General features: G+C 74.5%; 71 protein-coding genes (1 of these 71 running past the window's edge). 24 read left to right on the top strand and 47 right to left on the bottom strand.

From position 1 onward, the window contains the following. The 7 genes from ABD332_RS02195 to ABD332_RS02165 all read right to left on the bottom strand — a co-directional run. Positions 1 to 1,141, bottom strand: partial view of a pyridoxal-dependent decarboxylase gene (locus ABD332_RS02195; protein ID WP_344498916.1) — the 5' portion only. It extends 41 nt beyond the left edge of the window; only the first 1,141 of its 1,182 coding nucleotides appear in the window; its start codon is at positions 1,139 to 1,141; the stop codon falls past the left edge of the window. Then, positions 1,138 to 2,172: a hypothetical protein gene (locus ABD332_RS02190; protein ID WP_344498914.1), complete on the bottom strand. Its 1,035-nt coding sequence runs from the start codon at positions 2,170 to 2,172 to the stop codon at positions 1,138 to 1,140. The genes ABD332_RS02195 and ABD332_RS02190 overlap by 4 nt, the downstream gene beginning before the upstream one ends. Further along, complete coding sequence (locus ABD332_RS02185; protein ID WP_344498912.1) at positions 2,165 to 3,625, bottom strand: APC family permease; 1,461 nt, start codon at positions 3,623 to 3,625, stop codon at positions 2,165 to 2,167. Before ABD332_RS02185 ends, ABD332_RS02190 begins: the two co-directional genes overlap by 8 nt. Before the next feature lie 345 nt (positions 3,626 to 3,970). After that, positions 3,971 to 6,169: a carbohydrate-binding protein gene (locus ABD332_RS02180; protein WP_344498910.1), complete on the bottom strand. Its 2,199-nt coding sequence runs from the start codon at positions 6,167 to 6,169 to the stop codon at positions 3,971 to 3,973. Between the two features lie 129 nt (positions 6,170 to 6,298). Continuing rightward, on the bottom strand, positions 6,299 to 7,342 hold the full coding sequence (locus tag ABD332_RS02175) for a LacI family DNA-binding transcriptional regulator (protein WP_344498908.1): 1,044 nt from the start codon (positions 7,340 to 7,342) through the stop codon (positions 6,299 to 6,301). 117 nt (positions 7,343 to 7,459) lie between these two features. After that, entirely contained in the window at positions 7,460 to 9,934 is a 2,475-nt protein-coding gene (locus ABD332_RS02170) for an ABC transporter permease (protein WP_344498906.1), read from the bottom strand. Continuing rightward, positions 9,931 to 10,635: an ABC transporter ATP-binding protein gene (locus ABD332_RS02165; protein WP_344498904.1), complete on the bottom strand. Its 705-nt coding sequence runs from the start codon at positions 10,633 to 10,635 to the stop codon at positions 9,931 to 9,933. The genes ABD332_RS02170 and ABD332_RS02165 overlap by 4 nt, the downstream gene beginning before the upstream one ends. 179 nt (positions 10,636 to 10,814) lie before the next feature. Between ABD332_RS02165 and ABD332_RS02160 the strand changes: the two genes are divergently transcribed. Both ABD332_RS02160 and ABD332_RS02155 read left to right on the top strand, forming a co-directional pair. After that, on the top strand, positions 10,815 to 12,119 hold the full coding sequence (locus ABD332_RS02160) for a sensor histidine kinase (protein ID WP_344498902.1): 1,305 nt from the start codon (positions 10,815 to 10,817) through the stop codon (positions 12,117 to 12,119). Positions 12,120 to 13,307: 1,188 nt separating this feature from the next. Then, on the top strand, positions 13,308 to 13,988 hold the full coding sequence (locus ABD332_RS02155; protein WP_344498900.1) for a response regulator: 681 nt from the start codon (positions 13,308 to 13,310) through the stop codon (positions 13,986 to 13,988). Between the two features lie 19 nt (positions 13,989 to 14,007). On the opposite strand, the gene ABD332_RS02150 is transcribed toward ABD332_RS02155, so the two are convergent. Together ABD332_RS02150 and ABD332_RS02145 are read right to left on the bottom strand one after the other, a co-directional pair. Continuing rightward, positions 14,008 to 15,648 (bottom strand): hypothetical protein, encoded by a 1,641-nt coding sequence (locus ABD332_RS02150; RefSeq protein ID WP_344498898.1) that lies wholly within the window; start codon positions 15,646 to 15,648, stop codon positions 14,008 to 14,010. A gap of 697 nt (positions 15,649 to 16,345) precedes the next feature. Continuing rightward, entirely contained in the window at positions 16,346 to 16,783 is a 438-nt protein-coding gene (locus ABD332_RS02145; RefSeq protein WP_344498896.1) for a hypothetical protein, read from the bottom strand. A gap of 124 nt (positions 16,784 to 16,907) precedes the next feature. Here ABD332_RS02145 and ABD332_RS02140 point away from each other — a divergent pair, with 124 nt between their 5' ends. Beyond that, the gene (locus tag ABD332_RS02140) at positions 16,908 to 17,636 is read left to right on the top strand and encodes a GntR family transcriptional regulator (RefSeq protein ID WP_344498894.1); all 729 of its coding nucleotides are present in this window, start codon (positions 16,908 to 16,910) and stop codon (positions 17,634 to 17,636) included. After that, on the top strand, positions 17,633 to 18,334 hold the full coding sequence (gene deoC, locus ABD332_RS02135; RefSeq protein WP_344498892.1) for a deoxyribose-phosphate aldolase: 702 nt from the start codon (positions 17,633 to 17,635) through the stop codon (positions 18,332 to 18,334). Before ABD332_RS02140 ends, deoC begins: the two co-directional genes overlap by 4 nt. Before the next feature lie 68 nt (positions 18,335 to 18,402). Here the strand turns inward: deoC and ABD332_RS02130 are convergent, their stop codons facing one another. From ABD332_RS02130 to panD, 4 genes are read right to left on the bottom strand one after another with little or no spacing between them, the layout of a single operon-like run. Continuing rightward, entirely contained in the window at positions 18,403 to 22,971 is a 4,569-nt protein-coding gene (locus ABD332_RS02130) for a HEAT repeat domain-containing protein (protein WP_344498890.1), read from the bottom strand. A 32-nt stretch (positions 22,972 to 23,003) separates the two neighbouring features. Continuing rightward, complete coding sequence (locus tag ABD332_RS02125) at positions 23,004 to 23,873, bottom strand: alpha/beta fold hydrolase (protein ID WP_344498888.1); 870 nt, start codon at positions 23,871 to 23,873, stop codon at positions 23,004 to 23,006. 57 nt (positions 23,874 to 23,930) lie between these two features. Then, on the bottom strand, positions 23,931 to 24,269 hold the full coding sequence (locus tag ABD332_RS02120) for a hypothetical protein (RefSeq protein WP_344500676.1): 339 nt from the start codon (positions 24,267 to 24,269) through the stop codon (positions 23,931 to 23,933). A 37-nt stretch (positions 24,270 to 24,306) separates the two neighbouring features. After that, on the bottom strand, positions 24,307 to 24,759 hold the full coding sequence (panD, locus tag ABD332_RS02115; RefSeq protein WP_344498886.1) for an aspartate 1-decarboxylase: 453 nt from the start codon (positions 24,757 to 24,759) through the stop codon (positions 24,307 to 24,309). 152 nt (positions 24,760 to 24,911) lie between these two features. Here panD and ABD332_RS02110 point away from each other — a divergent pair, with 152 nt between their 5' ends. Beyond that, positions 24,912 to 25,934: an ABC transporter substrate-binding protein gene (locus ABD332_RS02110; RefSeq protein WP_344498885.1), complete on the top strand. Its 1,023-nt coding sequence runs from the start codon at positions 24,912 to 24,914 to the stop codon at positions 25,932 to 25,934. A gap of 57 nt (positions 25,935 to 25,991) precedes the next feature. Here the strand turns inward: ABD332_RS02110 and ABD332_RS02105 are convergent, their stop codons facing one another. The 8 genes from ABD332_RS02105 to ABD332_RS02070 all read right to left on the bottom strand — a co-directional run bounded on the left by ABD332_RS02105 (position 25,992) and on the right by ABD332_RS02070 (position 57,187). After that, the gene (locus tag ABD332_RS02105) at positions 25,992 to 48,947 is read right to left on the bottom strand and encodes a non-ribosomal peptide synthase/polyketide synthase (protein WP_344498883.1); all 22,956 of its coding nucleotides are present in this window, start codon (positions 48,945 to 48,947) and stop codon (positions 25,992 to 25,994) included. A gap of 32 nt (positions 48,948 to 48,979) precedes the next feature. Continuing rightward, positions 48,980 to 50,737: an ABC transporter ATP-binding protein gene (locus ABD332_RS02100; RefSeq protein WP_344498881.1), complete on the bottom strand. Its 1,758-nt coding sequence runs from the start codon at positions 50,735 to 50,737 to the stop codon at positions 48,980 to 48,982. Next, positions 50,734 to 52,437: an ABC transporter transmembrane domain-containing protein gene (locus ABD332_RS02095; RefSeq protein WP_344498879.1), complete on the bottom strand. Its 1,704-nt coding sequence runs from the start codon at positions 52,435 to 52,437 to the stop codon at positions 50,734 to 50,736. The genes ABD332_RS02100 and ABD332_RS02095 overlap by 4 nt, the downstream gene beginning before the upstream one ends. Positions 52,438 to 52,448: 11 nt before the next feature. Beyond that, positions 52,449 to 52,688 carry an MbtH family protein gene (locus tag ABD332_RS02090; RefSeq protein WP_344498877.1) on the bottom strand — a complete coding sequence of 80 codons (240 nt, stop codon included), beginning with the start codon at positions 52,686 to 52,688 and terminating at the stop codon, positions 52,449 to 52,451. A 30-nt stretch (positions 52,689 to 52,718) separates the two neighbouring features. Then, positions 52,719 to 53,525, bottom strand: a complete 807-nt coding sequence (locus ABD332_RS02085) for an ABC transporter ATP-binding protein (RefSeq protein ID WP_344498875.1) — start codon at positions 53,523 to 53,525, stop codon at positions 52,719 to 52,721. A 73-nt stretch (positions 53,526 to 53,598) separates the two neighbouring features. Continuing rightward, positions 53,599 to 54,702, bottom strand: a complete 1,104-nt coding sequence (locus tag ABD332_RS02080; protein ID WP_344498873.1) for a FecCD family ABC transporter permease — start codon at positions 54,700 to 54,702, stop codon at positions 53,599 to 53,601. Continuing rightward, on the bottom strand, positions 54,699 to 55,751 hold the full coding sequence (locus ABD332_RS02075; RefSeq protein ID WP_344498871.1) for a FecCD family ABC transporter permease: 1,053 nt from the start codon (positions 55,749 to 55,751) through the stop codon (positions 54,699 to 54,701). The genes ABD332_RS02080 and ABD332_RS02075 overlap by 4 nt, the downstream gene beginning before the upstream one ends. Positions 55,752 to 55,855: 104 nt before the next feature. After that, a complete protein-coding gene (locus tag ABD332_RS02070; protein ID WP_344498869.1) occupies positions 55,856 to 57,187 on the bottom strand; it encodes a lysine N(6)-hydroxylase/L-ornithine N(5)-oxygenase family protein in 1,332 nt (443 codons plus the stop codon). A 199-nt stretch (positions 57,188 to 57,386) separates the two neighbouring features. Between ABD332_RS02070 and ABD332_RS02065 the strand changes: the two genes are divergently transcribed. Continuing rightward, positions 57,387 to 58,334 carry a methionyl-tRNA formyltransferase gene (locus tag ABD332_RS02065; protein ID WP_344498867.1) on the top strand — a complete coding sequence of 316 codons (948 nt, stop codon included), beginning with the start codon at positions 57,387 to 57,389 and terminating at the stop codon, positions 58,332 to 58,334. 4 nt (positions 58,335 to 58,338) lie between these two features. On the opposite strand, the gene ABD332_RS02060 is transcribed toward ABD332_RS02065, so the two are convergent. Continuing rightward, positions 58,339 to 59,229: an expansin EXLX1 family cellulose-binding protein gene (locus tag ABD332_RS02060; protein ID WP_344498866.1), complete on the bottom strand. Its 891-nt coding sequence runs from the start codon at positions 59,227 to 59,229 to the stop codon at positions 58,339 to 58,341. 166 nt (positions 59,230 to 59,395) lie between these two features. Here ABD332_RS02060 and ABD332_RS02055 point away from each other — a divergent pair, with 166 nt between their 5' ends. Continuing rightward, positions 59,396 to 60,250, top strand: a complete 855-nt coding sequence (locus tag ABD332_RS02055; protein WP_344498865.1) for an IS5 family transposase — start codon at positions 59,396 to 59,398, stop codon at positions 60,248 to 60,250. 35 nt (positions 60,251 to 60,285) lie between these two features. Here ABD332_RS02055 and ABD332_RS02050 read toward each other — a convergent pair whose 3' ends face one another. Continuing rightward, positions 60,286 to 61,137, bottom strand: a complete 852-nt coding sequence (locus ABD332_RS02050) for a PIG-L family deacetylase (protein ID WP_344498864.1) — start codon at positions 61,135 to 61,137, stop codon at positions 60,286 to 60,288. A 64-nt stretch (positions 61,138 to 61,201) separates the two neighbouring features. On the opposite strand from ABD332_RS02050, the gene ABD332_RS02045 reads away from it, so the two are divergent. Both ABD332_RS02045 and ABD332_RS02040 read left to right on the top strand, forming a co-directional pair. Next, the gene (locus ABD332_RS02045; RefSeq protein WP_344498862.1) at positions 61,202 to 64,102 is read left to right on the top strand and encodes an ATP-binding protein; all 2,901 of its coding nucleotides are present in this window, start codon (positions 61,202 to 61,204) and stop codon (positions 64,100 to 64,102) included. Positions 64,103 to 64,360: 258 nt separating this feature from the next. Continuing rightward, positions 64,361 to 64,573 carry a hypothetical protein gene (locus tag ABD332_RS02040; RefSeq protein ID WP_344498860.1) on the top strand — a complete coding sequence of 71 codons (213 nt, stop codon included), beginning with the start codon at positions 64,361 to 64,363 and terminating at the stop codon, positions 64,571 to 64,573. Here ABD332_RS02040 and ABD332_RS02035 read toward each other — a convergent pair. After that, positions 64,563 to 65,540, bottom strand: a complete 978-nt coding sequence (locus tag ABD332_RS02035; protein ID WP_344498858.1) for an NAD(P)-dependent alcohol dehydrogenase — start codon at positions 65,538 to 65,540, stop codon at positions 64,563 to 64,565. The two genes, ABD332_RS02040 and ABD332_RS02035, sit on opposite strands and share 11 nt — an antisense overlap. A 128-nt stretch (positions 65,541 to 65,668) precedes the next feature. Between ABD332_RS02035 and ABD332_RS02030 the strand changes: the two genes are divergently transcribed. Next, positions 65,669 to 66,361, top strand: a complete 693-nt coding sequence (locus ABD332_RS02030) for a TetR/AcrR family transcriptional regulator (protein ID WP_344498856.1) — start codon at positions 65,669 to 65,671, stop codon at positions 66,359 to 66,361. Between the two features lie 23 nt (positions 66,362 to 66,384). Further along, positions 66,385 to 67,518, top strand: coding sequence for a Clp protease N-terminal domain-containing protein (locus ABD332_RS02025; protein ID WP_344498854.1), 1,134 nt, complete (start codon positions 66,385 to 66,387; stop codon positions 67,516 to 67,518). Positions 67,519 to 67,587: 69 nt separating this feature from the next. Here the strand turns inward: ABD332_RS02025 and ABD332_RS02020 are convergent, their stop codons facing one another. The 3 genes from ABD332_RS02020 to ABD332_RS02010 are packed head-to-tail and all read right to left on the bottom strand — an operon-like array spanning position 67,588 to position 70,552. Beyond that, on the bottom strand, positions 67,588 to 68,415 hold the full coding sequence (locus tag ABD332_RS02020) for a carbohydrate ABC transporter permease (RefSeq protein WP_344498852.1): 828 nt from the start codon (positions 68,413 to 68,415) through the stop codon (positions 67,588 to 67,590). After that, positions 68,415 to 69,380, bottom strand: coding sequence for a carbohydrate ABC transporter permease (locus ABD332_RS02015; protein ID WP_344498850.1), 966 nt, complete (start codon positions 69,378 to 69,380; stop codon positions 68,415 to 68,417). The genes ABD332_RS02020 and ABD332_RS02015 overlap by 1 nt, the downstream gene beginning before the upstream one ends. Then, a complete protein-coding gene (locus tag ABD332_RS02010; RefSeq protein ID WP_344498848.1) occupies positions 69,377 to 70,552 on the bottom strand; it encodes an extracellular solute-binding protein in 1,176 nt (391 codons plus the stop codon). The genes ABD332_RS02015 and ABD332_RS02010 overlap by 4 nt, the downstream gene beginning before the upstream one ends. Before the next feature lie 260 nt (positions 70,553 to 70,812). Here ABD332_RS02010 and ABD332_RS02005 point away from each other — a divergent pair, with 260 nt between their 5' ends. Both ABD332_RS02005 and ABD332_RS02000 read left to right on the top strand, forming a co-directional pair. Next, positions 70,813 to 71,817 carry a LacI family DNA-binding transcriptional regulator gene (locus ABD332_RS02005; RefSeq protein WP_344498846.1) on the top strand — a complete coding sequence of 335 codons (1,005 nt, stop codon included), beginning with the start codon at positions 70,813 to 70,815 and terminating at the stop codon, positions 71,815 to 71,817. Between the two features lie 63 nt (positions 71,818 to 71,880). Further along, positions 71,881 to 74,211 (top strand): beta-xylosidase/alpha-l-arabinosidase, encoded by a 2,331-nt coding sequence (locus ABD332_RS02000; RefSeq protein ID WP_344498844.1) that lies wholly within the window; start codon positions 71,881 to 71,883, stop codon positions 74,209 to 74,211. A 56-nt stretch (positions 74,212 to 74,267) separates the two neighbouring features. Here the strand turns inward: ABD332_RS02000 and ABD332_RS01995 are convergent, their stop codons facing one another. Further along, complete coding sequence (locus tag ABD332_RS01995) at positions 74,268 to 75,587, bottom strand: extracellular catalytic domain type 1 short-chain-length polyhydroxyalkanoate depolymerase (RefSeq protein ID WP_344498842.1); 1,320 nt, start codon at positions 75,585 to 75,587, stop codon at positions 74,268 to 74,270. A 12-nt stretch (positions 75,588 to 75,599) separates the two neighbouring features. Continuing rightward, positions 75,600 to 76,949: a glycoside hydrolase family 10 protein gene (locus ABD332_RS01990; protein ID WP_344498840.1), complete on the bottom strand. Its 1,350-nt coding sequence runs from the start codon at positions 76,947 to 76,949 to the stop codon at positions 75,600 to 75,602. Between the two features lie 231 nt (positions 76,950 to 77,180). On the opposite strand from ABD332_RS01990, the gene ABD332_RS01985 reads away from it, so the two are divergent. Continuing rightward, positions 77,181 to 78,875: a condensation domain-containing protein gene (locus tag ABD332_RS01985; protein WP_344498838.1), complete on the top strand. Its 1,695-nt coding sequence runs from the start codon at positions 77,181 to 77,183 to the stop codon at positions 78,873 to 78,875. 68 nt (positions 78,876 to 78,943) lie between these two features. Here ABD332_RS01985 and ABD332_RS01980 read toward each other — a convergent pair whose 3' ends face one another. Continuing rightward, positions 78,944 to 79,369, bottom strand: coding sequence for a hypothetical protein (locus tag ABD332_RS01980; RefSeq protein ID WP_344498836.1), 426 nt, complete (start codon positions 79,367 to 79,369; stop codon positions 78,944 to 78,946). Between the two features lie 108 nt (positions 79,370 to 79,477). Between ABD332_RS01980 and ABD332_RS01975 the strand changes: the two genes are divergently transcribed. Continuing rightward, positions 79,478 to 80,476, top strand: coding sequence for an aldo/keto reductase (locus ABD332_RS01975; protein WP_344498834.1), 999 nt, complete (start codon positions 79,478 to 79,480; stop codon positions 80,474 to 80,476). On the opposite strand, the gene ABD332_RS01970 is transcribed toward ABD332_RS01975, so the two are convergent. Then, positions 80,457 to 81,017 carry a TetR/AcrR family transcriptional regulator gene (locus ABD332_RS01970; RefSeq protein ID WP_344498832.1) on the bottom strand — a complete coding sequence of 187 codons (561 nt, stop codon included), beginning with the start codon at positions 81,015 to 81,017 and terminating at the stop codon, positions 80,457 to 80,459. The two genes, ABD332_RS01975 and ABD332_RS01970, sit on opposite strands and share 20 nt — an antisense overlap. Before the next feature lie 153 nt (positions 81,018 to 81,170). Between ABD332_RS01970 and ABD332_RS01965 the strand changes: the two genes are divergently transcribed. Further along, the gene (locus tag ABD332_RS01965; RefSeq protein WP_344498830.1) at positions 81,171 to 82,781 is read left to right on the top strand and encodes a CocE/NonD family hydrolase; all 1,611 of its coding nucleotides are present in this window, start codon (positions 81,171 to 81,173) and stop codon (positions 82,779 to 82,781) included. 75 nt (positions 82,782 to 82,856) lie between these two features. On the opposite strand, the gene ABD332_RS01960 is transcribed toward ABD332_RS01965, so the two are convergent. Genes ABD332_RS01960 through ABD332_RS01945 form a run of 4 tightly spaced genes read right to left on the bottom strand, consistent with a single transcriptional unit; the run spans position 82,857 to position 90,149 of the window. Then, positions 82,857 to 86,747 carry an SAV_2336 N-terminal domain-related protein gene (locus ABD332_RS01960; RefSeq protein WP_344498828.1) on the bottom strand — a complete coding sequence of 1,297 codons (3,891 nt, stop codon included), beginning with the start codon at positions 86,745 to 86,747 and terminating at the stop codon, positions 82,857 to 82,859. Beyond that, a complete protein-coding gene (locus ABD332_RS01955) occupies positions 86,744 to 87,703 on the bottom strand; it encodes an AAA family ATPase (RefSeq protein WP_344498826.1) in 960 nt (319 codons plus the stop codon). Before ABD332_RS01955 ends, ABD332_RS01960 begins: the two co-directional genes overlap by 4 nt. After that, positions 87,700 to 89,691 carry a trypsin-like peptidase domain-containing protein gene (locus tag ABD332_RS01950; protein ID WP_344498824.1) on the bottom strand — a complete coding sequence of 664 codons (1,992 nt, stop codon included), beginning with the start codon at positions 89,689 to 89,691 and terminating at the stop codon, positions 87,700 to 87,702. Before ABD332_RS01950 ends, ABD332_RS01955 begins: the two co-directional genes overlap by 4 nt. Before the next feature lie 17 nt (positions 89,692 to 89,708). Continuing rightward, positions 89,709 to 90,149, bottom strand: a complete 441-nt coding sequence (locus ABD332_RS01945; protein WP_344498822.1) for a hypothetical protein — start codon at positions 90,147 to 90,149, stop codon at positions 89,709 to 89,711. 410 nt (positions 90,150 to 90,559) lie between these two features. Here ABD332_RS01945 and ABD332_RS01940 point away from each other — a divergent pair, with 410 nt between their 5' ends. After that, entirely contained in the window at positions 90,560 to 91,918 is a 1,359-nt protein-coding gene (locus tag ABD332_RS01940; RefSeq protein WP_344498820.1) for a glycoside hydrolase domain-containing protein, read from the top strand. Between the two features lie 73 nt (positions 91,919 to 91,991). Here ABD332_RS01940 and ABD332_RS01935 read toward each other — a convergent pair whose 3' ends face one another. Then, positions 91,992 to 94,541, bottom strand: a complete 2,550-nt coding sequence (locus ABD332_RS01935) for a glycine-rich protein (RefSeq protein WP_344498817.1) — start codon at positions 94,539 to 94,541, stop codon at positions 91,992 to 91,994. 290 nt (positions 94,542 to 94,831) lie between these two features. Between ABD332_RS01935 and ABD332_RS01930 the strand changes: the two genes are divergently transcribed. After that, on the top strand, positions 94,832 to 95,701 hold the full coding sequence (locus ABD332_RS01930; RefSeq protein WP_344498815.1) for an alpha/beta fold hydrolase: 870 nt from the start codon (positions 94,832 to 94,834) through the stop codon (positions 95,699 to 95,701). 14 nt (positions 95,702 to 95,715) lie between these two features. Here ABD332_RS01930 and ABD332_RS01925 read toward each other — a convergent pair whose 3' ends face one another. The 3 genes from ABD332_RS01925 to ABD332_RS01915 form a co-directional block, all read right to left on the bottom strand. Continuing rightward, positions 95,716 to 96,675, bottom strand: a complete 960-nt coding sequence (locus ABD332_RS01925) for a LacI family DNA-binding transcriptional regulator (protein WP_344498813.1) — start codon at positions 96,673 to 96,675, stop codon at positions 95,716 to 95,718. A 17-nt stretch (positions 96,676 to 96,692) separates the two neighbouring features. Then, on the bottom strand, positions 96,693 to 97,169 hold the full coding sequence (locus ABD332_RS01920) for a DUF6582 domain-containing protein (RefSeq protein ID WP_344498811.1): 477 nt from the start codon (positions 97,167 to 97,169) through the stop codon (positions 96,693 to 96,695). Positions 97,170 to 97,250: 81 nt separating this feature from the next. Next, positions 97,251 to 98,300, bottom strand: coding sequence for an aldo/keto reductase (locus ABD332_RS01915; RefSeq protein ID WP_344498809.1), 1,050 nt, complete (start codon positions 98,298 to 98,300; stop codon positions 97,251 to 97,253). A gap of 36 nt (positions 98,301 to 98,336) precedes the next feature. On the opposite strand from ABD332_RS01915, the gene ABD332_RS01910 reads away from it, so the two are divergent. Further along, positions 98,337 to 100,859, top strand: a complete 2,523-nt coding sequence (locus tag ABD332_RS01910) for a DUF4132 domain-containing protein (RefSeq protein ID WP_344498807.1) — start codon at positions 98,337 to 98,339, stop codon at positions 100,857 to 100,859. Here the strand turns inward: ABD332_RS01910 and ABD332_RS01905 are convergent. Beyond that, a complete protein-coding gene (locus ABD332_RS01905; protein ID WP_344498805.1) occupies positions 100,848 to 101,513 on the bottom strand; it encodes a TetR/AcrR family transcriptional regulator in 666 nt (221 codons plus the stop codon). The genes ABD332_RS01910 and ABD332_RS01905 overlap by 12 nt on opposite strands. Positions 101,514 to 101,584: 71 nt before the next feature. Between ABD332_RS01905 and ABD332_RS01900 the strand changes: the two genes are divergently transcribed. Beyond that, positions 101,585 to 102,250, top strand: a complete 666-nt coding sequence (locus ABD332_RS01900; RefSeq protein WP_344498803.1) for a DUF4386 domain-containing protein — start codon at positions 101,585 to 101,587, stop codon at positions 102,248 to 102,250. A 40-nt stretch (positions 102,251 to 102,290) separates the two neighbouring features. Here ABD332_RS01900 and ABD332_RS01895 read toward each other — a convergent pair whose 3' ends face one another. Together ABD332_RS01895 and ABD332_RS01890 are read right to left on the bottom strand one after the other, a co-directional pair. Then, complete coding sequence (locus tag ABD332_RS01895) at positions 102,291 to 103,427, bottom strand: glycoside hydrolase family 12 protein (RefSeq protein ID WP_344498801.1); 1,137 nt, start codon at positions 103,425 to 103,427, stop codon at positions 102,291 to 102,293. A gap of 95 nt (positions 103,428 to 103,522) precedes the next feature. Beyond that, positions 103,523 to 104,662 (bottom strand): alkane 1-monooxygenase, encoded by a 1,140-nt coding sequence (locus tag ABD332_RS01890; protein WP_344498799.1) that lies wholly within the window; start codon positions 104,660 to 104,662, stop codon positions 103,523 to 103,525. Positions 104,663 to 104,729: 67 nt separating this feature from the next. On the opposite strand from ABD332_RS01890, the gene ABD332_RS01885 reads away from it, so the two are divergent. Continuing rightward, positions 104,730 to 105,308, top strand: a complete 579-nt coding sequence (locus tag ABD332_RS01885; protein ID WP_344498797.1) for a TetR/AcrR family transcriptional regulator — start codon at positions 104,730 to 104,732, stop codon at positions 105,306 to 105,308. Here ABD332_RS01885 and cydD read toward each other — a convergent pair. Genes cydD through ABD332_RS01870 form a run of 3 tightly spaced genes read right to left on the bottom strand, consistent with a single transcriptional unit; the run spans position 105,223 to position 111,339 of the window. Next, the gene (gene cydD, locus ABD332_RS01880) at positions 105,223 to 108,957 is read right to left on the bottom strand and encodes a thiol reductant ABC exporter subunit CydD (protein ID WP_344498795.1); all 3,735 of its coding nucleotides are present in this window, start codon (positions 108,955 to 108,957) and stop codon (positions 105,223 to 105,225) included. The genes ABD332_RS01885 and cydD overlap by 86 nt on opposite strands. Then, positions 108,954 to 109,970, bottom strand: coding sequence for a cytochrome d ubiquinol oxidase subunit II (gene cydB, locus ABD332_RS01875; RefSeq protein ID WP_344498793.1), 1,017 nt, complete (start codon positions 109,968 to 109,970; stop codon positions 108,954 to 108,956). Before cydB ends, cydD begins: the two co-directional genes overlap by 4 nt. A gap of 10 nt (positions 109,971 to 109,980) precedes the next feature. Next, entirely contained in the window at positions 109,981 to 111,339 is a 1,359-nt protein-coding gene (locus ABD332_RS01870) for a cytochrome ubiquinol oxidase subunit I (RefSeq protein ID WP_344498791.1), read from the bottom strand. 81 nt (positions 111,340 to 111,420) lie between these two features. Between ABD332_RS01870 and ABD332_RS01865 the strand changes: the two genes are divergently transcribed. The 3 genes from ABD332_RS01865 to ABD332_RS01855 all read left to right on the top strand — a co-directional run bounded on the left by ABD332_RS01865 (position 111,421) and on the right by ABD332_RS01855 (position 114,240). Continuing rightward, entirely contained in the window at positions 111,421 to 111,780 is a 360-nt protein-coding gene (locus ABD332_RS01865; RefSeq protein ID WP_344498789.1) for a BlaI/MecI/CopY family transcriptional regulator, read from the top strand. Further along, entirely contained in the window at positions 111,777 to 112,670 is an 894-nt protein-coding gene (locus ABD332_RS01860; protein WP_344498787.1) for a M56 family metallopeptidase, read from the top strand. Before ABD332_RS01865 ends, ABD332_RS01860 begins: the two co-directional genes overlap by 4 nt. A 289-nt stretch (positions 112,671 to 112,959) precedes the next feature. After that, positions 112,960 to 114,240: a cellulase family glycosylhydrolase gene (locus ABD332_RS01855; protein WP_344498785.1), complete on the top strand. Its 1,281-nt coding sequence runs from the start codon at positions 112,960 to 112,962 to the stop codon at positions 114,238 to 114,240. Here the strand turns inward: ABD332_RS01855 and ABD332_RS01850 are convergent. Both ABD332_RS01850 and ABD332_RS01845 read right to left on the bottom strand, forming a co-directional pair. Further along, entirely contained in the window at positions 114,237 to 114,524 is a 288-nt protein-coding gene (locus tag ABD332_RS01850) for a DUF1905 domain-containing protein (RefSeq protein ID WP_344498783.1), read from the bottom strand. The genes ABD332_RS01855 and ABD332_RS01850 overlap by 4 nt on opposite strands. Positions 114,525 to 114,548: 24 nt before the next feature. Then, the gene (locus ABD332_RS01845; RefSeq protein WP_344498781.1) at positions 114,549 to 115,286 is read right to left on the bottom strand and encodes a Crp/Fnr family transcriptional regulator; all 738 of its coding nucleotides are present in this window, start codon (positions 115,284 to 115,286) and stop codon (positions 114,549 to 114,551) included. Positions 115,287 to 115,343 lie beyond the last annotated feature (57 nt).

Here is a 115,343-nt window from a genome sequence, read left to right as displayed (position 1 = left end):
GGGCGTGGGCGAGGTCCGCGACGAAGCGGTCGACCAGCTCGCGGGTCTTGCCCGGCATGCAGACCACGTGGGCGTTGCCGCCGTCGTCGGTGGCGAGCGGCCAGCGATCCAGGAGGGGCTGCGGCGGGCGGGGGAAGACGACGGTGAAGGCGTGCTCCTGGGCGCGCCACGCCGGCCAGCCGATCCCGCGCAGCTGCCGCTCGGTGTAGCCGGCGAGGTCCCGGGCGGCGGCGGCCCGCCCGCGCAGGCCCGGCAGGCCCCAGTGGCGCAGGAGGTACCAGAGCCACAACGGCGCGTGGCCGGACCTGGAGCCGGTGATGGTGCTGTCCGGGGCGGCGGTGTAGGTGATGCTGCCCCGTCCGGTGTGGCGGTCGGCGAGGGCGACCACGATCCCGCAGGGGAAGGGCGTGGCGAGGAACTTGTGGCCGCTGACGGCGAAGGAGTGCACGCCGTCGGCGAAGGTGAAACCGGGCCGGGTCAGCGGGTCGCAGAGCGCCAGGGGGATGCCGGCGAGGGCCGCGTCGGCGTGGATCCAGCGCTGCGCGGGGTCGATGCCCGCGAGGGCGAGGGTCTTGTCGATCAGGGCGGCGTCGTCGACGGCCTCGGTCATGGTGGTGCCGACGGTGGCGACGACGATGGCGCCGGCACCGGGGCGGCGGCGCCGGGCGACGGCGGCGCGCAGGTCGTCGTAGCGCATCTCGCCGCGGTCGTCGGCGGGGACGAGGTGCAGCCGCATGCCGAGCAGCTCGGCGTTCTTCGCGATGCTGTAGTGCGCGGCGGTCGAGGCGAACACGGCCGCGCCCGGGAGGTGCTGGCGGGCCTGCCACAGGGCCCAGAGGTTGCTCTCGGTGCTGCCGGTCGTCACGTACCCGTGGCGGTTGTCCAGCGGTGCGTCGACGAGGTCGGCGACGAACTGGACGACCTCGTGCTCGACGACCTTCGTGTGCAGCCGGTACGAGCCGCCGGCGGCGTACGGGTGCCCGACGTTGTTCAGCAGGACCCGCTCGAAGCGCGTCACGGCGGTCATGTCGGGCAGGTCGATGGCGCCGGGGAAGCCGAGGTCGTAGTCGGAGTGCCGGGTCAGGTCGGCGTACAGCTGGTCGAGTCGCCCGCCGATGGTCGGGTCCGGGAGGCCGCTCACCTCGGCTGCGACCCGACGTCGACGATCCGCCCGAGTTCGCTCATCCAGCGCCACACGTGGTACGTGGGATCGTGCGGATCGATCTCGGAGAGCGCCGGGTTCCAGCGCCACTGCATGCTCGGCACGCCGTAGTGCGTGTTGGTGTCGTCGACGGAGCTCTCGACGGTGAGCCCGTTGAACTGCTTGCGGCCGCCGCGGTCAAGCAGCAGCCGGGTGCCGTCGATGAGGCGGGCGAAGCACCGGCCGGGCAGGTCGAACTCGTTGGCGGCCTGCCGCTGGGCGTCGGCCCAGGTGCCGTACGGGGTGTCGAGGGTGCACACGCCGATGCCGGCGAACACCGCCGTGGCCGACATCGGGTCGCTCTTGTTGACCATCTGCGTCCGCGGGTCGAAGCCGGGGTCGGCCTGGTAGCCCTCGTGCGCGTGCCGGGCCAGGCCGTACAGCAGCATCGGCAGGTCGTTGGCCTCGTCGTCGGCGAGGAAGATGCGGGTCGCGGTCCGCAGCTGTTGCAGCACCGGCACGCCGCGCTCGAGGTAGAACAGGGCGACGCCGTGGGGGCTGAGCGGGTCGCGGCGGCGGCGTTCCCACACGTGGCGGGTGTGCAGGACGGAGAAGCGCCGCAGCCGGGAGACGACCTCGCCCCGGAACGCGGCGGTGACGTCGGCCTCGGGGTTGCCGTCGCCCCTGCCGCGCGGCCCCTCCGGCGGGACCGCGCGCAGGTGACGGCTGTCGGGGTCGGCGTCGTCGTGGGCGAACCGGCGGTGCGGCCGCGGAACCCGGTCGTACGTCGAGTCGCCGCCCGGCGTGAACGAGGAACCGTGCACGGACGAGGAGCCGTGCGCGGACGAGGAACCGTGCACGGACGAGGAGCCGTGCGCGGACGAGGAGCCGTGCGCGGACGAGGAGCCGGACGAAGGGCCGGAGGAGAACGAGGAGCCGGAGGGGCCGGACGAAGGGCCGGACGAGAACGAGGAGCCGGAGGGGCCGTATGAGGCGGCCGGCGGAGCCACCGCCGGGTCGGTCTCAAACATCGAGGTCCTTGAGCCGGCGGTCCAGGACCCGCAGCGGGTCCGGTCTGCCGCGCCCGACGTCGGCGAGCACCGGCGCCCGGCGCGACCGCAGCATGAGCGCCCAGACCGCCCCGACGAGGACGGTGATGAGCACGGCGGCGGGGATGACGGCCTGCAGGATCGAGTCGCCGGCGATCCCCAGCAGCGAGGAGAGGTTCGTGAGCGTGACGAGCAGGATGCCGGTGCCCGCGATCACGCCCAGGCTGGGCAGCACGGTGCTGACCAGGAGGCCTTCGCGGGAGCCGCCGCCGCGCCGGTAGTACCGGATGCTGCCGGCCGAGATGAGCACCAGCATCAGCATGATCCCGATGGCGCCGGCCGCGGACAGCCAGGTGAAGAGCACGGTGATCGGGTCGGCGCCGAGGACGACGAACACGCCGACGACCACGAGCGCGCTCGCGCTCTGCAGGACCGAGCCGCCGGTCGGGGCGCCCTCGGCCTGCCCGCTGGCGCCGGTGCGGGCCAGCCACGCCGGCAGGACGCCCTCGCGGGCCATCCCGAAGGCGTAGCGGGCGAGGACGTTGTGGAAGGACAGCATCGCCACGAAGACCGAGGTGATGAGCAGCATCGTGGCGAGAAGGCTGAGGCCGCTGCCGTACCACTCGTCGAGGACGTTGAAGGGCAGGCCCGCGTCGGGGTCGGCGGCGACGGCGGCGATCCGGTCGGCGCCGACGGTCGCGGCGAGCGCCCAGGCCGACAGCCCGTAGAACAGCGGCATGAAGATGAGGGCGCCGATGGTGGCGCGGGTGATGCTGCGGCTGGTGCGGACCTCCTCGCTGTAGGCGGGGGCCGTGTCGAAGCCGATGAACGCCGCGATGCCGAGCGCGAGGGCGCCACCGATGCCGGGCGCCCACAGGCCGGGGAAGCTGATCGGCTCGGTGCTGATGGACCCGCCGGCGGGGTGGGCGAACGCGGCCAGGTCGAACAGGGCGATGACGACCAGCTCGACGCAGAGCACCGACCCGACGACGAACGCGGACAGCGACACGTGCAGCAGCCCGCAGACGGCGACGGCGAGCCAGAGCACCGCGGCCCACACGACCCAGTTGCCGCCGAGCAGCTCGGCGAGGGTGGCGCCGACCAGGCCGTACAGGCTCATCTGGATGCATGAGTAGAAGACCAGCGCGAGGGCGCCGCCGATGATGCCCGCGGTCGGCCCGAAGCCGTGCGCGAGCAGGGCGTAGGCGGGGGCGGCGTGCGGCACGTTGCGGGCCATCGACACGTACCCGACGGCGAGCAGGGCGAGCGCGATGCCGAGCAGGGGGAAGGTCAGCGGGGTGGCGACCATCCCGGTCGAGGCGTAGGTGGCCACGATACCGCCGGCCAGGACCGCCATCGGGGAGCTGGCGCCGATCTGGAAGAGCCAGACGCCGCCGCCGGACATCTGCCGGCGGGTGAGCCCGTACCCGGTCATCGGCCACCGCCGAAAAGACGACGAGGTGTCGCGGACTGAGTGGAAGGACGCATCGCGGCGCGCACTCCGATTCTTCAGTTGGCTGTGCGTGATCAGGACCGCTGCGCAGTGTATAGGCGGAAGTTACTCGGTGGCGCCCTGGCGAATCTCATGCATTCCCATGGGTCGTTAGGTCCCGAACCCCCGGGAACAGGCATTGGAGCACTCTGTGACCGGTGTGAGCCGCCCCACGTGGCCGGAGAATTTACCGCCTGGTGCCGCGCCCGTAACGTTCGGCTCCGCATGACGACGCCCCGCCGGATCCTGGGGACCCAGGATCCGGCGGGGCCGGGCGCGACAGACCGGTCAGGTCAGCCGCAGGTAGTCGACGTTGAACCCGCCGGTCTCGCAGAACAGCGTCAGCTGCTGGTCGCCGGCGGTGGCGACGGTGACCGGGACGTGGACGGACTGGTAGGCGCCCCACCCGCCGGTGTCCGGCACGGACACCGTGGCCAGGACCGCGCCGGTCGCGTCGCGCAGCGAGATCGCGCCGGGCAGCGGGCCGCCGGTGCCGGTCGCGACGCGCAGCTCCACGTCGTAGGTGCCGGCGGCGACGTCGAGGCGGTAGGCGAGCCAGTTGCCGGCGGCGGTCCACCCGACGTTCTTCCCGCCGCTGGCGGCGGGGTTGGACTCGATGAAGTTCGGGCCGCCGTCGGTCCAGCCGTGCTGCGCCACGTACGCCTCGGCCTCGACCTTCTCCCCCACGGGCGCGCCGTGCGGCCGGACGGTGACGTGGACCGTGCGCGAGGCGGCGGCGCGGCCGTCGGTGGCGGTGACCGTGAGGTCGAAGGCGCCAGCGACGGTCGGGTGCAGCGAGACGGCGCCGGTGGCCGCGTCGACGGTCACGCCGTCGGGCAGGTCCGTGGCGTAGTAGGACAGGGCGTCGCGGTCGGCGTCGGTGGCCTGCAGCCGCAGCGTCGTGGTGGCGTACTGGTCGACCACGACCGGGCCCGGGTCGCGCAGGACGGGGGCGTGGTTGCGGCCGCGGGGCAGGTCCGCGTCCCAGCGGAACGTGGCGTAGGCGTGCGCCGGCACGGTGGCGACGAACGACTTCCCGGCGAGCACGACCCGCACGGTGCGGTCGGTGTCGAGCGCGTTGCCGACGACCGCGACGTAGCCGTCGTGCCGGTCACGGAAGACGACGTTGCCGATCCCGCCCGCGGTACCGCTGGAGGCGACCCGGACGTGCGAGGGCGTCAGGTACCGGCTGAACTGCCCGAGCTGGTAGAGCTCGTCGCGGACGGTGAACGTGCGGGAAGCGGTGTCCACCTTGACGAGCCGGTCCGGCCACTTGGTGGTGCGGGCGACCTCGTCCCAGTCGACGTTGTTGTCGCGGGCCGGGGTCCAGTGCAGGGTGCCGCCGTCCTGGTCGGTCGCCTGCGCCCACATGACGTAGGAGGACGCGTCGAGGCGGAAGTCGGCGAGGACCGTGGCCGGGGACAGGTCACTGGTCTCGGTGAGGTGCACGGGCTTGCCGGTCTGCTCGTAGGCGTCCCGCATGACGGTGGGGTCGCCCCAGTACGGGTGGAACGCGATCGCGTCGGCGGCCCGTGCGGCGGCCGGGTCGTCGAGCACCCGGTAGTAGTTCTTCGTGGCGGTGCTGTTCGGGTCGCGCCAGTCCCAGAAGTTGAAGTCGTGGATGTAGAGGTCGACGTCGAGGCGGGCCTTGCGCAGCTCGCGGTCGATCGCCACGGACAGCTTCTGCTGCTGCTCGACGCTGATGTCCATGGCCGGGTAGACGACGTCCATGCCGGGCTCGTTGAGCAGCGTCAGCGCGTCGACGCGGATGCCGAGCCGGGCGTACGCCTGGACGTACTTGACGTAGTAGCGGGCGAACACGTCGATGCGGTCGTCGCGGAGCTTGCCGACCTGGTAGTGCTCGCTGGTGCTGCCGGGCTTGAGGGCGACCTCGCCGAGGAACTTGTTGTTGGTCTTCATCCACGCCGGGGCGCTCCACGCGGAGGCGAGGAACGTCGCCTGCGGGTTGTACTTCTGGATCAGCTTGATCGTGTCGACGATGTGCAGGTCGATGTCGCGCTGGATGGAGAAGTACCGCAGGTCGGGGTCCTCGGTGACGCCGGCGGGCAGGTCGTCGTAGGACCAGAACGGCAGGTGCTCGATGAGGTCGGGGCTGCCGATGGTGAGCCGGAAGCGGTCCAGGCCGGCGCCGGTGCGCGGGTCGACGAGCAGCCGGACGGCGCGCTCGCGCTCGGCGGGGGTGAGCTTCCACAGGTTCGACACGGAGGTCTCGTCGATCGAGAAGCCGATGCCGGTGTACGACTGGCGCGTCCGGCTCGGGTCGACGACGACGGTCGCGTCGGCCTGGATGCCGGCCCCGGCGCCGACCCGGGCGTCCGGCAGCGGCTGCCAGTGCGCGGCGCCGGTCGAGTAGGTGCCCGTGACCAGGGCGCCGGGCCGGGCGTTCGCCGCCGCCGGGGCGGCTGCGGCGCCCAGGGCGCCGGCGGTGACCAGCGCGACGGCAGCCACGGAGATGGATCGCCTCACGGCGCCTCCTTCTGCGGATGGTGGAGGCGCGCGGAATCCATCGACGCCTGTAACACGAAGGAAACACGCTGCCGCAGCAGCGTGTCAACCTTTTTTCAGGATTCGATGGAAGTTTCTATGAAACACGCGTCAGGACGGCACCGGCCCGGTCGAGCCACGCACCACGAGGTCGGTTGCCAGCTCCACGTGCAGCGCGTCGAGCTCGTGCCCGGCGAGCATCCGGCCGAGCAGGCTGACCGCCATCCGCCCCATCTCGCCCAGCGGCTGGCGGACCGTGGTGAGCGCGGGGTGCGTGGCCCGGGCGAGCTCGATGTCGTCGAAGCCGGCCACCGACAGGTCGTGCGGCACGCGCAGGCCCCGGTCGGCGGCGGCGTGCAGCGCCCCGACGGCCATCTTGTCGTTGAACGCGACGATCGCCGTCGGCCGCTCCGGCAGGTCGAGCAGCTCACCGGCGGCGCGGTACCCCTCCTCCACCGTCGGGTCGGACACGGCGCGCACCAGGTCGGGCGAGGGCAGCACGCCGGCGCCGACGAGCGGCGCGAGCCAGCCGGCGAGCCGGTCGCTGCTGGCCATCCAGCCCGGGCGGCCGCCAAGGATGCCGACGTGGCGGTGCCCGAGCTCCGTCAGGTGCGTCACGAGCCGCCGGGCGCCGGCGAAGTTGGCCGCCGACACGGCCGCGATGTCGCGCGGCGGCGACGTGCGCGGATCCACGACCACGAACGGGAAGCCCTGGTCGCGCAGCCGCTCCAGGTCCTCCTCCGGCTCCGACGGCAGGATGAGCAGCGCGCCCGCGACCTGCGGCCAGCCGGTCAGCGTCTTGAGCACCTCGGTGCGCTTCCACGACGACTCGCCGGCGTCGACGATCGCGTGCATGCCGTGCACGTCGAGCGCCTCCGCGATGGCGGACACGATCAGCCCGAAGTAGTCCGTCAGCACGTACGGGCAGCGCACATAGACGCCGTTGTCCGCCTTCTCCGCGCCCGACCCGCGCCGCCGCGGCGCCTGCCGGCCGAGGCCGCCCATCGCCTCCAGGACCCGGTCCCGGGTGCCGGGCGCGACGTTGGCACGGCCGTTGAGCACCCGCGACACCGTCGCGATGGACAGGCCGGTCTGCTGAGCGACGTCGCGGATGGTGACGCGCTGCCGCTGCTCTGTTTCACCCGCTTGTTTCATCACCGGCCAGCATATCGGCTGGCCCGCCTGATCCGCCGGTGCGGCGACAGCCGCTCTGTGTCGTTGTGCGCACCTCTGGGGCCGGGCGGTCGCCCGCCCGGCCCCTTCGGGATCCGGCTACTCGGTGCGCAGTGCCGTGGCGGTCCGGGTCTTGGCGGCCCAGCCCGCCGGCAGGAGGGCGCCGGCGGCGGCGATGACGAGGCCGCCGAACACCAGGGGCAGGACCAGCAGCGGGGCGTACACCTCGATGTACGACGACGGGATGCCGGTGTTCGCGGCGCGGCCCATCGCCGGCAGGACCGCGTGGTGGAGCACGATGCCGAGCGGGACCCCGATCGCGCCGGCGAGCAGGCCGGTGCCGGTGACCGAGGTGAGGACCATCGTGACCGTCTGCCGCGGGGACATGCCGAGGGCCTTGAACACGCCGAGGTCGTGCACGCGTTCGCGGGTGTCGAGCACGACCGTGTTGAGTACGCCCATCCCGGCGACGACGACGAGCATCAGGGTGAGCGTCGCGGCGAGCGTGTCCATGGCGACGACGGTCTCGCTGATCTCCCCGACGTTGACGTCGGCGCCGCCGCCGAGCGGCTCCAGGACCTTGTTCAGCGCGTCCACATAGGACTTGGCGGTGGCGCCCGGGTCGAGGTCGATGTGGAACTCGACCGACTCCGGCTCGACGACGGTGCCGAGGGCGGTGAGGGTGGCCGCGTCGGTGACGACGCCCCGGCCGTCGTCGCTCAGGTCGAGCGACTCCCCCACGATCCGGACCTTGAGCGAGCGCCCGGCGTCGGTCAGCGTGGCCGTGTCGCCGACCTTGAGCCCGGTGGCGCGCAGGAACGCGGTCGGCACCACGATCTGGCCCGGCCCGTCGAACCACTTCCCGGAGATCATCTTGTACGCGCCCCAGGAGGAGTCCCCGGTGAAGGCGACGACGTCGGCGGGGGTGGTGAGGCCGGAGACCCCGATCTCGGCGTGCCCCGTGGTGAACCACCGGCGGGTGCCGGGCTGCGCGTCGATCGCGGCCCGCACCTTCCCGAGGGCCTCGGCGTCCGTCTGCGGGCCGCCCTTGCCGTTCTGCCCCTGACCGGCCGGCTGGCCCGCGCTCACCGGGGCGCTGGGGCCTCCCGAACCACCCGGCCCGCCCGGCTGGCCCGGTGCCGGCGGGCCGGCGGGGCCGCCGGGGCCGGGGCCGAACGTGAACGCGTGGGCGACGACGGCGCCGGCGGTGCGGCGGTTGAGACCCTCCTGGATGCCGGCGAGGGACGTGGCGAGGCCGACCCCGAACGTCACCCCGAGCGCGCCCAGGGCGACCGCCGCCACGATCGTCGCGGAGCGGGACGGGCTGGTGAACGGGTTCGCCAGCCCCAGGCTCACCGGCCGGGGCAGCGGCAGGCGGCCCAGCAGCCGCCGCGCCGTCCGCCCGCGCCCGCTGGCCGGGGTGCGGCCGACGGCCAGGGCGGTGACGGTGCGCAGCCGGCCGGCCCGCAGCGCCGGCACGAACGCGGTCAGCACGACCGCGGCGAGCGCGACGAGCGGCACGACCACGCTCACCCACGGCGCGACCGTCATCGAGGCGGTGCCGAACGCGTCGCTCTCGTCCGCCAGGACCGGCACCGCGGCGAGGTTGCCCAGCAGCACGCCGAGCGCGGCGCCGACGGTGGCCGGGATCAGCGCCTGGCCGATGTACGCGCGGGTGACCTGGGCGGGGGTGAAGCCGACGGCCTTCAGGATGCCGATGCGGCGGGTCGCGGCGCCGACCGAACCGCTCACGACGACGCCGATGATGAGCACCGACATGCACAGCCCGAGCACCCCGAACGCGACCACGAACGGCACGAACGTCGCCGCCCGGCGCTCCGCGTCGCGTTTCACGGTGAGGTACGACGCGGCGCCCGTCATCGCGTCGGCAGGCACCGCGCCGGCGACGGCGGCCCGGTGCGCGGTGAGCTGCGCGTCGGTGGTGGCGTCGGCGAAGCGGTACAACATCTGGAAACCGCCCTTGACGTCGCCGCTGAGCAGCGACGTCAGCTGGTCGGGGGTCGTCCACGCCTCGGCGCTGGTCCCGACCGACCTGGCGAGGCCCACGACGGTGAGCGTGGGGCTGCCGGGCGAATCGGTGAACGTGAGCCGGTCGCCGACCTCCAGCGGCGACCGGCCGGCCGCCCACACGATCTCCCCGGCGGCGGTGGCCCACCGGCCGGCGGTCAGGTCGAGCCGGTCGACGGGCCCGCCGGGGTCGGCACGGCCGGCGAGGATCGCGGGCGGCAGCTGGAGCCCCGGCGGGATGCGGCTGCCGCTGACCGTCGTCGGGCGCAGCGACACGGTCCTGAACGGGCCGGCGGACGCGGTCGCACCGGCCGCCTTCGCGGTGGCGGCGACGGTGTCCGCGGTGACGGCGCCCGCGTCGAACGTGGCCGTCAGGTGGGCGCCCTGCTGCTTGGCGAAGCCCCGGTCGAAGGGCGCGCGGGAAGCGTCGAGGAGGCCTGCTGCCAGTACCGACGCGGAAACGGCGAGCATGGTCGTCAACGCCATCACGACCGACTGGACCCTCCGCCGCCCGCCGGCACGCACCACACTGCCGACGCCGCTCACGCCGTCACCTTTGCTTGGATGCCGTGCTTGACGTCGCGGCTGAGGCGGCCGTCGACGAGCTCCACGGTTCTCGTGGCGCACTCGTGGGCGAGGGTCACGTCGTGGGTGACGAGGACGACGGTCTGCCCGTCGCGGTGCAGGGCGGTCAGCAGGTCGCGGACCTCGCGGCCGGACGCCGTGTCCAGGGCGCCGGTCGGCTCGTCGGCGAGGAGCAGCGACGGGCGGTTCATGAGGGCGCGCGCGACGGCGACGCGCTGCCGCTCACCGCCGGAGAGCCGGCCGGGGAACGCCTTCGCGTGCCGCCGCACCCCCAGCTTCTCCAGCAGCTCGCCGGCCCTGGCGGTGGCCTCGGCCCTCGGTACACCGGCCAGCTGCGCGGGCAGCAGGACGTTGTCGTGCACGGTCAGGTCGTCGACGAGGTTGAAGAACTGGAAGACCATGCCGATGCGGGCGCGGCGGTACTTCGCGGACGCGGCCTCGCCGAGCCCGTCGACCCGCACGCCGTCGACGGTGACGCTGCCCGACGTGGGCCGGTCCAGCCCGGCGATCAGGTTGAGCAGCGTGGACTTGCCGCTGCCGGACGCGCCCAGCACGGCGACGGCCTCACCGGCGTCGATCCGCAGCGTCAGCCCGGCGAGGGCGGGTGGGCCGTCGTCGTACCGTTTGCTCACGTCGCTGATCTGGATGAGTGGCGCGCTCACGGTGTACCTCCGCGGTCGTCTCGTGTGGATGCTCCGACCGTAGGAAGCGGGCGGTCTCCGGCACGTCGGCCACGGTGACGGTCTCCGGCGGGTGCGTCATCCTTTTGGACTACACAGCGCGGCGGCGTGTGGTCTTTGAAGCCGATGCCAGGCGGCGGGGCGCTTGGCAGACTTGGGCCGTGGGCATCGGGTTCGTGCGGCAGCAGTTGCGGGCGATCGGCGCCGAGCTGTGGCGCGTGAGCGGCCCGATGCCGAAGCTGAGCAGGTGGGCGTGGGCCGCCGACGCCGTCCTCGCGCTCGTGCTCACGCTGGTCACGGTCAGCAGCACGTCGCAGCCCGGCGACGCGCCCGCGCCGGACTTCGTCTTCGACGGCGACCGGCACATGCGGGTGCCCGACCTTCGCCTGCCGCCGGTCCCTGAGCCACCGGACCCCGACCCGGGCCCGCACTTCGTCCCCGACGACCCGTCCACCGGGCAGTATGTCCTGGCCGCGCTCCTGGCGCTGCCGCTGGTGACCCGCCGCAGGTTCCCGGTCGCTTCGCTGTGGGTCATCGTCGTGGCCGCGCTGCTGCTGCGCGCGGAGCCCGGGTTCGACCCGACGCCGGCGCTGGTGTGCTTCGTCATCGCCGCCTACAGTGCCGCGCTCTACAGCCGCCACCGGGCCCTCGCGATCGGCAGCGTCATCGTGGCCACCGTGGCCCTGCTCGCCAGCGGCCGGGGCGACGCGGAGACGGAGGCGGGGCCGGGGCTGGCGGTGTTCCTGCTGCTGTGCGCGGTCAGCCTCACCGCCAACGCGATCCACGTCTGGAAGCAGCGGGCCCTGGCCCTGCAGCGGGAGCAGGCGACCGCGACGAGCCTCGCCGTCCAGCATGAGCGCGCCCGGCTCGCCGGCGAGCTGCACGACGTGGTCAGCCACAGCGTCAGCATGATGGTCGTCCAGGCCGGCGCCGCCCGCACCGTCCTGGACACCGAGCCCGACCTGGCCCGCGAGGCCCTGCTGGCGGTCGAGTCGAGCGGCCGCGCCGCGATGGTCGAGCTGCGCCACGTCATGGGCCTGCTCACGATGGACGACGACGGCCCCGACCTCGCCCCGACGCCGGGCCTCGACCAGCTCGACGTCCTCGCCGACCGCGTCCGCCGCACCGGCGTCCCCGTCGAGGTCGTCCAGACCGGCACGCGGGTGCCACTGCCCGCGGGGGTGGAGCTGGCGGCATACCGGGTGGTGCAGGAGGCCTTGACCAACGCGGTCAAGCACGCCGTGGGCGCCTCGGTGACCGTCACCGTCGACCACACCACCGACACCCTGCACGTCGACGTCACCGACACCGGCGGCGCCGCCGACACCTCCGCCGACCCTGGCAGCGGCCGCGGCCTGGCCGGCCTCCGCGACCGCCTGACCGTCCACGACGGCGCCCTGTCCGCCGGCCCGACCCCCACCGGCGGCTTCCGCGTCCACGCCACCATCCCGATCCCCGCCCCATGACCCGCCCAACTCAACACCCGGCGCCCACATCCCCGGCCCCGCCACCCTTCCCCGCCGGCACGGTGCTACTGACCAGCCATGCAGTCACGGGCGACGCCTTCCTCCCCGGCCACCCACCGGGAGACCGCGATGGTGCGCTACCTGAAGCGGCTCTCCGACATGGACTGACCGCCGCCCACACGTCCCCCGCACCTGCAGACCGCCCGACGCCGCCCCATCCTCAACCGCCCGGAAACTGCGCCATCCCCTGCCGACTCGCAGTCCCCCCGACTACCCGGGCTGCACGCCATCCCCAATCACCCCGGACGCTGCGTCAACCCCTGCCAATACACCGTCCCCCAACCACCCGGGCTGCACGCCGTCTCCGACACCACACCGCCCCTGGCAGCGCGGACACCGCACCGTCCTCCACAACGCAGACAGCCGACAGTCCCCAACCCAGTCCCTGCGCCATCCCCTGCCAACGCACCGTCCCCATTTCCCGGACGCTGCGCCGCCCCTGCAAACGCGCCGTTCCCGAGCAGCGCAATCCGCGCGACGTCCCGCAACAACCCAGGCAGAGCGCCGTCTCCAGCAACACGGACATCGCACCATCCCCTGCGCCGTTCCCCGGCAACGCAGACAGTGCACCGTCCCCAACAGCACACCATCCCGCACCGGTGCGCCGTTCGTGCCGACACCGCGTCGATCCCCAGTGCAGAGAGCACCCGTCCCCTCAGCGCCGTCCTCAGCAGCGCGGCACCTGCCCCGTCTCTGCGAACGTGCCATCCCGCAACGCAACCACCGCGCCGTTGCCCAGCAGCACCGACAGGACGGCGACCAGCAACAGCATGCCGTCCGCCGCCACCACCCCAGCAGTGCGGTACAAACCCCGTTCGCCTACATGGCGGGCGCGGCGGCGGGGTCGGTGCGACCTTGTCCGTGGTGGTTGTGGTGAGTTGGCGATGTCGCAGTCCCCGAGGTGCACCGGCGACCTGCGCGGCTGCTGCCGGGCCTCGCCCATCGTTGAACGCTGCCACCCAGCATGATCGAAGGATGGATCCGGTCACGCCCGCGGCCAGGGCCGTCCTTCGATCTTGGCTGCGGCGCGAAGTGCAGTGTCCGGGCGGCGTCGCCTGGAGGAGAGGCGTCCGGGGGTGGTGGTCGGGTGCGGTGCATCCTGGTCGGAGTGTGGTGGAGGGAGGTTTCGTGAGCGAGCCGTTGCGGGTGGTCGTCGCCGACGATCAGGCGTTGGTGCGGACCGGGTTCCGGATGATTCTCACGGCGAGTGGGATCGAGGTGGTCGCGGACGCGGCCGACGGGGCCGAGGCGGTCGACGCGGTCCGGCGCACCCGGCCCGACGTGGTGCTCATGGACGTGCGGATGCCGCGCATGGACGGTCTCGAGGCGACCCGCAGGATTCTCGGCGGGCCTGTCACGGGGGCCGCGCCGCGGGTCATCATCCTGACGACGTTCGACCTCGACCAGTACGTCTACGCGGCGCTGTCGGCGGGGGCCAGCGGGTTCCTGCTCAAGGATGTCAGCCCCGAGCACCTCGTCGGCGCGGTGCGGCTGGTCCGGGCCGGTGACGCGCTGCTGGCGCCGTCGATCACGCGGCGGCTCATCGAGCGGTACGCGACCCGGGACGCCCGCACCGCCACGCTCCATCGTGACCTGTCGGGGCTGACGCCGCGCGAGGTGGAGGTGCTGCGGCTGCTCGCCAGGGGGCTCAGCAACGCGGAGCTGGCGGCGCAACTGCAGCTCAGCGACGCCACGGTCAAGACGCACATCGCGAGGATCCTGTCGAAGCTGCAGCTGCGCGACCGCGCCCAGGCGATCGTCGCCGCGTACGAGACCGGGCTGGTCACCCCCGGCTCGGGCGCCCCGTGAGCACGGCCGGCGGAGCGGCTCAGCGGGTCGTCGGGACCTCGGCGCGGAAGGAGGTGGCGTCCAGGTCGTAACGCTCCAGGAAGTCGGCCACGGCTTCGACCACGACGCGTTCGACGATCTTCACGTACTTCGTCGCCTCCAGGGCGGGCAGGGCGGCGGTGGGGTCGCCGACGAGGTCGCGGATGCCGAGGCGGGCGCTGTGGTCGTGCCAGCCGCCGGGGTCGGGCCGGCGCGCCAGGGTTCGCAGCCGGTGGGCCGCCGTGCGGGTCAGCCGCCACGGCGCGGCCGTCAGCTGTGTCAGCAGCTCCAGGTGTACGACCGGCGCCGGCACGAAGCACGCGGTGCGTACCGGTGGCAGGACGTGGGCGGAGAGCTCGACGTACACCACCGAGGCCTCGATCGACGTGTGCACGAACACGGACACGTGCCCGTCGCCGTCGTCCGGCGGCACGACCGGCCGGCCCTCGGCGGTGGTGACGGCCCTGGCGCGCGGCACGATCACGACCCGGTCGTAGTGGCGCAGGCCCTCCTGCGGGGCCCGGACGACCGCGTCGACGGCCTCCCGGGACGCGAGCGGCAGCGGGACGCCGTCTTCGAGCAGCGGGTCGCCGCCGCCGCGGACCCCGTCCGCGGCCAGGTACGACGTCACCGTCAGCCCAGGCACCCCGTGATGCCCGGTGCCGTCGCCGAGGCCCTGCAGCGCCTGACCGACGTGCCGGCGCAGCAGGACGGGGTCGAGGGTCGCGGGGCTGCGGGGGCGGTAGCCGCCGGAGTCGATCGCGCGCAGCGCCACCGCGACCGACCACGCCCGCACCGGCGGCCCGGCACCGACGAACGGGTCGCCCCGGCTGAACGCGACGTTGCCCCGCTGCGCGGCCGCGACGACCGCGACCCGGCGGGCGGTCGAGGCCCGCACCGGGGCCGGGTGGGTCCCGGCGGTGAGGGTCGTGGCGGTCCACCACAGGTGTGCGAGGTGCCCGGCGACGGCGCACCCGGCCAGGACCGCGAGCGCCGCCCACACCCGTCCCCCGGGCGCCGCGCCGACGGCGGCGACGACCCGGTCGAGCTCACCGCCCGGCGCCGCGGCGGTCGAGCCGGCCACCGTCAGCACCGCGCCGACGGCCGTGACGAGACCGAAGACCAGCGCGGCGGCCAGCAGCGCCCGCCCGGCGGGCGGCGCCCCTCGCACCGCCTTCGACCGGCACAGCCCCGCGACGGCGCCGAGGAGCAGGACCGCGGCGGTGGTGCGCGGCGCGAGGATCAGCGCGACGACCACCGCCACGGTGAGGAACGCGTCCCTGACCGTGCCCAGCAGCCTGGCCCGCAGCGCGTGGCACAGCACCGGCTCCAGGTCCAGGCCGACCGACGGCGCCACGGCCCGCCGCGGGTCGTCCGTGAGCTCGGCGACGACCCGCTCTGCGAGGCCTGAGTCGAGGTGTACCGCCGCGCACAGTCGCCGGGTCGTCGTCGACGGCGAGCGCCGCGCCGGACTCGCGTCGGGCATGGCGAACAGCGGCGGTGGCCAGGCGGCCTCGCGCTTCGCCTGCCGCGGCGGCCACGCGGTCGCGACGTCCGCGTCGGGCGGCTCCGCGGGCGATCCACCCCGTGCCGGCCACCGCGACCCCGTAGAAGCCGCGTCACCGGGCGTGACGTCCGGCACCGCCCCCTGCCCGGGCCACCGCGAGCCCGCGGACGCGACGTCCGGCGACGCACCCTGCCCCGGCCACCGCGATCCGGCCGGCGCGACGTCGGAGGACGCACCCCGGCCCCGCCGCAGCAACCGCCCACGACGCGCCGGCTCACCGCCCGGTGTGCCCGGTTGATCCGCCACCGACCCGCCGGGCAACGCGCCTCGGCCCCGCCACAGCAACCGCCCACGACGCGCCGGCTCACCATCCGGGATACCCGGCTGATCCGCCACCGACCCGTCTGTGCCCCGCCCCGCCGAGTCGCCGGGCTGACCGGGCGAGTCGGCCCGGCCACGCCACAGCGACCGCCGGCGCCGGGCCGACGCGCGGTCCGAGGCGGCTGATGCGCCCGATTCGTCTGTAGGCACGGCGGTCCGGGCCGGCCGGTCGTTGTCCGAGGAGCCCGGCTGATCTGATGGGACGACATCGGGGTGCGTCGGGTCGGCGGTCCGGGCGCGCCACAGTGGCGTGCCGCGGCGGACCGGGGCGGCGGGCTGGTCCGGTGGGGCGGTCCGATGGCGCGGCGTGGGCCATCGCCGCTGGCCGGCGGCCTGGACCGTGCCGCCGAAGGCGGGCGTGTCCCGGCTCAGCGCGGCAAGCACCAGCCCACGGGCCGGCGCCGATCGGTCGTGACGCCCCAGCGCGGTGAGCAGCCGCGCGAGGAAGGCCTCAACTCGCATGGTGGTCGTCGCCGGTCTTCTTGCGGGCCGCGGGCAGCTTGACGCGCAGGCGTGACACCCGTCCGGCGCCGTTCAGCATCGGCGTGGCGGTCTCGGGAGGGGCGGCGGCGGTCGTACCGGCGACGGCGGCGAAACTCAGGAACGGCGCGGCAACCCGGGCGATCTGTGTCAGCAGCAACGGTGCCGCGATCCCTGACGCCAGCGCCCCGGCCGGGCCGGACGCCTGTCCTGACGCCCCGAGCCACGCGGCCAGCCCCGCGCCGGCGAGGCACCGGACGGCGGCGGACACCGCGTACGCCGTCGGCCCCGGCTCGCCCGACCCGCGCCACGGCGGCCGCGCGGTCCGGCGGCGGGCCGCCAGCAGGTCGAGCGCTTCGAGCATGAGCGCGGCGAACAGACCCAACATGGCCGCTCCGGCTGCGCTCATCGGACCACCATAGGAACGGGCCGCCCCGGGCTTCCACGGTATCGACCGTCGATCACCCGGTCGGGTTGACGCTCCCCTTGCGTGTCTGGCACTGTCTAGGTTGTCTAGAGGACCTGGAGGACTGGTGAGCAAGGCGCCACTATACGTGCGGATCGAGCGGGAGCTGCGGGCGCGGCTCGCCGGCGCGCGGCCCGGCGACACGGTGCCGGCCGAGTCGGTGCTCGCCACGGAGTTCGGGGTCGCCCGGATGACGGTGCGGGCCGCGCTCAACGCCCTGGAGTCCGACGGGCTCATCGAGCGGATCCAGGGGCGGGGCACGTTCGTGCGGCAGCGGCCCGAGCCGCGGGCCGCCGGGACCCTGATGAGCTTCCATGACCAGGTGCGCGGCTGGGGGCGCACCCCGCGCTCGCGCCTGCTGGAGGGCGAGGTCCGGGCGGCCTCCGCGGCCGAGGCGGCGGCGCTCGGACTGACGGCCGCCGCACCCCGGGTGGTGTCGATCGCCCGGGTAAGGCTCGCCGACGACGTCCCGCTCGCGGTCGAGTACGCCTGCTTCCCCGCACACCTGAGCGCCCTGCTCGACCTCGATCTGGAGGCCGGTTCGCTGCACCACGCGCTGCACGGGCTGGGCCTGCGCCCGACGCTCGGCTCGTCGACGCTGACGGCGCAGCGGGCCGGCACCGACGGCGAGCGGCTGCACGTGCCTGCGGACGAGCCGCTGCTGGTCGAGACCCGGCTGATCGTCGACCAGCACTCGGCGCCGCTGGAGCACACGGTCAGCCGGTATGTCGGCGCCCGCTACGACCTGCGCGTCACGTTCGACGTGCGGCCACCCGGAACAGGAGAGTCCCGATGAACGTCGCCAAGATGATCGACCACTCGCTGCTGCGGCCCGAGCTGACCACCGCTGACGTCCGGCATGGGTGTGAGGTCGCAGCACGCCGGGCGGTCGCCTCGGTGTGCGTCCGGCCGTCCGACGTCGGCCTCGCCAGGGCGGCGCTGGACGGGACGGGCGTGCTCGTCGGGACCGTGGCGGGGTTCCCGCACGGCGACACCCTCACCACGGTCAAGGCCGCGGAGACGCGGGCGCTGGTCGAGGCGGGCGCCGACGAGATCGACATGGTGCTGCACATCGGGCGCCTGCGCAGCGGCGACGACGCGTACGTGCACGACGACATCGCGGCCGTGGTCGCCGCGGCGCAGGGGCGGGTCGTCAAGGTGATCCTGGAGAACGTGTACCTCACCGACGAGCAGAAGGTCGCCGGCTGCCGCATCGCGGAGCGGGCCGGTGCGGGGTTCGTGAAGACCAGCACCGGGTTCGCGGGCGGCGGCGCCACCCTGGCGGACATCCAGCTGATGCGCGCCACCGTCTCCCCGCACGTCGAGGTCAAGGCGGCCGGCGGGGTCCGCAGCCTCGACACCCTGCTCACCCTGCACCGCGCCGGCGCCACCCGCTTCGGCGCGACCGTCACCGAGGCGATCCTCGACGACTTCGCCGCCCGCGAGCGCGGGGAGCCGCCGGCTGACGCGCCGTCCACCGGCAGCGGCTACTGAGCCGTAGGACCGCGGCACAGAGGGCGGACGTCGGCGGCCAGCACCGTAGGGCGGGCGGCCGGCGAGCGCTATCGGGGTGTCGTGACGGCGGTCAGGATCTTCGTGTACGCGGCGCGGCGGTCGGGGCGGGCGCGGGCGGCGGCCTTGGTGAGGGCCGGCGCGGCGGCGGGGCCGAAGCGGGTCAGGCCGGCCTCGGCGGTGCGGCGGACGGTCGGGTCGGGGTGCAGCAGCAGGCCGACGACCGCGCCGATCGCCGGTGCCCAGGCGGCGCCGCTGACCGCGCGGACCGCGGCGCGCACGATGTCCGGCTGCGGGTCGGCGAGCAGGACCTCGCTGTGCCGCAGGTACGTGGGCCGGTCCAGCAGCTGGCGCGACACGCGGTGGGCGTGCAGGCGGACCTTCGCCTCGGGGTGCCGCAGCAGGTCCCCGAGCAGCTCGGCCAGGCCGGTCCCGTCGCCGGTCTCGGCCAGACCGGCCAGGGCGACGCGGATCCGCGTGGCGTCGCCGTCGCGGGCGAGGTGCAGCAGCTCGTCGCGGGTCGGTGGGCGCACCGTCGCCGACGGCCGGTCCAGCAGCCCGGCCGGCAAGCGGGGCTCGGCCGGCTCCGGCAGCAACGGCGCGGGCGGATCGCCGAGCAGGGCGGCGGCCGTGGAGCGCGGCAGCCGGTGCAGCGCGGTGCCGGCGGCGGCCACGACGGACGGGTCCGGGTGGTCGCGCAGCCGGAGCAGGGCCGGGACGAACGGCGGCAGGTCCGCAGGCACGAGCCAGTGTGTGAGCCGCATCGCCTGGTGCAGCCGCGGGACAGGGGCGTCGGCGGCCAGGTCCTCGGGGGTCAGCGCGCGGGCCAGTGCCGGGGTGGGCGGCAGGTCGGCGTCGCGATGCAGGTACACCTGCAGCAGACGACGCTGGATGGCCGGTTCGGGCCACGAGCGCAGCGCCTCGGCCGCCCGCAAGCGCTGCGTGGTGCCGGGTTGCGGGTGGTCGAGCATGGTGAGGAGGCGGTCGCGCAGGGCGGCCGAGCGGGGCTGGTCGAGGTCGCCGTCGTGCGGGGTCCGCGGCGCCGGGCCTGTGCGGCCGGCCTCCTCACCGAGAGTCCACAGTGGAGCGCCAATGGGTTGCAGGGCCACCATCCGGTCGAGCAGCGCGGGCCGTTCGCCGGCGGCGGTGCCGGGCCACGCCTCGATCAGGATCGCGAGGCGCTCCCGCGACTCCACTGTGGACGGCGGAACGCCGGACGCCATGCCCGGCGTCGGCGCCTCGCCCTGACCTGGGACCCCGGACGCCTCGCACAGCGCCTCGCCCTGCTGCGGGACGCCGAACGCCTCGCGCAGGACACGTGTCTCGGCCTGCCACGGGTCGGCGCCGAGCACGGCGTCGGCGAGGGCGTGCTCCACGTCGCGGCGGGTGAGGACGGCGCCGCAGCGGCGCAGCGTGGCGAGGGTCGAGCGGAGGCCGGCGGGCGCGGGCGGCGCGGCCCGCAACCTGGACGCCACGTCCAGCGCCGCGGCGGGGGTGAGGTGTGGGGCCAGGTCCTCGAGGACGGCGAGGAGGGCGTCGCGGGCGGCGTGCGACAGTTCGCCCACCCCGGTGACCACAGTGGACCGCGCGCGGCCGAACGCGATCCGCTCCTCGGGCGTCCACGGCGCCGGGCAGCAGCGCACGACGAGCCGCAGCACGGACGGGCGCAGGTCCGGCTCGGCGGCCGCGAGCCTGAGCCAGTCGGGCAGCAGCCGCCGCAGGCCGGGCAGCAGCGTCTCCGGCAGCTCCCCCTCGGCGGCGGCGACCCGGCGGGCGGTCCCGGCGTGCCACCCGTCGCGGGTCAGGGCGACGAGGTCCGGATGCGGCTCACGTACGGCGGCCGCGGCCGACTGGGTGATGCCGTGCGCCGCCATCCGGCCGGCGAGCGAGGCGACGGCGCCGTCCCGCAGCCGCAGCCGGCCGCCGGCGATGAGGTGCAGCAGCGCCGGGCCGGCCGGCGAGCCCTGGTCGGTGAGCGCCGCGACCGACCGCGCGGTCAGGGCGCCGTCGAGGGATTCGAGCAGCGGGAGTTCGCCGGAGCGTTCGAAGGCGGCGATGACGGTCGCGTCGGCCGCGTCGGCGAGGATCGCCCGCAGCGCGGCGGTCAGCGCGGCCCGCAGGCCGGGGTTGTCGTGCCGGCCGAGCCAGCCGAGCAGGTGCGGCACCGTGGCGGGGGTTCCGGTGGTGCGCAACGCCTCCGCCGCGGCCTTCTTGATGTTCATGTTCGGGTGTTCGAGGCAGGCGGCGACGGCGTGACCGGCCCAGCGGGCGCCGGCCCGGCCGAGCGCGATGAGGGCCTGGCGGACCGTCTGCACGTCCCCGGCGGCGGTGAGCGGCGTCAGCGTCGCGGCGAGTGCCTCGATCCCGTCGCGGGCGAGGACCGCGACGGCGTGTTTGCGCACATGCGGGTCGCGGTGGCGCAGGAACCGGTGCGTGCGGGCGCGGGTTCGCTCGCACGGTGCCCGCTCCAGCAGCTCGAGCAGCACCGCCAGCTCGGTCGGCGGCGTCCCCGGCCGGTCGAGCAGGTCCAGCGCGACGCTCGCGGCGAACGCGTCACCGGCTACCCGCTCGCCGGCGTCCAACTGAGCGGCGTCAGGCCGCCCGGCGAAGCGTCCGGCCGCATCGTGCGGGCCGGAGAGACCTCCAGCGGCGCCGTGCGGGTAGGTGGCGTGGTCGGTGGCGTGGTCGGTGGCGTGGTCGGCGGCGTCGAGGAGGCAGACGGGGCGGATGCGGCCGTCGCGGTACAGGCGGCGGCCCAGCCCCTGTAGCGCGGCGAGCGCCTCCTGCGGCACGACCGGCATCCGTTTCGTGGCCGCCGGCCGGTCCCGGTCCGCGTCGACGGCGGCGAGGTCGGCGGGGAGCCGGTGCTGCTCGTCCGGCGGGTTCCCGCGGGTGTCGTACGCGAGAGCCAGCTCGGCGACGATCCGGCCCAGCAGCTCGGTCACGTCGTCCACGGCGGCGGCGTGGCCGGCCAGCCAAATCAGCGCCTGGAACGGCCGGTCGGGGGTGGCGCGGGCGCGCAGGACGGCGAGCTCGCGCTCGTCGGGGCGGCCGAGGTCGGCGGCGATCCGGTCGGGCAGGGCCGCCGGGTCGAGCCGCAGTAGCAGCGCGGGCCGGCGGGTCGGGTCGGGCTGGAGCAGCCAGCACAGCTCGAGCGCCTGGTGCCGCCACGGCCGCAGGAACGGCAGGTCCTGGGCGAGACCGTCGGCGAGCACGGCGACGGTACGGTCACCGCCGACCGCTTCGAGAGCGTGCAGCGCCGCGGCCGGCGCGCGGGGCAGGGCGGCGAGCACGGCGTCCTCGGCGGGAGCGTGGCGCAGCGCCCGGATCGCGGCCAGGAACGGCTCCGGCTCGGCGGCACGAGGCAGCAACGCGGCGACGTCCCCGCCGATGTCGAGGTCCGGCGCCCCCTGCCGCGCGAGGGCCACCAGCAGGTCGAGCCGCCGCGCCCAGTCCGCCCCACTCCCGTCATCAGCCCCGGCAGACGAACCGGGAACGGAACAGGAAGCGGGACCGGCGAGGAGTGCGGCGCGGGTGGCGTGCCGGGCCGTGTACAGCAGCGCCGCGACGTCGCCGGCGGGAATCGCGTGGTCGGCGAGCGCGAGGCCCACGACCCCCGCGGCGTCGGGGGCGGCGACGATCAGGCCGCGGTGGTGCATGGTGGTGAGGCAGGCGACCGCAGCCGGGCCCAGCAGCAACGGATCGGTGGCACCGAGACCGACGACGGCGGGAATGCGCTCGCGGTCGAGCAGCTCGCCGAGCGCTTCGAGCGCGCGCTGCCGGACCCGGGGCGGCACCCGGACGTCGGCGGCGGCGTCGAGCAGCGGCTCCCGGAGGCCGTGCCGCGCCGCGGCCGCCACCGCCGCCGATGCGACATCCGCCGTGCCGGCGACGCCCGCCGGCGAAACGCCGGGACCGGTGGGCGCGGGGGCGAGGAGCGCGCGCAGGCGGTGCGGGGCGACAGGGTCGACGGCGGCCCAGGGCTCGGCCAGCTCGGTGAGCGCGCCTGCCACGACCGCCGGTGTGCCGCTGTCGAGCAGCCGCCCCAGGATCCGGCGGGCGGCGGCGGGGGCGAGCACCGCGGCGCGCAGCCCCTCCCGGCACAGGCGGAGCGCGGCGCCGTGCAGGACCGGGTCGTCGCGGCCGGTGAGCTCGTCGAGCAGCCGCGGCGGGTCGGACGCGTCGGCGCAGGCCAGGCCGGCCACCGCCTGGAGCAGCGGCTCGCCGGGCGGCTCGGCGGGAAGGCGGCCCGGCAGGTGCAGCAGCTCGGCCCGCAGCCACGCCACCCGCACCACCGCCACCGGACCGTGCTCACGCCAGCGGGGCCAGGCGGACGACGGCAGCCGGCCGTGCCGCTGGAAGAGCGTCGCCGTGGCGAGCGCGACCTCCGGCGTCTCGTCCGTCCCGAGCAGCCGCAGGAGGTCCTCGTCGACGTCTCCGCCGATGAGCCGCGCGCCGAGCCACTGCACGGCGAGCAGGCGCAGGGACGGGTCGCCGTGGCGGGCGAGCCGGGCCAGCAGCGCGGGCGGGCAGGCGGTGCCGTCGACGTGTGCGGCGAGCCAGTCCACGTCGCCCCGGTCCACAGCGGCCGTGACGTGCGGATCCGTCGGCTCGGTCACACGCCCGATCCTATGCGGACCCGCAACCGGAATCAGGCGGCGGTGAGGGCGCCGATCTCGTCGAGGATCGGCGTCCACAGCGGGCGCGGCAGGTCGTGGCCCATGCCGGGGTGGACGACGAGGCGGGCGCCGGGCACGGCGGCGGCGGTGGCGTGCCCGCCGGCCACGCGGATGAGCGGGTCGGCGTCGCCGTGCACGACCAGCGTCGGGACGCGGACCGTGGCCAGGCCCGGGCGGCGGTCGCCGGACGCGCGGATGGCGGCGAGCTGGCGGCGGGCGCCGGCCGGGTCGTGGCCGCGGTCGTACGCGCGGCGGCCGACGTCGCGCAGCCACGCCTCGTCGCGCGGGTAGGCGGGCGAGCCGATGGCGGTGAAGACCTGGAGCATGCGCTCGCCGGCCTCGTCGCGGGTGGTGGCCGGCGGGATGCCGAGGGCGCGCAGCGCCCCGAGCCGCGCGCGGCCGATCTGGGGCGCCGGCGTGGACATGATGGAGGTCAGCGTCCGCACGCGGTCCGGGTGCCCGATCGCGAGGGTCTGCGCGATCATGCCGCCGAGGGAGGCGCCGGCGATGTGGGCGGAGGGCCAGCCGACGGCGTCGAGGACGGCGACGGCGTCGAGCGCCATGTCGGCCAGGCGGTACGGCGCCACGGCCCGCGGGCGGGTCAGCAGGTCGAACAGGCCCGGGCTGCCGGCCTGCGACCAGTGCGTCGACTCGCCCGCGTCGCGGTTGTCGAAGCGGACGACGCTGTAGCCGCGGCCGGTGAGCTCGGCACACAGCTCGTCGGGCCACGACAGCAGCTGCATGCCGAGCCCCATGATGAGCAGCAGGGGCTCGCCGCCGGGCGGGCCGAGCCGCTCGTAGGCGATGGTGACGTCGTCGCGGCGGGCCAGGGCGATGACCATCGGCTCAGCATCGGTGATGAGACGCGATCTCGGGAAGGCCCGCCGCGACGCCGGTTTTCAGCAGCCGACGCAGGTCGCGGCGTCGAACTCGTGGTCCCGCAGCCCCGGGGGCATCTCGGCGACGCCGGGGCCGCCGGCGGTGAGCCACGCGCCCACCGCGTCGACGGTGTCGTGGCCGAGGATGTCGCCCAGGTAGACGGGTCTGGCCCCGCCGCGGCGGGCGGCCCGGGAGGGCTGGACCACCACGACGTTGGAGCGTTCGCAGACCGAGAGGCACTCACTGACGCGGACGCGGTGCCGGCCGGCGCCGGAGCGCAGCGCGGCGAGCTGCGCGTCGTGGTCGACGTCGGGGTGCTTGTCGGTGCTGCCGCAGCAGCAGTCGCGGCACACCGTCAGCGTGCAGGCGTCGTCCCCCCACGGCGGGGCCATGACGTCAGCGGCTCGCGGCGAGGGCCGGCGCGGCAGTGTTCAGACCGGCGTCCCGGCCGGAGCGCTGGTCTGGGTCGCCGGGGACGGGCGCGGCCGGGTCGGTGCCGAGCTCGACGATGCGGTTCGCCCTGTCGACGTGGACGACGCGGGACCGGTGCGAGGCGACCTCGGCGGCGTCGACCAGCTCGAACGACATGATGATCACCAGGTCGCCGGGCGAGACGAGGCGGGCGGCGGCGCCGTTGATGCCGATGACCCCGCTGTCGCGGGCGCCCTCGATCACGTACGTGGTGAGGCGGGCGCCGGTGTCGATGTCGACGACCTGCACCTGCTCCCCTTCGACCAGGCCGGCGGCCTCCAGCAACGCGCTGTCGATGGTGATCGATCCTACGTAGTGCAGGTCGGCCTGGGTCACCGTGGCGCGGTGGATCTTTCCGCCGAGCAGGGTGCGCTGCATTGAGTCGTCCTCTCCGAGGGGCAGACATGGAGGTCCCGAAAGGACGGACATGGAAGCCCATCCTAAGTTAGGCAATGCTAACCTACATTCCTGCCTCGGCGCGCCACCCTCCGGCGCGGCGGCCGCGACCCCGAACTCTCCAAGGAGCATTGATGACCCGCACCCCCCGACCCAGGACGTGGTCGCGCCGCACGGCGCTCGCCGCGGCCGCCCTGCTCGCCGTGACCGGCCTCGCCGCCTGCGGCGACGACGCGAAGGACTCCGCCGCCGCGACGCCCAGCGGCTCCGCCGCGCCGGCCGCGTTCCCCGTCACGATCGAGCACAAGTTCGGCTCCACGAAGATCGAGTCCGAGCCGAAGCGGGTCCTCACGGTCGGCTGGAACGACCAGGACTTCGTGCTCGCCCTGGGCGTCACGCCGGTCAGCACCCGCGAGTGGTTCACCGAGTACCCGAACTACCCGTGGGTCAAGTCGACACTGGGCGACAAGACGCTGCCGACGTTCTCCGCCGAGATCAACTTCGAGGCCATCCTCAAGGAGAAGCCCGACCTGATCATCGCCATCTACGAGACGGTCAACCAGGAGACGTACGACCGGCTCACGCAGATCGCGCCGACGGTCGTGCAGTCGAAGGACTACGCCGACGAGCAGACCCCGTGGGACGTACAGACGCTGACCACCGGCAAGGCGCTCGGCAAGTCGGCCGAGGCGAAGGCCCTCGTCGACAAGGTGAACGCGAAGCTCGCCGAGGTCAAGAAGGCGCACCCCGAGTTCGCCGGCAAGGTGCTCGTCGAGGACTTCGGCCCGGAGAACGGCCAGCACTGGCTCATCGCCGCCAAGGACCCGCGCCGCGCCCTGTTCGACGCGCTCGGCTTCGCCGCGCAGGCCGAGAAGGACGAGATCAGCGAGGAGCGGCTCGACCTGCTCGACAAGGACATCCTCTTCGTCAACGGCGCCACCAAGGCCACGATGACCGCCTCGCCGGTGTTCGCCAAGCTGAAGGTCGTCACCACCGACCGCGCCCTGTACACGACGTTCGAGACCCCGCTGTCCGGCGCGCTGGCCTACAGCGGCCCCAACGCGCTGCTCTTCGCCCTCGACATCCTGGTGCCGGCGCTCGCCGCCGCCGCCGACAACGACCCGGCCACGAAGGTCCCGGACCTCGCCGCCGCGTAACCCGCGACCATGCAAGAGGGGCGGCGCCGTCGTGGCGCCGCCCCTCTTTGTCTGCGGTCAGAGCGCCTCGGCCACCAGCGGCCCCAGCTGCTCCAGCACCGCCGGGTCGAGCAGCTCCGAGTGCCCGCAGGCGAGCCCGACCGCCGTCAGCCGGCCGTCCACAAGGGACCGCCACCCGTCCGACGCCGTCCCCGTGAAGCCGGGCTCCGGCACGGTCGCGTCGACGAAGAGCACGTCCGCGGCGAGGACGCCGGGACGCGCGCCGGCCATCATCCGGTCGCTGTCGAGGTAGTTCTCCACGACCCGGGCGATCTGCTCGTCGGTGAGGGCGGCCACGCCACCGCCGGCGGCCCGCACGAACCACACCGCGTCCCGCACCGTCGGCACCGAGGTGGCCGGCACGTCGTAGCCCAGCTCCTGCAGCAGCGCGGCGATCGCGGCCGGCCCGTCCCACTCCCCCTCGACGGCCGGCAGCGTGACGCGCGAGTCGAGCATGCCGACGAACGTCACCGACCGGCCGGCCGCGACGAGCAGCCGGGCGACGGCGTGCGCGACGGCGCCGCCGAACGACCAGCCGAGCAGCCGCACCGGGCCGTCCGGCGCGTGCTCGAGCACCCGGCCGGCGAGCTCCGCGGCGAGCTCGTCCAGTGTGGACGGCAGGCCGGTGGTCCGGCTCAGGCGCGGCGACTGCAGCCCGATGAGCGGCACGTCCGCCGGCAGGTGCCGCTTCAGCCCCGCGAACTGCCAGACGAGACCGCTCGCCGGAGGCAGGCAGAACAGCGGCGGCCGCCCGGCGCCGGGGTGCAGCGTGACGACCGGCGCGAGGGCGTCACCGGGTGGCAGGTCGCCGGCCAACCGGCGGGCGAGGCCCTCCACGGTCGGCGCCGTGAACAGGTCGGCGACCGGCACGTCGGCACCGAGCTCGCGGCGGACGGCCGCGGCGAGCCTGACGAGCAGCAGCGAGTGCGCGCCGAGGGCGAAGAAGTCGTCGGTGACGCCGACCCGCGCCACCCCGAGCACCTCGCCGACGAGCGCGCACAGCCGCGCCTCGGTCCTGCTGCGCGGGCGGTCCGCCGTGGTGGTGGCGGTGAAGTCGGGCGCGGGCAGCGCCACCCGGTCGACCTTGCCGTTGGGTGTCTGCGGTACCGCGTCCAGCACCACGAACGCGGCCGGCACCATGTACGCGGGCAGCCGCTCGGCCAGGTGCCGCCCCAGGTCGCCGGGGTCGGTGCCGTCGGTGGTCACGTACCCGACGAGCCGGTCGTCGCGGGCGACGACGACCGCACGGGTCACCGCCGGTTGCGCGGCGAGGGCGGCCTCGATCTCGCCGAGCTCGATGCGGTGCCCGCGGACCTTCACCTGGAAGTCGGTGCGGCCGAGGAACTCGAGGTCGCCGCCGGGCAGCCACCGGACGAGGTCGCCGGTGCGGTACAGGCGGGCCCCGCCGGCGGCGGCGACGAACCGGGAGGCGGTCAGCGCCGCGCGGCCTAGGTAGCCGCGGGTCACCTGCGCGCCGCCGAGGTACAGCTCACCGGCGACGCCCGGCGGCACCGGCCGAAGGGCGGCGTCCAGGACGTGCGCGGTCGTGCCTGGCAGCGGCCCGCCGATGGTGGGCCGGCCCTCCCCGACGGCGGACACGGTCGCCCACACGGTGACCTCGGTCGGCCCGTACAGGTTCGTGACCGAACGGGTCCGCCGGCGCAGCTGGTCCGCCAGGGACGGCGGCAGCGCCTCGCCGCCGACGAGGGCCCGCACGCCGGTGAGGTCCACATCGGACGCCTCCAGCAGCGCCGCCCACAGCGACGGCGTCGCCTGCATGACGGTCGCCGCCGCCGCGAGCGGCGCGAGCAGGGCAGGGTCGCGGACCTCCTCGCCCGACGCCAGCACGATGCAGCCGCCGGTGCGCAGCGGCTGCATCAGCTCCAGGACGGAGATGTCGAACGACAGGGTGGTGACGGCGAGCAGCCGGTCCTCGGCCGTCATCGGCACCGCCGAGTCCATCGCGGCGAGGAACGCGTCGAGGTCGCGGTGGGTGACCACGACACCCTTCGGCCGGCCGGTCGACCCCGAGGTGTAGATGACGTACGCCGCGTTCCCGGGCTCCGCGTGCGGCAGGCCCGCGGGCTCCGCCGGGGGCAGCGCGGTGTCCGGGGTCAGCACCACGACGGGTTCCGCGTCCTGCACCATGTACGCGAGGCGCTCGGCCGGGAACGCCGGGTCCAGCGGCAGGTACGCCGCGCCGGCCTTGTGCACGGCGAGCAGCGCGACGACCAGGTCCGCGGTGCGCGGCAGCGAGATCCCGACCAGCCGCTCAGGCCCGGCACCCCGCGCGGCCAGCGCCGCGGCGAGCCGGTCGGAGGCCGCGTCGAGCTCGGCGTAGCTCCACGTACGGCCGCCGCTGACGAGCGCGTCGGTGTGGGGGGCACGGGCGGCGTGGCCGCGGAACGCCGCGACCCACGAGCCCGTCGGCGGCAGCGGCCCGCCGTCCCGCCACGCGGCCAGGTCGGTCTCGTCGTCCGCCGCGAGGAGCGCCGCGTCTCGGACGGGCGCGTCGGGATGCGCGGCAAGGTCGGTGAGGAGCCCGACGAGGCGCGAGGTCAGCCGCGACGCGGTGGCTGCGGTGAAGCGGGCCGTGTCGTATTCGACGGTGACGGCGACGGTCTCCCCCGCGTCGACGAAGGTGACGTTGACGTCGACCTTCGGATCGGCGGCGAACTCCGGCTCCGGGCCGAGCGGCAGCCCGAGGACGGTGCCGCCGGCGACGGAGTCGGCGGGCCGGTGGTGGTAGCCGATCATCACCTGGAACAGCGGGTTGCGGCCGGCCGCCCGCGGCGGGTTGACGGCCTCGACGACCTGCTGGAACGGCAGCTCCGCGTGCTCGAACGCGGCGAGGTCGGCGGCGCGGACCCGCCGCAGCAGCTGCGTGAACGTCGGCGCGCCGGTCAGGTCGGTGCGCAGCACGACGGTGTTGACGAAGAACCCGACGAGGTCGGCGAGCGCCGGGTCGCCACGGCCGGACGTGGGCGTGCCGATCGGCACGTCCTCCCCGGCGCCGAGCCGGGACAGCAGGACCGCGAGGCCGGCGTGCAGGGCCATGAACAGGCTGGACTGCTGTTCCCCGGCGATGACGCGCAGCCGGGCGACGAGGGCGGCGGGCAGCGTCGCGCCGACCTGCCCGGCGGGGCCGGGTGCGGTCCGCGGTAGCGCGCCGGGCAGCGGGATCTCCTCCGGCAGGCCGCGCAGCTGCCGCAGCCAGAACCGGCGGGCGGTGGCGTGGCCGCTGGCCTGGTCCAGGGGGTCGCCGAGCAGGTCGGCCTGCCAGGCGGCGTAGTCGGCGTACTGCACCGGCAGCGGCGTCCACTGTGGAGCCCGGCCGGCCAGGCGGGCCGTGTAGGCGGTGGTCAGGTCGCGCAGCAGCGGCTGGTCGGACCACTCGTCCATCGCGATGTGGTGCAGGACCAGGGCGAGGAGCGTGTCGCCGCCGGGCTCGGCGACGACCGCGGCCCGGATCGGCGCCTCGGCCGCCAGGTCGAACGGGGCTGACAGGGCCGCGTCGAGCCGGTCGTGCACCGGGACGTCGACGGCCTCGAGCACGTGCTGCCCGTCGAGGGTCACCAGGGTCCGCAGCACCTCGTGCCGGGCGGTGACGTCCGCGAGGGCGGCCCGCAGCACCGCGACGTCGACGCCGCCCCGCAGCCGCATGACCAGGGGGTAGTTGTACGCGGTCGAGGCGGGGTCGAGGTGGTGCAGCAGGAGGAGCCGCTCCTGGGCCGGCGACAGCGGGATCCGTTCGGGGCGCGGGCGCCGGGTCAGCGCCGGACGGGCGGTGGCGCCGGCCGACGTGAGCCGCAGCGCGAGCCGTTCGGGGGTGGGCGCGTCGAAGAGCGCCCGCAGCGGCAGGTCCGCGGCGAGCTCGGCGCGCAGCCGGCCGAGGAGGCGCATCGCGATGAGCGAGTGGCCGCCGCGGTCGAAGAAGTCGTCCTCGACGCTGTAGCCGTCGATGCCGAGCACCTCGCCGAAGACGGTGCACAGCAGGCGTTCGGTGTCGGTGGCGGCGGCGCGCCCGGCGGTGGCGACGGGCCGCGGCTCGGGCAGCGCGGCCGCGTCGAGCTTGCCGTTGACGGTCAGCGGCAGCGCGGGAACGACGGCGTACGCGGCGGGGACCATGTAGGCGGGCATCGTCGCCTTCAGCGCCGCGTGCAGCGCCGCCACGTCCAGACCGTCCGGAGTGGACACGACGTACGCGACGAGGCGCTTGCCCCCCGATCCGTCGGCGACCGCGAGGACGGCGGCCTGCCGCACGCCGGGCTGCGCGGCGATCGCCGCCTGCACCTCGCCCAGCTCGATCCGGTAGCCGCGGATCTTCACCTGGTCGTCGGTGCGGCCGAGGAAGTCCAGCAGCCCGTCGGTGCGGAGCCGGACGAGGTCGCCGGTGCGGTACATGCGGCCGCCGGCCACGAACGGGTCGGCGACGAACCGGTCGGCGGTGAGCGCGGGCCGGTTGAGGTAGCCGCGGGCGAGGCCGGCGCCGGTGATGTACAGCTCGCCGGGGACGCCGGGCGGCACGGGGCGCAGCCAGCCGTCCAGCACGTAACCGCGGGTGTTCCAGATGGGGGTGCCCACGGTGGACGTCGCGCTGTCGGTGGTGCCGCCGCCGAGGGTGTTGATGGTGTACTCGGTGGGCCCGTACAGGTTGTAGCCGAGCACCCCGTCGGTGTCGCGGAGCGTCGCCCACAGCCCTTCGGGGACGTGCTCGCCGCCGAGCAGGACCAGCGCCGGCCGGTGCGGCCCGTCGAGGAGGCCCGCGTCGAGCAGGTGCTGGGCGTAGGTCGGGGTGACGTTGACGACGTCGACGCGGTGCCGGGCGCAGTACCCGGCGAGGGCGACGGCGTCGCGGCGCAGGTGCTCGTCGCACACGTGCACGTGGTGGCCCTCGACGAGCCACAGCAGCTCCTCCCACGACATGTCGAAGGAGAACGACACGGTGTGGGCGATGGTGAGGGTGCGGCCGCCGTGCGCGGCGATCGTCGGGGCGAAGATGGCCTGCCGGTGGTTCTGCTGCATGTTCGTCAGCCCCAGGTACGGGGTGACGACGCCCTTCGGCCGCCCGGTCGAGCCGGACGTGTAGATGACGTACGCGGGGTGGTGCAGGCGGCCGGGGGTGCCGGGCGCGAACGCGCCGAGCTCCGCGCCGGTGAGCGGGGCGCCGGACTCGCCGGACAGGTCCAGCTCGTCGAGGCGGACACCGTCGAGGCGGCCGGCGGTCAGGACCAGCGACGGGCGGGCGTCGTCGAGCATCACCCGCAGCCGCTCGTCGGGGTGGTCGAGCTCCAGCGGCAGGTAGGCGGAGCCGGTGCGCAGCACGGCGAACAGCGCGACGACCATGTCGATCGACCGGGGCAGCGCGAGCGCGACCACGCGTTCCGGGCCGGCGCCGAGGCGCAGCAGGTGCCGGGCGAGCCGGTTGACGCGGGCGTCGAGGTCGGCGTACGTGACGGTGGTCGCGCCGGACGTGAGCGCGGGCGCGTCCGGGGTGCGCGCCGCCTGCGCCGCCATCAGCTCGGCGATCGTCTCCGGCAGGATCTCCCCCTGGACGCCTTCCAGCACGGCCGGGTCCGCGACGGGCAGCGCGGCGACCGGCCCGGTGACGTCGCCGGCGAGCGCCAGCAGGACCCGCTGCAGCCGGTCGAGCAGCGCGTCGGCGTCCCCGGGCGGGACGACGTCGGCGCGGAACTCGAGGCGGATCCGCAGCCGCCTCCCGGGCGTGGCGACCCAGGTGAGCGGGTAGTGGGTGGCGTCGACCGCGGTGACGCCGACGATCCCGTGCTCGGTCTCCAGGTCGGTGAACGTGTCGTCGTCGAGGAAGTTCTGCAGCACGTACAGGCTGTCGAAGAGCGTCGAGCGGCCGGCGGCCCGCTGGATCTCGCCGAGGCCGAGGTACTCGTGCGGCATCAGGTCGATCCGGTCGGCCTGCACGCGGCGCAGCACGTCGCGGGCCGCCTCGCCGGGGGTCAGGGTGACCCGGGCGGGGACGGTGTTGAGGAAGACGCCGACGACCTCGTCGATGCCGTCGAGCTCGGTCGGGCGGCCGGCGACCGTGGTACCGAAGACGGCCTCGTTGCGGCCGGCGGCGTGGGCGAGGACGACGCCGAGCGCGGTGCTGAGCACGGCGTTGAGCGTGACGCCCTCCGCGCGGGCCTGCGCGGTGAGGCGGGCCGTCTGCTCCTCGGTGAGCTGCCGGGCGATGCTGGTCGCGAGGACCGGCCGGGTGCCGGCGGCGGCCGGGTAGAGCACGGTCGGCTCGTCGAGGCCCCGCAGCGCATCCGCCCACGCCTTCGCGGAGGCATCGGCGTCCTGGGCGGCGACCCAGTCGAGGTAGTCGGTGAACCGGCCGGCCGGCGGCGCCGGGGTCTGCCCGGCGTAGTGGGCGAACAGGTCCCGCAGCACGAGCTCGCGGGACCAGCCGTCCCACAGCAGCAGGTGGTAGGTGAACAGCAGCCGGTCGGTGCCGTCGGGCCGGCGCACGATCGTGAGCCTCACCAGGGGCGGCGCGGTCAGGTCGAACGGCCGGGTCCGGTCCTCGGCCATGACGGCCTCGAGGTCGCCGGTGGCCTCCACGACCCCGACCTCGCCGCGCAGGGCGGCGCCGAGGACGCCGACGGGCCGGGTGCCCGACACGGTGAAGCCGAGCCGGATCGCCGGGTGCCGCTCCAGGACGCGGGTCCAGGCGGCGGCGAGGCGGTCGCGGTCGAGGCGGCCGGTGAAGTCGAACGCGTTCTGCGCGATGTAGACGTCGGCGTCGCCGGCGAGGCCCGCCTGCACGTACAGGCCCTCCTGCAGCGGCGACAGCGGCCACACCTCCTCCGTGGGCGCGCCCAGCTCCCGCAGCACGCCGGCCCAGTGCGCGGCGAGGCCGGGGATGTCCAGGCCCTCGTCGGCGTAGGTGAGCACGGCCCGCAGCTCCGGGCCGTCCGGCGTGGTGCGGACGGCGACGTTGACCTCCAGCAGGTACGGCGTGCCGAGGTCCGGGTCGGACGCGGTCCGCAGCGCGTCCGCCTCCGGGGCGGTGTCCCAGTCCGCGTCGGACGGCGCGGCGAACCGGCCGAGGTAGTTGAACAGCACCTGCGGCGTGCCGAGCCGCGCGAGCGCCGGGGCGGTGCGGGCGTTGGCGTAGCGCAGCAGCCCGAACCCGAGCCCGTTGTCCGGCGCGGCCGTCACCAGCCGGCGCGCCTCCGCCACTGCCTGGTGCGCGTCCGGTACGGCCGGCAGGCGCACGGGTGCGATCGCCGTGAACCAGCCGACGGTCCGCGACAGGTCGGTGCCGTCGAGCTCCTCCCGGCCGTGCCGCTCCAGGTCGACGGTGAGCGGCGCGGACGGGTCGCCGCCGCGCGCGGACCGCCAGCGGGCGACCGCCGCCGCCAGCGTCGCGACCAGCGCGGTGGTGACGTCGGCGCCGGCCGCGCCGAGCAGCGGCCCGGTGACGTCCGGCGGGAGGACGAGGTCGTGGTCGCGGGTCTGGCCGGCCGTGAGCCCGATGGTGTGCTTCGCGGGGTCGAGCTCGCCGCCGGGGGCGAGGGTCGCGGCCCAGTGCTCGAACTCGCCGAGCCGCGCCGCCTGGCCGGCCTGCTCCTGCAGCAGCCGGGCGTACGCGCGCAGCGAGGTGCCCGTCACCGGGCCGGCGGCGAGGCCGTCGCGGAGGTCCTCGGTGAGGATCCGCCAGGACACGCCGTCGACGACGAGGTGGTGGGCGACGAGCAGCAGCCGGCCGCGCTCCCCCGGCCCGCGGTCGAACCAGACGGCCTGCAGGACCTCGCCGGCGTCGGGGTCGAGCCGGCCGGTGGCCGCGTCGGACTCGACCCCGACCAGCTCGCGGAGCGCGGCGTCGGCGAGCCCGGCCGCACCGACCCGCCGGACGTCCACGGTGGACACCGCGGCGGACGGGCGGGCCTCCAGGGACCACAGCATCGGCGAGGGGCGGTGCAGCTGGAGGCGCAGCGCGTCGTGCCGGCGCACCAGGCCGTCGACGAGCGCGGTGACGTCCTCGTGGGTGAGCCCGGCGGGCGTGACGAGCAGGTCGGCCTGGTTGTGCCGGTGGATGCGGCCGCCCAGCTCGGCGAGGCGCTGCACGATCGGCAGCAGCGGCACCTCGCCGACCCCGTCGCCCGCGGCGGCCGCCGTCACCGGCGCCGCCTGCTCAGTGGTGGCGGCCGGCGCCAGCTGCGCGGCGAGGGCGGCGGCGGTGCGGTGGACGAACACGTCGCGCGGGCTGATGGACAGGCCGGCGCGGCGGGCCCGGTTCGCCAGCTGGATGGCGATGATGCTGTCGCCGCCGACGGTGAAGAAGTCCTCGTCGGCGCCGACCTCGGTCAGCCCGACAACCTCCGCGACGAGCGTGCGCAGCAGCCGCTGGGTGTCGGACTCGCCGGCGGCGACCTCGACCGGTGCAGCCCGCTCGCCGGTCGGCGCGGGCAGCGCGGCCCGGTCGAGCTTGCCGTTGACGGTGAGCGGCAGTGCGGGCAGCCGCACATACGCCGCCGGCACCATGTAGGACGGCAGCCGCTGCGCCAGCGAGGCCCGCACGAGCTCGGTGTCCACGGTGGAGGAGCCGACGAGGTAGGCGACGAGCCGCCCGTCGTGCAGGTTGACGGCGGTGTTCGTGACGCCGTCGACGTCGAGGATCGCCGCCTCGATCTCGCCGAGCTCGACGCGGTGGCCGCGGACCTTCACCTGCTGGTCGGAGCGCCCGGCGTAGACCAGGTCGCCGGAGGCGGTCCGGATCGCGAGGTCGCCGCTGCGGTACAGCCGTCCGGGGCCGAACGGGTTGGCGACGAACCGGGACGCGGTCAGGCCGGGCCGGTCGAGGTAGCCGCGGGCGAGCTGGTCGCCGGCGACGTACAGCTCGCCGGTCACGCCGGGCGGGACGGGCCGCAGCCGGGCGTCCAGGACGTGGGCGCGCAGGCTCGGCAGCGGATCCCCGATGACGCTGCCGGCGGCCGCGTCGGCCCGGCTCAGCGCGCGGAACGTCACGTGCACCGTGGTCTCGGTGATGCCGTACATGTTGATCAGCCGCGGGGCGTCGTCGGCGTGCCGCTCGTACCACGGCCGCAACCGCGACGGGTCGAGCGCCTCGCCGCCGAAGACGACGTAGCGCAGCGCCAGGCCGGTCGTGTCCTCCGAGATGAGCGGGTAGAACGCCGACGGCGTCTGGTTGAGCACGGTGACGCGCTCGTCGCGCAGCAACGCGGCGAAGCGGCGCGGGTCGCGGGCGACGTCGCCGTCGACGACGACGAGCCGGCCGCCGTAGAGCAGGGCGCCCCACAGCTCCCAGACGGAGAAGTCGAACGCGTAGGAGTGGAACATCGTCCACACGTCGCCCGCGCCGAACGTGAACAGCTCCTCGGCGGCGGCGAACAGTGTGAGCACGTTGCGGTGGGTGACCGCGACGCCCTTCGGCCGCCCGGTCGAGCCGGACGTGTAGATGATGTACGCCGTGTTGTCCGGCGCGAGGCTCGTGCCGGTGACAGGGCCGGTGTCGTGGGCCGGCAGCGGCCCGTCGACGAGGACCGCCGGGACGTCGCCGCGCAGCTCGGCGGCGGTGGCCGCGTCGGTGAGCAGGCACACCGGTGCGGCGTCGGCGAGGATGTACGCGATGCGGCTCGCCGGCGCGCCCGTGTCGACGGGGACGTAGCAGCCGCCGGCGCGGACGACGGCCACCAGCGCGACGACCAGGTCGAGGCCGCGGGGCAGCGCGACCGCGACCCGCGACTCGGGCCGCACCCCGCGGGCGGTCAGCTCGCGGGCGAGGCGGTTGGCGCGGGCGTCGAGCTCGGCGTAGGTGAGGTGGTCGCCGCCGTGGCTGACCGCCACCGCCGCCGGGTCCACGGTGGAGCGCGGCTCGGCCAGCGTGCCGTCCACGCCTGCCCGCGGCCCGGCGAGCGTGCCGTCCACGGTGGAGCGCGGGACGGCCGACGTGCCGTCCACGCCTGCCCGCGCGGGTGGTGCGGCGATCGGCTGGTCGAGGCCGGTGACGAAGCCGCGCAGGATCTCCTCGACCAGGGCTAGGAGCTCCGCGGCCCGGGCGGCGCCGACGAGCGCGACGTCGTACTTGACCTCCAGGGTCAGCTCGTCGCCGGGGAACGCGACCAGGGCGAGGGGGTAGTGCGGCGAGTCGGTGCCGGTGAATCCGTCGACCCGCAGCGGCGAGTCCACGCCCGCCCGGACCGCCGGGAAGTTCTCCACGACGACCATCGAGTCGAACAGCTCCCGGACGCCGGCGAGCCGGGCCAGCTCGGCGAGGCCGACGTGCTGCGCGTCGAGCACCTCGGTCTGCAGGTCCTGCAGCCGGGTCAGGACCGCGCCCAGGGTCTCGCCGGGCCGCCACGACAGCGGCAGCGGCAGCGTGTTGATGAGCAGCCCGACGACCGTCTCCACGCCGGGCAGCTCGCCGCCGCGGCCGGAGACGGTCGAGCCGAACACGACCCGGTCCCGGCCGAGGAGCCGGCCGAGGAGCAGCCCCCACGCGGCGTGCACGGCGGTGCTGAGCGTGACGCCGTGCGCGCGGACCGCGGCGGACAGGGCCGCGGTGTCTTCGGTGGACAGTGCGCTGTGGACGCTGTCGTGCGCGGCGACGGGGCTGCCCGACGGGTACAGCAGCGACGGCGCGACCCCGTCGAGGGCGCGGGCCCAGACGGCGCGGGCCGCGTCCCGGTCCCGGGCGGCGACGGCCTCCACGTGGTCGCGGAACGTGGTCGCGGGCGCCGGGAGGTCCGCGCCGGTCTCGTAGGCGGCGACGATGTCGCTGAACACCAGCGGGTAGGACCAGCCGTCGGCGAGGACGTGGTGCATCGTCTCGACGAGCCGGTGGTCGGTGTCGCCGAGCGAGACCAGGGCGTAGCGCAGCGCGGGCGGCCGGGCCAGGTCGAACGGCCGGGCCAGCTCTTCCGCGCAGACCAACGCGAGGTCGCCGCCGGCGACGACCCGCCACGGCACCTCGACCGACGGCGCGACCGCCTGGACGATCCGGCCGTCGCGCAGCTCGCGGAAGCCCGCGCGCAGGGCGGCGTGCCGGCGGACGGTCGCCTCGACCGCGGCCCGCAGCCGCGCCGGGTCGACCGGGCCCGTCAGCCGGGCGACCTGCTGCACCACGTAGGTGTCGGCGCCGGGCTCGGCCATGGCCTGGTGCACGTACATGCCCTCCTGCAGCGGCAGCAGCGGCAGGACGTCCTCGAAGCCGGCGAGGTCGTCGACGTCCTCCTGCGTGAGCCGCACCAGGGGGAAGTCCGACGGGGTGTGGCCGAAGGCCTCGCAGCGGCCGAGGGCGGCGAGCGCGGCGAGCCAGCGGTCCGCGAGCCCGGCCACGTCGGCCTCGGTGAAGAGCCCCGACGGGTAGGACAGCGCCGCGGTGAACGTGGTGCCGCCGGGGCCGTCGGCGGCGAACGCGTTGACCTCCAGGGTCATCGCCGGGTTCGCCGGGTCGACGCCTTCGCGCAGCGGCCCGGTCGGCGCCCAGTCGCCGGCGGACCCGGCCGGGAACCGGCCGAGGTAGTTGAACAGGATCTGCGGCACGGGGCCGGTCAGCTCCTGCCGCAGGTGGCGCAGGACGCCGTGGCCGAGCCCCTTGCCGGGCACGGCCCGCAGCTGCTCCTTGACCGCGCGGGCGGCGCCGGCGAGGGCGGGCCCGGCGGCGAGGACCCCGTCCCACGTGACGGCGCCGGGGTCGAGCCGCACCGGGTGGATGGCGGTGAACCAGCCGACGGTGCGGGACAGGTCGACGTCGGCGTCGTAGACGTCGCCCTCCCGGCCGTGGCCTTCGAGGCTGACCAGGACCGCCGAGCCGGCACGCGTCGGCCGCCAGGCGCCGACGGCGAGGGCGAACGCGGTGAGCAGGGCGTCGTTGACCGTGCCGTACATGGCGGCCGGCACCCGGGACAGGAAGCTGTCGGCGGCCGGCAGGGTCACGGTGACCGTCCGCACCGTCGCGCCGGTGTCGGCGGCGGGGTCGAGCGGGCGGGAGCCCAGCAGCGGGTCGGGGGTCGCGAGGACGTCCCGCCAGTGGCCGAGCTCGGCCTGGAACCGGTCGCCGCGCGCGGCGGTGAGCCGGGACCAGCCGCGGAACGACGCCGGCACCGGGTCGAGGGCCACTGGCCGGCCGGCGGCCACGTCCTGCCAGGCGCGGGCCAGGTCGGCGCCGACGATCCGCCACGACACGCCGTCGATGACGAGGTGGTGCGCGACCAGCAGCAGCTCCCGGGCCGCCGGTGACCAGACGGCCTGCAGCATGACGCCGCGGTGCGGGTCGAGGCGTGCGGCGGCGGCCTCGGCGTCGAGGTCGGCGCTCTCGGTCACCGGCACGGGCGGGCCGGCCGGCGGGACGGTGATCGTCCAGTCGCGGTCGACCACGGCGCGCAGCAGGTGGTGGGTGTCGGCGAGCGCGCGCAGGACGGCGTCGAGCGCCGGCCGGGTCAGCGCGGCCGGGGTCCGGAACGTCATCGCCTGGTAGAACCCGGTCAGCGGGGTCGCCGCCGCGCGGGTCTCGGCGAGCATCGGCGTCAGCGCGACGACACCGACCGCGTCGTCGGCGGCGGCAGCGGCGACCTCCGTGGTGGCGGGCAGGCCGGCGACGACCGCCTGGACGGTGCGGCGGCGGAAGATGTCGCGCGGGGTGACGGGCAGGCCCTCGCGGCGGGCCCGGCCGGCGACCGCGATCGAGGAGATGCTGTCCCCGCCGGCGACGAAGAAGTCCTCGTCGACGCCGACGGCGGGCAGGCCGAGCACGTCGGCGTAGATCGCGCACAGCACGCGTTCGCGGTCGTTGCGCGGGCCCCGCACGGCACCGGCGGCGGCGCCGGGCGCGGTCGGTTCGGGCAGGGCGGCGACGTCGAGCTTGCCGTTGACGGTCAGCGGCAGGGACGGCACGACGCCGTACAGGGACGGCACCATGTAGGACGGCAGGCGCTCCGCCAGGGCCGCCCGCACGGCGCTCGCGAGGTCGGTGTCGTCGCCCGCCGGCACCAGGTAGGCGGCGAGCTTCTTGAGGCCCGGCACCGACGCGTCGGCGCGGGCCACGACGGCCGCCTGGCGGACCCGCGGCAGCGCCGCGACGGCGGCCTCGACCTCGCCGAGCTCCACCCGGTAGCCGCGGATCTTCACCTGGTCGTCGCTGCGGCCGAGGAAGTCGAGGTTCCCGTCGGGGCGCTCGCGGACGAGGTCGCCGGTGCGGTACATGCGGCCACCGGCGGCGAACGGGTCGGCGACGAACCGGGCGGCGCTCAGCCCGCCGGCGTTGAGGTAGCCGCGGGCGAGGCCGGCGCCGGCGATGTACAGCTCGCCGATGGTGCCCGGCACGACGGGCCGCAGGAACGCGTCGAGGACGTAGCCGCGGGTGTTCCAGATGGGACGGCCGACCGTCGGCGTCGCGCTGTCCTCGGTGCCCGCGCCGAGGGTGTTGATCGTGTACTCGGTGGGCCCGTACAGGTTGTAGCCGGTCGGGCCGTCCGTGGTGCGCAGCCGCGACCAGACGGCGTCGGAGACGGCCTCGCCGCCGAGCAGGACCAGGCACGGCGGGTGCCCGGCCGGGTCGAGCAGCCCCTCGTCGAAGAGGTGGTGGGCGTAGGTGGGGGTCACGTTGATGACGTCGACCCGCTGCGCCTGGCAGTAGGCGACGAGCGCGACCGCGTCGCGGCGCAGCTCCTCGTCGCAGACGTGCACCTCGTGGCCCTCGACGAGCCACAGCAGCTCCTCCCACGACATGTCGAAGGAGAACGACACGGTGTGGGCGATCCGCAGCCGGTCGCGGCCGGCGGCCCGGGCCCGGGCGACCGCCGGGGCGAAGATCTCGGCGCGGTGGTTGAGCTGCATGTTGGTGAGGCCGCGGTACGGGGTGACGACCCCCTTCGGCTTGCCCGTCGAGCCGGACGTGTAGATGACGTAGGCGGGCCGGTCGAGGCGGTGCGGGTCGCCGGTCGCCGGCGGCGGGTCCGACGGGAACGCGGCCGCGTCGGCGGGGCTGACGACGGCGCCGTCGTGCCGGGCCGCGACGGGCGTGCCGGGCAGCGCGACGAGCAGCGCCGGGCGGGCGTCGAGGAGGATCTCGGCGAGCCGGTCGACGGGGTGGTCGAGCTCCAGCGGCAGGTATGCCGCGCCCGCCCGCAGCACGGCGAACAGCGCGACGACCATGTCGATGCCGCGGGGCAGGGCGAGTGCGACGATCCGCTCCGGCCCGGCACCCCGGTCGAGCAGCAGCCGCGCGGTCTGGTTCACGCGGGCGTCGAGCTGCGCGTAGGTGAGGGTCTCGCCGGCGGCGACGAGCGCGGTGTCGGCGGGGCAGGCCGCGGCCCGCTCGGCGAGCATGTCGGCGATGGTGGCGTCGACGATCGGGTGCTCGGTGGACCGCCACGCCGCCCGCAGCCCGTCCGCCTCGCCGGGCGACATCAGGTCGAGGGCGCCGACGCGGACGTCGAGCCCGCCGGCCAGGGTCGTGAGGAGCCGGACGAGCCGGTCGGCGAGGGCGGCGGCCCGCGCCCCGGTGAACACGTCGGGGCGGTACTCGAGCTTCAGCCGCAGGGTCGCGCCCGGGGTCAGCACCCAGGTGAGCGGGTAGTGGGTGGTGTCGGTGTACCCGACGCCGGCGATGCCCTGCTCGCGTTCCAGGTCGGCGAACGTGTCGTCGGCGAGGAAGTTCTGCAGCACGTACAGGGAGTCGAAGAGCTGCTCGTGGCCGGCGGCCCGCTGGATCTCGCCGAGGCCCAGGTATTCGTGCGGCCCGAGGTCGAGCCGGTCGGCCTGGGCGCGGCGGGCGAGGTCGAGCACGGTCGCGCCGGCGGCCGCGGTGACCCGCGCCGGCACGGTGTTGAGGAACAGGCCGACGACCTGGTCGATGCCGGGCAGCTCGGTCGGGCGGCCGGCGACGGTGGTGCCGAGCACGACGTCGGCGCGGCCGGTCTCGTAGCCGATGACGAGGCCGAGCGCGGCGGTGAGCAGCGAGTTGAGGGTGACGCCGCCGCGCCGGGCCTGCTCGGTGAGGCGGGCGGTGACGTCGGCGGGCAGCACGGCGTGGACCCGCTCCGACAGCATCGGCGCGCGCCCGGCGGCCTCCGGCGCGACCAGGGTCGCCTCGGTGACCCCGGCGAGGGCGTTGCGCCACGCGGCGCCGGACCCGGCCGTGTCGCGGGTGGTGAGCCAGCGCAGGTAGTCGGTGAACGACGCCGTGGGCGCCGCGGGGGTGCGGCCCGCGTAGAGGGCGAACAGGTCCCGCAGGACCAGCTCCCGGGACCAGCCGTCCCACAGCAGGAAGTGGCTGGTCAGCAGCAGCGCGTCGCGGCCGCCGGGGCGGCGGGCGACGGTGAGGCGCACCAGCGGCGGGGCCGCGAGGTCGAACGGCTCGGTCTGGTCCCGGTCGACCAGCGCGGCGAACGCGGCGTCGTCTGGGGTGTCCACAACGGACACCACGGCCGGCACCGTCTCCGCGGGCGCGATGACCTGGACGGGGGTGGGGACGCCCTCGCCGACGAACGCGGCCCGCAGCGTGGGGTGCCGGCGCAGCAGCGCGCCGAACGCGGCCGTCATCGCGTCGACCTCGACGCGCCGGTCGAGCTCGAACACGTTCTGCGCGATGTAGGTGTTGGCGGTCTGGTCGAACGTCGCCTGGTAGTACACGCCGAGCTGCAGCGGCGACAGGTCCCACACCTCGGTGGCGGGCTGCGTCTGCTGCGACATCGCCTCCAGTGCGCGCCACCACCGCTCGGCCAGGCCCGCACCGTCCACCTCGGACACGTGCTGGAGCGTCGCCTCGACCCGGCCGTCGCCGGTGAGCGTGAGGTCGCACTGGATGGCGTACCGGGTGCCGAGCAGCGGGTCGGCGGACGCGGCGACCGGCAGCCTGGGCCAGCCGCCCGGGGCGCCGAACCCGGAGCTGCGGCTGAGGATCCGCGGCTCGGCGGCGCGTTCCAGGCCTTCGAGGGCGCGGCCGACCCTGGGGTTGCCGTGGCGCAGCAGGCCGAAGCCGACGCCGCCGTCGGGTGCGGCGCCGAGCGCGACGGCGGCGTGCACCAGCGCGGCCTCGGCGTCGGCGGCCGCCGCCACGCGGACGGGCACGACCGCGGCGCACAGGCCGGCGGTGCGGGTGAGGTCCTCGCCGGCGCCGACCCGCACCAGGTGGCGGGCGGCGCGCTCGACCTCGACGACGAGGTCGGCGGGTTCCTGGACGGCGACGCGGAGGGCGGCGACCGCGGCGAGCTCCGGCGCGGCGGCCAGCTTCGCGGCGAGGGTCCCTTCGAAGACCCGGGTGTGCCGGCTCGTGGTTCCCGGCGCGGCGCCGTGGAAACCGGGCGCGACATCAGCGGCGGGGCGGAGCACGTCCTGCCAGTGCGCGAACTCGGCGACCCGGGCCGGGCGGCCCGCGTCCTCCTGCGCGGCGCGGGCGTGGGCGCGCAGCGGCGTGCCGACCGGCGCCGGCTGCGGGGTGCGCCCGTCGGCGATGGCGGCGCACGCGGCGGCGAGGTCGTCCGCGACCAGGGTCAGGGTCACGTCGTCGGCGGCGAGGGGGTGCCCGGCGAGCAGCACCCGCCCGGCCGCGCCGGCACCGGCGTCGAGCCACACGACCGTGAGCGGGGCCGCCGGGTCGAGGGCGGCGAGCGCCCGGTCCACGGCGCCCGCCTCGAGGTGCGCGCGGCGCAGCACGGTGCGGGCCTCGACGGTGCCGGGGGCGGTCAGCTCCAGGGTGAGGAACAGGCCGGACTCCCGGGTGATCCGCAGGCGCAGCCCGTCGTGGTGGTCGAGGACGGCCTGCAGGGCGCGCTCGAGCACGGGCCCGGTGAGTCCAGGCGGCGCCTCGAACAGCGCGACCCGGGCGGGCGCGCCGTCGGGGACGTCGGTGAGCCGCTCCACGGCGGGCAGCAACGGCAGCGGGCCGACCGCCTCCGGGTCCGCCTGCGCCACCGCGGTGCCGGGGGTCGCGGCGGACAGGTGCGCGTCGAGGGCGCCCGGGGTCCTGTGGTCGAAGATGTCGCGGGTGGTGAGCACGATCCCGTCCTGCGCGAGGCGGTTGATGACGCGGATGGCGGCGATGCTGTCGCCGCCGAGGGCGAAGAAGTCGTCGCCGGGCCCGGCCTCGGTGCCGAGCACGGCGGTGTAGCAGGCGCTGATCCGCGCCGCCCGCGGCGAGCCGCCGCCCTGCGCGCCCCGCTGGCGCGGCACCACCGGCGACGGCAGCGCGGCGCGGTCGCGCTTGCCGTTGGGCAGCAGCGGGATCGCGTCCAGGACGGTGACGGTCGCGGGGACCAGGTGCGCGGGCAGCTCGGCGCGCAGCGCGTCGCGGACGGCGGCCGGGTCGACGCCGGCGCCGGCGACGTATGCGGCGAGGGCGCTGCCGCGGACGGCGGCCGCCGCGCCGGTGACGCCGGGGTGGCGGGTGAGGGCCGCCTCGACCTCGGCGAGCTCCACTCGGAACCCGTTGATCTTCACCTGGTCGTCGGCGCGGCCGAGGAACTCGATCCGTCCGGCGGCGTCGCGGCGGCCGAGGTCGCCGGTGCGGTACAGCCGGTCCCCCGGCGCGCCGAACGGGTCGGCGACGAACCGGCCGGCGGTGATGCCGGGCCGGCCGAGGTAGCCGCGGGCGTTCTGCACGCCACCGACGTAGATCTCGCCGGCGGCGCCGTCGGGCACCAGGGTCAGCGCCGCGTCGAGCAGGTGCACCCGCACGCCGGGGACGTCGGTGCCGAGCGGGACGGGCCGGTCCGCGGCGGTGACGACGGCGGTGAGGACGTCACCGGCGACCTCGGACGAGCCGTACGAGTTGACGATCTCGGCGCCGGGCGACGCGGCCGTGAGTGCCCGGACGACGGACGGGGTGAGCGCCTCGCCGCTGGTGATCCAGCGGCGCAGCCCGCGGACGCGGGACGGGGCGCTGTCGGCGAGGGCCGCGGCGAGGCTCGGCACGGCCAGCAGTTGCGTCGCGCCGCTGCGCTCGACGAGGCGGCCGAGGGCGGCGCCGTCGGCGGCGGTGGCGTCGTCGGCGAGGACGACGGTCGCGCCGGCGACGAGCCCGCCGAGCAGCTCGGTGGTGCCGTCGACGAAGCTCAGCGAGCTCTTCGCGATCCGCACCCGCCCGGACCGCAGGCCCCAGGCGTCCCGGGCCCAGGCGAGCCGGTTGGCCAGCGCCGCGTGGGTGCCGACGACCGCCTTCGGCACGCCGGTCGAGCCCGACGTGAACAGCACGGTGGCGGCGTCGGCGCCGGTGAGCCCGCGCACCTGCAGGTGGCCGGTGGCCCCGTCGACCGCCGCGCCGATCCGCAGCACCGGCAGCCCGTGCCCGCCGGATGCCGCGTCGTCGGTGAGGACGCAGACGGGTGCCGCCTCGCGGAGCATCAGCTCGATGCGGGCCGCCGGGTACGCCGGATCCACGGGCAGCACGGCCGCGCCGGCCCGCAGGACGCCCAGCACCGCGACGGGCAGGTCCACGGAGCGGGCGGCGGCGACCGCGACCAGGTCGCCGCGGCGCACCCCGGCGGCGGCGAGGGCGTGCGCGAGCCGGCCGGAGCGCCGGTCGAGCTCCGCGTAGGTCAGCTCCCGGTCCCCGCAGACGACAGCCGTGCCGCCGGGGTAGGTCAGGAGGTCCAGCACGGTCCCGTCATGCACCGTGGGCAGCGCGGGAGCGGCGGCGCGGGTCGCGAGCGGCGCGGCGCAGGTGCCGTCCAGGGCGGCCAGCAGCGTCTCGTACATGCCGAGCAGCCGCCGTGCCGTGGCGGTGTCGACGTGCCGCCGGTCGTGGGTGACGGTGACGGTGAACGGGTCGCCGGGGCGCACCATGAGGGTGACCGGGTAGTGCGGCGCCTCGACGACGTCGATGCCGGTGACCCGCAGGTCCCCACCCGCGACCTCGATGTCCGGGTAGTTCTCGACGACGACGAGGGTGTCGAAGAGCTCCCCGGTGCCGAGCCGGCGCTGCAGCTCGGTCAGCGGCGCGTGCTCGTGCTCCATGGTCTCGCGCTGGTCGGCGGCGAACCGGCCGACGGCGGCGGCGAGCGGCTCGCCGGGCGCCCACCGCACCCGCGCCGGGACGGTGTTGATGAGCAGGCCGGCGATGCGTTCGATGCCGGGCACGGCCAGGCTCCGGCCGGCGACCGTCGAGCCGAACGTGACGTCGGCCCGCCCGGTGAGCCGGCCGAGCAGCACGCCCCAGACGCCGCCGACCACGTTGCCGACGGTGAGGCCGTGCGCGGTCGCGAACCCGCGCACCGACGCGGCGAGCGCGGCCGGCAGCTCGCGGGTGACGCGGCCGTGCCCGTCGGCGCCGTCGCCGGTGGGTGGCAGCGCGGCGAGGAGCCGGGTCGGCTCGGTCACCCCGTCAAGGAGCCGGTCCCAGACCGCCAGGTCGGGCGCCTGTCCATCCAGCGCCGCCAGGAAGTCGCGGAACGGCACCGGCGGTGGGAGCGGCGCGCCGGCGTACAGGGCGAGCAGGTCGTTGAACATCACCGGCACCGACCAGCCGTCGGCGACGATGTGGTGGATCGTGTGGATGAGCACGTGCCGGTCGGCGGCGAGGCGGGCCAGGGTGAACCGCATCGCGGGCGGCTCGGCGAGGTCGAACGGCCGGGACCGGTCCACGGCCGCGATCCCGTCGAGTTCACGGCCGTCCCGCGGGTCGGTGACCTCGACGGTCCGCCACGGCGCGGCGGTGCCGCCGGCGTGCACGGCGACGACGTCACCGGCGGCGGTGGGGCGGAACGCGGCGGCGAGGTTCGGGTGCCGGTCCAGGAGCCGGTCCGCGGCGGCACGCAGCCGGTCGGCGTCGAGGGGGCCGGTGAGCTCGACCCGCTGCTGCACCACGTACGGGTCGGCGCCGGTGGTGTACGTGGCGTGGAAGTACAGCCCGGCCTGCAGCGGCGACAGCGGCAGCACGTCCCGCAGCGCGCCGGTGTCGAAGCGGTCCACATCGGACTGGTCCAGCGTGAGCAGGAGGAAGTCCGACGGCGTGTGCCCGGCGACGCGGGGGTCGGCGGCGATCGCGTCGAGCAGCCCGGCCCAGTGGCCGGCGAGCGCCTCCACGTCGGTCCGGTCGAGGACCCCGGCGGGCCAGCTGAACGTCGCGGACAGCACCGGCCCGTCGGCCGTGTCGAGGGTGACCGCGTTGAGCTCCAGGACGCGGGGCAGCGGCATCCGCGGGTCGCGGTCCTCGTCCACGGTGGACACCTGCGTCCAGGGGCGGCCGTCGCCGGCGCCGAACCGGCCGAGGTAGTGCACGAGCACTTGCGGCGCCGCGGCGAGGTCCGCCCGGCCGGCGAGGTGGTGCAGCACGCCGTGGCTGAGGCCCTGCGACGGCACCGCCCGCAGCTGGTCCTTGACGGCCTTCACCGCCGCGCCGAGGTCGGTGCCGTCGCCGGGGTCGACCACGGCCGGGTAGAGGGTGGTGAACCAGCCGAAGGTCCGGGACAGGTCGAGGTCGCCGGCTGGGCCCTCAAGCAGGTACTCCTGCCGGCCGTGCCCCTCCAGCTCCAGCAGCACCGGCCCGGCCGCGCCGCGGCGGCGGTGCACGGCGAGGGCGGCGGCGGTGACGAGCGCGTCGTCGACACCGCCGTGGATCGCGGCGGGGACGGCGCCGAGCAGCCGCGCGGTGGTGGCGGTGGACAGGCTGACGGTCAGCCGTTCCTCGGTGGCGACGAGGTCGCGGGCCGGGTCGAGCGGGCGGCGGCCCAGCGGCGGGTCGGCGACGGCGGCGGCGCGCTGCCAGTACGCGACGTCGGCGGCGAACCTCCCGTCGCGGGCGGCGCCGTGCAGGGCGGTGGCCCACTGCCGCAGCGACGTGGCGGCGGGCTCCAGCGCGAAGGTGCCGCCGTCCCACATGGCGCCGAGGTCCTCGGCGAGGACCCGCAGGGAGACGCCGTCGACGACGATGTGGTGCACGGCCACGAGCAGGTGCCCGGCCTGCTCGTCCCAGGTGAAGGCGGCCATGACACCGCGGCGGGGGTCGAGCCGGGCGACGGTCTCCGCCAGGGTGCCGGCCGGCGCCACCGCGGGCACGGCGGCGGGGTCGAACGGCGCGACGGTGAGGCCGCCGGCGTCGTCGACGCGGGCCCGCAGCGCGTCGTGGGCGGCGAGCAGCGCCGCCACCATCTGCTGGAGGTTATCGAAGGTGAGGCCGGGCGGGGTGTGCAGCCTGACCGCCTGGTAGAAGCCGTCGAGGGCGGGCCCGTGCTCGCGCAGCCACGCGACGATCGGGGTGTCAGGGACGGCGCCGGCGCGCTCCACCGTGGACGGCGCCGCGGCGGCGGCGACCGACGTGACGGCGGCGACGCCCGCCGGGGTGCGGTGGGTGAGCAGGTCGCGGGGGCGCAGCGCGATCCCGGCGCGGCGGGCCTCGCGGACCACGCCGATGGCGACGATGCTGTCCCCGCCGAGGGCGAAGAAGTCGTCGTCCGCGGCGACGGGCACGCCGAGCACGGCGGCGAAGACGTCGCACAGCGCCCGCTCCATGGCGGTCTCCGGCGCCCGTCCGCCGCCGCTGCCCGGCAGGGCCGGCGCGGGCAGCGCGGCCCGGTCGACCTTGCCGTTGGCGTTGACCGGCAGCGCGTCCAGCGGCACGATCACGCTCGGCACCGCGTGCTCGGGCAGCCGCTCGGAGCACCAGGCGAGCAGGTCCGCGCCCGCCGTGGAGGCCGGGGCGATGACGTAGCCGACGAGGTGCGCGGCGCCGGCCGCGTTGCGCCGCACGGTGACGGCCGCGTGCCGGACCGACGGGTGCGCGGCGAGGACCGCCTCGACCTCCTCCAGCTCCAGCCGCATGCCGCGGATCTTCACCTGGTTGTCGGCGCGGCCGACGAACTCCAGGGTGCCGTCCGGGGTCCAGCGGGCCAGGTCGCCGGTCCGGTAGAGGCGGCTGCCCACGCCGAAGGGGTTGGCGACGAACCGTGCCGCGGTCATGGCCGGCGCGTTGACGTACCCGCGGCCGAGCAGGAACCCGGCCGCGTACAGCTCGCCGGTCTCGCCGGGCGGCAGCGGCGTGAGCGTGTCGTCCAGGACGTAGAGCTGGGTGTGCGGGTTGGGCCGGCCGATGGAGGTGGCGATGCGTTCGGCGGCGTCGCGGTAGATGACGTGGGAGACGCCGATCGTCGCCTCGGCGGGGCCGTAGCCGTGGTACAGGGTGGTGCCGAGCTGGTTGCGGAACCGGTCGAACAGCTCCGGGGTGAGCACCTCCCCGCCGCACCAGACGTGCTTGAGGCCCGACAGGCGGCCGTGCCCCCGATCCATCTCCAGCAGCACGTCCAGCATGGACGAGACGAGGTACACGAACGTGACCTTCTCCGCCGCGATGAGGTCGAGCAGGTACTGCGGGTCGCGTTCGCCGCCGGGCTCGGCGACGACGACGGTGCCGCCGGACACCAGCGGCAGCAGGATCTCGTTGACGGAGATGTCGAAGGCGAGCGGCGCCTTGAACAGGCTCGCGTCGCCGGGCCCGAACAGCAGGATCTCCTCGATCTGCCAGCGCAGCCGTTCGCAGATCGCCTCGTGCCGGATCATCGCACCCTTCGGCCGGCCCGTCGAGCCGGAGGTGAAGATGACGTACGCGAGGCGGGCCGGCGCCAGGTCCAGGTCGAGCGGCTCCGGGGACTCGTCCGCGAACCCGGCCTCGAACGCGGCCGTGTCCAGGACGATGCGGGCGCCCGCGTCGGCGAGCACCTGCCGGCGCCGCTCCGCCGGCCAGGACGGGTCGACGGGCACGAACGCCCCGCCGGCGACCATGGCGGCGAGGACCCCGACGACCATCTCCGCGGAGCGTGGCACGGCGATGCCGACGACCTCCTCGTCGGCGAGCCCCCGCCGGCGCAGCGACCGGGCCAGCTGGAAGACCCGGGCGCCGAGCTCGGCGTAGCTGAGCCGGGTGCCGCCCGCGACGAGGGCGAGCGCCTCCGGGGTCCGCCGGACCTGGGCGGTGAACGCCGCGGCGACGGTGCTGCGGTGGCCGGGCTCCGTCGGGTCGTTCCAGTCGTCCAGCTGCCGCAGCACGTCCACTGTGGACACGGTTGTTCCTGCCTCTATGTGATTTCGTACGGTTACGGGAAGGTGGGCGTGCGGGACTCCCACGCCGCCCACAGCTGCGCGTACCGGCCGCCGGCCAGGAGCAGCTCGTCGTGGCCGCCCTCCTCGGCGACCCGGCCGTCCTCGAGGACGACGACCCGGTCGGCGGACCTGGCCTGGGTGAGCCGGTGCGCGACCACGAGCGTGGTGCGGCCGGCGGTCGCGGCGAGCGCGGAGTCCTCCAGGTCGCGGGCGCCGTAGCTGCCGGCCTCCGCGGTGGCCTCGTCAAGGATCGCGACGGCCGGGTCGGCCAGGACCAGCCGGGCGAGCGCGATCTGCTGCGCGCGGGCGGCGGTCAGCTCGTGGCCGCCCTCACCGACGACGGTCCGCACCCCTTCGGGCAGCGCGCGGACCCAGTCGGCGGCGCCGACCGTCGCGAGGGCCGCGTCGATCTCGGCGTCGGTCGCGCCGGGCCGGGCGAGGCGCAGGTCCTCGATCAGCTCACCGGCGAAGACGTGCGTCTCCTGGGTGATGATGACGACCTGGGAGCGCAGCAGCTCCGGGCCCATGTGCGCGACCGGCATCCCGCCGACGCCCGCCGACCCGGCGGCCGGCTGGAGGATGCCGGCGGCGACGGCGGCGAGGGTCGACTTGCCGGCGCCGGTGGAACCGACGAGCGCGACCCGCTGCCCAGCCTCGATGCGCAGGCTGACGCCGTGCAGGACCTCGGGGCCGCCGGGGTAGCCGAACCGGACGCCGGCCAGCTCCAGCGAACTGTCCGAGGGGGACTGTCCCTCGACGGTCGCCGGGCGCTCGTCGGGGATGGTGACGACCCCGACGAGCCGGGCCAGGCCGGCGCCGCCCGCCTGCAGCTCGTCGAACGTGTACAGCAGCATCGACACCGGGTTGAACAGCCGGTGGAACAGCACGGCCGCGGCCGCGGTCCCGCCGACGGTGACCGAGCCGTCCCGCACCAGCAGGAAGCCCGTGACGACGATGACGGTGAGCCCGGCGAACTCGGCCCGGTTGATCCGGCCGACGAAGCGGGTGAAGAGGCTGAACACGTTCACCGACACGTCGCGGGCGCGGGCGGAGGCGGCGTCGATCCCCCGCAGGTGCGGGGTTTCCAGGCGGTACGCGTGCACGGTCCGCAGCCCCTGCACGCTCTCCAGCAGCAGCTGGGACCGTTCGCCGACGGCGGCGCGTTCGACGGCGTAGCCGGGGCCGGAGCGCGGCAGATACCAGCGCAGCGCCAGGACGTACAGGGGCGCGGTGACGAGCCCGGCGAGGCCGAGCCGCCAGTCGATGCCGGCCATCGCGGCGACGCTGAGCGCCGCGAGGAGCACCGAGGACGTCATCGTCGGCAGCACGTCCGTGACGGCCTTGTTGACCGCGGCGACGTCCGGGCCGACCCGCGACATGAGCTCGCCCTTGCCGATCCGTTCGAGGCGGGTCGCGGGCAGCGTGACGGCGCGGGCCACGACGTCCTCCCGCAGCGCGGCGAGGATCCGGCCGCCGAGCCGCGCGATGAGGTAGCTCGACAGGGCGGTGGTGACGCCGGCGACGATCGCGGCGACGACGATGACGATCGTGATGCCGACGATGTCGGAGGCGGGCGCGCCGGCGCGGACCCGGTCGACGAGCACGCCGAGGGCGTAGACGGGGGTGACGCCGGCCGCGGCGGCGAGCAGGCCGACGGCGAACGCGCCGGCCGCTTCCCCCCACCGGGCCCGAAGCTCACCGCGCAGCCAGCGCAGCGTCTCGCGCCGGTCGGCGATCGGAAGTTGGTTCACCGTAGTACCACCTTCCGGTAGTCGTCGTGGGTCGCGCCGAGTTCGGCGTGGCCGCCCTCGACCGACACCCTGCCGTCGTCGACGACGACGACCCGGTCGGTGACGGCGAGCATGGCGGGGCTGCTGGTGATGACGACGGTGGTGCTGCCCTGCCGGAGCGCGCGGACGGACCGCGCGATCGAGTGCTCGGTGACGGTGTCGACGGCGGTGGTCGGGTCGTGCAGCACGAGGATCGGCGGGCGGGCGAGGAGCGCGCGAGCGAGGGCGAGCCGCTGCCGCTGCCCGCCGGACAGGGTGGCGCCGCGTTCGGCGACGTGCCGCAGCATCCCGTCGGGGTGGCCGTCGACGACCTCGGCGGCGGCCGACGCCTCGAGCGCGGCCGCCAGCGCTGCCTGATCTCCTGCCTGGTCCGCTGCCCCGCCGTCCTCCAGCAGGGCGACGTTGGCCGCCACGGTGCCGGTGAACAGGTCCGTGTGGTGCGGCTCGACGAGCATGAGCGCCCGTGCGCCGGCCGGCTCCAGGTCGTGGAGGGCCACCCCGCCGAGCGTGACCGACCCTTCGAACTCGTCCGGGGGGACACCGCCGGCGAGCAGCCGCACGAGGGCCTCGCCGTCGGCGGAGCGGGGGGTCACCACGCCGACGAACTCGCCGGGGCGCACCGTCAGGTCGAGGCCTTCGAGGGTGCCGTGGCGCACCGCCGCCAGTACAAGATGCGGCTCTGCGACGGTCTTCTGCTCTGCCCCCGCCGGCAGGAGCAGGTCGGCACCCAGGACCAGGGCGCACCGGTCCGCGGAGGCGCGCGCCTCCGCGACCCAGCTCGGCACGATCGCGAGGAGCCCGATCGGCTCCAGGAGGAACTGGGCCAGGCCGATCACCATGATGAACTCGCCGACGCTGATCCGGCCGTCCAGGGCGAACCAGCCGGCGAGCACGGCGACCCCGCAGGCGAGCAGCGCGCTGCCCGCGGTGGAGAACGCCAGGTAGCGGCTCTGGGTGCCGGCGGCCCGCAGCGCGGCGCGCAGCGAGGCCTGGCTGACGTCGCGGTAGCGGCGGGCTGCGGCCCGCTCGGCGCCGAGCCCGCGCAGCGGACGGACCCCGCTGACCAGGTCGGTGGCGAGCGCCGTGGCCTTGCCGGCAAGCTCCTGCTGCTCGGTGACCCGCCGGGTGATGAGCGGGCCGGCGAACTGCATGCCGACGAGCACAACCGGCGTGCCGACCAGCACGACGAGGCCGAGCCGCCAGTCGACGGCGAGCAGCACGGCGGCGCTGACGGCGGTCGCGGTGATCGCGCCGGCGATGCGCGGCACGTAGTCCAGCAGGTAGGAGACGTTGTCGGCGTCGGTGCTGGACACCGTGAGCAGCTCACCGGCGCGCAGGTCGGTGCGCAGCCGGCGCGGGTGCACGATCCTCGCGGCCAGCTCGCCGCGCAGCAGGTACGCCTCGTTGGCGATGGCGAGCATCAGCTGGCGGGCGCCGAAGCGGTAGCACAGGTGCAGGCCGACGAAGAGCGCGGCGAGCGCCGCCACCCACAGCAGCAGCGCCGTGCCGTCGCCGGGTGCGACGGCACGGTCGATGCCGACGCCGATGAGGACCGGCACGGTCGCCTCGGCGAGCTGGTGCAGGCTGATGAGGCCGGTGCCGGCGGTGAGGCGGGCCCGGTTACGGGTGAGGGAGCGCCGCAGGATGCGGGATCCGGTCATCGGCGGCATCGTCAGACGGCCGCTGCGACGTCCTGCGCCATACTGTCCCGCAGGCTCTTCGGCCGCAGGTCGGTCCAGTGGCGGTCGACGTAGTCCACGCATTCCTGGCGGGAGGTCTGGCCGCTCTCGCCGAAGACGATCCGCCAGCCGGCCGGCACCGCGGCGAACGTCGGCCACAGCGAGTGCTGTTCCTCGTCGTTGACGAGCACGAAGAACGTGCCGTTCTCGTCGTCGAACGGGTTGCTGGACATGCTTGATGGTTCCCTTCTCACAAGGTCGGTTCAGAGCGTTGCGGTGGCCGCGTGCAGCGCGCCGGCGCGCGGGATGACCAGCGGCGTGCCGGTCTCCGGGTCGGGGATGATGCGGCACGGCAGGCCGAAGACGTCCTCGACGAGGTCGCCGGTCACGACCTCCCGCGGGTCGCCCTCAGCGACGACGACGCCCGCCTTCATCACCACGATGTGATCGGCGTAGCGGCAGGCGTGGTTGAGGTCGTGCAGGACCGCGACCATCGTGGTGCCCTGCTCCCGGTTGAGGCGCAGGCACAGCTCGAGCAGCTCGACCTGGTGCGCGATGTCCAGGAACGTCGTCGGCTCGTCGAGCAGCACGATCGGGGTCTGCTGGGCGAGGACCATCGCGACCCACACCCGCTGCCGCTGGCCGCCCGACAGCGTGTCGACCAGCTCGCCGGACAGTTCGGCGACGCCGGTCGCGGCCATCGCCGCGGCGACCGCGGCCTCGTCGTCGACCGACCACTGGCGCAGCAGCCGCTGGTGCGGGAACCGGCCGCGGGCGACGAGCTCGGCGACGGTGATGCCGTCGGGCGCCACGGACGACTGCGGCAGCAGCCCGAGCCGGCGGGCGACCTCCTTCGCCGGGTAGGCGTGGATCGCCCTGCCGTCCAGCAGGACCTGCCCCTTGGCCGGGGTGAGCAGCCGCGACAGCGCGCGCAGCAGCGTGGACTTGCCGCAGGCGTTGGGGCCGACGATCACGGTGAACCGGCCGTCGGGGACGGCGAGGTCCAGGTCCGTGCTGATCGTCCTGCGGTCGTAGCCGACGGTGATGCGGTCGGCGCGCAACCGGGTCATGCCGCCACCTCCGCTGCGCTCCGGCGACGCCCCGACTCAACCTGCCACATGATTCGCGGCCCTCCACTCATGCTCATCTCCTCGCCTGGCGGGCCAGCAGCCACACGAAATACAGGCCGCCGATGGACACGGTGACCACGCCGACCGGCAGCTGGGTCGGCGCGAACACCCGCTGCGCCGCGAAGTCGCTCGCCATGAGCAGCAGCGCGCCCATGGCGGCGGACGGCACGAGGGCGATCCCGGCGGTGCGGGCGAGCCGGTGCGCCAGCTGCGGCGCGGCGAGCGCCACGAACGAGATCGGCCCGGCGACGGCGGTCGCGGCGGCGATGAGCGCGACGCCGAGCGCGAGGTAGGCGAGGCGGGTCCGCTCGACCCCGACGCCGACCGCGGCGGCCGCGTCGTCGCCGAGCTCCATCACCTGCAGCCGCCGGCCGAGCGCCGCCACCCCCAGGCACAGCGCGCCGATCGCGGCGGCGGCCGGCGTGACCTGGTCCCAGCCGAGGCCGTTGAGCGTGCCCTTGCCCCAGATCGTGGCGGCGACGGCGGTCTGCAGGTCCATCTTGATGATGAACCACTGGTTGACGGAGCTCAGCACGGCGCTGACCGCGATGCCGACGATGATGAGCCGGAAGCCCTGGACCCCGCGCCGCAGCGAGAGCACGTAGACCAGTACGGCGGTCGCGATCCCGCCGGCCAGCGCGGCGGTGGCGGTCGCGGGGTAGCTCTTGCCGATGAAGACGACGCAGACCAGGACGCCGGTGTACGCGCCGGTGCTGAACCCGAGGATGTCGGGGCTGCCGAGCGGGTTGCGGGTCAGCGCCTGGAAGATGGCGCCGGAGACGCCCATCGCGGCGCCGACGAGCAGCGCGAGCAGCACCCGGGGCAGCCGCCACTCGACGACGACGAGCCGCACCGCGCGGGACCCGTCGCCGGACAGGGCCTGCAGCACCTCGGCGGGCGTCGCGGTGAACTCGCCGGTGCCCAGCGCGAGGACCGCGAACGCCGCGGCGGCGAGCAGCAGCACGACGCAGGTGACGGCGACGCGCACCCCGGCGCGCACCGAGACGCCCCGCCCGGCCCGCAGCGTGAGCACCGTCCGTCCGAAGTCGACGGTCCGCCGCCGCGCCGCCGGATCCACTGTGGACTTCGCCACGGGCGGCGACACGAGCGGCTTCACAGGGCGCTCGCCGAGCGGCGGCGGACGAGCCAGATGAGCACGGGCGCGCCGATGAACGCGGTCACGATGCCCGCCTGCAGCTCGCCGGGGCGCAGCACGACCCGGCCGACGATGTCGGCGGACAGCAGCAGGACCGGCCCGCCGACGAGCGTGAACGCGAAGATCCAGCGCTGGTCGGGGCCGGTGATCCAGCGAGCCACGTGCGGCACCATGAGGCCGACGAAGCCGATCGGCCCGACCGCCGCGGTCGCCGCGCCCGCGAGGAGCGTCACCGACAGCACGGCGCCGGCGCGGGTCCGGCCGAGGCCGGCGCCCAGGGAGCGGGCGAGGTCGTCGCCGAGCGCGACGGTGTTGAGGGACCGGGCGACGAGCAGCGCGAGGACGAGCCCCGCGACGACGAACGGCGCGACGGCGCCGATGACGTCCCAGCCGCGGCCGGTGAGCGCGCCGACGTCCCAGAACCGCAGGTAGTAGAAGGCGCGCGGGCGCACGAGCCGGACGCCCGAGGCGATGCCGTCGAGCACGGCGCCGAGCGCGACGCCGGCGAGCAGCAGCCGCACCGGGGTGGCCGGTCCCCGGCCGACGGCGGCGAGGGCGTAGACGAGCAGCATCGCGACGACGACACCCGCGAACGCGAACCACACGTACGCGGTGATGCTCGACAGGCCGAGCAGCCCGATCGCGACGACGACGAACAGCCCGGCGCCCGCGTTGATCCCCAGGACCTGCGTGTCGGCGAGCGGGTTGCGGGTGACGGCCTGGATGACGGCGCCGGAGATGCCGAGCGAGGCGCCGACGAGGATCGCCAGCACGGTCCGGGGCACCCGCAGGTCCCGCACGATCGACTGGTCGCCGGTGCCGGTGTAGTGCGCGAACGCGTCCCAGATCGTCGCCGGGGACAGGTTCTTGGTGCCGACGGCGATGCTCAGCAGGCAGACCACGGCGAGCACGCCGACGGACCCGGCGAGCCACCCCGCCCGGCGGGCGTTCGTGGCGGCCAGCCCGGCCGGCCTGCTCTTCCCGGCGGCGGCCGGCTGAAGGTCCGGCACCACGGCACGCCCGGGTGCCGGCAGCGGGCGTGCCGTGGTGGGCCCTCCAGTGGGCCCCGCGGTGAGGACCGCCGCGCCCGGCGGCTCCGGTGTGGTCGACCGGCTCACGCGTAGGAGCCCGACCCGGACAGTGCGGGCACGGAGGCGCGGCGCCGATCGCAGACCGACTCCAGGATCTCCGCGGAGCGGATCGCGGTGTTGGACAGCAGCGACGAGCTGATGCCGTGCGTGTGCTCGGTGCCGCCCTGCAGGTAGATGCCGGCCAGCACGCTCGCGTCGGTGCGGATGCGGTAGTCGCGCTCGACGACCGCGCGCCCCTCATCGTCGTAGTGGCACCGGCCGGCGAGCTCGCCGAGCAGCGGGAACGGGTCGGCGGGCGTGTAGCCGGTGGCGCAGACGAGGACGTCGGCGTCCAGCACGGTGCGGGTGCCGGTGAGCATCGACTCGACGGTGACCGCGACCCGGTCGCCGAGCTCCTCGGCGGCGGTGAGGCGGGAGACGTTGAGCAGGCGCAGCCGCTGCGAGCCGAGGACCTTCTCCCGGTACACCCGGCGGTAGAGCGCCTCGATGAGGTCGGTGTCCACGACGGAGTAGTTGGTGTTGGCGTGGTACCCGAGCAGCATCGACTTCACCTGGGCGGAGGCGTCGAAGTAGTCGTCGACGGCCAGGGGGTCGAAGATGCGGTTGGCGAAGGGGCTGTCGTCGGCGGGGCTGTAGCCGTAGCGGGACAGCACGCCGCAGACCTCGGCCGAGGGGAAGCGCTCGTGCAGGAACGCGGTGACCTCGGCGGCGCTCTGCCCGGCGCCGACGACCACGAACCGGGACGGGTCGGCGCCGGCCAGATCGTCCACATTGGTCAGCAGGTCGCGGCTGTGCCAGACGCGCTTCGACGCCTCGATGCCCGGCGGCAGGGCGGGGCGCAGCCCGCTGGCGAGCACGACGTTGCGGGCGCGGACGGTCCGGCGGGCACCCGTCCGGTCGCGGGTCTCCACGTCGTACGCGCTGATGGTGTCGTCGTCGAAGACGGGGCGGACCGCGGCGACGTCCTGGCCGTAGCGGACCATGTCGTCCACGCGGGCGGCGGCCCATTCGAGGTAGTCGTGGAACTCGACCCGCAGCGGGAACAGGCTCTTGTGGTTGACGAAGTCGATGAGCCGGCCGCGCTCCTGCAGGTAGCACAGGAAGCTGAAGGAGCTGGTCGGGTTGCGCATCGTGACGAGGTCCTTGAGGAACGAGACCTGCATCGTCGCGTCCTCGATGAGCATGCCCCGGTGCCAGCCGAACGAGGCCTGCCGCTCCAGGAACACGGCGCTCACGGGCGTGCCGCCGGCGGCGGCGCGCTCCTGCACGGCGATCGCGAGCGCCAGGTTCGATGGCCCGAAGCCCACCCCGACCAGATCGAAGACCGGTCCTTGATCCCCGCGCGGCTCTGGCATCGCAGTCCCATCGTCCATGTCGAGCCCGGCTCGACCGCTCCGCCTCCACCACCGACCGGCGAGGAGTTAGGGAAGCCTAACCTTAGTTTTCGCGCTTGTCACGACCACCCTGCGGCTACCACGTGAATGAAGGGTAGACTAACCTAACTCCCGATCGAAGGCTATGGCATCGAATGCCGTCACTCATCTGGGAGGCCCCATGCGCGTCGTCATGTTCGGATATCAGACCTGGGGGCATCGCACGCTCCAGGCGCTGCTGGCCTCCGAGCACGAGGTCGCGCTGGTCGTGACCCATCCGGTGAGCGACCACCCGTACGAGCGGATCTGGAACGACTCCGTCGCCGACCTCGCGACCGGACACGGCGTCGAGGTGATCATCCGGGACCGGCCCGGCGACGCCGAACTGCTCGACCGGCTCAAGCAGGCGGACCCGGACGTGATCGTCGCCACCAACTGGCGCACCTGGATCCCGCCGGAGATCTTCGAGCTGCCCCGCCTCGGCACCCTCAACGTGCACGACTCGCTGCTGCCCGCCTACGCCGGCTTCTCCCCGCTGATCTGGGCCCTCATCAACGGCGAGCGTGAGGTCGGCGTCACCGCGCACATGATGGACGCGGAGCTCGACGCGGGCGACATCGTCCTGCAGCGGGCGGTCCCCGTCGGCGACCGCGACACCACGACCGACCTGTTCCACAAGACCCTCGCCCTGTTCGGCCCGATCACCGTCGACGGCCTGGACCTGATCGCGTCCGGGCGCACCGACTGGACCCCGCAGGACCGCTCCAAGGCCAGCTTCTTCCACAAGCGCGCCGAGGAGGACAGCCGCATCGACTGGACCTGGCCGGCGGAGGACCTCGACCGGCTCGTGCGGGCCCAGTCCGACCCGTACCCGAACGCCTTCACGTACCACCGCGGCCACCGCATCCGGATCGTCGCCGCGTCGGTGTCCAAGGGCGTCTACGGCGGCACCCCGGGCCGCATCTTCATCCGCGAGGGCGACGCCGTCGTCGTCGTTGCCGGCGCCGAGGCCCGCCGAGGCCGCAGCCACGGCCTTGCCGTCGAGCGGATCCGCACGGAGGACGGCACCGAGCTCGCCGCCAAGGACTACTTCACGACCATGGGCGGATACCTCACCGCCCGGCGGTGACCGCTCAGCCGCACCGCGCCGGCGGCTGCGCCGCAGTGGCCTCAGTGGCCTCAGGGGTCGCCGGCACACCGGCGGTCTCCTCCGGGGCGGACGCGGCGACGGCCTCCGGCGACACCGGCGCGGGCGACGCCGCGGACCTGCTGACCGGAGGGGTCTTCGACGGCGCCGGCGCGGCCGCGGTGGCGCCCGGTCGCTGCACGGTGCCGACCGTCAGCGTCACGCCGCTCAGCGTCGTGCGCCGGCCGGCGGTGTCGGTCACGCGGACCGTGAACGGCCCGTTCCCGGCGCCGTTCTGCGCGATCCAGTAGTTGTAGTCGGTGTGGCTCAGCGCCTTCCAGCCGCCGCCGGACTGCAGCTCCACCGCCGACAGCGGGTTGCCGGTGTTGTCCAGGCGCAGCGCCAGCCAGTACCGCGACGAACCCTCCTTGACCCGGACGGTCATCGGACCGGGCACCGGCGGGCTGGTCACCCGGCTGTAGGTCACCTTGATGACCCCCGCGACCGGGTCGCCGATCTTCGCGAACGCCTGCCGGCTCAGGTCCAGGTGCCCGGCGGCGCACTCCGGGCAGCGGTCGGTGACCTTGACCCGGACCGTGCCCTTGGGCCCCTTCACGTCCAGGTAGCCGCCGCACGCCGCGCCGGCCGCGTACTCGGCGTTGCCGAGCGCCACCACGAGCGGGTTCGGCACCTGGTCGAACGAGCAGTTGCCGCCACCGTCGGCGGCGTAGAACGTCGCCTGCCCCGAGGACGCCGCGGGCGCGGCACACGCCGCGCCGGACGCCTGGGCGACGAGCGCGACGGTCGCGGTGCCGGCGACGACGGCACCGGCGGCCGCGACCACCCACGCGCTGCGGCGCGTCCACCACGGCTGCTGCGGTTCGGGGTTGTCCAGCACGATCGGCATCGTAGCCGGACTCCGGACCGCCGGGCCGCCGCCAAAGGAACGCTTAAGAGCGACCGGCAATAGGTCCATGACTCGGCGGGTAGGCACCCGGGGTAGCAAACAGGCACGGGTCCATTGATCATCGGAGTTCTCTACGCTTCGTGATCGATGGAGTCCCGTGCCTGCGTTGCCATCTTCGTTGTTCGAACCTGTCTGGGTCCAGTTCGCCGCGCTGTGGCCTGAGCAACCCGAGTTCGACCCTTCGCATCCGCTGGGCTGTCACCGCCGCAGGATCCCGGACCGGGTCGTGTTCGAGCACGTCATCGCCGCTCTGGTGCACGGGTCCGGGTATGAACGCGTCGCGTCGGTTGCCTGCTCGGACCGGACGATCCGCCGACGTCTGCGGTTGTGGGCCGACGCCGGTCTCGGCGAGCAGGTCCACGAACTGGCCCTGGACGCCTACGACCGGATGATCGGCCTGGACCTGACCGATGTCAGCGCCGACGGCGCCATCACGAAAGCGCCGTGCGGCGGCGACCGGGCCGGCCGGTCCCCGGTCGACCGCGGCAAAGGCGGCATGAAACGCTCGACCGGCGTGGACGGCTACGGCATCCCACTCGGCATGACCGGCGCCACCGCCAACCGGCACGACTCGCCGCTGCTGCGTGACACCTTCGAAGCGTGCAGCACCCAACTACGCCACCGCTGGCCTGAGCAGGTCACCGCCCATCTCGACCGCGGCTACGACAACAACCGCAGCCGCGACCTGCTCGCCGAACTCGGCTTCGACGCGCAGATCGCCCGCAAGGGCGTACCCGCCCCGATCCAGATCGGCAAACGCTGGGTCGTGGAACGGACGAACTCCTGGATGAACAGCTTCGGCAAGATCCGCCGCTGCACCGACCGCGACGCCAGGATCGTCGATTTCTACCTGTACCTGGCCGCCGCCATCGTCACCATCCGTCAACTCATCCAACGCGCACGCACGCACTACCGCTGGGACACCCGACCGACAACCCGCCGACTCAAGTGACACCTATTGCCGGTCGCTCTAAGCCGCCGCAAAACTCAGCGGAGGCCGGCGAACAGGTCGTCCTCCGGCAGCGGCGCGCCGGTCGTGTCACGCACCCGCAGGAACGTCTCCACGCCCATCAGCGCGGTGAAGCGCTCCCGGCCCATCTTCAGGAAGAAGATGTTCTCGCCCTGGCTGGCGTGGGCGGCGAGCGCGTCGTACTTCTGCGACCCATACGCCCTGGTGTCGACCCACGTCGTGATCTCCTCGTCCGGCAGGCCGATCGGCGGCCCCTGCGGAGCGGTGTCCGACGCGGGGTCGGGCTCCGGGTCCGGCACGTCGAACTCGACGCCGAGCTCGCGCAGCGTCCGGCCGAACTCCTCCATGCCGGAGCGGGGCACGGTCGTCCAGTACACCTTGGCGGGGCTGCCGGTCAGCTCGACCGCGGCCATCGTGATCCGGTGCGCCTGGATGTGGTCGGGGTGGCCGTAGAACCCGTTCTCGTCGTAGGTGACGATCACGTCCGGCTCGTACTGCCGGATCAGCCCGGCGAGCCGCTCGGCGGCCTCCGGCACGGGCGTGGTCCAGAACGAGCCGGCCACGTCGTTCGTCGACCAGCCCATCATCCCCGAGTCGGGGTAGCCGAGCAGCTCCAGGTGCGACACCTTCAACGCCGCGCAGGCGGCCTCGAGCTCCTCGGCGCGCATCGCGGCCACCGCATCGGGGTCGTGCCCGGGCTCCCCCGGCTTCACCCCGCCGGGCCCGTCGCCGCAGCGCCCGTCGGTGCAGGTCACGAGCACGGTCGTGATGCCCTCCGCGGCGTACTTCGCCAGCACGCCACCGGTGCCGGTCGCCTCGTCGTCGGGGTGTGCGTGCACTGCCATCAGCGTCAAGGGTCGCTCTGCCATGCGACCCACCCTATCCACTCGCGCGCGCGGCTCAGGTCCACGCCGGGCCTGCCGATAATGTGGCGTGCGGGGGCGTGGGTCACGACCGGCGGGCGCGGCAGCCGCGGGCCGCGCCGGCGATCCGGCGCGCCTGGAGACGCTGCACGCCACCGGTCTCCTGCACGCCGGCGGGGTGCCGTCGCTGGACCGGCTGACCCGGCTCGCGCGGCGCGCGGTCGGGGTGCCGGCCGCGCTGGTGTCGCTGGTCGACGCCGACCGCCAGGTGTTCGTGAGCGCCGCCGGCCCCACCGGCGCGCGGGACTCCCCGCTCGCCCAGGCCTCCTGCCGGACCGTGGTCGACGACGGCGCGCCGCTGGTGATCCGGGCCGCCGAACGGCCGGACCTGGTCGCCGCCTTCGTGGGGTACCCGCTGCGCACCCCCGACGGGCAGGTGCTCGGCTGCTTCTGCGTGGCCGACGACGCGCCGCGGCAGTGGAGCGCCGAGGACCTCGACACGGTCGCCGACCTCGCCGGCGCCGCCGAGGTCGAGCTGGCGCTGCGGCTGGCCAACAGCGAGCTGCTGCTCGCCTCGACGCGGACGCAGGCGGTGCTGGACAGCGCCGCCGACGCGTTCGTGTCGCTCGACGCCGCCGGCACGGTCCTCGCGTGGAACCTCGCCGCGGAGCGCATGTTCGGCCGGTCAGCGGCGGAGACCCTGGGCGGGCCGGTCGGTGTGGTCGTCGCCGGCACGTCACGGGACGCGTTCGCCGCGTGGCTGACGGAGACCTCCAGGGCCGCCGGGAGCGGATCGGCCGGCACCCTCGAGGTGACCGCGGTCGACCGGGCCGGTCGCAGGTTCCCGATCGAGGTCATCGGGCAGCCGTACGTGGAGCGCGACCGACCCGTCATCCACGCGTTCGTGCACGATCTGAGCCCGCGGCAGGCCGCGCGGCGGCAGCTGGACGCCGAGCGCACCTTCCAGCGGGCACTGCTGGACAGCCTCGACACCGCCGTCGTCGCCTGCGACGGCGAGGGCCGGATCGCCACCGTCAACCGGGCGTTCCGCGACGCGCACCCGGGCGTGGCGGTCGAGCCGACGAGCGCGCCGATCTGGGCCGGCACCTACCAGCTCTACGCCGCCGACGGCCGGCGCCGGCTGCGGCCCGACCAGGTGCCGCTCGCCCGCGCGTTCGCCGGCGAGCACGTGCACGGCGAGGAGATGGTCGTCGGCGACCCCGGCGGCCCGCAGCGCCGGTTCCTGTGCAACGGCCAGCCGATCGACGCCCCGGACGGCGGCCGGCTCGGCGCGGTCGTCGCGATGCACGACATCACCGACGCGCACGGGGCCGAGCGGCTGCGCGGCGCGCAGCTCGCGGTCGCGGAGGCGCTGACGACCGCGGCCGGGGCGGCGCAGGCGGCGGGCGCCGTCGTCGAGGCGGTCACCGTCGCGCTCGACTGGGCGCTCGGCGAGTACTGGCACGTCGACCCGGACGCCGGCGTCGCCGACCGGCTCGGGGTGTGGGTCTCCCCCGGCCGGGCCCGGCCCGCGTTCGTCGACGACGCGCCGCCCGCCGGCCCCGGCGACGGCATGATCGGCCGCGTCTGGAGCACGGGCCGGCCGCAGTGGCTCGGGGACATCGGGCAGCTGCCGTACCCGTCGCCGCGTCGGGACGACGCCCTGGCGGCGGGCCTGCACGCCGCGATCGGGCTGCCGGTCCTCAGCGGCGGCACCGTCCTCGGCGTGCTGGTCTTCGCCACCGAACGGCTCGTCCCGCCCGACCCGGACGTCCTGGCGATGCTCGACGGCGTCTGCGCCCACATCGCCCGGCACATCGAGCGGCTGCGCGCCGACGACCTCAGCACCGCCCTCGCCGCCGCGCGCCGCGACTTCGACCGGGTCGTCGCGAACGTGAACGACTTCGTGTGGACGGTCGAGGTGCTCCCCGACCGGTCCGTCCGCTCCGTCTACGCGAGCCCCGACGGCGGTGGCGTCTTCGGCTCGCCGGTGCCCGCCGGCACCGACCTCGCGATGGCGCTCACCGACCGGGTCCACCCGGAGGACCACGTGCTGTACGGCGGGTTCCACGCCGCGCTCGCCGCCGACCAGCCGGCGGAGATGGAGGTGCGGGTCACCGGCTTCGACGGCGTCACCCGCTGGGTCTGGACCCGCGCGGTCCCGCGGCGGGAGGGCGGGCGGCTGTTCCTGGACGGGATGAGCACCAACGTCACCGAGCGCCGGATCCTCGCCGAGCACCGGGAGGAGCTGCTCGCCGAGCAGCGGCAGCAGGTGCGGCGGCTGCGCGAGGTCGACCGGATGAAGGACGACCTCGTCGCGCTCGTGTCCCACGAGCTGCGCAACCCGATCGGCACGATCCTCGGGTACGCGGAGATCATCGGCGACGAGCCCGGCGTCAGCGACGACGTGCGCCACTACGGCGAGGTCATCCGCCGGCACAGCAGCCACATGCAGCAACTCGTCGACGACCTGCTGGACCTGGCCCGGCTCGGCAGCGCGAGCCTCGCCGTCGACCCGCGGCCGGTGCCGCTGACCCGCTTCCTGCGCGAGGCGGTCGAGGACCACCGGCCGGCCGCGGACGCGAAGGGCGTCGCGCTGCGCCTGGACGCCGCCGCGAACCTCACCGTGCGGGCCGACCCGGCGCGGCTGCGGCAGGTGCTGGACAACCTGCTGTCCAACGCCGTCAAGTACACCCCGGGCGGCGGCACCGTCACGGTCGCCGCCACCGCCGCCGGCACTGAGGGCCCCGCGTCGGTCAGCGTCACCGACACCGGCATCGGGATCCCCGCCGAGCAGTACCAGCAGCTCTTCACCCGCTTCTTCCGCGCCTCGACGGCCCTCGCCCACGGCATCAAGGGCACCGGTTTGGGCCTCGCCGTCACCAAGGCGATCATCGACGCCCACCACGGCACGATCGCCGCCAGCCCGGCCGACCCCACCGGCACGACCTTCACGTTCACCCTGCCCTGAGCCCCGCCTGAAGGTGTACGGCCAACCAGCAACAGGTGTACGCAAGGGGAACGATATTTACCCCGCAGGTGTCGTCCCAACCATAGGATCATGAACGAATCCACTGGTGACGGGGCCGGAATCGGAGGTGGGCGACATGGCGAAGAAGTCGAAGAAGTCGAAGAAGGACAAGAAGAACAAGAAGAAGAAGTAGACCGGTCGGGCCGCCGTCTCCCAGCGGTACGGCGGCCACCACCCCGACGTCGAGGGTCAGGAACCATGCACTACGACATGCTCGCGCTCCTGGACGCCCACCTGGCCCAGCTGAGTGCCGCCCGCAACCAGCTCGCGGCCACCCGCAGGGTCGCCCCCGGCGAGCGCCGCACCGCCGCCCTGTACACCATCGACATCAGCGAGCAGTACGCCCTGCAGGCCCGCGGCCTGCTGGCCGACCTCGACACCGACGTGTGCCGGACCCTGGTCACACAGTGATGACGACCTTCGCCCGGGCGTGGTCCATCTCCAGGTAGCGGACGGCCTCGGCCGCCTCCCCGAGTGTGAAGGTGCGGTCGATGACCGGGGTGACCGCGCCCGACTCGATCAGCTCGCGCAGCGTCGCGAGGTTCTCCCGGCCCGGCACCGCGGTGAGCACGCGCACCCGGTGCCGGACGAACCGCGACACCACCCGCCCCCTGGTGATCAGGCCGACCGGCCCGAACAGGCTGCCGCCCTCGGACACCCCGCCGCCGGACAGCACCAGCGTCCCCGTGGGCGTGAGGACCCGCCGGAACTCCGCCAGGGAACGGTTGCCCACGAGGTCGAAGACGACGTCGTACGGGCCGCCCTCCCGGACGAAGTCGGCGACGGTGTAGTCGATGACACGGTCGGCGCCGAGCGACCGGACGAGGTCCACGTTCCTGGTGCTGCACACGCCGGTGACGTGCGCGCCAAACGCCTTGGCCAGCTGCACCGCGAACGTGCCGACCCCGCCTGACGCGCCGTTGACGAGCACCCGCTGCCCGGGCCGCACGCCCGCCTCGTCGCGCAGCCCCATGAGGGCGGTGTTGCCGGCGAGGGGCACCGCGGCGGCCTGCTCGAACGTCACGTTCGCCGGCTTGCGGTCCACCGCGCCGGCGGCCGGGACCCGCACGTACTCCGCGAACGCCGCGTCGACCTCGCCGTAGACCTCGTCGCCGGGCCGGAAGCGGGTCACCCCCGCGCCGACCGCCTCGACCCGGCCGGCGAAGTCGGTGCCACGCACCCGCACCTTCGGCGCGCCGAGCCCGAACGCCATGCGGGCCACATACGGGTCGCCGCGCATCACGTGCCAGTCGCGGGCGTTGACCGACGCGGCCTGGACGCGCACGAGCACCTCGCCGTCGCCGGCCGCCGGCGGCTCGACCTCGCCGACCCGCAGCACGTCGGACGGCCCGTAGCGGTCCTGGACGATCGCCTTCATCGCAAGCTCCTCCATGTCGCCGTGTTCAGGTGTACGGCGTACACCTGCTGCATCGAAGGTAGGGTGTACGGCGTACACCAGTCAAGAGGCGATATCGTCGACGGCTGCGGAAGGGACGGGTGGTCGGGTTGACGCGACAGGTCTCAGCGACGGCTCGTGCGCCGCTGACCAGGGACCGCGTGCTGCGCGCCGCGGTCGCCCTCGCCGACGGGACCGGCATCGACGCGCTCAGCATGCGCAAGCTCGCCCAGGTGCTCGGCGTCGTGCCGATGGCGCTCTACAAGCACGTCGCCAACAAGGAGGAGCTCCTCGACGGCATGCTCGACGTGGTCGTCGGCGAGATCGACCCGCCGGCCGCGGCCGCCGAGGACTGGCGCGACGCCGTCCGGCAGCGGATCCTGTCCGCCCGCCGGGCCCTGCTGCGCCACCCGTGGGCGTCGCGCGTGCTGGAGTCCCGCACCGCCCCCACCCCGGTGGTCATGCAGTACATGGACTCGATGATCGGCATGTTCCGCACCGGCGGGCTGTCCGTGGACCTCACCCACCACGTGATGCACGCGATGGGCAGCCGCATCCTGGGCTTCTCGCAGGAGCTGTTCGCCACGCCCCCGTCCGAGGTGGCGCCGCCCGACCCCGAGACCGCCCGGCAGATGGCGGCCCGGTTCCCGTACATCAGCGAAATCACGACCAGGATCGCCCATGACGACGCGTCGGTGGTCGGCAGCGGCTGCGACGACCAGTTCGAGTTCGAGTTCTCGCTCGACCTGCTCCTGGACGGCTTCGAACAGCTCCGCCGGCGCGGCTGGACCTCCCGCCCTTGACCCCTGCACCGACAATCGGACTCATGCCTGAGTTCGGCAGCGATGTCGTGCAGTCCCTGATCGCGGCGGGCCGTCCCTGGCCCATGTCCGGCGGACCGATCGACGCGGGCGCGCTCCTGTGGGCCGCCGAGGGGGGCACCGGGGAGTCGGCAGCCATGCATCAGGCGCTGCGGCGGCTACGGAAGACACCCGGCTGGGGCGGGCAGCCACCCGAATCCGTGGACGACCCGTTGGTGCGGGACTTCGACGCCGCCGACCCCGTGGCGCTGCTGCTGCGGGAGGCGGACCACCTCGCCGGCGCACAGCGCGTGACAAAGAGCGAACGGCCGCCGGCGCAATGGCGGGAGTCGGCGGTGTCGGGACTGCGCGCGGCCCTCGACGAGGCGCGGGAGGCCGGTGTCGCGCACGTCGGCCGGGTGCACGTGCTGGCGGGCGTGTTGCGGTCCCCCGGCGCGGCGACGCACGGCCTGCCCGCGGACCCGGCCGACCGCGCCGAGCTCGCCGCCGTGATCCGGGCCGACCCGTGCTGGCGCGAGCCCGGCCGCCCGAACCGGCCGGCCGTGGCCATGCTCGAAGGACACCGTGAGCTGGCCGACCGCGCCGGCTTCGCGGGCTGGCGGGACCGCCGGTTCCGGCTTGAGCACCGGCAGCGCGACCGCTACGGCACGGGGACGGCCAGCATTCTGCTGTGGGAGGCGATGCGCCAGGCGGCCCGCCTCGGCGACGGCCCCGTCACCTCCGCGCATCTGCTGCTCGGCGCCGCCGGCATGGCCGCACAGCTCCGGGCCGCGGACCTGCACCTCAGGCCGGCCGTCCAGCCGTTCAACGCCGCCCTCGACGTCCTCACCACCCACGGCGTGACCCTCGACCGCGCCGTGTCGGCGATGCCGGACGCGCGGGTGGCGGACCTGGCCGTCGTGCCGCGCGGGCGGGCGCAGCTCGTCATCTGGTTCCCCGGGCCGGGCTGGACCGCGGAGGCCGTCGACGCCGTCGACCGGGCCGTCGCCCTGGCCCACGACGCCGGGCACGGCGAGACCGGGTCGTCGCACCTGACGGTCGCGGCCCTCGACGCGGACGGCACCGCGGCGCGGCTGGTGCGGGCGCTCGGCGCCGACCCCGGCGACGTCCGCGACGACGTGGCGCGGACGTTGCCGTAGCCGCATGGGTGGAACCGCGCCTTCGCCGGGGAGACGCGCCGAACGTTTCCCGGCGAAGGCGCGGCGACTCTAGCCCTTGACCGATCCCGTGAGTCCTCCGACGATGTGCCGTTCGGCGAACACGAAGAAGCCGATCGCGGGGATCATCGACGCCGCGGTGTAGGCGAGGATGCGGGCGGTGTCCTGGGAGTACTGCGACTGGAACGCGGCGACGCCGAGCGGCAGGGTGAAGTTGCCCGGGTCGCTGAGCACCAGCAGCGGCAGCAGGTAGGCGTTCCAGCTGGTGACGAACGCGAGGATCGCCACCGTCGTCAGCGCGGGCCGGCTCAGCGGGATCAGGATCCGCCAGAAGAAGCCGAGCCGCCCCGCGCCGTCCATCGCCGCCGCGTCCTCCAGCTCGCCGGGGATCGCGGCCATGAACGGGCGCAGGATGACGATGGTGATCGGCAGCGCGAACGCGGCCTGCGGCAGCGCCACCCCGAGCGGGTTCTCCAGCAGGTCCAGCTCCCGCAGCAGCAGGTACAGCGGCAGCGCCGCCGCCGTGAGCGGGAACAGCAGCCCGAGCGTGAACAGCGTGTACAGCGACTCGCGCCCGCTGAACGTGTACCGGGACAGCGCGAACGCCGCCATCGCCCCGACCGCCACCGCGAGCAGCGTGGTGATCACGGAGATCAGCGCGCTGTTGTACATCGCCTGCCAGAACACGTCGGAGGTCAGCACCTCGCCGTAGTTGCTGAAGTTCCAGGGGTCGGGCCAGCCGGACGGGTTGTTGTTGATCTGCGCGTTGGTGCGGAAGCCGCCGATGATGGTGAACAGCAGCGGCACGACGGTCACGCCGACGACCAGCACCACGATCAGGTAGGTGAGGGATGTCCCCACGGGCGACCGTTTGTTCATCACCGCACCCCCCGCGTCAGGGCGCCCTGGATGTCGCGGCGCAGTGCGAACCGCTGGTACAGCAGCGCGAAGATGAAGCACACCACGAAGAGCACGACGGCGACGGCGCTGCCGAACCCGAACTCGTAGCGGGTGAAGCCGTGGTCGAGCAGGTATGTGGCCATGGTCGCCGACGCGCTCGCGGGCCCGCCCAGCGTCATGATCCAGACCAGGTCGAACAGCTGCAGGGAGCCGATGACGGACAGGAAGATCCAGATCCGGATGGTGGGCCCGAGCAGCGGCAGGACGATGTGGCGGGTGGTCTCCCAGGCCGACGCGCCGTCGGTCGAGGCGGCCTCGCGCAGCTCGGCGGGGATGCTCTGCAACCCGGCGAGCAGCAGGATGACGCCGAAGCCGATGTACTTCCAGGTGATGACCACGAAGAGCGTGTAGAGCACCAGGTCGCCGTCGGCGAGCCACTCCTGGACCAGGCCGCCCAGGCCCGCCGACTTCAGCAGCTGGTCGACGAAGCCGCCGGGCTGCAGCATCAGCAGCCACACGACCGCCGTGATGGCCTCGGACAGCACGTACGGCGCGAACACCACCAGCCGCAGCACCGTCCGCCCGCGGATCTTGCGGTTGAGCAGCAGCGCCAGCCCGATCGACAGCGGCAGCTGGATGACCACCGACAGCACGGCGATGATCAGGTTGTGCCAGAGGGCGGTGCGGAAGACCTCGTCCTCCAGGACCCGCTTGTAGTTCTCCAGCCCGTACGGGGTGCGGGGGCTGAACCCGGTCCATTTGTAGAAGCTGTAGTAGACGGCGACCGCGATCGGCAGCAGCACGAACCCGACGAACAGCACCAGCGCCGGGGTCAGCAGCAGCGCAAGCTCGAGGCGGGTCCCGAGACGCCCCGGCCGGCGGGCCGGCCGCGCGTCAGCGCGACCGGCCTTCCGTTGCGGTGTCGTGACTGCGGAGACGGTCACTTGTTCGCGACCGCCTTGTTGAAGGCGTCGACGATGCCCTGCGGGCTGCCCTTGCCGGCGAAGAAGTCGGCGATGGCGTCGTTGAGGGCCTGCCCGACGCTGGTGGGCAGTGCCTGGTCGAAGTACGTCTGGATGTACGGGGCCTTGTTCAGGTACTCCTGCACCGTCTTGAGCGAGGGGTCCTGGATGGCGGAGATCGCCCCCGGGTTGGCCGGCAGGCTGATGGTGTTGGACTGCACCAGCTTCGTCTGGACGGGCACGCTGGCGAGGTACTTGAGGAAGTCGGCGCAGGCCGGTCCGGCCTTGACGGCGCACGAGTAGCCGTCGCCGCCGCCGAGCGCGGTGCCCGGGGTGCCCTTGCCGCCCGCGACGGTCGGGAAGGCGAACCAGCCGAGCTTCTTGGCGTACTCCTTGTCCTCCGTCAGCGGGATCATCGTGGGCAGCTCCCAGTCGCCCTGCAGCTCCATCGCGGCCTTGCCGTTGGCGACCAGGCCGGCCGAGCTGCCGGCGCCCTGCTGGGCGGGGGTGCCGAGGAACGCGTCCTGGAAGGGCTTGGTGTCCAGGAACGCCTTGAGGTCCTCACCGGCCTTGACCCAGCACGGGTCGTCCATCTTCAGGTTCTTCACGGTGTTCTTCACCGTGTCCAGGGAGCACTCCCGGATCGCGAAGTAGGACCACCAGAACGCGTCGGGCCACTTGTCCTTGCCGCCGAGGGCGATCGGGGCGATGCCCTTCGCCTTCAGCTTGGTGACGGCCGCGTTGAGCTCGTCCATCGTGGTCGGCGGGGCGGTGATGCCGGCCTGCTGGAAGAGGTCCGTGCGGTACCAGAAGCCGACGACGTGCAGGCCGAAGGGCACGCCGTACTGCTTGCCCTCGACCGCCCAGCCGGTCGCGCCGGCGCCGAGCTCCTTGATCCAGCTCGACGTCGCGTCGGTGATGTCCATGATCTTGCCGGACTGCACCTGGGTGGCCAGGGCGCCGCCGCCCCACTGCTGGAAGATGCTCGGCGGGTTCGGCGACTGCAACGCCACCGAGATCTTGGTCTTCAGGGCCTCGTTCTGTGCCGGTTCGACCTTGAACGACACGTTCGGGTGTTCGGCGTGGTACTGGTCCGCGATCGACTGCCACACTCCCTTGCCGGGGTCCTGGGCACCGTTGTGCCACCAGGTCAAGGTCGTGGCAGCATTCGGGTCACTGCTCGATCCGGGTTCATCGTCGCCGCATGCGGTCAGGGAGGGCACGGCCACCGCGAGTGCGATGGCGATCGTGGCCAGCCTCCGTGGGGTGCTCAGGCGGACGTTCAAAGTGATCATCTCCTGACGGGGGCGAGCCGAGCCAAAGGGCTCGGCCCTCGATGACCGCAGAGTCTCCGCCTTGAAAACCAGACTTGTCAATCGTTGTTGATATCGTTATCGGAAGCTACGCTGCCGTCGTGAAGCCCAGTTCTCGAATCACGATCCGGGACGTCGCCGCCACGGCCGGCGTCTCGGTGGCGACGGTGTCCAAGGTGCTCAACGCCCGCTACGGGGTGTCGGCCGCGACCAGCGCACACGTCCAATCCGTCATCCGCGAGCTGGGCTACGAGGCGAGCCTCGTCGCGCAGAGCCTGCGCAACCACAAGACCAACGTGATCGGCATCCTCGTCGCCGACCTGGAGCCGTTCAGCACCGAGCTGCTCAAGGGCGCCGCGAAGGCGATCAAGGGCACCGGCTACGAGCTGGTCGTCTACTCCGCCGGCGGCCGCACCGGCGACCAGGCGGGCTGGGAGCAGCGCTACCTGTCACGGCTGTCCGGCACCCTCATCGACGGCGCGGTCCTGGTCACCCCGACCGTGGTCGACGTCGACTACGGCACCGCGGTCGTGGCGGTCGACCCGCACGCGGGCCCGACCGGGCTGCCGACCGTCGACTCCGACAACCTCACCGGCGCCCGGCTCGGCGCGGAGCACCTGCTCCAGCTCGGCCACCGCCGCATCGCGATGATCACCGGCCGCCCTGACCTGGAGTCCTCCAGGCAGCGCGAGCAGGGCTTCCGCGAGGCGATGCGCGACGCAGGGGTGCCCGTGGACCCGGACCTGATCGAGGTCGGCGACTACGACCCGGACTCCTCCGCCGCCGCGGCCCGGCTGCTGCTCGGCCGCCCCGACCGGCCGACCGCGATCTTCGGCGCCAACGACGTCTCCGCGATCGCCGCGGTGGAGGTCGCCGCGTCGATGGGGTTGCGGGTCCCCGACGACCTGTCGGTGGTCGGCTTCGACAACGTCCCCGAGGCGGCCCTGGCCAGCCCCGCCCTCACCACCGTCGAGCAGCCGATCCACGCCATGGGCCACCGCGCGATCGAGCTGCTGATCGGGCTCATCCACGGCGAGGAGATCGACGCGACCCACGTCCGGCTCCCGACCCGCCTCGTCGTGCGGCAGTCGACCCGAGCCCTCTGAAAATTTCAGCGCCGCGCAACGCTGCGCGTCACCCCGTCCCGAACGACCTTTGGAGTCACGAGCGTGACACTCGACAGCGGCGTCTCCGCCGGAACCTGGCGGGACACCACGGCGCCCGCGTCCGCACGCGTGGCCGACCTGATGACCCGGATGACCCTGCGCGAGAAGGTGGCGCAGATGTACGGCGCCTGGCTCGACGTCGACGACACCGCCGGGGAGGTCGCCCCGCACCAGCACGAGCAGACCCCCGACCCGATCGAGTGGGCCGAGCTCATCCCCAACGGGCTGGGCCAGATCACCCGCGCCTACGGCACCACCCCGATCGCGCCCGCCGACGGCGCCCGGCGGGTCGCGAAGCTGCAGCGCGAGATCGTCGCGGCCGGCCGGTTCGGCATCCCCGCGATCGTGCACGAGGAGTGCCTGACCGGCCTCGCCGCCTGGCAGGCGACCATCTACCCGGCGCCGCTGTCGTGGGGCGCGAGCTTCGACCCCGCGCTCGTCGAGGCGATGGCCGCCCGGATCGGCCGCACCATGCACCGCCTCGGCATCCAGCAGGGCCTCGCCCCCGTCCTGGACGTCGTGCGCGACCTGCGCTGGGGCCGGGTCGAGGAGACCATCGGCGAGGACCCGCACCTCGTCGGGCTGATCGGCGCCGCCTACGTGCGCGGCCTGGAGTCCGCCGGGGTCGTCGCGACCCTCAAGCACTTCGCCGGCTACTCCGCGTCCCGCGCCGGACGCAACCTCGCCCCGGTGTCCGTCGGGCCGCGGGAGCTCGCCGACGTGCTGCTGCCACCGTTCGAGATGGCGCTGCGCGCCGGCGCCCGCTCGGTCATGAACAGCTACACCGACGTCGACGGCGTCCCCGTCGCCGCCGACGGGACCCTGCTCACCGACCTGCTCCGCGGCCGGCTCCGCTTCGACGGCACCGTCGTGTCCGACTACTTCTCCGTCGCGTTCCTGCAGACGCTGCACGGCGTCGCCGGGTCCCGCGCCGACGCCGCCGCGCTCGCGCTGCGCGCCGGGATCGACGTCGAGCTGCCCGGCGCCAACTGCTTCGGCGGGCCGCTGCTGGACGCCGTCGAGGCCGGCGACGTCGACGAGGCCCTCATCGACCGCGCCGTCACCCGCATCCTGCTGCAGAAGTGCGCGCTCGGCCTGCTCGACCCCTCGTGGGACCCGTCGCCGCCGGCCCTGTCAGACTCCACGGTGGACATCGACGGCCCAGAGGACCGGGACCTGGCCAGGCGCCTCGCCGAGCGCTCGATCGTCCTGCTGCGCAACGAGCCCGTCGGCGGCACGCCGGCGCTGCCGCTGCGCCCCGGCGCCCGGCTCGCCGTCGTCGGGCCCGGCGCCGCCTCGCCCGGCGCGATGCTCGGCTGCTACTCGTTCCCCCGCCACGTCCTCGTCCACCACCCCGACGTGCCCACCGGGGTGCCGATCCCGTCGGTCCTCGACGCGCTGCGCGCGGAGCACGACGTCACCTACGCGATCGGCTGCCCGGTGACCGGCGGCGACGACGAGCAGATCGCCGCCGCCGCCACGGCCGCCGCGGCCGCCGACGTCTGCGTCGCGGTCCTCGGCGACCTGTCCGGGTTGTTCGGCGGCGGCACCTCCGGCGAGGGCTGCGACGCGAGCGACCTGCGGCTGCCCGGCCGGCAGGAGGAGCTGCTCGAGGCGCTCCTCGCCACCGGCACGCCGGTCGTGCTCGTGCTGCTGGTCGGCCGGCCCTACGAACTGTCCCGGCAGGTCGACCGGCTCGCGGCCGCGGTGTGCGGGTTCTTCCCCGGCGAGGAGGGCGCCGCCGCGATCGCGGGTGTCCTCAGTGGACGGATCGACCCGTCGGGGCGGCTGCCGGTCAGCTTCCCGGGCGCCGGCGCCAGCCAGCCGTCGACGTACCTCGCCGCGCCGCTCGCCCGGCGCAGCGGCGTCAGCAGCGTCGACCCGACGGCGCTGTTCCCGTTCGGCCACGGCCTTTCGTACACGGCGGCCTCCTGGGGCGAGGTCACCTCGGCGCCGGCCGGGGGCTGGCCGACCGACGGCACCGTCGAGCTGTCGGTGCCGGTGGGCAACGACGGCGACCGCGGCACGAGCACCGTCGTCCAGGTGTACCTGCACGACCCGGTCGCCGAGGTGGCCCGCCCGGAGCGGCAGCTGATCGCGACGGCCCGGGTCGACCTGGCCCCCGGCGAGCGCCGCACGGTCGTCTTCGGCCTGCACGCCGACCTGCTGTCCTACACGGGCCGCGACGGGCGGCGCCTGGTCGAGCCGGGCGACGTCGAGCTGCGGGTCGCCCGCTCCAGCGAGGACGTGCACGCCACGGTCCGGATCCCGGTCGTCGGGCCGCGCCGGGTGGTGGGCCACGACCGGCACCTGCACCCGCGCGTCACGGTGTGACCCCGACGTGAAGGGCGGGACCCCGGAGCTCCGGGGTCCCGCCCTTCGTCATGCGGCTATACGGACGTGCAGGCGGTGCCGTTCAACGTGAACGCGGACGGCTTGCCGGTGTTGCCGGTGTGGTTGGCCTGGAAGCCGAACGACGCCGACCCGCCCGGCGGGATCGCCGCGTTGTAGCTGACGTTCCGCGCCGTCACCGCGCCGGAGGCCGGTGTGACGGTCGCGTTCCAGGCCGACGTGACGGCCTGCCCGGACGGCAGCGTGAACCCGAGGGTCCAGCCGTTGACGGCGGTGCTGCCGCCGTTGGTGACGGTGACGGCCGCGGTGAGCCCCGTGTTCCAGGAGTTCACGGTGTACGAGACGCGGCAGCCTCCGGCCGGCGGGTTCGACGGCTGACCCGACGGCGACGACGGGCTCGACGGCGAGGGGCTCGACGGCGGGGTGCTCGACGGCGGCGGGTTGGTGCCGTTGAGCCCGAAGAACGCGATCACCATCGCGGCCTGCCCGGCCAGCGGCACGTTGTGCCCGACGCCGGCGAGGCTGATCGCCTCGACCGGGGCCATGGTGCCGGCGTTGCCGTAGCGGGTGCGGGTCCAGCCGGACTGCGGCTGGTCGGTGAGCACCGGTGTCTGGCTCACCCCGAGCACGTTGGTCCACTGCTCGATCTCCTCCCCGAAGTTCGGGTAGGAGAGCGTCGTGTCGTTCGTGCCGTGGAAGACCTGCATCCGCGGCCGCGGCCCGGTGTACCCGGGGTAGGCGGCCCGGACCAGGTCACCCCACTGCTGCGGGGTCTTGTTCAGCTGGCCGCTGGAGCAGGTGCTGTTCCACGACGAGCCGTCCGTGGTGGCGAAGCACCCGAACGGCACGCCGGCGAACGCGGCGCCCGCCTTGAACACGTCGGGGTAGTCGCCGAGCAGCACGTTGGTCATCATCGCGCCGGACGACGCGCCGGTGACGAAGACCCGGTCCGGGTCGCCGTTGTTGTGCTGCAGCACGTACGTGACCATCGACATGATGGCGACCGGGTCGCTGCCGCCGCCCCGCCGCAGCGCCTGCGGCGACGACACGTCGAAGCAGTTGCCGCTGCGGGTCGCCGACGGGTACACGACGATGAACCCGTACCGGTCGGCCAGCGACGCGAACTCGGTGCCGGAGTAGAACGCCGGACCCGACCCCGTGCAGTAGTGCACCGCCACGAGGACCGCGGGACGGGCCGCGACGGTGTTCGGCACGTACAGGTGCATCCGCAGGTTCGTGGGGTTGGTGCCGAAGTTCGTCACCTCGGTCAGGGTGGCGGCCGACGCCGGCGCCGCGAACCACGCGATGCCGGCGACGGCGAGGACCACGGCGGCCGCGGCCGCTCTGATCAGACGCATTGCCGGGCCTCCTCAGCTCGCGGCGCAGGTGGGGCTGAGCGTGCCGGCGGTGCCGGTGGCCTGCAGCCCGAACTCGGTGTACTGCCCGGCGGCGATGCGGCCGTTGTAGGACACGTTGCTCCAGGTGTTGCCGGACCTGGTGGTGCTCCAGGAGTTGGTGACGGTCGCCCCGCTCGGCAGCGGCATCGTGACGGCCCACGCGTTGGTGCCGTTCGCGCCGGCGGTGACCCGGACGGTCGCGACGAACCCGCCCTGCCACTGGTTGACCGACACCGTCGCCGTGCAGCCACCGGAAGGGATCGGCGGCTGGCTGCTGCTACTGCTCACCGGCGGCGTGCTGGGCGGCGTGCTCGTCGGGTTGCCGCCGCCGAGCGCGGTGAGCGTCGCGGTGTAGGCGGCCTTCTTGTTGCCGTTGCCGTCGAAGAGCAGCGGCGTGCCCGACGCCCGCCACGAGTCGCTGTCCCGGATGCCCCACACGGTGATGCCCGTGCAGCGGCTCACGTTGAGGCACGCCTGCGTGACCTTGCGGTAGTTCTCGGCCTGGGTGCTGCCGGACCCCTCGATGTCCAGCTCGGTGATCTGCACGTCGACGCCGAGCGCCGCGAAGCGCTCCAGGTTGGCCTGGTAGTCCGACGGCACCGGGCTCGCGCTGTTGATGTGCGACTGGAAGCCGACGCAGTCGATCGGCACACCGCGGGACTTGAAGTCCTGCACCATCGCGTAGACGGCGTTGGACTTCGCGTTCTGCCCGTCGGTGTTGTAGTCGTTGTAGCAGAGCTTCGCGCCCGGGTCGGCGGCCCGCGCGGTGCGGAACGCGACCTCGATCCAGTCGTTGCCGGTGCGCTGCAGGTTCGAGTCGCGCCGCCCGCCGCCGCCCCCGTCGGCGAACGCCTCGTTCACCACGTCCCACGCGTAGATCTTGCCCTTGTAGTGCGTGGCGACCTGCGTGACGTGGTTGACCATCGCGTTGCGCAGCGCGGTCCCCGACAGGTTCTGCACCCAGCCCGGCTGCTGCGAGTGCCACGCCAGGGCGTGCCCGCGGACGCGCTGGTTGTGCGACTGGGCGTGCGACACGATCTGGTCCGCGGAGCCGTAGGAGAACGAGCCCTGCGACGGCTCGGTCGCGTCCCACTTCATCTCGTTCTCCGGCGTGACCATGTTGAACTCGCGGTCCAGGATGCCGGAGTACACGGAGTCGCTGAGCTTGTACGCGGCGACGGCGGTGCCGAAGTAGCGGCCCTGCTCGGCGGCGGCGGCACCGAGCGTGGACGCGGCGGCGTCGGCGGTCGCCGCGATGCCCAGCGTCACGACGACGGCCAGGGCGCCCGCCCCGGCGACGCCCAGCTTGCGTTTCTTGTCCATTCCAGAGGCCCTTCGTTTCGAAACATTGTCTGGCGGTGACCCGATCAGCATCACCGAATCCCGCCGGCCGTCGGCCGTCTTCTTCGCGGAGTTCCCGCAGTGCCTGGGCGTGCCCTGCGTACGCGCTCCGACCTGCCAAGTTTCGAAAAACTCGGACTGAAACTTTCATTGATCGGCACCGAAGTTCCGTGATTCGCTTTACGGATGCGTGCGATGGAAAGGACACCGGGAATGGTGCGGTTACGGTTCGAGGGCCACCGCGACGCGGCCGGGCCGCTGACCCTCGGGCAGCGCAACATCGCGAAGTGGCTCCTCGACGCGCCGCACGCGCCGGCCGCGGTCCTCGCGCAGTCCTTCGACGTCCCGCCGGGCTCCACTGTGGACGACGTCGCCGAGTGCTTCCAGGTCCTGCTCTGCCGGCACGAGGGCCTGCGCAGCACCTACCGCCTGGGCGATCCGGGCTCGCAGCACGTCCTCGCCGCCGGGTCGCTGCCGCTCCTCTGTTCGGACGCACTCGATCTCGCCGGCCTGCTTCGGGCCGCGCCCTTCAACCTCGCAGTGGCGCCGCCGGTCCGTTTCGGGGTGACCATCCACAATGGATCTGTTGTGGCGGCGGCCGTCGTCGTGTCGCACATCGTCGCCGACTTCCAGGCCCTCGCGATCCTCGCGGCCGAGTTCGCCTCACTGATCCGCGACCCCGCCGCCCGGGTCCTCGGCGCGCCCACTTTGCAGCCGCTCGACCGGGCCGCGCTGGAGCAGCGGCCCGCCCGTGCGCGGCGTATGGAGCAGGCGCTGCGGCACTGGGAGCGGGCGCTACGGGTCGCGCCCGCCCACCCGTACACCGGACCCCGGAGCACACCGTCGACCGGCTCCGGCGCGTATGGCATCTCCTCCCCCACCGCGGCCGCCGCCCTCGCGCACATCGCCGCCCGCACCGGCGCCAGCCGCCCGTCGATCGTGCTCGCCGCGTTCTGCGCGCTGCTGTCCCTGCGTACCGGCGACACCACCTGCCGCTTCGTCACGCTCTCGGCGAACCGCTTCGAGTCCGACCTGCTCCGCTACATCGGCACCCTCGCCCAGGCCACATTCCTCAGCATCGACGCGGCCGCCCCGACCTTCGACGCCCTGGTCAGCCGCTGCTTCGGCGCCACCCTCCAGGCCGGCCTGCACGGCACCTACGACGTGTACCGCCAGCACGAGCGCTCCGCCCGCCTGGCCGCCGAACGCGGCATCGCCCCCGCCTTCGAGCCCGTCTTCAACAGCGTCGTCATGGACGCCGCGCCCGCTGCCGGAGCCCTGCCCGACATCGCCTCGGCCCCCGCCACCGAGACCCAGTGGGTCGACCTGCCACCCACCGACGTCCTGCTGCGCTTCGACCTCGGCAGCGTCGAGGACAGCATGGTCGCCCGCCTCTGGACCGGCGACACCGGCCGCGTCACCCCCACCGAGGCACGCGCGCTCCTGCTCGCGCTCGAACGCCTCATCGTCGCCGCCGCCCCCGCCGACCTGCCGCACCCCGCCGTCGTGGCCGCCCTGGCCCTCCAGCCACTCGACCGCCCGCCGGGCTGGCTCCTCGTCGACCACTGCTGGGTCGACCTCGCGGAGATCCAGGCCCTCCTCGACACCGCCCTGTCTCCCGCCCCGTCCCGCGTCTTCGCCTCGGCGGACGGCGAGTCGCTGGTGGCGTATGTCGCGGTCGTCCCCGGCGGCCCCACCACCCCGGAGGACGCCCACCGCCGCTGCCTGTCAGCACTCCCCGGCCGCCACGCCGCCATGACCCCCCGCCACTACGTCCTGTGCGCCCATCCCCCGTCCGACCCAACCACCCTGCCCGCCTGGCAGTCCGCCCCGCTTCTCTCCTCAGGCCCCGGCCGCCCCTGCTCCCCCGCTCCGACACGGGCCTTGACTCAGGCCGCAACGGGCTAGACCACGTGGGCCGGCCGATGGAACGGCACACCCGGGTCGTCCGCGATCGTCATGCCGGCCATTGTGCGTCAGACGTCGACGTCGATCTGGATGGTGCCGGTGTCGACGTCGCAGACCTCGGCGGTGTCTCCGGTCAGGTGGAAGTCGACGTTGTACGGGTGGCCGGCGCCGCCGCCGTCGGTGAGGGTCAGGTTGGCGAAGCCGGTGCCGTCGTCGGTGTGCTGGGAGGAGACGAGCTTCGTCTTCCACGGGCGGGCGAGGTCGGTGAAGTCGGCGCGGAGCTCGTCGGCGGTGGGCGGGGCGGCGCCGGCGGCGTCGCACCAGTGGGACGCGGCGGCGGTGTAGTCGGCGCGCTCCAGCTCGCCGAAGAGCTGCTCGACGGCGAGCCTGATGCGCTTGCCATCGCCGTAGTCGAACGGGTCGGTGGAGAAGCCGCACGCCGTGAGGGTGAGGGTAAGGCAGGCGGTGGCCGTGAGCCTGCGCGTCAGCGTCATGCGCGTCACGGTAGGCGCCGGCGGGCCGCCGGACCGTCGCGCCGCCGACACCCGCCGTGCGTCGCGCGTCACGACCACGGGCAGTCGCGGGCAGGGCATGATCGTGGGGTGCGGGCCGATGACGTGGTGGAGCTGGGCCGGACCGGGTTGCGGGTGAGCCGCCTCGGGTTGGGGCTCGCGTCGCTCGGTGGGCTGTTCGCGCCGGTGCGCGACGAGGAGGCGGCGGCGACCGTCGACCGGGCCTGGGAGCTGGGGATCCGGCTGTTCGACACGGCGCCGGTGTACGGGTACGGCCGCTCGGAGACACGGTCGGGGGCGGCGCTGCGGGGGCGCCCGCGCGACGAGTTCGTGCTGTGCACCAAGGTCGGCCGGCTGATCGAGCCCGGCGGTCCGGACACGCAGGACATCTGGGCGGACCCGCCGCCCGGGGTCGGGCCGCGGCTGGACTTCGGTTACCGGGCGGTGCGGCGATCCGTCGAGGACAGCCTGGAGCGGCTCGGGCTCGACCGGGTCGACGTGCTGCACATCCACGACCCCGACCTCGACTATCCGGTGGCGCTCGGCGAGGCGTACCGGGCGCTCGCGGACCTGCGCGACGCCGGCGTGATCCGGGCGGTGTCGCTCGGCGTCAACCACGCGGACGTCGCGGCGCGGTTCCTGCGGGAGGCGCCGGCGCCGGGGCCGGACTGCGTGCTGCTCGCCGGGCGGTACACCCTGCTGGACCAGTCCGGTCTGGCCGACCTGCTGCCGTTGTGCACGCGGCAGGGGGTGGCGGTGCTCGCGGCGGGCGTGTTCCAGGCCGGGCTGTTCGCCGAGCCGAGGACCGGGGCGGCGTACGGCTACCCGGACGTCCCCGCGCCGCTGCTCGACCGGGTCAAGGCGGTCCGCGAGGTGTGCGCCGCGCACGGCGTGCCACCGCTGGCGGCGGCGATCCAGTTCGCGTTCGGGCATCCGGCGGTCGCGGCGGTGGTCGTCGGCGCGAGGACGCCGGAGGAGATCGCCGGCAGCGCCGGGCTCCTGGCGCATCCGGTGCCGCCGCGGCTGTGGGGGTCGCTCAAGGCGGCGGGGCTGCTGCCGGACGACGCGCCTACGCCTGCGGGGCGGTGACGCAGACGCCGTCGAGCATGAGGTCGATGGAACGCGTCGCGGCGTCGGGGTCGGCGGCCTCCACCACACCCTCGACCATCGTGCAGAGCAGCGCCAGGTCCGCCGGGGTGAGGTCGGGCCGGACCAGGCCGGCCTGCTGGGCGCTGCGCAGCGGCGCCGTGAGCGTGGTGATCATGCGTTGCTGGTACCGGTCGCGCGTCTGCCGATCGAGCCGCCGCACGTGCAGGACCAGGGGACGCATCGCGATCTGCGTGCGCAGCAGCTCGGCCAGCACGTCCCGGAACGCGGCCGGGCGGTCGGCCCTCGCCGCCACGAACGCCTCGAGGCGGGCCAGCTCGTGCGCGACGACCGCGGCGGTCAGCGCCTGCCGGTCGGGGAAGTGCCGGTAGAGGGTCGCCTGGCCGACGCCGGCCCGCCGGGCGATCTCCGGCATCAGCACCGTCGTGTGCCGGCCCAGCATCAGCTCGGTGGCGGCCTCGACGATCGCTGAGCGGTTGCGCTGCGCGTCCCGGCGGCGCGGCGTCTGTACGCCGTACAACACGGCCCCCACCCCCTCAAAACCGGCACAGCGACCCCTCATGTTACCGACTAGTAACGATAATGTCATGAACTTCAAATTCTCGGTACCCGCTTCTACGCTCCCGCCACCGAGGCAGCCGCCCCTGCCTGTCCCCCGCCCGATGAAGGAGGGCGCATGGCGAAGCGCCGAACATCCCTGCCCGTCTGCCTGCTGTCCGTGCTCGCCGCCGCCGTCCTGACCGCGGCGACCCCCGCCCCCGCGACCGCCGCACCGGCCGCCGCCACTGCACAGACCGCGGCCGTCGCCACCACCGGGTTCCGGTTCGTCGACATCACCGGCGCCGGCGGCGTGGTCCTCAAGGCCAATGTGATCGCCCCGTCCGCCGCCGGCCGCTACCCGGCGATCGTGTTCCCCGCCAGCTGGGGGCTCAACGACCTCGAGTACATCGCCCAGGCGAAGGCCTTCGCGGGCCGTGGATACGTCGTCGTCTCCTACACCCCGCGCGGCTGGTGGGCCTCCGGCGGCGAGATCGACACCGCCGGGCCGAAGGACATGGCCGACCTGTCGGCCGTCATCGACTGGACGATCGCCAACACCGCCGCCGACCCGGCCCGGATCGGTGCCGGCGGCATCTCGTACGGCGCCGGCATCAGCCTGCTCGGCTCGGCCTTCGACCGCCGGATCCGCGCCGTCGTGGCGATGAGCGGATGGACGGACCTGGTCTACTCGCTGTACGGCGACCAGACCCGCCACCGGCAGTCGGCCGGGCTGCTGCAGCTCGCCGCCGCCCTGCTCGGCAACGCCGGCCCCGACCTCACCGGCAAGCTCGACGACTTCAACGCCAACCGCAACGTCGCCCAGATCATGGAGTGGGCCGGCGTACGGTCCGCGGCGACCTACCTCGACGCGATCAACGCCAGCCGTCCGGCGGTCCTCATCGCCAACTCGTGGGGCGACTCGATCTTCCCGCCCAACCAGCTCGCCGACTTCTACGGCCGGCTCGCCGGGCCGAAGCGGCTCGAGCTGCGCCCCGGCGACCACGCGATCGCCGAGCTCACCGGCGTCGCCGGCCTGCCCAACGACGTGTGGACCAGCGCGTCCCGCTGGTTCGACCAGTACCTGGCGGGCGTCGCCACCGGCATCGACCAGGAGCCGGGCGTGCTCGTGAAGCCGCACAACGCCGCCACCGAGTCCTATTCCGCCTGGTCCTCCTTCAGCGGGAGTCCTCGCCGGTACGGCCTGGGCCAGATCCGCTGGTGGGACGGCACCGGACTGCTCGGGGGCAACCCGTCCCCGGGCTGGAGCAAGACCCTGCCGGGCGACCTGAACACGACCGCCGACGGCGGGGTCGTCCTGCTCACCAACGGCGCCGCCGCGCTCACCGGGATCCTGCCGCAGATCTGGCTGCCGTCCGTCGACCGGCTCCGCGCCGGCGTCTGGGCGTCGGACCGCCCGTCGACCGCGGCCCGGATCCGCGGCATCCCCCGCGTCCACCTGAACCTGACCGGCACCGCGGCGCAGGGCACGGTCGTCGCGTACCTGTACGACCTGGACAGCCTCGGCAACGCGAAGCTCATCACGCACGCCCCGGCGACCTGGCTCGGCACCGCGACCGGCAGCCGCAGCCTGGACTTCTCGCTGTCGGCGACGGCGTACGACGTGCCGGCGGGCCACTCGCTGACCCTCGTCGTCGACACGACCGACCCGCTGTACTACGACGCCAACACCCTCGGCTCCACGGCCACCGTCGCCGGCGGCTCCTATGTGGACGTCCCGCTGCGCTGACGACGCTGGTTGGTCAGGTGCCGGTGGCGCGACGCGTGCGTCGCCCGCCGGCACCGGCCGTTTCGACGGCGAGCCCTAGCCTCCGGCCCGCGCGAGCCGGACGGCGTCGGCCAACTCGATCAGCACTTCCCACACGTTCAAGGGCGCGAGCCGCAGGAACTGCCTGCGCCCGCGACGGTCGTCCACATTGGCGAAGTCCCGCTCGTTGAACCCCACGGCCGGCGACACGAAGAAGCCGATCGACGACGTCACGTGATATGTGATCCGGTCCGGGCGGAAGTGCCGCTGCAACAAGCTCGGCACGAGGGCGTCGTTGGGCTCGGCGCTCGCGTCGCACAACGCCGTGACGAACCGCGATGCCTTGGCCCCGGACTCGACCGTCGGTTGCCCGACGGCCTGCCGGTCCACCACACCGAGCCATTGTCCGAACTCGTACACGCTCGGCTCGTCGAACTTGGAGACGCACACGGCGAGGTGCTGCCCGAGCCGGGCCGGCCCGCCGAGGTCGAGCTGCCTGCGCAGCAGCTTCGGCAGCAGCCTGTGCAGGTAGTCGTAGGTCGACAACTGACCGATGTCGGAGCGGAAGGCGGGCAGGAGCCTCGTCGGGTCGACCATCAGGATGATCGCGTCGGCGCGCGACAGGAGATCGACGAAGTCGTCGTCGGCTTCGAGCGAGCGAGCACCCGGCGAATCGACCAGACGGAGATCGAACTGCATCTCACGTGTCGCCGGCCTGGTCCGCGCCCCCAGGAACCTCCGTCTGGGCGGAACCGGCCTGGTGCCGGCGACGATCCAGGACTCATTCTGGTCCGTCACGGTCGGGTCCGGAAACGTATGGAGTCGCGCCATTCGATACAGGTCATCGGCCACGGACGAGTGCTCCGGAGGAATCGCGGTCCAGCTGCCGTACACCGCCGGGTTCGGCTGTCCGCCCAGGATCCCGAGCAGGAAGGTCGTCTTGCCGCTACCGGCCGGCCCGACGAAGACGACGCGGACCTCGTCGGTCGGAGCGGGTGCCGGCGGCGAGCCGACCGAGGCCGGCGGCGCCTCGGCGGCCGGAGGTTCGCTCCTGGCAACCGATCCGGGCGCCGCGTAGCGCTGCAACTGCCCGTGGACGACGGCGACGAAGTCGTCACGGACCTCGGCGACGGTGTGCCCGCCGAAGAACACCTGCACCGACCACCGGCCGCCGGCATCGCCGGGGAGCACGGACGAGATGCCGCAGACGGCGCCGGCCGGACCGCTGAACACCGCGGCGTCACGATAGAGGTGCCGCAGCTGAAAGCGGGCCATGCGCTCGATGTGGGCCGCGACCGCGGCGAAGACGCCGGGTGTCTCGCTGCCGAAGGTGAACGTCGCCGCATGGCTGCGCTCGCCGGGGTAGGAGGCGTCTGAAGGGCGGTACATCGCCGGAAAGACGAGCATCGTGTCGCCGTCGCCGCCGACCCTCGTCGCGACTCCCCCGCGCAGCACCGCGTCGACGGCGCAGGACCACAGCAGCTGCTCGTGCCGCCAACCGGCCGACCAGGCGGGGCGGCGGGGCACGTCACCCGCCAGGGCGCGCTCCTCGGCGACCGCGCCGAGGACGGTGACGGCGGCGGCTGACCCGATCGCCGCGACGTACTCGTCCAGCAGCGGCGGATCGAGAATCCAGACGTCCTCCGCCGGTGTGCCGCTCACCTGGCCGAACGCCTGCAACTGCCGCAGCGCGGCGACGAACATCGCACGGTCGGGGGTCTGACCGGTCCGCCGCCGGTGATCGCCGAGCATGATCGCCAGATCGGTGATCGGGGTCTCGGACCTTCCGCGTTCGACCGTCTCCTTCGCACCCATGAACGCCGCTGTCGCCGCGAACGGTGGCACCTCGCCCGACCACCGGCCGCCCACGATCGCGTCGAGCAGCGAGGGGATGCCCGTACCGTCCTGGGCGCTGGTCCGGAAGACACCGTCGAAGCCGCACTCGTTCAAGCGGCTCATCACCGAGGCGTCCGGACTCACCTCGTCCGCACGCGACGCGACCAGGAACTTCGTCACGGGTCGGCCGGACCGGGACGAGTCGATCAGCGCCGCCCATCGGACTGCCTGGTTGACGGCCGTGTGCGCGTTCCGGAGGTCGACCACGACGAGGACGACGGCCCCGCCCTCGCGCGCGAACCGCAACGGCAGCCCGCTCGAGGGCTCGTGCAGCCACACCTCCCGCCGTTCCATGCCGTCCGGCGTGGCGAGGTCCTGCCGGTGCAGGCGCCGCAGCGCCCGGCGGGTGCCCGGCGGGTGCTCGAAGGTGCCGCCGAGGAGTGCCTGGACGAGCGCCGTCTTGCCGGCCCGCGCATCGCCGACCACGGTCACCGTGCTGGTTCGGTACGCCATCGCTGTCGCTGCGGGTCCCGGGGTCGCGGTGGGCACCTGTTCGATGGTGGCCGCCGTCGACAGGTCGATACCGAGGCGGAGCGCGGTCGCCCGGCCCATCGCGGCGAACGGTTTCAGCGCCGGGTCGACCACCGCGCTGCCGGCGGGCTCCGCCAGCAGCGCGTGGACGGACGTGCCCGAGCCGGCATGGCGCTCCAGGAAGTCGGTCAGGATCTCGAAGGTGTCCCAGTCCTCGCTCGCGGTGGCACCGCGCCTGAGCAGCGATGCGACGTCCGGGCGGAAGGTCAGCACGGCGTGCTCGTCGTCGGGATCACCGCTGAGGCGCTCCAGGAGGCCACTGATCATGATCTCGGCGATGGGCGACGGATCGGCGGACGACAACAACCGGCGCTGCAGGACCCGGATCAGCGGCAGCGACAGGGTCGGTGCGCCGGCGAGGAATCGCGCGAGCTCCCGCGCGTCCGGAGTCGCCTGTGCCCGGAAGGCGCGGACCCGCTCCGCGGGTGTGAGCAGCCTGTTCGCCGTGGCGCCGGGCGGTCCCGGGGGCGGCGCCGACCAGATCGCCTTGACCCAGCCATCGCCGGAGGCGACCGCGTCGGCCCAGCTCGTCAGCCCCGCCGGAGTCAGCGGCACCACCGGCAAGGACAGGGCGCCGGCCGGCGCCGCGTCCCCCCACCACGGCACCCGCACCTCGGCGGTCGCGTTCGTGCCGGCCCGGCGCCGCCCGCGGACCGCCACATCGGGACGGCCGAGGGCGACCGACCCCAGGTAGCGTTCGGGCAGCAGGTGGACGATCGCCGTCGGGGCCAGGGCGGCCCAGCGGCGCAGTGCCGTCCAGACCGGCGGGGCGTACCAGTGGTCGGCGACCCCGTCGGTGATCACCAGGATGAGCCGCCGGCCGGTCGGGTCGACGATGCGGTCGGCGGGGTGGTGCACCTTGGCCGCGTCGCGCAGCCGCACCGGATGATCGGGTGTGTCGCCCGGCACCAGGTCCCATCGGTGCACCATCCGGAAGGCGCCCGACCGCCGCAGCAGCAGCTCGAACTCGGTGAGCAGACCCGCCCACACCGCCGCGGTGGACAGCCGGTCGACGACCACGGCGACGTCCAGCCCGCGCTCGTCGACGGGGCGCGTGACCAGCGTCAGCCGGCGGGCGTCCGCCGTCGCCTCGACCGTGGCGTCCACGTCGACGACCGGCCGCCCGGGCCGGCGGATCCGGCGGAAGGCGGCGAACGACCGGGCGGTGGCGTCGGGCCGGTCCGTGGCATCGGGTGCCCGCAGGCCGACCGCGACGGCGGGCGCCGGAGCGGCGGGCGTCGTGCCTGCCACACTGTGCTCGACGAGCCCGTGCCGGTGCGCCGGCGCGGGGGTCTCGGCCTCCCGGGGCGGCGCAGGCCCGGCATCGAGCACCGGAGGCGGCTGCCCGTCCGCCGCCGCTGCCACGTCCGCCGGCGATCCGTCGACGGGGACCGTCGCGGCGACGGCCGTGGGGGCGGCCGTGGGGATGGTCCTGGCGGTGAGCCAGAGCAGGTCGGCGATCTCCTCCGGGGTGGCGTCCGGCATCTGTTCGGCCAGCGCCAGAACGATGCGATCGATCACTTGCCGTTCAACTCCTGCAGCAACACCGCCTGCATCCGGGACCTGACATCAGGGTCCGTCCCGCCCGGGCCGGAGAACAGGTAGAGGAAGTTCAGCAACTGGTCCAGGGCGAGGTTCTCACCCTTGACGAGGCGTGCGGCGAACGCACGGATCTCGTCCTGTTCACGGACCGCGGCGTGTCCGATGTGCCGGGCGACGACGGCCTGGATGAACGACTCCCTCGCGGTCGGCATCTCGAAGCGGACGCACCTGCGCAGGAACGGCGCCGGGAACGCCCGCTCGCCATTGCTCGTCAGCACGATCACCGGCCAGTGCGTCCGCCGGACGACGCCGTTGGTCACCGCGTGCCTGGCACGGTCCGCTCCACGGACGCGATGGGTGACCGCCGTGGCCGATTCCGGCTGCGAGTCGCGGGCCAGCGCGGGGATCTCGAACTCGCCCTCGTCCAGCACGTTGAGCAGGTCGCCGGGCAGATCGAAGTCACTCTTGTCGATCTCGTCGATGAGCACCGCACGGGGACGGTCGGCCGCCGCGAGCGCCGTGCCGAGCGGGCCGAGCGTCACGAACCGGTCGACGCCGACGGCTTCCCCCTCGGGAGCGGTCTGCGTGGCGTGCAGGCGGCCGAGCGCGTCGTAGTGGTACAGCGCGTCGGTGAGCGTGCTCCGCGACGTCACGTGCCAGTTCAGCACTTCACCGAGGTGGAGCTCCGCGGCGATGAGACTGGCCAGCGTCGACTTCCCCGAGCCCGGCGGTCCGGTGAGCAGCAGCGGCCGGCGCAGGTGCAGCGCCGCGTTCACCGCGTCCAGCAGCGGTTCCTCGATGACGAAGCTGTGGATCGCCTTCGCGCGGTCGCGCCATGGTGGCGGTGGCGGCAACGTCTTCCATGCGTCGTCCGCGCCCGCCACCCCGGACCCGGTGAAGATCCGCCACGGCGTCTCCGTCAGCTTCTTCGTCATTCGCCGCTCCGATGCTCGCCGGTCCCGCGCCGGTCCTGGATTGGTTCCCCGATGAGCTGCCCAGGCAGCTTGAAGTGGCCGCGGCCCGCCGGGTCGTCCCAGATCACGGCAGGACGGAATCCGGTGAACCGCGGCAGCTGGTCCGGTATCAGGTTGCGCCGGGCCGGCACGGCGACGCCGGCCACCGCGGCGCCGATCTCCCGCCGCCGGTCGGGATCAAGCCGGTCCGGGTACCAGACGACGAACCCGTAACCCTCCTGGAGCAGCACCCGCAACGGATCGGTGCGTGCCGGGTCCCGCGGGTCGCATCCTCCGAGCAGCCAGGCGTGGTGCTGGTCGGTGCGTGCCCAGTCTCTGAGGCGGTGGTGGTCGGCGAGCATGTCGTCGACGAACGTCGGCGGCTCGCTGTGCCACTGACCCTGTGCGGCGCGGTTCACCAGCTGGTTGCGGTGCTGCTCGCTGTACAGCCGCCTGGACCACCGCAGGCGCGGGCGGCAGTCGTCGCTCAGCGCGCGCAGCTCCCGGTCGACCTCGCGTACCGGCCAGTGCTCGATGCCCGCGCGGAGCTTGGCGTGGGGCAGTGCGAGGTCGACGACCAGCGGATACGCGGGCGGCACGGCTCGCAGGACCTGGGCCAGCGCCCGGCGCAGCCCGTCCTCCGTCCCGTCGCTGTCGACCGTTTCCGGGGGACGGTCCTCACCGGCTCCGAAGTAGGACCAGGTGATGCCCGTCGGCCACCCCGGGACCTCGGCCGGGTCCTCATCGCCGAAGTCGAGCAGCAGCCATCCGCCGCTCGTACGCCGGTGCAGGTACAGCTGCCCGGCATCGGCGGGTTGATGGCCGAGCGACTCGAGCCAGGAGCGCAGCGTCCGATGCTCGGCCGGGTTCGCGCCGAGCACGGCGGCGGCTCCGATGACGAACCGGGCGAGGCAGCTGAGCGCACCCATCGCGTTCTCGCTGAGCAGCTGCTGGTCGGCGTCTGCCGCGCGGACCAGCATCGCGTCGGCCGAGTGGCAACCGACGCAGTCGCCGACCTCCATGTGGTAGATCGTCGCCAGTTGACCGAGCGGCAGCCGGGGTCCGCCGATCGCGGTCAGCACCGCCTTCGCCCGGACCGCCGCATGCAGCGCCGCGACCGTGTTGCGGGCCCGCGACGGCCCGCCGCTGTCGGCGTCGACCTCCTGCCGCAGCTTGTCCAGGTGTTCGACGTCCCAGTGGGCGGGTCGCTGGAAGCCGCCGGCCCGCAGCGCCGGCCAGTACGCCTGCACCACGTCGTCGGAGAGCTCAACCGACCCGACGGCCGCCATGTGGGCCGCGGCGACGTTGCGGCGGATCGCGTCGTCGACCGGCGCGAAGACCTGCCGCACGTCAGCCATCCGGCAGCACAGGACCTCGCCGCCGAGCGCGGCACCGTCCCGCCCGCGGGGGAACGACCGGACCAGACCGACGACGAGCTCCCGACGGTCCGGGCCGGTCCGCAGCAGCGGTCCGCCGGACATGCCGTGTGGCGTCTCGGGCTGGTTCGCCGCCATGGGCGGCATGTGCACCCGGATCGTCTGGACCGTGCCGAACGGCGCGTGCACCGAGTCGACCTTGCCGCCGAGAATCACACAGTGGCGCGCGGTGTTCCACGCCGGGAATCCACCGACCCGCACCTCGTCGTGCGCGTCGACCTCGACGCCGAGCGGCAGCGCGACCTCGTCGAGCCGGTCCCGGAGCTTCTGGTCGCCCCGGGCCTCGTCGAACTGCAGCAGCGTCACGTCGAGCTGCGGATCGGGATCGGTGGCGCTGTGCCGCACTGGAATGTCGACGTACCCGTCCGACCCGGCGCCGGCCCGCAGCCGGAGCCAGAGTTCCGCCGATCGGCCGCCGATGTCACGCACGCAGTGCCACGCCGTCAGCACGTAACCGTCGCCGATGGCGAACGCACTGCGGACAGCGCCGCCCGGCCACTCCCTCCGTTCCGGCGACGTCAGCAGCCGGCCCACCCCTGCCTCCATCGCGGTCAGGGCGTTCCTGCCGTCCCGCCGGGCTGGCGGAGGGTCAATGTGACCTCGACCGTCGCCTCGTTGCTGGCGGTGAGGAACGCCTCGACGGCCTTGCCCGCCCCGAGCGTCGCCTTGACCCCGAACTTCAGCTGCAGGTCGCTGACCGCGAACGATCCGGTCCGCAGCTGGTCGCGCTGCTCAAGCCCGGTCACGACGCCGCCGACGACCAGTGCGACCTCGCGCCCGACGGCCTCCGCGGCGGCGCGCAGGATGTCCTGCCCGATCGCGGCGATGCGGTGCTCCCGCGGTGCGGCGTGCCGCCCGCGAGTGCCCCAGGCCTCCGCGTAGCCGGAGCCTTCCGGATCATCCGGGTCGAAGCCCGGGACGAGATCGTCACGGGCGCCGGACCCACCCAGCAGCACCCCGACGCGGATGTCCGACGGTTGAACTTCGTCCATGCAGCCGACTCCCTGGTCGCGGGTCGTTCACGCTGCGCAACAGTATCGCCACCGACGGCGGCCCGATTCCACCGTGAGGACGCCTCCGCCTGGCCGCTTCGCCATCGACGACTACGACACGCCGCCGATGCGGAGCCGACCGATCAGCCATCGACCGGATCGGTCCGCGGCGGCGAGGAGGACGGACAACGGCCATCGCTGGTTCACCGGGATGATCACCGGGAGAACATAGGCTGCTGTCGAAGTCTCTCCGGGAAGGGTTGCCCATGCGTGTCGGCGCACCTACTACCGGCTGTACTTCAGCGCGCAGTTCGACAAGCCGGTCACGGGCACGGGCACGTGGGTCAACGGGACGCTGCAGCCCGGCATGTGGGCGCAGCGGCTCGGCAGGTCCACGGAGCAAGGCGGCGATGCTGGAGCGGGCCAACTGGTGGCGCAACACGTTCAACGCCCTGGCCACCCCGGCCGAGGGGTACCAGCAGGCCCGCAACAAGGACGGCTCCTGGGTCGGCGGGTTCAGCCCGTCGACCGACGTGGGCTTCGCGCAGGGGTCCAGCGCCACGTACACGTGGATGGTGCCGCAGAACGTCGCCGGGCTCGCCGAGGCGATGGGCGGCACCGCCGTCGCCGCCAGGCGGCTCGACGGGTTCTTCCACGACACCGCCGGCAACTGGGCCGTCAAGGGCGGCAGCGCTCTGCGGTACGACCCCGCCAACGAACCCGGCCTGCACACGCCGTGGCTGTACAACGGGCTCGGGCAGCCGTGGAAGACGCAGGCGACGACCCGGGAGATCGTCGACACCGTCTACACCACCGGCCCGGGCGGCCTGCCCGGCAACGACGACCTCGGCACGATGTCCGCGTGGTACGTGTTCGCGGCGATGGGCGTCTTCCCGCAGGTGCCGGGCCGGGCGGAGCTGCTCGTCGGCAGCCCGCTCTTCCCCACCGTGCACGTGGCCCGCGACAACGGCGTCGGCATCGTCATCGACGCGCCCGCCACGACCGACGCCGCGCAGTACGTGCAGTCCGCGACGCTGGACGGCGTCGCGTACGGCAAGAGCTGGCTGCCGGAGTCGTTCGTCCGTACCGGCGGAACCCTGAACCTCACGATGGGCACGGCCGCGTCGACCTGGGGCTCGCCGCCGCCGGACCAGGTCGGTGTCGCCTCGTTCTGCGGGCCGGTCAGCCGCCCGCAGGGCACAGCCGTGTCGACGTGGCCGTTCGACGGCACCGCCGGCGGCGCGACCCTCGTCGGCGCTCCACAGTGGACCGCCGGGCACGCCGGGCAGGCGTTGCTGCTCAACGGCTCCGGCCAGTACGCGGACACGGGCCGGGCGGTGCTGCCGACGACCGGCAACTACACGGTCGCCGCCTGGGTGCGCCTGGACGCGGCCGGGGCGTTCCGGACCGTCGTCAGTCAGGACGGCGCCACGAGCAGCGCGTTCTTCCTCCAGTACAGCGGCGCCGACAAGACCTTCGCGATGAGCTTCGCCGACCGGCGCGCGCTCGCCCCGCTCACCCCGGTCACGGGCCGCTGGTATCACCTCGCCGGGGTGCGGGACGCCGACGCCGGGCACCTGAGCCTCTACGTCGACGGCGTCCTCGCCCGGCAGATCGACGCGTGCACCGCCGACGCCGCGACCGGCCCGCTCGTCACCGGCCGGGCCCGGTGGGGCGGCGCCCCGGTCGACTACTGGGCGGGCGCGATCGACGACGTCCGTGCCTACGACCGCGCCCTCACCGCCGCCCAGGTCAAAGCCCTGGTGTAGCGCTGGTGTAGCGCTGCGCAGGACTTCGTGTCGAGACCGGTGACGGCCTGGGTGGCCGTCACCGGTCCGGTGGTCAGGCGAGCCGTGGGCGACGGCGGCGGCCGCCCAGGACCATGAGCGTCGCGCCCGTCGGGATCATCGTCGAGCCGACCAGGATCAGGTCGAGCAGGCCGAGGCCCGTCACCGCGAGCGCCGTGCCGAAGACGTACGCGGAGTAGTACGACTCGGCGGTCTGGCCGTAGGCGTCGGTGACCCGGTAGCGGACCTTGGTCGCCTGGCCGGCGAAGCCGGCGATCGCGACGAAGCTGATGTGCCCGTTCGCCGGTTGCAGCACGTACGTCCCCTGGCCGGCGATCCGGACCACGACGGCGGGGCGGCCCCGGGCGTCGAGCAGGGTGATCGAGCCGCCGGCCGGCACGGGCAGCGTGGCCGTCTGCGTCTTGTCCGGCGGGCCCTGCGTGGTCTGGCTCGGCGGCGCCGGCGGGGCCGGGATCGTCACCAGCGGCGTGTACGTCGCGTTCGCCGTCTGCCCGTACGCGTCGGTGACCCGGTAGTCGACCGGCGGCAGCTGGCCGTGGAAACCCAGCACCGGCGTGAAGACGACGGTGGCGGAGCCTTCCTGCTGCGACGGGTTCGGCACGGTGCCGGCGGCCGCGATCGAAGCGCCGCCCGCGGCGGCGAGCTCCAGCGTGTAGGTGCCCTTGCCCGGGAAGAACAGGGACGTGACCGCGTTGCCGTCGGCGTCGATCAGCGCGATGGTGCCCTTCGCCGGCACCGGCAGCGTCGCCGTCTGCGGTGTGACGCCCACGCCGCTGGTGGTGCGGTCCGGCGCGGCCGGCGGCGGCGGGATCGTCACCGTCGCGGTGTAGGTCGCGTCGTCGTGCTGATCGTAGGCGTCGGTCACCCGGTACGTGGCGGCCGTCGCGACCCCGATGTAGCCGGCGAACGGCGTGAAGGTGAGCGTCTTGTCGGTGCCGTTCCAGCCGTACGTGCCCTGCCCGGGCACCGTCAGCGACGCGACCGTGGTGCCGCCGGACACGAACTCGACCGTCCCGCCCTCGGGCAGGTCGACGTCGGCCGTCTGCGTCGCGGTGCCGAGGCCCGTGGTGGTCTTCGCCACCGGGTTCGGCCTGGTGGGCTTCGTGACGGTCGGCGTGTACGTGGAGTCGCCCGACAGGCCGGCGGTGTTGGTCAGCCGGTACTTGACGGGGGTGGCGGTGCCGACGAACCCGGCGACGGGCGTGAACGTGATGACGCCGGTGGCCGGGGTCAGCACGTACGTGCCCTGCTTCGCGACCGTCACCTTGGTGACCTGCTGGCCGGTGGCGCCGAGCAGCGTGACGGTGCCGCCCGACGGCGCGGTCGCCGTCGCGCTCTGCGGCGTGGTGCCGGCACCCGTGCTGGTCAGCGCGGCGGGCGTCGGCGCGGTCGGCGTCGGCGGGCCGGCGACCGTCGGCGTGTAGGTCGAGTTCGCGTTGTTCTCGCCGACCTTCACCCGGTAGCCGACCGGGGTCGCGGTGCCGGAGAAGCCGTCGGCGGGGGTGAACGTGATGTCGGCCTGGTTCACGGTGTACGTGCCCTGGCCCGGGACCGTGAGGGTGGTGACCTGCACGTTGGAGGCGTCGAGCAGGAAGACCATCCCGGTGAGCGGCACCGGCACCGGCACCGTCTGCGCCGTCCCGTACGGGCCGGACGACGTCAGCGGGGACGCGCTCGGCGGCGTGACCCACTGAATGACGACCTGGCCGTTCTCCTCGGCGCCACCGGTCCCCGACTGGTGCAGCGCCGCGGTGTCGCCCGCGGACTTGTCGTCGGTCGCCTGGTAGGTGTAGGCGCCGAAGACGCCGCTGTTGTGCTTGTACCCGGCGCCGCCACCGCCGGCCCCGGTGAACTGGATGCTTCCGGGGCTGGACTTGCAGTCGCCGCCGCCTCCGCCGTAGAAGCCGCCGCCACCGCCACCGCCGGGCTTGTAGCCGTCGCCGCCGGCACCGCCCTGGAACGCGCCGCCGTCGCCGCCCGTCTCGCAGGTGTTGTTGTCGCCGCCGGTCCCGCCGGCGATCTGGTTGCCGCCCGCGCCGGCCGTGGCCCCGCCCGACCCGCCGGCGCCGGTCGAGCCGCCGCCTCCGCCGCCGTCGTTGGCCGTGTCGAGCGAGGCCGCGCCGCCGCCGCCGGCGATGAGCAGCGGGCCGGCACCGTACGAGGTGGACCAGATCGCGGACATGCCGCCGCCGCTGCCGCCCTTCTGGAGGAAGGCCTCCACCAGCGCGGCGGCGGTGTGGCCGCCGCGGCCGCCGCCGCCGTACGTGACGACGTCGGAGTCGGGTTTGCCGCCCTCGCCGACGGTGATCGTGAGGACCTGGCCGGGGGTGACGGCCATCGAGCCGGTGGTGAATCCCCCGCCGCCGCCCTTGCCCTCCAGCGAGCTCGCGCCGCCGGCACCGAACAGGGCGGCTTCGATCAGCGTGATCCCGGGTGGCACGGTGAAGGTCTGGTCGGCCCCGGTGTACGTGAACCGGACGCAGTCGGTGCCGTTGACCGGCGTGCACGTGACGGCGGCCGCCTGCGCCGGCGCGGCGTGGATGAACGGCACGATCACGCTCGTCGTGGCGACGGCCAACGCCACGCCCGCCGTTCGCCGCCGCCTGCGGGTGCTCGCCGCGCGATCGCGCCAGGCACCGAACTTCTGCTCCAACCTGCTCTCCCCCGTTGACCTGATACCAAAAATCACCTTAAGCAGTGAAAACATTCACCTAGGGGGTATTTCGGATATCAGGCGTACGGATGGGGCTCGCGGGGCCGGATGCACGGCGTGGCCACCACAGCTGCTGACGGGGCCTCGCGGGGCATTTCCCGAACGGCGCACCGCCGCGCGGATCGCCAGCCGGCGGGCCCGGGATGCCCTAGGCTCGCCGCATGGTGGAGACGCAGACACACACCCTCGCGCTGCCCGGTGCGGACCTGGTCTACGACGTCCGCGGGCCGCTCCCGCCCGCCGGCGGGCGCCCGGTGCTGTTCATGATCGGCCAGCCCATGACGGCCGACGGGTTCACCGAGCTCGCCGGCCACTTCGACGACCGCACCGTCATCACGTACGACCCCCGGGGCCTCGGGCGGAGCGTGCGCAGCGACGGCCGTAACGACAACACGCCGCAGCAACAGGCGGCGGACCTGCACGCGCTGATCGGCGAGCTCGGCGCCGGCGCGGTCGACATGTTCGCCACCAGCGGCGGCGCCGTGACCGCCCTCGAGCTGGTCACGGCCCACCCCGGCGACGTCGCCACGCTGGTCGCGCACGAGCCGCCGATCAACGCGGTGCTGCCCGACGCGGCCGCCGCCGAACGGGCGCGGGCCATGTTCAACGACGCCTACGAGGCGAAGGGGGCCGGCGCCGGCATGGCCGCGTTCATCCTCATGACGTCATGGCAGGGCGAGTTCACCGACGAGTTCTTCGACCAGCCGACCCCCGACCCGGCGATGTTCGGCATGCCGGCCGACGACGACGGCAGCCGCGACGACCCGCTGCTGTCGAAGCGGTCGTGGCCGATCACCGACTACCGGCCCGACGCGGCGGCGCTCACCGGCGCACCGGCCCGCGTCGTGGTCGCCGTCGGCGAGGAGTCCGTGGGCACCTACACCGCCCGCACCTCCGACGGGACCGCGGCGCTGCTCGGCCAGGAGACGACCGTCTTCCCCAGCCACCACGGCGGCTTCATCGGCGGCGACCACCCCTACGCAGGCAAGCCCGCGGAGTTCGCCGCCAAGCTCCGCGAGGTGCTGGCGTAACCAACAAGCCCGCCTCAGCTGGAGCCGCGGAGGGTGAGCGTGGTCGGCAGGCGGGCGGCCGGTGGGAGGGCGGGGTCGAGCAGGCGGCTGATCGCCGAGGCGGCCTCCTCCTCCACCGGCATGTAGACCGACGACAGGTCCGCGGCCTCGGCGAGGGCGCTGCCGTCGAAGCTGACCACGGCGACGTCGTCGGGCACCTTCCGGCCCGCCTCGCGCAGCGCCTGCAGGACGCCCATCGCGGAGACGTCGCACGCCGCGAAGACCGCGTCGAGGTCCGGCTCCAGGGTGAGCAGCTCCCGCATCGCCGCGTAGGCCCGCGCGCGGGTGAAGTCGCCGTCGACCGACAGGACGGTCTGGCCGGCGGCGGCCATCGTGCGCAGGAAGCCGGCCTTGCGCTCCTGCGCGCACGGGGTCGCCGGGCCGAAGACGGCGCCGACGCGGCGGCGGCCGGTCGCGACGAGGTGGGTGGCGGCCTGGTGGCCGCCACCGTAGTTGTCGGGGGCGACGAACGGGATGCCGGGCGCGGTCTCGCCCAGCGCGACCGTGCGGGTGCGGCGCAGGGCGGCCGCGGCGGCCGCCGGCATGTTGATGAGGACCTGGCCGAACGGCGGGTCACCGGCCCGCGACGGCGGCGCCGGGACCTGCCTGACCTGCAGCGCGACGTCGTGGCCAGCGAGGGCGCGCGTCGCGCCGGTGAGGACCCGGCCGTAGAACGGCTTGACGCTGAGCGCGGCCGGGTCGGGGTCGACGATGAGGACCTCGATGTGCTCCGGGCGGCTCGACCCGGCCCGGCCGGTCGCCAGGGCCCGCGCGGCCGCGTGCGGCTCGAAGCCGAGCTGCGCGGCGACCTCACGGACCCGGCGGCGCATCGCGTCCGTGGTGCCGGGCAGGCCGTTGATGGCCCGGGACGCGGTCGCCCGGGACACGCCGGCCACCCGCGCCACGTCGGCGAGCTTCGGACGCTGCTGTTCCATGCCGCAACGGTAGTCGATCAACCGCCGTTGAGCGCCGTCTCCAGCTGGCTCTTGTTCATCGACGAGCGGCCCTTGATGTCGCGGCGCTTCGCCTCCGCGTACAGCTCGTCGCGCGACTGGTTCCCGTGGGCGGCGCCGGCGCGCGACTGGTTCCCGCGGGAAGCGCCGGCGCGCGACTGGTTCCCGCGGGCGGCGCCGGCGCGGGGTTTGTCGGAGGACCTCATGGTGGCGGACGGCTTGCCGAGCTCCTGCCAGCGTGTCTCGGTCATGTCGACGCCGTGCCGCTTCGCGGCGCGCTTGATGCGCTTGAACGCCTCCGCCCGCTCCGCGTCGGTCGCGTCACGGACCTGGTCGAACCGCGCGATCGCGTTGCGCACGTGCGACGCGTCGTTGAGCGGTTCCTTGCGCTGCCGGGGGAACGCGAAGGCGCTGTCGGGCATCACGTTCCGGTCGCCGGCATCCAGCTCGTTCTTACTCTGTCTGCGTGCAGCCATACTGCTGCTGTACCCCAGGATCCGCTGCTGTACCCCGGGATCCACCGGTCCATGCCGGGCGCGGGCGCGGCCTGGGTGGGTCTACAGGTGCGGGCCCAGGAGGGTGAGGTCCGCCGCCGAGAGCCGGTCGCGCGCGGTCTTCGCCTGGTGCCAGTACGGGTAGAGCAGCTTCAGCGCGCTCACCTCGTCCAGCCGGCGGCGCTCCTCGTCGGTGAGGACCAGGTCGGCGGCGGCGAGGTTGTCGGCGAGCTGCTCGCCGGTGCGGGCACCGATCACCAGCGACGTGACCGCCGGGCGGCCGAGGATGTACGCGAGAGCGACCTGCGCGGCCGAAACCCCGTGCCCCGCGCCGATCTCCACGAGGGCCTCCACCGTGTCGTGGAGCTTCTCCTGGTCGTATACCGGCGGCTCGTCCCACTCGCTGAGGTGGCGGGCACCGGCCGGGGGCTCGACCCCGCGCCGGTACTTGCCCGACAGCAGCCCGCCCGCCAGGGGACTCCAGACCAGGACCCCGAGGTGCTGGTCGACGGCGGCGGGGATCAGCTCATACTCCGCGTCGCGGGCCTGCAACGAGTAGTAGATCTGCTGGCTGACGGGGCGCGGCAGGCCGTGCATGATCGCGGTGCCGACCGCCTTCATCAGCTGCCAGCCGGCGAAGTTGGACAGCCCGACGGAGCGGACCTTCCCGGCGCGGACCAGCAGGTCCAGCGCCTCGAACGTCTCCTGCAGCGGCGTCACGCCGTCCCACTCGTGCAGCTGGTAGAGGTCGATGTGGTCAGTGCCGAGCCGGCGCAGGCTCGCCTCGCAGCCGGCGATGACGTGCTGCCGGGACAGGCCGGCGTCGTTGGGGCCGGGCCCCATCGGCATGCGCACCTTCGTGGCGACCAGGACATCGTCGCGGCGGCCCTTCAGGACCTCGCCGACAATCTTCTCCGACTCACCCGAGGAGTAGACGTCGGCGGTGTCGATGAGGTTCACCCCGGCGTCGAGGCACATGTCGACCTGTCGGCGCGCCTCCTGAACGTCGGTGGCGCCGACCGCGGCGAAGCCGCCCTTGCCGCCGAACGTCATCGTCCCCATCGTGAGGACGGAGACCATCAGACCGGACCTGCCGAGCGCGCGATACTCCACGCCGCCACCATACCCACGGACCACTAGGGTGTGCCGGTGCGCAATGAGGAATCGCCCGTGCTTCCGTCGTCGTGGCTCGCCGGGATGTACCCGCGGCGGGGTGGCACGGCCGTGCCCCCGCCGGTCGGGGTGAAGGACGCGGTGAAGAAGTTCGAGCGCCTCGTCGCGACGAAGGCCGGCGACCTCGCCGAGTCCCTGGCCCGCCCCGAGACCGACGCCGAGGTGCGGGAGGCGGCGGAGGGGTTCCCCGCCGGCGGGACCGCCGCCGTGGCACCGCTCGGCGCGGCCGCGGTCACCGCGAAGGTCCTGCGCAAGCTCGCCGGCTCCCGGGTGGACACGGCCGTGGTCGCGGACGCCTGGATCGCGGCCCGCGGGCCGGTGTTCGCCGCCGTCGCCGCGGCCGAGCTGGTCGAGCTGCGGGTCGGCGAGCCCGGCGCGAGGTTCCACCAGCGCCACGAGCCGGTCGTCCGCCGGCTGCCCGCCGAGTCCGGCAACCTGGACTGGATGCCGATCCTCGGCCGGGTCCGGGCGCACCTCGTCCACGAGGCGGACCCGTCGCCCGTGCGCGCCGCCCTGGCGCCGGTGCGCGCCGCGCGGGGGCCACTGTCGCAGGCCGCGGCGGCGTTCCTGCTGCCGGGGTGCACGGACTGGGTCGACGAGGACGTACTGATCGCGAACACCGCCGGGAAGGGGGACGTGGTCAGGCTCGTCCTGTGGTCGCTCGGCGACGGGCGGCAGCTGGACCGCTTCGACCCGGCCTTCTGGCGCGAGCACCTCATCGAGTCCGACGCCTCGCTGGCGACGGTCCTGGACGGGGTCGGCGCCGCGATCGTCCCCGTCCTCGGCGAGCGGATGGGCATGCTGCCCTCGTGGCGGGGCGACGTGCTCGGCCGGATCGCGACCGCACTCGCCGCGCTGCCGGACGACGACGCGTTCCGGGCGCTCGCCGCGCACGCCGCTCAGCCGCACGCGCTGCTCGCGCTGTTCGACGCGGCGCAGCGCTCCCCCGCCCGCGCCATCCGCCTCCTCGAAGGGGCCGAGGGCCCGGCCGGTGCGCTGTCCGAGGCGTACGCCGCCGGGTACGCCGGCGAGCCCCTGGACGAGGGGAAGGCGCCGGCGCCGCTGGACGGCGGGCCGGTGCCCGAGCTGCCCGGGTGGGCCGACGCCGCGATCCTTCCGCGCGTCCGGCTGCTCGGCGGCGGCGTCCTGCCGGTCGACGCCGCCCGGCGGCTGGTCGCGCTGCTGAGCCGGTCCCGGGCCGGTGCGGCGCCGGCCGGGCTCGCCGAGGTCGTGGCGGCGTGCGACCGGGCGTCCCTCGCCGCGTTCGGCTGGGCGCTCTTCCAGCGGTGGCAGTCGATCGGGATGCCGTCTGGCGCCACGTGGGCGATGCACGGCCTCGCCTGGATCGGCGACGACGACGTGGTGCGGCGGCTGACCCCGCTCATCAAGGTGTGGCCCGGCACCGGCGGGCACCAGCGGTCCGTCGCCGGGCTGTCGGTGCTGACCGGGCTCGGCACCGACGTGGCGCTCATCCACCTCAACGACGTCGCGGAGAAGGTCAAGTTCGCCGGGCTCCGCTCCAGCGCGCGCGGCATGCTGCACACCGTCGCCTCGCGGCTCGGCCTGACCGGCGAGCAGCTCGCCGACCGGCTCGTGCCGGACCTCGGCCTGGACACCGGCGGCGGCCTGGTGCTCGACTACGGACCGCGCCGGTTCGTCGTCGGCTTCGACGACCAGCTGCGCCCGACCGTCGCCGACGAGGCCGGCAAGCGGCTCAAGTCGCTGCCGAAGCCCGGCGCGCGGGACGACGCCACCCTCGGCCCGGCCGCATACCAGCGGTTCACGGCGCTCAAGAAGGACGTGCGGACCCTCGCCGGCGACCAGATCGGCCGGTTCGAACGGGCGATGGTGACCGGTCGGCGCTGGACGGCGGACGAGTTCGCCTCCTTCATCGTCGGTCATCCGCTGGTACGGCACATCGCCCGCCGGCTGGTCTGGACGTCCACAGTGGACTTCCGGGTGGCGGAGGACGGCTCGTACGCCGGCGTCGACGACGACACGGTCAAGCTCGCCAGCGACGCGCCCGTCTCGGTCGCCCACCCGCTACGCCTCGGTGACGTGGCCCGCTGGGCCGAGGTGTTCGCCGACTACGAGCTGCTGCAGCCCTTCCCGCAGCTGGCCCGGGAGATCTACGCGCTCACGCCCGAGGAGGCGAAGGCCACCGGGCTCACCACGTTCGACGGCCGGGCGGTGCCGTCGGGGCGGGTGCTGGGCCTCGAACGGCTCGGCTGGAGCCGCGCCGCGCCCCAGGACAACGGGCACCAGCCATGGATCGAGCGGACGCTGCCCGACGGAGCGCGCGCCTACGTCCGGGTGGAGCCGGGCTTCTCGATCGGCCGCCCCGGCGAACACCCCGAGCAGACGCTGCACGCGCTCATCGTGTCGCGGACCCGCATGGGGTACTGGCGCAACGCCACCGGCGACGTCGAGCTGGGCGCGGTGGACGCGGTGGCGATGTCGGAGCTGCTGCGCGACCTGCACGGCCTGTCACGCCCGTAGCCGCTCCAGGCCGTCCAGCAGCAGGTCCAGGGTGAACTCGAACTCGACCTGGCTGTCGCACCAGCCGAGCGTGGGGTCGGCCGCGGCGTGGACCTCGGCGGCGACCATGGCGGTCAGGTGCGGCACGGTGGCGGCCATCGCGGCGAGCTCCGCCTCGGTGGCCTCGACGTCCATGCTGCCGCCGGCCGCGGCGGGGCTGAACACCTCCTGCGCGAAGCCGAGCGGCATGCTGCCGAACGCGTGCAGCGCCCGGTGCGCCAGGCGGTAGGTGAACCCGGCCGCGACCAGCGTGCCGAGGATCCCGTCGTAGTAGCCGATGACGCTCATGGGGATCGTCCGGCGGGTGCCGAGCAGCGCCGGCGCCCACGGGTGCCGCAGCATCACCCGGCGCGCGGCGAGGAACCGCCGGCGCAGCACGTCCCGCCAGTCCTCTCCCCCGGTCCCCCCGCCCGTGCCCGCCACGACCTCGGCGACCACGGTGTCGGCGACGCCGTCGAGCAGCGTCTCCTTGTCGGGCACGTGGTGGTAGAGCGACATCGCCTCGACGCCGAGGTCCGCGGCGAGCCGCCGCATCGTCAGCGCCCGGATGCCGTCCGTGTCCGCCAGGGCCACCGCCGCGGCCAGGACCTTCTCACGGCTGAGCGCACTCCGCATTGCGCCACCTTACAACGTATGGTTCCCTTACCTTGTAAGGTTGACCCGTCCCAGTCGTCTCAGGAGGAGACATGGACCCGCTGGTCCGCACCGCCCGCGTCACCGGCCTGCTCTACCTCGGCCTCGCCGTCGCGGGCGGGCTCGGGTTCCTGCTCGTGCGCTCGCGGCTGTTCGTCGACGGCGACCCGGCCGCCACCCTGGCCAACGTCACCGCGCACGGGTCGCTGGCCCGCGCCGGGGTCGCCCTGGAGCTGCTGACCGTCCTCACGCAGGCACTGGCCGCGCTGTGGTTCTACCGGCTGTTCCGCACCGCGGACAGCTTCGCCGCCGGCGCGATCGCCGTCTTCGGCACCGTGAACGCGGTCGTCATCCTGGTCAGCGCGGCGCTGCTCGGCACCACGCTGTCGGTGCGGGACGGCGCGCAGGTCCAGCTGCTGTACCTGGTGAGCGGCGCGCTCTGGAGCGCCGGCGGGCTCTTCTTCGGCCTGTGGCTGATCCCGATGGGCTGGTGCGTGCTGCGCTCCGGCTGGATGCCCCGCGCCCTCGGCTGGATCCTCGTCGCCGGCGGCGTCGGCTACGTGCTCGCCGCGTTCAGCGAGCACGTAGTGCCGGCGGCCGCGGACCTGCTGGTCCTGCCCGCGACCGTCGGCGAACTGTGGATGGTCGGCTACCTGATCGTCCGTGGCGTGCGCCGGACCGCCCCGCAGCCTGAGCCCCAGCTCCAGCCGCAGCTGTAGGTCTCAGCCGTGGGCCCCGGCCGCAGCCGCAGCCCCAGCCTCAGCTGTAGTCGAGGGAGAAGCTGTTGTCGACGAAGGCGGCCCGCCCCGCGGTGCCGGTGATCTCGAAGCCGAACTGGGCCTGGCCGATGGTCACGTCGCCCCACCAGTTCTGGGTCCGCAGCCACTGCAGGACCGCCAGGACGTCGACGGTACCGGCGTTCGTGGTGCTGGTCCGCACGAAGGAGAAGACGGCGTTGGCGCCGTTCGAGCCGCGGTAGACGTTCCAGGTGTGGCCGCCGACGCTGACGTTGCGGGCGTTGGGGACCGCGCCGTTCGCGTCGTACGACTCGGCGATCGGGCCGACCGCGCCGTGCTGGTTCGCCCAGATCATGACCTCGTAGGCGTTGTTGTTGGCCCAGATGTCGTACGCGGTGGCGTAGTCGCCGTCGGCGGGCACGCTGACGTTGAACGAGCTGCGCACCGAGCTCAGCGAGCTCAGCGTGCGGTTGAGCGTCTTGCCGGTGTGCGGGTAGGACTTCACGCCGCTGGTCCGCGGGTGCTCGGCGACGACGCCCCAGTTGGTGCCGCTGCGGGCCCAGATGGTCTGCGGCCCGGCGCCGGAGCCCCAGACGTCGTTGATGACGGTGTACCCGTTGTTCGTCCACTGGTCCCAGGCGCCGGTGGCGACCCAGGCGGCGTCGGACGGCACGCCGGTGCCCGGGTTGGACGGCGTCGAGCTGGGCGTCCTCGACGGCGTCCGGGACGGCGTCGGGCTCGCCGTGGAGACGCCGCCGGTGCAGGCGGTGCCGTTGAGGGTGAAGCTCGCCGGCACCGGGTTGCTGCCGGTCCAGGACCCGTTGAACCCGAACGAGGTGCTCGCCCCCGTGGCCAGGGACCCGTTGTAGCCGGCGTTCTTCGCGGTGACCTGCGACCCGCTCTGGGTCACGGTCGCGCTCCACGCCTGGGTCACCGTCTGCCCGGCCGAGTAGGACCAGACGACGGTCCAGGCGCTGACCGGGTCGCCGAGGTTGGTGACGGTGACGTTCGCGCCGAACCCGCCCGGCCACTGGTTGGCGATGGTGTACGTGATGCGGCAGCCGGTGGCGGCCGACGCGTTCGGCGCCGTGACGACGACGCCGGCCGCGGCCGCGCCGAGCGCCGCGGTGGACAGGAGTACAGCGGTGCGCCTTCGCATGGCGGCCCTTCCTTCGCTGACACGCGTGCCTGACACGCGTCGAAGCGCTTCGACTGGCTTCGCGTGGGGAAGGTAGGCGCACGCATCGACAACGGTCAACCGGTAGCGGTCCGGGCAGCGGGCGGGGTGTGAAAGTTACGGTCCCGGTTGGCCAGGGACGCGTCGCCGCCGTAGTGGGCGAGCACGCGCGGGTCCATGATCCGGCGCCACAGCGGTGGGACCAGCGCGACGACCACCATCGTCGCGTAGCCGGCCGGCAGCCGCGGCGACACGTCGAACGTGCGCAGCGTCTGGTACCGGCGCAGCGGGTTCGCGTGGTGGTCGCTGTGCCGCTGCAGCTGGAACAGGAAGACGTTCGTGACGAGGCGGTCGCTGTTCCAGCTGTGCCGCGGGTCGACCTTCTCCGCCCGGCCGGTCCCGGTCGGCTGCCGCAGCAGCCCGTAGTGCTCCAGGTAGTTGACGGCCTCCAGCAGCGAGAAGCCGGCCACCGCCTGCAGCGCGAGGAACGGCAGCACTGTCCACCCGTGCACGGCCGTCAGCGCCGCGAACAGCAGCACGGTCATCGCCCACGCGGTCAGCACGTCGTTGCGCCACGTCCACGGGCTGCGGCCGCGCAGCCTCAGCCGGGCGGTCTCCAGGCGCCACGCGGAGCGCAGGCCGCCGGCGACGGTGCGCGGCCAGAACCGCCAGAACGACTCGCCGAGCCGGGCGCTGGCGGGGTCCTCCGGGGTCGCGACCCGCACGTGGTGGCCGCGGTTGTGCTCGACGAAGAAGTGCCCGTAGCCGGTCGGGGCGAGCGCGATCCGGGACAGCCACCGCTCCACCCGCTCGCGCTTGTGGCCCAGCTCGTGGGCGGTGTTGATGGCGATGCCGTTGACGATGCCGGCGGTCAGCACCAGCCCCGCGCCGGCGGCGGGCCCGACCCCGGCCGCCCACTCCCGGCAGGTCACGGCCAGCGCCGCGTACTGCGCCGGCAGGTACAGGTACGTGATCCACCGGTAGTACGGGGAGCGCTGCAGCGCCGGCACCGCCTCCTCCGGTGGGTTCTGCCGGTCGTCGCCGAAGGCGAGGTCGACGAGCGGGATCAGCCCGAAGACGACGACGGGCGCCAGCCACCAGCCCCACGGCCCGGCGGGGCCTCCGGACAGGGCGAGCCCGGCGAAGGGCAGGGCGGGCACGACGAGCGCGAGGGGCCAGAGCGGCAGGCGGCGGTCCCGCCAGGCATCGACGGTCATGCCGCAATGGTTTACACGACCCGCCTCCGTGTCAAGAATCTGGACGCATCGACGTCCGGCGTCTAGCATGCTGCCGGTGACGTACCGGGAGACGAACCGGGCGCGGCTGCGCGAGACGCTCGTGACCGCCGCCCGGGACCTCACCATCGGCAGCGGCTGGGAGGGCGTGCGGATGGCGGACGTCGCCGTCGCCGCCGGGGTGAGCCGCCAGACGGTCTACAACGAGTTCGGCGACAAGGCCGGCCTCGCCGAGGCCCTGGCGGCGCGGGAGATCGGGCTGTTCGTCGGCGACGTGCGGGCCGTGCTGCTGCGCCACGGCGCCGACGTCCGCGCCGCCGGACACGCCGCGATCCGGCACACGCTCGTCGAGGCGGACGCCAACCCACTCATCAAGGCCATCCTGACCGGGGCCGACGGGCTGCTCCCCTACCTCACCACCCGCCTCGACCTGCTGCTGTCTGCGGCCACCGCCGTCGTCGTCGAGTGGGCGGGCACCCACCTGCCGGGCCATGACCCGAAGGTCGTCGCCGTGGCGGCGGAGTCGATCGTGCGGCTCGTCGTCAGCCACATCGTGCAGCCGTCACAGCCTCCTGAGCAGGCCGCGGAGGAGCTGACAGACGTGCTGGTGCGCCTGCTCGTGCCGTAAGCCGGCCGCCGACCAGGTCGTACACCTCGTCGACGTGCTCCAGGCCGTCGTGGCGGTGGGTCAGCAGCAGCACCGTGCGGCCCGCGGCGGCGTCCAGCAGGTCGGCCATGAGCGCGGCCGCCTCCTGCTCGTCGAGGCCCTCGGTCGGCTCGTCGAGCACCAGCACCCGCGGCCCGGCGAGCAGTGCCCGGGCCATCGCGAGCCGGCGCCGCTGCCCGCCGGAGATGGTCGCGCCGCCTTCGCCGAGCCACGAGTCGAGGCCCTCCGGCAGGCTGCCGAGCCACGGCCCGAGCCGCGCCCCGGCCAGCGCCGCGCGGAGCTCGTCGTCCGTCGCCGCGGGCCGGGCGAGGAGCAGGTTCTGCCGCACCGTGGTCGCGAACACATGGTCCGCGGCGTCCCCGACGAGCCCGATGGTGGAGCGCAGCACGGCGTCGGGCAGGTCCCGCAGGTCGACGCCGCCGAGCGTGACGCGGCCCTCCCGGGGGTCGAGCATCCGCACCAGCACCGCCGCGAGCGTCGACTTCCCGCTGCCCGACGCGCCGAGCACCGCGACCCGCCGCCCCGGCGGCAGCCGCAGGTCCAGCCCGCGCAGCGCGGGCGCCCGCCGCGGATCCCAGCCCGCCGCGAGGTGCTCCACGGTCAGGGTCAGGTCGTCCCCCACCGCCGCGGCGTCCCCTGTGGACGGTGCAGCGGGACGGGGCAGCGCGGCGACGGCGGCGAGGCGGCCGGTCGCGCCGGCCGCGGCACGGCGGGCGATGGCGGCGCCGGTCAAGGTCGGGTCGTCCCCCACCGCTGCGCCGTCCCCTGTGGACGGTGCGACGGCCGACACGGCGGCCGGTGCAGCCGGACGGGGCAGCGCGGCGACGGCGGCGAGGCGGCCGGTCGCGCCGGCGGCGGCACGGCGGGCGATGGCGGCGTCGGGGAGGGTGAGGACGGGCTCGGCGAGGGCGACCGCGCCGAGGAGCAGCATCGCGGCGACCTCGCCGGAGTGGCCGCCGGCCGCGGCGGCGAGGGCCACGCCGAGCACCGCGAGGCCGCAGCCGACCTGGGCGAGGGCCGACGCGGTGCCGGCGGTCGAGGCGGCGCGGGCCTCCAGGCGCGACAGGGTGCGGCTGCGGCGGCCGGGGACGGCGAGGGCGGCGGCGGGGTCGCGGGTCGCGAGGTCCTCGACGCCTTCGACGGTCTCGACGACGGCGTCGCGCAGCTCCGCGCGGGCCTTGCCGGTGGCGGCGTCGGCCCGGGCCGCGTGCCGGGCGGCGAGCCACGGTGCGAGCAGCGCCGCGACCGCGAGCCCGGCGGCGAGGGCGGTCGCGGCGGCCGGGTCCACCGTGGCGGCGGCGAGGACGGCGGCGGCGAGGGCGACGCCCACGGCGTACGCGGGCAGGCGACCCCTCAGCACCCCGTCCACCCGCGCGTCGACGTCGTCGACGACTCTGCTGAGCAGGTCGCCGCGGCGGTGCAGGGCCGGCCCGGGCACCCTGGGGACGAGGGCGGCGTACACCTCGGCCCGCCACGCGCCGAGCCGCGCGAACGCGACCTCGTGCGAGACCAGGCGTTCGAGGTACCGCAGCAACGGCCGCGCGACGGCGCTGCCCCGCACCAGGACGACGGCCCCGGACAGGGTGAGCACCGGCGGCAGCTGCGCGGCCCGCACGAGCAGCCACACCGCCGCCGCGATGAGCGTGAGCCCGGCGATCCACGACCCGGCCCCCAGCCCGACCGCCACCGCCGGGCTCCGCAGCCATCCGCGTCCGCGCGGCGCGTCGTCGGTCCGCGCGGGGTGTGGGTCGGCGGCCGACGCCCCGGCACCGTCCGGCACCGGCGCGATGGCCGGCGGCACAGCCGACAGCGCGGCGGCCCGCGGCACGGCTGACAGCACGGCGGCCGGCGGCACAGCCGACAGCACGGCGGCCGGCGGCACAGCCGACAGCACGGCGGCCGGCGGCGCGGGTGACAGCACGGTGGCCGGCGCGGCTGACGGGGGCGCGTGCCGCGTGGGTGGGGTGACGGCCACGGTCCGGTCGGCGGCGGCGAGGACGGCGGGCCGGTGCGCGACGACGAGCACGGCGCAGCCACGGGCGGCGAGGGCGTGCAGCTCGGCGACGGCCCGGCGTTCGGCGGCGGCGTCGAGGTGGGCGGTCGGCTCGTCCAGCAGCACGACGGCGGGGGCGGCGGCGGCCTGGCGCAGCAGCCGGGCCAGGGCGAGCCGCTGCCGCTGCCCGGAGGAGAGGCCCTGGCCACGTTCGCCGAGGGGGGTGTCGAGGCCGCCGGGCATGGCCAGGATCTCGGTGTCGAGGCCGACGGTCCGCAGCGCGCCGAGCACGACCGCGTCGGCCGGGCGGGTCTCGCCGTCGAGGGCGACCGCCTCGGCGACCGTGCGGGCGTGCGGCAGCGTCGGGTCCTGCGGCAGGTACAGCGGCTGTCCCCCACCCACGTCGACCGACCCGGCCGACACGGGTTGCAGCCCGGCCAGCACCCGCAGCGTCGTGGTCTTCCCGGCGCCGGACGGCCCGCGCAGCGCCACGAGCTCTCCGCTGTGGACGGCCAGGGTGGGCAGCCGCAGCGCGTCGACGGCGGCGCCGGGGTGCCGGACGCGGACACCGGCCGCCACCAGGCCGGGCCCTTCACCGACCGCAGTGGAGCGCGGCCCGGCGTCGGCGTCCGTCAGGATCCGGTCGACGTCGGCGATGACGGCGGCCGCGTCGGCGCTGGCGTGGAAGCGGGCGGCGACCTCGCGCAGCGGCCGGTACGCCTCGGGGGCGAGCAGGATCACCAGGAGCGCGGGGCCGAGGTCGAGGTGGCCGGCGGCGACGCGGAGCCCGGCCTCGACCGCGACGAGCCCGACGGACAGCGTGCCGACCAGGTCCAGGGCGGTCGAGGAGAGGAATGCGACCCGCAGCACCCGCACGGTCGCGGCGCGGTGGGCGTCGGTCATGCGGGCGACGGCGGCGGTCTGGCGTTCGGCGCGGCCGTACAGGCGCAGCGTCGCGATGCCGCGGACGGCGTCGAGGAAGTGTCCGGCGAGCCGGGCGCTCGCCTGCCAGCGTTCCTGGGCGCGCCGCTGGGTGGCCCAGCCGATGAGCGCGCCGAGCAGCGGCACGAGCGGGAGGGTGACGAGGACGACGACGGCGGAGGCGGGGTCGGCGAAGAGCATCGCGGCGACGACGAGCGGCGGCAGGGCCACGCCGAGGACGAGCGACGGCAGGTATCCGCTGAACCACGGCCGCAGCGCGTCGATGCCGCCGCCGAGGACCGCGACGAGCCGCCCGCTGCCGTGCCCGGCGACCCAGGCAGGGCCGCGCCGCAGCGCCGCGGCCAGCACGGACCGGCGCAGCTCGTCGGTGACGCGGGCGGCGGTGCGGCGGCCGGCGACCTGCTCCGCCCACGTCAGGGCGGCCCGGGCGGCGTACACCCCGGCGAGCGCGGCGAGGGCTCCGGCGCCGACGGGCTCCGCCGCGGCGAGGCCCACCACGATGCCGGTGACCACCACGGCGAGCCCGACGGTCGCGGCGGCCTGCGCGGCCCCGATGACGGCGAGCAGCGCGATCCCCGCCCGGCTGCTGCGCGCGTGCCGCAGCAGCCTCGGGTCGACGGGCCCCCGGCTGCGACGCCCGCCCTCCGCGACGGCCGTCCCCGCGACGCTGGTCACGAGGCGACCCGCTCGCTGGCGACGCGCTGCCGGAAGACGCGGTACGACCACGCCTGGTAGACGAGGACGCCGGGGAGCACGACGACGGCGGCGGCGCTGATCAGGCGCAGCGCGGGGCCGGTCGCGGCGGCCTCGGACATCGTCAGCGACCACGCGCCCGACAGGGTGCTCGGCAGCACCACGTCGCCGTTGGCGGTCAGCGTGGCCACGACGGCGCCGGCGACCGCGATCGCGACCAGGGCGAACGAGCCGGCCTCCCACCGCGTCCCGGCCCGGCGGGTCAGGACGGCGACCCCGGCGAGGGGCACGGCCGCGGCCGACGCGACCAGTACCGTGGCGGCGGCCCCTGCCAGCGCGGCACCGGCGGCGACGACGAGCGCCGCGACGGCGGCGGTGAGGGCGACCCGGCGGGCCAGCAGCCCGGCCCGCCGGCGGACGGGGCCGGTGGTGCGCAGGGCCAGGAAGGTGGCGCCGAGCAGGACGGCGGCGGTGAGGGCGAGCAGCGCGCCGAGGCCGGCCGCCGGGGTGAGGACCGGCGTGAGGGTGCGGGCCAGGCCGCCGCCGGTGACCTCGCCACCGGCGTCGAGGGCGAGCCCGCGGACGAAGACGGTGAGCACGGCGCCCCACAGCAGCACGACGCCGGCCGAGCAGGCGGCGAGGACCAGGTCGCACCGGCGGCGCCAGCGCGGCGAGTCGTGCTTGCCGCGGAACTCCAGGGCCACGCCGCGGCCGGCGAGCAGCAGCAGGATCGCGACCATCGGCAGGTACAGGCCGGACAGCAGCGCCGCGTACCAGGACGGGAACGCGGCGAACGTGACGCCGATCGCGGCGACCAGCCACACCTCGTTGCCGTCCCAGAACGGGCCGATGGTGCGCACGGCGGCGGCGCGTTCGTGCTCGTCGCGGCCGAGCAGCGGGCTGAGCAGCCCGACGCCGAAGTCGAACCCCTCAAGGACGAAGAACAGGACCCAGCAGAGGACGATCAGCGCGTACCAGATGACGACGAGGCTCATCGGGGTCTCCTCAGTAGCTCAGGGCGGGTTCGGGGTCGGCGGCCACCGGTACAGGCGCTGACAACGGCTTGCGGGCGAGGTGCCGGACGAGGCGCAGCCAGACGACCGCTAGGACGCCGTAGACGGCGGTGAACGCGAGCAGCGACGCGAGGACCTCGCCGGCGGTGAGCCCCGGGGAGATGCCGTCGGCGACCTTCGACAGGCCGAACGCGATCCACGGCTGCCGGGCGGTCTCGGTGAAGATCCAGCCGAGGCTGTTGGCGGCGGCGGGCAGCAGCGGCAGCAGGATCGCCGCCCGGACCGTCCACGCCGCGGGCCGGCGGCCGCGCCGGGTGCGCCACAGGTACAGCAGCGCGAACCCCATCGCGAGCATGCCGGCGCCGATCATGAGGCGGAAGGTCCAGAACGCCACCGGGATCATCGGCACGTAGCTGCCAGGGCCGTACGCGGCGCTGTACTGCGCCTGGAGGTCGTCCATGCCGGCGACGGTCGCGTCGGGGCTGCCGTACGCGAGGATCGACAGCAGCCGGGGCACCTCGATGCTGAAGCCGGGGACCGCGAAGATGGAGAACGGCGCGCCGGTCGTGGTGGCGTAGAGCGCTTCCGCGGCGGCCATCTTCATCGGCTGCACCTGCGTGATGACCTTGCCGAGGTGGTCGCCGGTGAGGGCGGTGAGCGCGCCGCCGGCGGCGGTCATCCAGGCGCCGACCCGGGCGAGGGTGGCGAACGCGTCGCCGTCGGCGGCATCCCTCAGGCGCCAGGCGCCGACGGCGAGCAGGAGCGCGCCGCCGACCATGACCGCGCCGGCCATCGTGTGCGGGAACGCGGCGAGGTTGACCTTGTTGAGCAGCAGCTCGCTGAAGCTGGTGAGGCGGGCCCGGCCGGTGGCGGGGTCGAGCTCGTAGGCGACCGGGTGCTGCATGAACGAGTTCGCGGCCAGGATGATGAACGCCGACAGCAGGGTGCCGACCGCGACGACGACGATGGTCGCCAGGTGGACCCGGCGCGACAACCGGTCCCAGCCGAAGTACCACAGCGCCAGGAACGTGGCCTCGAGGAAGAACGCGAGCATGCCCTCGATGGCGAGGGTGGGCCCGAAGACGTCGCCGTAGAAGCGGGCGAACTCGCTCCAGGCGAGCCCGAACTGGAACTCCTGCACCAGGCCGGTGACGACGCCGACGGCGAAGGTGACGATGAGCAGCTTGCCGACGAGCATCGTGAGCTGCCGGTACTTGTCGTCGCCGGTGCGCATCCAGGCGATCTGCAGGCCGGCGGTCGCCGCGGACAGGCTGATCGACAGCGGCACGAACAGGTAGTGGTAGAGCGTGACGACCGCGAACTGCAGCCGGGTCAGGTCGAGCACGTCCATGAGTCCCCCTCTACGACATCTCGTAGTAGATACTACGGGTTGTAGTACGACGCGCACCGTAATCCCGGTTACACTGGCGGCATGGCCGGACTTGGGGACCTCGAACGCGAGGTCATGGCGCAGCTGTGGGACGCCGGGGAGCCGCTGACCGTCCGGCAGGTGCACGAGCGGCTCGACCCGTCGCGCGGCCTCGCGTATACGACCGTGATGACGGTGCTGGACCGGCTGGCCAAGAAGGGCGTGGTCACGCAGCAGAAGGCGGACCGCGCCTACCGGTATGCCGCCACCCAGACGCGCGAGGAGATGACCGCGGCCCTCATGCTCGACGCCCTCAGCGGCGCACCGGACGGCGCCGCCCGCGACGCGGCCCTCGCGCACTTCGTCGGGCGGATCGGCCCGGACGCGCTCGCCGCGGCGATCAAGGCCGCCAGAGCCCGGTGACCGCGCTCCTGCTGGGCGCGCTCGGCCTGACCCTGTCGCTCGTCGTCCCCGGCCCCCTCGCCAGGGCGCGCTGGACGGCCCGGGCTCCCGGCGCCGCCGTCGCGCTGTGGCAGGCGATCACCCTCGCCGCCGTCCTGTGCGCGCTGGGCGTGGTGCTCGCCGGCCCCGAGGAGCTGGTCCGGGCGCGCGGCACCACGCTCGCCGTCGCCGCCCTCGTCGCGGCCCTGGCCGTCGCCGGCGTCATCGTCGTGCGGCTGCTCGTGTCGCTGTTCCTGGTGGCGTACCGGTCGCGGGTGCGCCGTGCCCGCCACCGCCTGCTCGCCGACCTGCTGTCCCGGGCCGCGATCGACGGCGACGTGCCGCTGCGGGTCCTGGAGGGCGGGCTGCCGTTCGCGTACTGCGTGCCGGGCCGCTCCCCCAGGATCGTGCTCAGCGAGGGCACCCTGCGCCTGCTCAGCGAGCCGCAGGTGGCCGCGGTCCTCACCCACGAGCGGGCCCACCTGCGCGCCCGCCACGACGTGGTGATGGAGTCGTTCACCGCCTTCTACCGCGCGGTCCCGGCCCCGCTGCGCAGCCGCGCCCCCCTGGACGCCGTCCACCTGCTCCTGGAGGCCCTGGCGGACGACGCCGCCCGCCGCGCCCACGGCGACGAGCCGGTGCACGCGGCCCTCCGGTCACTCAGCGGCCCCGCCGGCGACCTCGAGCTGGAGCCGCACGACACCGACCGCGAGCGCCGGTGGCGCCTCGACCGCCTGGCCCCGGGCGCCGCCCCCACCGACCGCCGCCTCGCCGCCGCCGTCTACACCCTGGCCGCCGCGATCCTCGTCCTGCCGACGGTCCTGCTGGTCGTCCCCTGGCTGGACACCGCCATGCGGCACTGGCCGCTCTAGGTCTCAGCCCAGCCCGAGCGCCCTGCCGAGCCACCGCAGTGTGGGGGGCCGGTTGGGCGGCTACGCGGACAGCCGATGCGGCGCCGGTCGCCGCCCATCCGAGCGGCGGGGGTGGACCGGGTCACCCGGCGGTGCGGGTAGGAGCGGACGACCCGGGGTATCCGCAGGGGCCGTGACAACCGACGCCCAGGTGTCGCTCGGGCCGGCCAGGCGCGACGACGTTCTGCCTGCGCGCACAAAGCGCCTGGCTCGACCGCGTACTGCCGGCCCGACCTGGGCGGTGCTGACGGTGCTGACGGTCGCCACGCTCCTGGCCGCGCTCTTGACTCCGGGCCGGGCGCACGCCGCCGAGCCGCACATCGGCATCCAGGTTCGCGACGGCCGGCTCGTCGAGGCGAACGGCAGCGACCTCGTGCTGCGCGGCGTCAACCACGACTTCATGTGGTACCCGGACCACAACAGCTCCTTCGCGGCCATCAAAGCGGCGGGCGCCAACGCGGTGCGGGTCACCCTCGGCATCGGCCACCAGTTTCGGCGGGCCCCGGCGCGGGAGGTGGCAACCGTCGTCGAGCTGTGCCAGCGGAACCGGTTGATCTGTATCTTCGACGCCCACGACACCGCCGGCTTCGGCCAGGACAAGAAGGCGGCACCGATGTCGGAAGCGGTGCAGTTCTGGCTCAGCCTGCGCGACACGCTGGCCGGCCACGAGGACAACGTCCTCGTCAACATCGCCGACGAACCGTTCGCAAACGGCACCACGTGGCCCTGGGTGCAGCAGACCTCCGACGCGATCCGCCGGCTGCGCGCCGCCGGCTTCAAGCACACGCTGCTGGTCGACGGCCCCGGCTGGGGCCAGGACGAGTCGTTCATCATGCGCGACAACGCCGAGCGGGTGCTCGCCGCCGACCCCACCGGCAACACCGCGTTCGACATCCACATGTACGGCATGTTCGACACCGCGCCGAAGGTCAGCGGCTACCTCACCTCGTTCACCGAGCGCCACCTGCCGATCCTCATCGGCGAGTTCTCCAGCCAGCACCAGTGGGGCAAGCCGGACGAGGACGCCATCATGGCCACCGCGCAGGCACAGCACCTCGGCTACCTCGGCTGGTCCTGGAGCGGCAACGACAAGCAGTTCAGCTACCTGGACCTGGTGAACAACTTCGACGGCAACAGCCGCACGGCGTGGGGACGGCGGTTCATCAACGGCCCCAACGGCCTTGATTCGGACACGCGCGAGGCGACGGTGTTCCGCAACACCGTGGCCGCGGCCGGCGTCGACCCCAAGAGCCGCGCCCCGCGGGGGTTGACCGTGACGGACGTGACCCCGAGCAGCGTCCGACTTACCTGGCAGCGCCGCCCGGACAGGATCGGCGGCACGACGTACCTGGTGGTCGCCGTCAACGGCGCGGCCGAGACACGGGTCGTGACGACCAACCGCGCCGAGGTGACGCTCAAGGGCCTGAAGGGCTCGACGGAGTACACCTACGCCGTGTATGCCCGGAGCCTGCTCGGCAAGCGCTCACCGCGCTCGGCCATGGTCGCCGCGGTCACGCCCCCGGCCCGCTAGGCGGCGACGGTGAGGCGGAGGGTGACGGTGTCGCCGAGGTCGATGCCCTCGGCCTTGCGGACGCGGTCCTTCAGCGGGACCACGTAGCCGCCGTCCTTCGGGAAGAGCGACGTCGTCCACGTGGTCCCGCCGAGACGCACGGCGACCGGGATCATGCCCCAGCCGTAGGTGACGAGGGCGGCCGCGGAGCGCAGGGCCGCGCACTCGTCCTCCGGCACCGTCACGAAGTGGAACGGGGACGGGCCGCGCCAGTGCCACACCTCGCCGCTGAACTCCAGGTCCACGCGGACCAGCCTAAGAGACGCCGGTCAGCGGCGGCGGCCCCGCTGGGCGCGGCGAACGAGCGGGGCGTTGTCGAGGATGACGACGCACTTGTGCTCCAGGCGGACCCAGCCGCGGGCGGCGTACTCGGCGAGGACCTTGTTCACCGACTCCCGCGAGGCGCCGACGAACTGGGCGAGCTCCGTCTGTGTGAGGTCGTGCACGACGCGGGTGGCGCCGTCCTCGGCGACGCCGAAGCGCTGGGCGAGCTGGATGAGCCGGCCGGCGACCCGGCCCGGCACGTCGCTGAAGAGGCGGTCGTCGACGGCGGCGCGGTGGCCGCGGATGCCCCGGGCGATGACCCGCAGCAGCTGCTCCGCCACGTGCGGGTGGTGGGCGATCCACCGGTCCAGGACCGTCTTGGGCAGCACGGCGAGGCGGGCGTCGGAGACGACGGTGGCGGCGGCGACGCGGGGACCACCGTCGAGCAGCTCGAAGTCGCCGAAGTGGTCGGTCGGGCCGAGCAGCGCCATGAGGCCCTCGCGGCCGTCGCGGGAGCGGCGGCTCAGCTTCACCTTGCCCGACAGCAGGATGTAGAGCCGGTCGCCGGGGTCACCCTCGGTGAACAGGACCGTGCCCCGGTCCGCGTCGACCCGCTCGAACTCCTGGGCCAGCGCGGCGGCGGAGTCAGGGTCGACGCTGCGGAACAGGTCGGTGGAACGCAGTACCGGGTCGTAGGCCAGCGCGCGGGCCGTAGCGGCGCTGGAACCGAACGTCAGGACCATGTGTCCTCCCCAGATCGATGCGGTACTGCGTACCATTAGGACGGTACTGGATACCGG

The sequence above is a fragment of the Dactylosporangium maewongense genome (assembly GCF_039531485.1).
GTDB classification, from domain to species: domain Bacteria; phylum Actinomycetota; class Actinomycetes; order Mycobacteriales; family Micromonosporaceae; genus Dactylosporangium; species Dactylosporangium maewongense.
Note: the sequence above shows the minus strand (reverse complement) of the source record. Positions and strands in the feature narration are given on the sequence as shown.

Bases quoted from the DNA above. Each gene is read 5' to 3' on its own strand.
- ABD332_RS02190 (WP_344498914.1), bottom strand. From the start codon at position 2,172: ATGTTTGAGACCGACCCGGCGGTGGCTCCGCCGGCCGCCTCATACGGC.
- ABD332_RS02185 (WP_344498912.1), bottom strand. From the start codon at position 3,625: ATGACCGGGTACGGGCTCACCCGCCGGCAGATGTCCGGCGGCGGCGTC.
- ABD332_RS02175 (WP_344498908.1), bottom strand. From the start codon at position 7,342: ATGAAACAAGCGGGTGAAACAGAGCAGCGGCAGCGCGTCACCATCCGC.
- ABD332_RS02145 (WP_344498896.1), bottom strand. From the start codon at position 16,783: ATGAGCGCAGCCGGAGCGGCCATGTTGGGTCTGTTCGCCGCGCTCATG.
- deoC (WP_344498892.1), top strand. From the start codon at position 17,633: ATGAACGTCGCCAAGATGATCGACCACTCGCTGCTGCGGCCCGAGCTG.
- ABD332_RS02125 (WP_344498888.1), bottom strand. From the start codon at position 23,873: ATGGTCATCGCCCTGGCCCGCCGCGACGACGTCACCATCGCCTACGAG.
- panD (WP_344498886.1), bottom strand. From the start codon at position 24,759: ATGCAGCGCACCCTGCTCGGCGGAAAGATCCACCGCGCCACGGTGACC.
- ABD332_RS02110 (WP_344498885.1), top strand. From the start codon at position 24,912: ATGACCCGCACCCCCCGACCCAGGACGTGGTCGCGCCGCACGGCGCTC.
- ABD332_RS02095 (WP_344498879.1), bottom strand. From the start codon at position 52,437: ATGACCGGATCCCGCATCCTGCGGCGCTCCCTCACCCGTAACCGGGCC.
- ABD332_RS02090 (WP_344498877.1), bottom strand. From the start codon at position 52,688: ATGTCCAGCAACCCGTTCGACGACGAGAACGGCACGTTCTTCGTGCTC.
- ABD332_RS02085 (WP_344498875.1), bottom strand. From the start codon at position 53,525: ATGACCCGGTTGCGCGCCGACCGCATCACCGTCGGCTACGACCGCAGG.
- ABD332_RS02070 (WP_344498869.1), bottom strand. From the start codon at position 57,187: ATGCCAGAGCCGCGCGGGGATCAAGGACCGGTCTTCGATCTGGTCGGG.
- ABD332_RS02065 (WP_344498867.1), top strand. From the start codon at position 57,387: ATGCGCGTCGTCATGTTCGGATATCAGACCTGGGGGCATCGCACGCTC.
- ABD332_RS02050 (WP_344498864.1), bottom strand. From the start codon at position 61,137: ATGGCAGAGCGACCCTTGACGCTGATGGCAGTGCACGCACACCCCGAC.
- ABD332_RS02040 (WP_344498860.1), top strand. From the start codon at position 64,361: ATGCACTACGACATGCTCGCGCTCCTGGACGCCCACCTGGCCCAGCTG.
- ABD332_RS02035 (WP_344498858.1), bottom strand. From the start codon at position 65,540: ATGAAGGCGATCGTCCAGGACCGCTACGGGCCGTCCGACGTGCTGCGG.
- ABD332_RS02025 (WP_344498854.1), top strand. From the start codon at position 66,385: ATGCCTGAGTTCGGCAGCGATGTCGTGCAGTCCCTGATCGCGGCGGGC.
- ABD332_RS02020 (WP_344498852.1), bottom strand. From the start codon at position 68,415: ATGAACAAACGGTCGCCCGTGGGGACATCCCTCACCTACCTGATCGTG.
- ABD332_RS01995 (WP_344498842.1), bottom strand. From the start codon at position 75,587: ATGCGTCTGATCAGAGCGGCCGCGGCCGCCGTGGTCCTCGCCGTCGCC.
- ABD332_RS01990 (WP_344498840.1), bottom strand. From the start codon at position 76,949: ATGGACAAGAAACGCAAGCTGGGCGTCGCCGGGGCGGGCGCCCTGGCC.
- ABD332_RS01985 (WP_344498838.1), top strand. From the start codon at position 77,181: ATGGTGCGGTTACGGTTCGAGGGCCACCGCGACGCGGCCGGGCCGCTG.
- ABD332_RS01980 (WP_344498836.1), bottom strand. From the start codon at position 79,369: ATGACGCTGACGCGCAGGCTCACGGCCACCGCCTGCCTTACCCTCACC.
- ABD332_RS01965 (WP_344498830.1), top strand. From the start codon at position 81,171: ATGGCGAAGCGCCGAACATCCCTGCCCGTCTGCCTGCTGTCCGTGCTC.
- ABD332_RS01955 (WP_344498826.1), bottom strand. From the start codon at position 87,703: ATGACGAAGAAGCTGACGGAGACGCCGTGGCGGATCTTCACCGGGTCC.
- ABD332_RS01945 (WP_344498822.1), bottom strand. From the start codon at position 90,149: ATGGACGAAGTTCAACCGTCGGACATCCGCGTCGGGGTGCTGCTGGGT.
- ABD332_RS01940 (WP_344498820.1), top strand. From the start codon at position 90,560: ATGCTGGAGCGGGCCAACTGGTGGCGCAACACGTTCAACGCCCTGGCC.
- ABD332_RS01930 (WP_344498815.1), top strand. From the start codon at position 94,832: ATGGTGGAGACGCAGACACACACCCTCGCGCTGCCCGGTGCGGACCTG.
- ABD332_RS01925 (WP_344498813.1), bottom strand. From the start codon at position 96,675: ATGGAACAGCAGCGTCCGAAGCTCGCCGACGTGGCGCGGGTGGCCGGC.
- ABD332_RS01920 (WP_344498811.1), bottom strand. From the start codon at position 97,169: ATGGCTGCACGCAGACAGAGTAAGAACGAGCTGGATGCCGGCGACCGG.
- ABD332_RS01905 (WP_344498805.1), bottom strand. From the start codon at position 101,513: ATGCGGAGTGCGCTCAGCCGTGAGAAGGTCCTGGCCGCGGCGGTGGCC.
- ABD332_RS01900 (WP_344498803.1), top strand. From the start codon at position 101,585: ATGGACCCGCTGGTCCGCACCGCCCGCGTCACCGGCCTGCTCTACCTC.
- ABD332_RS01895 (WP_344498801.1), bottom strand. From the start codon at position 103,427: ATGCGAAGGCGCACCGCTGTACTCCTGTCCACCGCGGCGCTCGGCGCG.
- ABD332_RS01890 (WP_344498799.1), bottom strand. From the start codon at position 104,662: ATGACCGTCGATGCCTGGCGGGACCGCCGCCTGCCGCTCTGGCCCCTC.
- ABD332_RS01885 (WP_344498797.1), top strand. From the start codon at position 104,730: ATGCTGCCGGTGACGTACCGGGAGACGAACCGGGCGCGGCTGCGCGAG.
- cydB (WP_344498793.1), bottom strand. From the start codon at position 109,970: ATGAGCCTCGTCGTCATCTGGTACGCGCTGATCGTCCTCTGCTGGGTC.
- ABD332_RS01870 (WP_344498791.1), bottom strand. From the start codon at position 111,339: ATGGACGTGCTCGACCTGACCCGGCTGCAGTTCGCGGTCGTCACGCTC.
- ABD332_RS01865 (WP_344498789.1), top strand. From the start codon at position 111,421: ATGGCCGGACTTGGGGACCTCGAACGCGAGGTCATGGCGCAGCTGTGG.
- ABD332_RS01845 (WP_344498781.1), bottom strand. From the start codon at position 115,286: ATGGTCCTGACGTTCGGTTCCAGCGCCGCTACGGCCCGCGCGCTGGCC.